Raw genomic sequence first — 115,343 nt, forward strand, 5'->3', positions numbered from 1 at the left:
CCGCATCGACTCCGCCCCCCGGCGGCACCTGGGGGGCCTGCTGGGCGTAAGACCCCTGGGACATCTGAGGCATCTGCGGCACCTGAGGCGTCTGGGCCGGCTGAGACATCTGAGGCACCGAAGCCCCGCCGTGCGCGCCGGGCCCGGGCACGTACCCCATGGCCGGCCCCGCACCCCCGCCGGAGAAGTTGACGCCGCGCTCCAGCCGGTCCAGCCGGGCCATGAGCGAACGGTCGTCGCCGTACGCCGCCGGCAGCAGCACGCGCGCGCAGATGAGTTCGAGCTGGAGCCGGGGCGAAGTGGCGCCCCGCATCTCCGTCAGCCCCTCATTGACGAGGTCGGCGGCCCGGCTGAGTTCGGCGGCGCCGAAGACCCCGGCCTGGGCCTGCATCCGCTCCACGACATCGGCGGGAGCGTCGATGAGCCCCTTCTCGCCCGCGTCGGGCACGGCGGCCAGGATCACCAGGTCCCGCAGCCGCTCCAGCAGGTCGGCGACGAACCGCCGCGGATCGTTGCCCCCCTCGATGATCCGGTCCACGACCTCGAAGGCCGCGGCTCCGTCGCCCGACGCGAACGCCTCGACCACCGAGTCGAGCAGCGACCCGTCCGTGAACCCGAGGAGCGAGGTGGCCATGGCGTACGTCACACCGTCGGCGCCCGCTCCCGCGAGCAGCTGGTCCATGACGGACATGGAGTCACGTACGGAACCGCCGCCGGCGCGCACCACGAGCGGCAGCACCCCGTCCGCGACGGGGATGTTCTCCCGCCCGCACACGTCGCCGAGGTACTCCCGAAGGGTCCCGGGCGGCACGAGCCGGAAGGGATAGTGATGGGTCCGCGAACGGATGGTTCCGATGACCTTCTCGGGCTCGGTGGTCGCGAAGATGAACTTCAGATGCTCCGGCGGCTCCTCGACGACCTTGAGGAGCGCGTTGAAACCGGCCGACGTGACCATGTGGGCCTCGTCGATGATGTAGATCTTGTACCGGCTGCCCGCCGGTCCGAAGAAGGCCTTTTCCCGCAGGTCACGCGCGTCGTCCACACCACCGTGCGAAGCGGCGTCGATCTCGATGACGTCGATCGATCCCGGCCCGTTCCTCGCGAGGTCCTGGCAGGACTGGCATGCGCCGCAGGGGGTGGGCGTGGGCCCCTGCTCGCAGTTCAGGCACCTGGCCAGGATGCGTGCGCTGGTGGTCTTCCCGCATCCGCGCGGACCGCTGAACAGGTACGCGTGATTGACCCGGTTGTTCCGCAGCGCCTGCTGCAGCGGGTCGGTGACATGCTCCTGCCCGATGACCTCGGCGAACGACTCCGGGCGATAGCGGCGGTACAGCGCGAGAGACGACACACATACGAGGTTATAGGCGCCCACTGACAACCAGGACCGCCCGAACGGCTCGCCCCCGCTCGCCTCCCCCACGCCCCTCCGGGAACGCAAGCGCCCCCCACGCACCCGCCAGAGCCAACCTACCCTTGCTGACTTCCGGCCCTGGGGGAGTTCAGTCAGATAGCGCCACGTGAGGGGCTGCGCTCACAGTACCCGATCCGAGCGGGGGGAACGAGTTCGCGAGCACTCCTCAACGTCTTGTATTGTTTGCGGCGGAGGATTCGCCTAGAGGCCTAGGGCGCACGCTTGGAAAGCGTGTTGGGGGCAACCCCTCACGAGTTCGAATCTCGTATCCTCCGCCAGTGCCTCACCGGGCACGATGTCGAAGGGCCCCGCTGCTTGCAGCGGGGCCCTTCTTCGTTGTCCGTCCCGGTTTCCGTGTCGGTCGGCTCTTCGGTCGGCCTTCAGTCGGCTTGAGGCGGGCGGCGCCCACCGGGTCCCGGCTTGCCGCCGAAGTCGGTTCGGCCTCGCGCAGAGAGTGTTATGAAGGGTACGTGAAGGTGCCTTTCGGGCGATATCGGACCCCGTTGCGTCCTCCGCCCACCGGACGCTCGCGTGATCGTCGCGCTTTCCTGCTCACCCCGCGCACTACGGCCGGGCAGGTGTTCCTTCTTCAGGTCGTGATCGTGGTGCTGCTGGTCGTGGCCGCGGTGGCGGCCATGGTGCTCGAGGCGGCGCGTGAAGCCGTGCAGCAGGCGCAGCGGGATTCGGTCGTCGCGGCGCAGTCGTTCGCGAGTGCCCCCGGGATGGTCGAGGCCCTGCGCGGCCCGCACCCGACCGCGGTGCTGCAACCGCGGGCCGAGGAGGCACGGAAGAAGGCGGGCGTGGATTTCGTCGTCGTCATGAACACCCGGGGGATCCGTTACACGTACCCCTACCCGCAGGAGATCGGGAAGAAGTTCGTCGGCACCATCGAACCGGCGCTGCACGGCCGTACCGTCGTCGAACAGGCCGGCGGCCCGCCCCTGCCGACCGGGGAGGGAACGGCTGTGCAGGCGGTGGTTCCGGTGACCGATGCGCGCGGCACGGTCGTCGGACTGGTGTCCGCCGGGATCACGGTCAAGAACGTGGCGAGGCTGTGGCTGCCGCAGTTGCCGATCGCTCTCGGCGCCGGCGCGGCCGCGGTGGCGCTGGCCGGGGCCGGGACGACGCTGGTGTCCCGGCGGCTGCTGCGGCAGACGCGCGGCCTGGCCCCGGCGGAGCTCGCGGGGATGTACGAGCACCACGACGCGGTCCTGCACGCGGTGCGGGAAGGCGTGCTGATCATCGACGCCGACGGGCGGCTGGTGCTGGCCAACGACGAGGCGAAGCGGTTGCTGGGCCTGCCCGGGGACGCGCGGGGGTCCCTGGTGCGGGAGCTGGGTCTGCCGGAGCAGATCACGCGCCTGCTCACGTCACCGGAGGAGGTCACCGACGAGGTGCTTCTCGCCGAGGACCGGTTGCTGGCGGTGAACAAGCGGCCCACCTTCCCGGACGAGGGCCGGGGAGGCAGCGTGGTGACATTGCGCGACACCACGGAGCTGGCGACGGTCTCGGGGCGGGCCGAGGTGGCGCGGGAGCGGCTGAAGCTGCTGTACGAGGCCGGGGTGCGGATCGGGACGACGCTGGATGTGAGGTGTACGGCGCAGGAGCTGGCCGATGTGGCGGTGCCGCAGTTCGCCGGGGTCGTCACGGTGGATCTGCTGGATTCGGTGCTTCAGGGGTGGGAGCCGACGGCGGAGGGATGGCGGCGGCTGCGGCGCGCGGCGATCGGCGGCGAGCACGAGATGATGCCGATGTATCCGCTGGACGAAGTCATCACGTTCTCGCCGAAAACCCCGCAGATGCTGGCGCTGAACCAGGGGCAGGGCGTGCTGGAGGCGGACCTGCGGCAGGCGCGCGGCTGGCAGGAACAGGATCCGGAGCGCGCCCGGGCCGTCCTGGAACGCGGGGTGCACTCGCTGGTGAGCGTGCCGCTGCGAGCGCGGAGCGTGTCGTTGGGCGTGGCGAACTTCTACCGGACGGGGGACTCCCCGGCGTTCGAGCCGGAGGATCTGTCCTTCGCGGAGGAGCTGGCCGCGCGGGCCGCGGTGGCCATCGACAACGCCCGGCGGTTCACCCGGGAGCACGCGATGGCGGTGACGCTGCAACGCAGTCTGCTCCCCCGGGGGCAGCCGGAGCAGGACGCGCTGGAGGTGGCCTGGCGGTATCTGCCGGCGGAGGCGGGGGTCGGCGGGGACTGGTTCGACGTCATCCCGCTGCCGGGCGGACGAGTGGCGCTGGTGATGGGCGACGTCGTCGGTCACGGGCTGCACGCGGCGGCGACGATGGGCCGGCTGCGCACCGCGGTGCACAACTTCTCCACGCTGGACCTCCCCGTGGACGAGGTGCTCGGGAACCTGGACGACCTGGTCATACGCATGGACAACGAGGAGAGCGCCGACGACGCCGCACAGGCCCACGAGGGAGAGGGGGTGACGGGAGCGACCTGTCTGTACGCGATCTACGAGCCGGTGACGGGGGCGTGCACGGTGGCCCGTGCGGGACACCCCGACCCGATCGTCGTGCGCCCGGACGGGACCGTCACCTGCCCCGATGTGCCGGCCTCGGCCCCGCTCGGACTGGGCAGCCACCCCTTCGAAACCGCGGAGCTGCACCTGCCGGAAGGCTCACAACTGGTGCTGTACACCGACGGCCTGGTGAGGGACCGCACCCGCGACCCCGATGTCGGGCTGGACGGGCTGCGCCTGGCGTTGAAGGGAGCCGGGGAGCGTACTCCGGGGGAGACGTGCCAGGCGGTGATCGACGCCCTGAAGCCGACGCACCCCTCCGACGACATCGCACTGCTGGTGGCGCGTACTCGGCTGTTCCCACCCTCACACGTGGCCGAATGGGACGTGCCGTCGGACCCGGCGGTGGTGCCCTCGGTGCGGGCACGGTGCAGGGAGAAACTGCGGGAGTGGGGGCTGGAGGAGTCCGAATTCACCACGGAACTGATCCTCAGCGAGCTGGTCACGAACGCGATTCGGTACGGATCTCCGCCGGTCACCGTAAGACTGCTGTACGGGCGCTGTCTGAGCTGCGAGGTGTCGGACGCCAGCAGCACCTCGCCACGCCTGCGGCGGGCGGCGACCACGGACGAAGGCGGGCGGGGGCTGTTCCTCGTAGCGCAGTTCGCGGAGCGATGGGGAACGCGGTACACGCCCTACGGCAAGGTCATCTGGGCGGAACAGACCCTGCACGACAGCGCGTCCGCCGCTCCCGCCCACACACCCATCGACGTTCTCCTCGAGCAGTTCGGTGATCCCGCCATGTGAGCCGGTGAGCCCGTGAGCCTGTGAGCCGGTGAGCCCGTGAGCCCGTGAGCCCGTGAGCCAGGGCAGTGCGCTCGCGGGAGGGGGCAGCGGCTTATAGCCCATCCGAGCGGGTCATACGGGGACATAGATCACCATATGAATGTCTTACTGGCATAGTGCGGCCATGAAGACCCTTGCTGCCCGCCGGTTCCTCCGGTGAAGGCGTCGTTCACGCGGTCCCCGCGGGAATCGGCCGGGCGGGGGCGCCCCCGCCGTGGCCGCCGTACCCGCCGCACGGCTCTCGCTCTCGGTCTCGCCCTCGCCGGTGCCGTCGGGATCACCGGTGCCGCCGTCCTCGTCGGCGCCCTCCCCTACGGGGGCCACCGCTCCCCGGCCCACCCCGGCACCCACGCCCCGGGCGCCTCCGCCGCCTCGTCCGGCGCGGCCCCGTCCCCCGGCGCGCCGGGCATCGGCGACCCGCTCCTGCCGCTCGACGGCAACGGCGGCTACACGGTCGGCCACTACACGCTCGCCTTCGACTGGCGGACACCGAGGACGCCCTTCGAGGCCGCCACCACCATCAGCGCCACCGCCACCCAGGCCCTGTCCCGCTTCGACCTCGACTTCGCGGGCAACACGCTGCACACGGTCACCGTCGACGGCGCGCCGGCGACCGCCGTACGCGACGGTGACGAGCTCGTCGTCACTCCCGCGAAGCCGATCCCCCACGGGAGCGCTTTCACCGTGCGGGTCGCCTATACCGCCGACCCGACGCAGCGACGGCACCGCAGCGACGCGATCGCACACTACGGATGGGTGCCCACGCCCGACGGCACCGTGCTCTATCCACAGCCCAACGGCGCCAAGATGATCTTCCCGGCGAACGACCACCCGAGCCTGCGGGCGCCGGTCACCTTCCGCATCACCACCCCGGCGGACCTCAGCGCGGTGGCCAACGGCCGGCTCGTCGAGCGCGTCCGGCGACCCGACGGACGGGTCCGCTGGACGTACGACTCCGAGCAGCCGCTCGCGGCGCAGCTGGTCCAGGTGGCGATCGGGAAGTTCGCGTTCGCCGAAAGCACCGGTCCGCACGGGCTGCCGGTCCGGGACGTGGTCCCGGACGGCCTGGTCACCGACACCGAGGCGTACCGTTCGCTCACCCCCGGGCACCTGGCCTGGCTGGAACGGCGGCTCGGCCCGTACCCGTTCAGCCGCTACGGCGTGCTGGTCGGGGACACCGACCTGCCGGTGGCGCTGGAGACGCAGTCGCTGTCCCTCGTGCCGAGGGCCGACCTGCTGGGTGCCCGGGTCGGCGCCGAGCGCAACCTGGTGCACGAGCTGACCCACCACTGGACCGGCGACAGCGTAGCCATCCGGCGGTGGTCCGACCTGTGGCTGAGCGAGGGGCACGCCAGCTTCTACGAGCGTCTCTACTCCGACACGCACGGCGGTGACAGCTTCGAGGGGGCGATGCGGGCGGCGTACGAGCAGCACGACCAGTGGCGTCACGACGACGGGGCACCCGCCGAACCCAGCGCCGAGCCGGCCCTGTTCAAGCAGATGCGGTACGACGGCTCGGCGCTGGTGCTCTACGCCCTGAGGGAGAAGGTCGGTGAGGAGACCTTCGACAGGATCGAGCGGGCCTGGGTGACGAAGTACCGGGGCCGGGCCGTCGGCACGCGGGATTTCGTCGCGCTCGCGTCCGAGGTCGCCGGCGAGGACCTGAACGCGTTCCTGACCCCGTGGCTGTACGGGGCGCACACCCCGCCCATGCCGGGGCACCCCGACTGGCAGGTGGACCCGGTCCAGGACTGACCGTCCCTGACCGTCACACCGCCGGTGCCGGACCGCGGCGCGTCGCGCGGGACGGAAACTCGCGCCGGCCTCTCCCCGCCGGAGGGGCCGTGCTGCCGCCGACCGGGCCGCAGGGCTCGTACTGCCGCCGACCGGGCCGCCAGGGCTCGTACTGCCGCCGACCGGGTGGCCTGTGCCGGGCCGCTGGTCCACGCCGGTGACCCTTGGCGCGACAGCGCGTGTCGGGCACGGAAACGTACAAGGGGTGGTGCAAAGGGCAACTCCGTTGTCCTGGTCGCGACGAACCTGGTTGGAGACCCTTTTGATGAGAAGACGTCTCGCCCCCCGTGTCGCCGGTGCCGTCCGCAGGCGCCGCCGGACCGTCCGCGTGACCGCTTCGGCGGCGCTCCTGGTGCCGCTGCTGGCCGGCCCGTCGGCCTGCGTCGGCGGCACGACGCCCGACCGGCACCTGCAGAACGACTTCACCGACGCCGCGGACGACTACCACGTGCCGTTGAGCGTGCTCATGGGCGTGTCCTACCTTCAGTCGAGATGGGACTCCCGGCCGGGCGCCCCGAGCGTCGTCGGCGGCTACGGGCCGATGCACCTGGTGGACACCCACCAGGACCGGACCCCGTCCCCGTCGGCGCCGCGGCGCGGGAGTGCCCAGCCACCCGCGGTGGCGGCGGGGCCGTCGGCCGCGCAGGGGGCGACCTCCTCGGGCAGCCCCTCCGCGCAGCCGGCGGCGGACCTGCGACGGGCCGCCCGCCTGATCGGGGCCCCGGCGGGGCAGTTGCGGACGGACGCCGCCGCCAACGTGCGCGGAGGCGCGGCGCTCCTGGCGGCGACGCAACGACAGCTCGGCAAGCCGCTCAGCGCCGACCCGGCGGACTGGTGGGAGGCGGTGGCGCGCTTCTCGGGCACGGGCGACACCGCGGCGGCGGCGACGTACGCGAACGACGTCTTCTCGGTGATCCGCCGGGGCGCGAACCGCACCACCGTCGAGGGACAGCACCTCACCCTCCCCGCCAGCCCGGGCGTGCGCCCCCACACCCCGCGCCCGCAGGGCGCACAGCGGCCGAAGGAGGTCGAGTGCCCCGCGGAGCTGTCCTGCGACTGGCTCAGCGCGCCGTACGTCGAGATGGACGACGGCCAGTACGGCAATCACGACCTGGCCGACCGGCCCAGGGACCAGAAGATCGAGTACATCGTCATCCATGACACCGAGGCGATCCTGCCGTCCATGCTCAGGACCGTGCAGTATCCGACGGAGGCGTCGTGGCACTACTCGATCCGCTCCAGTGACGGGCACATCACCCAGCACGTCAGGACCAAGGACGTGGCCTGGCACTCCGGGAACCAGTTCGTGAACGCCCGCTCGATCGGCATCGAGCACGAGGGATTCCTCACGCAGCCCGACGCCTGGTACTCGGAGCAGATGTACCGGTCCTCGGCCCGCCTGGTGCGTTACCTGGCGAAGAAGTACGGCATCCCGCTCGACCGGCAGCACATCTTCGGCCACGACAATGTGCCGGCCCCGACCGCCTCGAGCATCCCCGACATGCACGACGACCCCGGCCCCTTCTGGGACTGGCGGCACTACTTCGACCTCCTCGGCGCGCCCCTGCGTGCCACGGCCGGACCGGACAGCGACGTGGTGACGGTGCTGCCGGACTTCGCCACCCACAAGCCGCTGTTCACGGGGTGCGGCAAGAGCGGTGAACCGTGTGCGCAGCACGGCTCCAGCGCCGTCCGCCTCCACACCGAGCCGGACGAGGACGCCCCGCTGATCCAGGACCCGGGCCGGCGCCCGGACGGCGACGACTCCACGGAGGACGTCAACGACCTGGGGTCGCGGGCCTCCGCCGGCCAGACCTACGCGGTCGCCGGGCGCGGCGGCGACTGGACGGCGATCTGGTACCTGGGCCGCAAAGCGTGGTTCAGGAACCCGAAGGAACATCCGACGGCCGTCGGTGCGAGCGGCCGGACGGTGACTCCGAAGGACGGCCTGAGCGAGATCCCGGTGTACGGGCGGGCCCTCCCGGAGGAGGACGCCTACCCGGAGGGGGTGCCGGAGCAGCCCGAGTCGCCGCTTCCGTACAGCCTCCTCGCGGGCCAGCGGTACGTGACACAGTCCCGCGACGTCGGTTCCTACATCGACAGGTCGTCCTTCAGCGACACACCGGACCTGGTGGTGAAGGGCCGGGAGGAGTACTACGAGATCCAGTTCGGCCACCGGCTCGCCTACGTCCGGGCGAGCGACGTGGACGTGGACGAGGTGAGCGCACCGGCCACGGCACAACCGCCGTCAGGAGAGGGGGCGCGCCGGCCCCGGCGGTGACGGGCAGGGCGTGCCGGCGACGCGGCCGTCGCTCATCCTTTTTGCGGAAACACCGCGTTCCCGGCCGACCCATATCTGTGGCCGCGGTGAGAGAAATCGACGCAACGCGCTGTGAGAATTTCTTACGCGACAGGCGGAGGGAAAATATCTGCCACACACAACCGACCGTGCCGTGCTACTGTCGATCTCAGTTGCAGTTGTGGTTCCCAAAAACTTCAAGTGTCCTCATCGGCCTTCCGGGCCGAGGAGAGCACTTCTGTATTTCCGGTCATTCTCCGGGTGGGGCAATCATCGCAGTGACGCGGAGTCCGCACAGTGCGAACTCCGGGAAATGCCCCGAAGGAGATTCAACATGGCTACTGGCACCGTGAAGTGGTTCAACGCGGAAAAGGGTTTCGGCTTCATCGAGCAGGACGGCGGCGGCCCGGACGTCTTCGCCCACTACTCGAACATCGCCGCCCAGGGCTTCCGCGAGCTCCAGGAAGGCCAGAAGGTGAACTTCGACATCGCGCAGGGCCAGAAGGGCCCGACGGCCGAGAACATCGTTCCCGCCTGACGCTGACGCGTACTTCGTAGCTGGGGCCCGCACCTTGGGGTGCGGGCCCCAGCTCGTTGCATTCTCGGACACCCCCGCGCCACACCACGGAGACCGGCCCTCACCGGTCGCCACACCGTGGAGACCGGGCCTCACCGGCGGCGTCGGCGCGAGCGCTCCGCAGTCGCACCGCACGCAGTCACACCGCACGCAGTCACACCGCACGCGGACGCTCCGCCCCGGATTCCGGGTGCAAACCCGCCGGATATTTCGATGTGGATGCCCCACGCATTTCTGTCCGGGGCCCACCATTCATTTCAGCGACGCGACCCGAACATTTTCTTCCGGTCCGATCCGCATTCTTAGTCGATTTGGCTCGTTCTTGCGATTCCCCGCGATGTTCGTTTTCCTCGGGAATTCCTTGATACGTGCCGCATCAAGGAAGGTTCCGCATGAACCGCACACGCACGAACGACCGCTTCGACCGCACCCGCACCAAAAGCTCCGGCGCCGCACGGGGCGGCAGCCGCTTCGGCGCCGCGAAGTCCGGCTCGCCGAGCCGCTCGGGTGGGCACGGCCGTCGGCCGTCCGCGCCGCAGGGCGAGTTCGCGCTGCCGGTGACGACCACCCCCGCGCTCCCCGCCGCCGAGAAGTTCGCTGATCTCGCCATGCCGTCGCAGCTGCTGGCCGCGCTCAGCTCCGAGGGCGTGACCACCCCGTTCCCGATTCAGGCGGCGACCCTGCCGAACTCCCTCGCGGGCCGGGACGTCCTCGGCCGCGGCCGCACCGGGTCCGGCAAGACCCTCGCCTTCGGCCTCGCCCTGCTGGCCCGTACGGCCGGTCAGCGCGCGGAGCCCCGGCAGCCGCTGGCGCTGGTCCTCGTACCCACCCGCGAACTGGCCCAGCAGGTCACCGACGCGCTCGCGCCGTACGCCCGCTCCGTGAAGCTGCGGCTGACCACGGTGGTCGGCGGCATGTCGATCGGCAGGCAGTCCGGTGCGCTGCGCGCCGGTGCCGAGGTCGTCGTGGCGACTCCCGGCCGGCTCAAGGACCTCATCGACCGTGGCGACTGCCGGCTCGACCAGGTCGGCATCACCGTCCTCGACGAGGCCGACCAGATGGCGGACATGGGCTTCATGCCGCAGGTGACCGCCCTGCTCGACCAAGTACGCCCCGAGGGCCAGCGGATGCTGTTCTCGGCCACCCTGGACCGCAACGTCGACCTGCTGGTCCGCCGCTATCTGACCGACCCGGTGGTTCACTCCGTCGACCCGTCCGCGGGTGCGGTCACCACGATGGAGCACCACGTGCTCCATGTGCACGGCGCCGACAAGCACCAGGCGACCACCGAGATCGCGGCCCGCGACGGCCGGGTGATCATGTTCCTGGACACCAAGCACGCCGTCGACCGGCTGACCGAGCATCTGCTGAGCAGCGGGGTGCGCGCCGCGGCCCTGCACGGCGGCAAGTCCCAGCCGCAACGCAACCGGACCCTGAGCCAGTTCAAGACGGGTCATGTGACGGTGCTGGTGGCAACCAATGTCGCGGCGCGCGGCATCCACGTCGACAACCTCGACCTCGTCGTCAACGTCGACCCGCCGAGCGACCACAAGGACTACCTGCACCGCGGCGGCCGCACCGCCCGCGCCGGCCAGTCCGGCAGCGTCGTCACGCTGGTGACGCCCCACCAGCGCCGCGACATGAGCAGGCTGATGACGGTCGCCGGCATCGTCCCGCAGACCACCCAAGTACGTTCCGGTGACGCGGAGCTGAACCGCATCACGGGCGCCCAGGCCCCCTCGGGTGTCCCGGTCACCATCAGCGTGCCGGTCGTGGAACGCCCCCGGCGCAGCGCCTCTTCGTCTCGCGGGCGCCGCAGCCGCACGGCGCAGAACCGGCGCAACGGCCAGGCGGCACGCGGTTCGTCCCAGCGGCAGACCACCGTCAGCGCGGCGGCCTAGGTCCTGTGGCGAAAGTGGCGCCTGTCGCGAATGCAGCGATGACGCCACTTTCGCCGCAGGGTCACCCCCTTCGTGACCGGGCGGATCGTCCATCTCCTCAGGAGGCACCTTTTGACACTGGTTCAGATGCAGCAGCGCTCGGTGGATGCAACTCCCACGGCCGTGGTCGACGTCATGGACACGGCCGGGCCGCAGGTCTGGGCCGCCATGACCGTCGAGGTGGCCTTGTCCGTCATGGCCAGCGCCCGGGCCGAACACTTGTTCCTCTGCGACGAGGACGGCCAGTGCACGGGCCTGATCACCCGGGCCCAGCTCACCGTCGTACGCGACAGCCCCTCCTACACCGATCAGGTCCGTCTTGGGGACATCCTCGGCGACGCCTCGGGCGTTCTCGAGTTCTCCCGCTGATCGACGTACCCCGAGCCGCCGCTCTTCCGCTACCTGTGAGGCATCATGCGCTGTGTCATCGCCCGTTTCCCGTTCGACCTCTCCAAGAGCGGGGTGGTGGCCTCGATGAAGGGCGTCAAGCCCGAGCCCATCGTGGGTGAGTCCGTGCAGATCGGCCGCCGCCACTTTCCCGTCAAGCAAGTGGGCGAGGTCGTCACCCGGCAGGACCGCCGTGACTTCAGCGCCCAAGAAGTCGTCCGGGCCATGACCCGCCTCGGCTTCACCTGCCACGACCTCGCCGAGCCCGCGCCCGCCCGTGTCCTGACTCCGCTCCAGAGCGCGTCGGCACTGCTCGGCACACCGGCGCCCGCGCCCGCGTAGGCCCGGGCCCGCACGGTCACGAGGACGGGCGACGGCCCACACCGCAGCACATGCACGTGAGGGATCTGTCGGCGCGCGCCGACAGATCCCTCATTCGTTCATTTGTTGGGAGTGGCCGAAGTCGCGGGGCGGTGGGTCACGTGTCCGGCGTCGCTCGCGGTCGAGACGAGCCCGCGCCGCGGTCCGGTTCGACGACATGGCCCGGTTCGACGAGATGGTCCGGGTCGACGACATGATCCGGGCCGACGAGATGGTCCGGATCGGCCGCCTGCTCCGGATCAGCCGCCTGCTCCGGACCGGCGACGCGCTCCGGACCGCCCGCGCGCTCCGGAGCGGACCGTGGCAAGAGCCGCGAGCTGTGCGCGGTGAAGCCGACCGCCGCCCCGCCGCCGGGGCGTGGGCGCGCGAAGGCGGTGCCGCCGTGGGCCTCGGCGACGTCGCGGACGATGGCCAGGCCGAGCCCGGACCCGGGCAGGCCACGGGCGGTGTCGGCCCGGTGGAACCGGTCGAACACGCGCTCCGCGTCGGTGGCGCCGATGCCCGGCCCCCGGTCGGAGACGGTGACCGTGCCTCGGTGGATGCGCACCTCGATGGGGTCGAGGCCGTCACGGTCGAACTTGGCGGCGTTCTCCAGCAGATTGCCCACCGCGCGTTCGAGCGCCTCGGGGCGGCCGTGGACCACGGTGTCGTCGGCGTCGATATGGAACAGACGGCGGGTGCGCCGGTGCACGCGGCGGGCGGCGCGGCGGGCCACCTCGGCCAGTTCCACGGGCCCTTCGGGCTCCTCGCGGCTGCGGGCGAGGGCCAGCTCGACGAGGGAGTCGACGAGGTGGCTGAGCTCGCGCGTCTCACCCTCGACGTCGTGGAGGAGCCGGTCGCGGGCGTCCGGGGAGAGCTCCGTGATCCGGCGCAGGACGGTGGCATTGGTGCGCAGGCTGGTCAGCGGGGTCCGCAGCTCGTGGGCGACGTCCTGGACCAGCCGCTCCTGGGCCTCACGGGCGACGGCGAGCCGGGTGAGCATCCTGCCGAACGACGCCGAGAGCCGCCCGACTTCGTCGCGTCTGCCGTCCACCAGGGCCGCACCGTCGACGCGGCCGTCGACGCTGACCTCTTCGGCGACCCCGGCCAGCCGCACCAGGCGCCGGGTGATGCGCCGCGCGAGCAGCCATCCCGCCCCCGCCGCGGCGAGCATGACCACGAGGCCGGCTCCGGCGATCTCCCTGGCCATGCCGCCCAGTACGTAGTGCGTCTGATCGACCTGGACCGCCACCTGGAGAGCCCCGCGGTCACGGCCCAGCGCGGTGGTCAGCTGGCGGTGCGTGGCGCGATCGACGACGACCTCGGTGGTACGCGACTCCCCGGGTTCACCGGAGGCGGCCAGGGCGCGCGCGGCGTCGGACACCGGCAGCGCCACGGGCGGGCCGCCGAGATGGGTGGGCGTGCCGTCGGGCGCCACGGCCTGCACGGTCACCTGCCACTCCGCTTCGTCCCCCGGTCCGGGCCGGTCCGGCCCGGGGAAGAGGTCCGGACCCTGGGTGACCTCGTCGGAGAGGGCCAGCGCCCGGTCCTGGTCACGGGCCAGGGCGACCGTGACCGACCGCAGCGTCCGGTCGATCTCCGCGGTGACGCGGTCGGAGGCGGCGCGGTAGCTCAGCATCCCGACCAGTACCGCCACCACGGCGCCGACAGCGGCAAAGGAGAGCGCGAGCCGCGAGCGCAGACTCATGGCCACCGCCTCACAGCCGCGCCGCCTGACAACCGCGCCTCACAGCCACCGCCCCACAACCGCGCCGCCTGACAACCGCGCCTCACAGCCACCGCCCCACAACCGCGCCTCATGGCCGCCGCACCGCGTAGCCCACGCCCCGCACGGTGTGGATCAGGTCGGGCGCGCCGGCGTCGGCGAGCTTGCGCCGCAGATAGCCGACGTAGCTCGCGAGGTTCTTGGCGTCCACGCCGACGTCGTGGCCCCAGATCCGCCGGTAGACCGCCGCGTGGTCCAGCACGATCCCCTCGTTGCGTACCAAAAGCTCCAGCAGGTCGAACTCGGTCCTCGACAGCCGCAGTTCCTCGTCCGCCCACCACACACGCCGGGCGGCCGGGGCGACCAGCAGCGACGCGATCCGCAGTACGTCACCGGCCCGGGCCACCGGCTCGTCGACGTCCGGCGTCAGATCGCCCCTGCGCAGCAACGCCCGTAATCGGGCGAGCAGTTCGGGTATCTCGAACGGCTTGGGCAGATAGTCGTCGGCCCCGGCGTCCAGGCCGGCGATGCGGTCCCGGGTCCCGGCCCGCGCGGTGAGCATCAGCACCGGGGTGCGGTCACCGTCGGCGCGCAGCACACGGCACACGCCCACCCCGTCGACGTACGGCATCATCACGTCGACCACCAGGGCGCTGAAGGAGCCCCGACGGGCCCGGGCCAGCGCCTGCACCCCGTCGGCGACGGCGACGACGTCGTACCCCTCCAACTCCAGTGCCCGCGCGAGGGATTCGCGGACCGCACGATCGTCGTCGACGACGAGGACACGATTCACCACGTCCACATGATGGCCCACTGCCTCAGGAGCAACGGTCGTTTCCCGACCTCACTCCCGCCGCAGCTCTTACCCAACTCCGGACTTCCTCCCTCCGAGGTCTGAGACCACTCACCCACCATGGGAGCCCCTGACCGCGCCCCCCACGGGAGTCCCCCATGTCGACCGTCAGCGTCCGACTCGCGCGCCGTGCCTCAGTCGCCGCCGCGTGCGTCGCCCTCGCCGCCACCGGCTGCACCGCCCTCAACTCCGCGTCCTCCACGTCGGCCCTGGCGGCCAAGGCTCGGATCCCGGCCTCCGCGGCCCGGCACGGCGCCGGCGGGGCGAACACCGCCCAGGTCGTGGCCGCCGCGAACGCCTTCCTCGCGACGCTCTCCGACGAGCAGAAGGACACCGTCCTCTACGACTTCGACGACGCCGCCAAGAAGACCGGCTGGTCGAACTTCCCGACCCCCGTCGTGGCGCGCAACGGCCTCAAGTTCGGCGATCTCACCGACGAGCAGGAGGCCGCGGCCCTGAAGGTCATGGAGGCCGCGCTCAGCAAGAAGGGGTACGAGGAGCTCGTCGAGATCCGCAAGGCCGACGACTACCTCGCCACGCTGCCGCCCCGCACGCCCACCCCACCGACCAGCACTCCCACGGCCACTCCCACCGGCACGCCGACCGCCACTCCGACCGGAGGCGGCGGCCGTCCCCCGGGCGGCGGCGGAGGCGCCAACTTCGGCTCGGAGTGGTACTACATCTCCTTCTTCGGACTGCCCAGCAGGACAGGTGAGTTCACGGTCCAGTACGGCGGCCACCACGCGGCCTACAACCTCACCTACGCCGGCGACAACGTGAGCATCTCGCCCACCCTGACCGCGGTGGAGCCGATGGAGTTCAACTGGGAGGACCTGTACTACGCCCCGCTGGAGGACAAGCGGACCTCCACCATCGGGGCCATCCAGTCACTCACCGCCGACGAGCTGACCGCGGCCGAGATCGACGGAAGCTTCGACGACCTGTACCTGGGTCCCGGCCATGACGGCCCCTTCCCGCAGCAGCCCGAGGGCGTCCTCGTCAGCAGCCTCACCAAGAAGCAGCGGGCCGAGGTCACCGCGATGCTGAAGGCCTGGGTCGACGACCTGGACGAGAAGGCGGCCAAGCGGCTCATCGCCAAGTACGTCTCCGAGTACGACAAGACGTACATCGGCTGGAGCGGCGGGACGACGCTCGACAACAACCAGACGTACGTCCGTCTCGACGGACCGTCCGCCTGGATCGAGTTCTCCAACCAGCCCGGCGCCTCGACCGACGGGATCCACCAGCACACGATCTTCCGGGACGAGACCGCCGACTACGGCTGGGAATGACCGGAACGAGACACGACAGGGAGATCAGGAGAACAGGGACAAGGGACAAGGGACAACACCATGCGCCGCTTCCTGCCCGCACTCCTGCTCGCGGCACTGATGCTGGTCGGCGGCCTCGCGTCGCCGGCCGGCGCCCACCCGATGAGTACCTCGGCCGTTCTCCTCGACATCGGCGACGACCGGGTCGAGGGAGAGGTGCAGCTGCCCATCGACCGTCTGGCCATCGCCGTGCACCGCGACCTCACCCGGGACAGCGTCCTCGCCGCCGACCGGGCGTTCCTGAAGCGCTACGTCGCCCGGCACATCAGCGCCGTCGGTGAGAACGGCACGCCCTGGGCCGTCACGCTCGGCACGGCGTCGGTCCGGACGATCGACGGGGCTGCGCACCTCGTCCACCCGCTCACGATCCGGCCGCCCGACGGCCACGTCACCGACTTCGACCTGCGTTACGACGTCGTCGTCGAGGAACTGCTCACCCACCGGGTCATCGTCACCGTCCGGTACGACTTCGACCGCGGCATCCTGAAGGCCGACGACGCCAGCACCCTCGGAGTCTTCGACTGGGACACCAGGAGTCTGAAGGTCCCCGCGGGCGAGGGCTCGTGGACGCGGGGGTTCGCCACCACCGCCGGTCTCGGCATCGAGCACATCGGCGAGGGCGCCGACCATCTGCTGTTCCTGCTCATGCTGCTCATCCCGGCCCCGCTGGTGGCGACCGGGGGCCGGTGGCACGCCGCCGCTCCGTCGGCGCGGCGCGGCATCGTCCGCGTGGTCCACGTCGTCACCGCGTTCGCCGTGGGCCACTCACTCACCCTGGCGCTGGCGGCCGCCGGAGTGATCGACGTGCCGGCCCGGCCGGTCGAGACGCTGATCGCCTTCTCGATCGCGGTGTCCGCGGTCCATGCGCTCCGGCCGCTGGTGGCCCGCGGCGAGGTGTTCATCGCCAGTGGCTTCGGGCTGGTGCACGGGCTGGCGTTCGCCTCGCTGATCGGCGACCTCGGCCTCGGCCGAGGGTCGCTCGTGACCACGCTGCTGGGCTTCAACCTGGGCATCGAGCTGACGCAACTGCTCGTCGTCGCGCTGATGATGCCGTCGTTGCTCGTTCTGGCCCGTACGTCCGTCTATCCCGCGTTCCGCATCGGGGTGGCCCTCGTCGGCCTGCTGTTCTCGGTGTCCTGGATGCTGGAGCGCGCGACGCTGACCTCCGCCGACCCGTTCGAGGGCATCCAGACGTGGCTGGTCGGGCACCCGCTGCTCGTCGCCGCGTCGGTCGCCGCACTCGCTGTCGTCGCCCGGCGCACCGCCCCACGGACGCCTCGGGCCACGCCCGAACACTCAGGCGCCCACTGACCGCGTACGCGCGGTGGCCGCGGTCGCTTCGGCGCACCCCGGAGCACTGCGCGGTGGCCGTGGTGGCTGTTGTCGCTGCGGCGCACCCCGAAGCACTGCGACGCACCCCGAAGCGCGGTCGGCCGACGCCGGCCGGTCAGGCGCGCCGTCCCCTTACCGGAGCGGCTGCGGTGCGCGGGCTCGACACCGCGGACTGCGGCGGCAGGAACGCGGATTCTCCGCGGGCCGGGGCACCTGCCTCCGTGCTGCCCGTCCGCCGGCCGGCGCGTCGCCACAGCCGCCCCAATAGGAGGTAGCAGCGGTCCGGCAGGAACACGGCGTCCGCGACGATCATCGCGCCCGAGAAGAGGGGCAGTCCCAGCAGTACCGCGATCCCCAGGTGCATACCCAACAGCACGGTCAGTACCGGGTACTTGAGCCTTCCGAACAGAACGAACGGAAAGGCGACCTGGAGCAGCACCGTCAGGTAGCAGGCGATGGCCATCAGCACGTCGTGCTCGTCCGTCAGGAGGGAGAGCTCGGGCCAGGGGCGGAACAGGTCGAGGTTCAGGACGTAGTGGAGAGCGGTCCCGTTGCCCCAGGAACCACCCTGCACCTTGTAAAGGCCGGCGGACCCGTAGAGGAAACAGACCTGGGCCGCGATGACGAACATCCCGCAGTTGTGCAGCACGGCCGTCAGGGTCCGGCGGGAGGCGCCGAGTTGCCGCCGGAACCCGTCGGCTTCTTGCCGCGCCGGGGGGCTCGCGGCAGGGCTCGCACCTGCCCTGAGCCGGGTTCTGCGGGCATCCAGGGACCAGCGTCGGCCGCAGGCGGTGAAGACGAGGTACACGGCCATGAGGAGGACGAGGTTGTCCCCTCCGTCCGTCATGAAGATCGCCCTGGCGTGGAACGACGCGACCACGACCGCGAACAGCACGGACACCGCTCTGGTCCGCCAGCCCAGCAGGAACAGTGCGCACGTGACCAGGGCCAGCGCGTAGCAGGCCTCGAAGTACGCCCGGCCGTCGGACAGGGTGAGGATGCTGACCCACCCCGTCTGGTCGAACAGCTGCCTCGCCAGCTCGGGCGTCCACGGTGAGCCGGGGCCCCAGATCTCGTCGCGGTGCGGAAACTCGCGCAGCAGGAAGGCCAGATAGAGAAGTCCGTATCCGATGCGCAGGACCGCCGCGGCGTACAGGGAGACCGGCCGCTCGGTCAGCTCACCGAGGAACACCCCGATCCGGCCGGGTACCCGGTGCGGCGCGCCTGCCTCCAATCCCTCGGAGCCGGTCTCGATGGCACGGGGGCGCGGTGCGGGTACCCGCTCAGTTTCCATGGGATTCCACCTTCCACCAGGGCAGATACCGCGTGTCGACAGGCTTCGGCGCGACCGTGGCCGGTCGGGTGCCGTCTGCGGCGGCGGGCGCGGCGACGGGCAGAGTGACCACTCGTAGTTGGATGGACTCGAAGGTCCCGCCACGATGGGCGGCCACGCGGTCCGCCGCGATGTTGGCCAGGTACCGCTGCGTCATCAGCGCCCGCTGCGTGCGCGGCAGGTCGTCGGAACCGTGGGTTTCGAGGTAGCAACTCCAGGCCCGCCGCAGCATGTTCTGCGCCGTGTGACTCGGAAAGGGGTTGTGCCGCACCGCGGCGTCGTCGACGGCGGTCAGATCGGACCAGTCGCTCACCCGCACGCTGCCGTCCGGGGCGGTGTGCATGGTCCTGGCCACGATCTGGCGGTTGACCGACTCCGGGTCCGGGGCGAAGAGTCGCCAGTTCTGCTCGAACAGGGGGAAGACCCATGCGTTGATCTGCCGGCTGTACTGCTGGGAGAGCGGGTTCGGGGGCGCCACGTGCAGAAACACCAGCAGCACATGGACCAGGACCGTCGTCAGACACAGGGCCACGGCAGCCGTCGTCCCCGCTCGCAGGAGGGCCGACCCGGGCTGTGAAGCCCCTGGAAGCGCAACGGATCTCCGGCCCTCCCGCGGCGCCGTCGGCCCGGCCCCGGGCAGCTCCGATTCGTCCGCATCCGCATCCGGTGCCGCGACACCACCCAGCACGGCCCCACCCGGCCTTTCCATCCCGGCTCCCCTCACTGTCTCTCCTGGGCTTTGGTCAGCGGCGCGCGGCGGGATCGACAACGATCCGCCGCGCGCCGCCCGTCCCTCCCGCTCATGCGGACGGCTGCTCCCGAGCACTGGGCCTGCCGGAGGGACGCACCTGTGGCTCAGCTACGGGCGCCGCCATAGCTGTCGTGCTTGCCGGGCTTGCCGCTGTGCTCGCCGTGGCCGTGGTGCTCGCCGGCGCCGGGCTTGCCGCCGTGCTCGTGGCCGTGGTGCTCGCCAGGCTGCCCGCCGTGATCGTGGCCGTGGTGCTCACCGGGCTGCCCGCCATGGTCGTGATCACCGGGCCTGCCCGGCTGTCCGCCGGGGTGGTGGTGTCCGGGTCCGCCGTTGCCGCCACCGTTACCGCCGCCGATCACGCCACCGTTGCCGCCGCCGATCACGCCACCGTTACCGCCGCCGTTGCCGCCGCCGATCACGCCGCCGTTGCCGCCGCCGATCACACCGCCGTTGACGCCGCCGTTGGTGCCACCACTGGTGGCACCCGTGGTACCGCCGCTCGTGGAAACGCCGCCCGTCGTAGTCCCCGCGACGACACCGCCGATGACGCCGCCGATCACTCCGCCGATCGCGCCGGTCGTCGCGCCGCCCGTGACGGTGCCACCGGTGGTCCCACCCGTGGTCCCACCGGTCCCAGCTGCGCACCCACCCTGGAAGATCGTGTTGGTGTCCAGCGTCACGGCGCCGGTACGGGCCAGCAGCCGGCCGTTGATGACCGCGTTCGTGGTGGCTGTGATCGAGGCCTGGGCCAGGATGTTGCCCACGAACGAGGAATTGGTACCGAGAGTGGCCGAGCTGCCGATCTGCCAGTACACATTGCACGGCGAGGCGCCATTGATGAGGGACACATGGCTCGCTGACGCCGTAGTCAGCGTCGAACCGATCTGGAATACCCAGACGGCATTGGGATTGCCCAGGGCGTCCAGGGTGAGTGTGTCGGTGATCCCGGCGGAGACGTTCGCCTTGTAGAGGCCCGGAGTCAGCGTCTGCCCACCGAACTCGTGAGGATCGTCGAGGTACGTGGCGGTCGGTGGAGTCTGTCCGGCAGCCTGGCCGTACGCGATGCTCAGATCGTTCTGGGCGCCGAGAGCCGTGGCGTCACCGGGGTGGAGGACTCCGGGCGCCAGCACCTGACCGGGCGGGAAACCCACGATGGCCGACCCCGGACTCACTCCGACATTGCCCTGGATCACCGAGGGGCCGGTGTTGGTGACCGTCGAACCAGCCAGTACTCCGAAAGTGGCCGCCGTGCCCAGAGGGACAGCTGTGGCGGCATGTGCGCGCGTCGGTGTCAGTACGAGTACGGCAGCGGCCATCACCAAGGCCGTTACCGCCGCGATCCAAACCGACAGGGTGCGCCGTAGAGGCGCTTCAGGGATGTCCAGCGTCATCGAGGGGCCAACTCCTTGAGGGAATTATCTCGGCGGTTCCCGGTCGCTCAGAATCGCCAGATCCTGTCACTGACATATTACTGAGGAAGAAATACGGGGCCGCGATTCATTCCAGCGGCATCGCCCAATTCGACGAATGGATCGGGAAATTCATAGAAATGCTTAATGGGTCGGATGCCGCTGTCCGCCCACCCTGTACCAGCGCATCAGACAGCGCAGAGGGGCCGAAAGCCGCCGTCGCCTGACCTCGACTTCCGCCGGAAAATCGCCCGATCGCGGTCGGCCGGGAACATATCCGAGCCGCATCGACCGCAGTACTATTGATTCCGGGTTGGTTCACTCTCACGTGCAACCGCCCGGAAGGGCGACTCCGGCGTGTCCGCGCCGGAGTCGTTGCCTCAGCCACCGGCTCCTCAGTCACCGTTCCAGAGGCCCGGTCGCGCTGTTCCGTGGGACAGTTCGTACCGACTGGCACCCCGTTCGGAGGGGAGAGCGCATGATTCAGGCAGCCGATATCCGTGAGTGGCGCGACCACGATGTCGTGGACCCGAAAGGGCGCAAGATCGGTGTACTTGAAGCGATCTACGTGGACACCACCACGGACGAACCGGCCGTGGCCACCGTCCGGACCGGGCTGCCCACCCGCCAACGCCTCGTCTTCGTCCCCCTCGACAAGGCAGTCCTCGGACCGGGTTATCTCAAGGTCTCCTACGCCAAGAGCCTGGTGAAGAAGGCCCCTTCGATCGGCACGGACGACATTCTGCCCGCCGAGCAGGAGGAATCGATCTTCCAGCACTACGACATGCCCTACCAGCCGGGCCCGAACGGCGAACGTCAACTCGCGCGCCGCTGAGCGGTCTTGCCCGGTCCGGCCGAAAGCCGAGGCCCGCGGGGTCCGGAGCAGGCACCGAATGCCCCGACCGGCAGGGCGCCGCCCCGACCGGCAGGGCGCCGGCCCGACCGGCAGGGCGCCGCGTCTACTCGATCCGCACCGTCCGCGACACCGTGATCTGGTCGATGTCCGTCGTGCGGACCGTGGCCTTCATCGTCCAGGTGCCCGGCAGGGGGAGGTTGAGGGTGTCCGAGGTCCAATAACCCCCGCGGTCCGCGAGTTTCGCGTCGAGGGGGCCGATGTCCTGCTTCTCCAGGGTGAAGGTGAGGCGCAGTTCGGGGACCGTCGCCAAACCGCCGTCGGGGCCGAAGATCACCGCCTGCACCGAGTTCTCGCCCACCCGGCCGGGCGTCAGTTCGATCTGTATCTTGCCGTGGCCGCCCGGTGTGCCCACGTCGAAGGGGATCACCGTCGTCGAGGCCATGGGCCGCGCCGCCTCCGCCGCCGAAGCCGCCGCCTCCGTGGCCGCCCGGCCCGGCTGCGTTCCCGTCAGCAGCGTCGTGATCACCAGCACCACGATCGCGACGATCGCCTCCGCGAGCACCGAGCGCCGCAATCCACGCCGGTACGCCCCTGGGTCACCGCCAGCGGTGGGCGGGAGCGGCCCCGACTGCGGACCGGTTTCGGTTGCGGTGTCGGAGCCGGTCTCGGTGCCCGTCCCGGTCTCGGCGCCGCTGTCGGAGCCCGTTCCGGTGCCGGTGCCGGCGCTCGTGTCCGTGCCGGTGCCGGCGCTCGTGTCGGTGCCGGAGACCTCGGCGTCCGCCGCGGCCCCCACCGGCTCCAGGACCCGTTCCCGCACGTCCGCCCGCCGCTCCACGGGTGCCGCCAGGCGTGCCGTCCAGCGGCGCGAGTACGTCGCCGCGGCCAGCAGCAGCAGTACCGCGACCAGCTTGGCCACCAGGAGCCTGCCGTACGACGTGGTGGCGAGGGCGTCCAGGGAGCCCAGGCCCCGCCAGGACTGGTAGACGCCGGTGGCCACCAGGACGGTGACGGCGGTGAGCGCCAGGCGGGAGAAGCGGGTGACGGCACTGGCCGGGAGTTCTTCCGGGGCCCGGTACAGGGCCGTGAGCAGGGCGGCCAGACCGCCGAGCCACGCCGCCATCGCCAGCAGGTGCAGAACCGCGGAGACCATCGCCACGGGCACCTGGACCCCGGCGGAGGCGTGCTCGGCCGCCGCCCACGTGCCCGCGAGCGCCAGGGTCAGGAGGCCGCCGCCCGCCTTCCACCACCGGCCCCCGGCCCGTACGGGGAAGAACGCCGCCCCCGCGAGCAGCACCAGCCGGACCAGCAGCGTCACACCCGGCCTGCTCGTCGCCGTCTCAGCGAGGACCGACGGGTCGAAGGCCGCCGCCGGACCGCCGCCGCGTTCGTACGGGCCGCGCAGCAGCAGCAGCGCGATGGTCGACGCGAGCAGCGTCCACCAGCCCGTCAGAAGCAGACCCCGTGCCGCCTCGACCCCGGTGACCAGGGAGAACACCATCGTGCCGAGCAGCAGGGCCAGACCGCCGTACGCGAAGTAGCGGGCGATGTCGTAGAGCGTGGCGGAGGCGGTGTCACCGGCGGCCTGGGTCGGTATGACCGCCGTGGTCGCGGAGGGCTTGCCGATGGAGAAGGTGAGAGCGCCGGAAACGGGGTGGCTGTCCGCCGACACCACCCGCCAGCCCACCGTGAACGTGCCGGTGCCCATGTCGTCGGGGAGGGTGACGCGCGCGGTCTCGGAACGGCCGCCCGCGTGCTGCGGCTCCCCGATGTGCACGCGCCGGTTCTCGGGGTCGAGGACGCGGAAGGAGTCGTCGAGCAGGCCGACGGACTCGGTGAAGGTGAGGGTGATCGCGGCCGGCGCCTTCTTCAGCACGGTGCCGTCCACCGGGTCGGCGCCCTTCAGCGCCGCGTGCGCGAAGGCGCTCCCGGCGCTGCCGAAGAGGATGAGGAGCACCACGGTGCCCAGCAGCGTCGCGGCTCGGCCGACGCGTCCTCCGTCTCGTTGTCCGCCCACGTCACGTCTCCGTATTCGAGCTTCCGGGGTTCCGGGGTTCCGGTTAGGTACGGACGCGGCGGGCGTTCCGCTCAGACCGCCTCCCCAGGTCGGCTCAGACCATCTCACCCGGTCGGCCCGGACCCCGTCATCGGGTCGGCTCGAACCCTGTCGGCGGGTCGGCTCGAACCCTGTCGGCGGGTCGGCTCGAACCGCCTCACCAGGTCGGTCGCGCCGACACCCCGCCGTCGACCACGAGATCGTGGCCGGTGATCCAGGACGCGAGCGGTGAGGCGAGGAACACACAGGCGTCGCCGATGTCCTCCGGGCGCCCCAACCGTCCGGTGGGCACCGCCTGCTGCCACCGCCGCACCCCCTCCGGCCAGGCCTCCGCCAGACCCTCGCGGTCGATGAGGCCGGGCGAGACGGTGTTGACGCGGACGCCGTACGGCCCGTACTCCAGCGCCGCCGAACGGGCGTGCATCACGACGGCCGCCTTGGACGCGGAGTAGTGGGCGTGCAGCGGGGCGGGGTGACGGGCCTCGATGGAGGCGATGTGCGTGATGCTGCCCCCGGTCCCGGCACGCCCCACGATCCCGTCCCCGGCCCCCAGCCCCGTCCCCAACCCCGTCTCCGTCCCCGTTCGCGCGCATGACCTCCGCCGCCGCCTGAGTGCACGCGAAGACGCTCGACAGGTTGGTGTCGAGCACCGCCCGCCACTGAGCCGCCGTCATGCCGGGCAGGGCCTGCGTCGGCTGTACGCCCGCGTTGTTGACCAGCGCCGTCAGCCGGCCGCCGCCCCACTCGGCCGCCGCACGCACCAGGCGACGGCACTCGGCCTCGTCGGTCAGGTCCGCCCGCAGCGCGATCGCCGCGCCGCCGGACTCCCGTACGAGCGCGACCACGTCGTCGGCGGAGCGCGTGCGGTGGTGCACCGCCACCGCGGCGCCCTCCTGCGCGAACCGCAGCGCGATCCCCCGTCCGATGCCGCCCGCGGCCCCGGTCACCAGGGCCACCTGCCCCGCCAGCAGGCCGCTCACGGCCGGCACAGCCCGGCGATGCGAGCCGCCTCGGCGGGATACCGCACGCTCAACTCCCCCGCGTCCCCGTGCTCGTAGCCGCCGTACGTGAATCCGGGCGCCATCGTGCAGCCGAAGAGCGACCACGCCCCGCCCGCGACGACCCGCGCCCCCATCCACGTACCGGCGGGCACGACGTACTGGAGGTCCTGCCCGTCCAGGACGTCCGGTCCCAGCACCGGCGTGCGCGCGCTGCCGTCGGGCGCGAGCAGGAGCAGTTCCAGCGGGTCGCCGAGGTAGAAGTGCCAGACCTCGTCGGCCGGGAGGCGGTGCAGGGCGGAGAAGTCGTCCGGCTCCGCGGTGAGCAGGGCCATGATCGCGGTGCCTTCGGGGCGTCCGTCGGCGCGTTCGGGCCCCGCCCAGGTGCGCCGGAAACGGCCGCCCTCGCGGGGGATCGGCTCCAGGCGGTAGTGGGCGACGAGGTCTTCTGGGGTCACCCGGCAGAGGCTACTTTCCGAACGCCGCCTCCCGGGTGAGGAAGGCCAACTGGGCACGCTTCTCGGGCAGGTACACGTCCGGCAGGTCGATCTCGGGCAGGACCACCCGCGGGCCGGGCACGAAGCCCTGCCGTACGAAGCGGGCGATCGCCTTCGTGTTGCGTTCGTCGGGGTCGACCACGATCCGCCGCCGGTCCAGGCCGACCAGGACGAACGAGGTGAACGCGGTCAGCAGCGCGGCCGACCAGCCGGGACGGCCGCCGCCGGATCCGGCCGGGGCGAGCAGCAGATGTACGCCGATGTCGCCGGGTTCGACCTGGTAGCACTCGCTGACCCGGTCGGCCTCCGGCTCGTACGTCTGGAAGAGGGCGACCGGTTCGCCGTCCTTGACCGCGAGGAAGGCGTGGTGGGTGTCGAGCGTGTCCAGATGGGCGTACACCTCCAGGACCTGCTCCTTCGTCAGCCCGTTCATGCCCCAGAAGGCGGCGCGCTCCTCGCTCACCCAGCCGTGGACCACGTCCACGTCGGCGGGCGGGTCGAGGGGCAGGATGCGGACGGTGCCGAAGCCTTCGACCACCTGTTCGTGGACGGCCCGGCGGGCGGGGGCGTACGGCTCAGCGGTCATCGGAGTTCTCCTTCGTGAGGTGCTCCCAGTCGGTGACGACCGGGGCGAGGTCCCCCTTGAGCCACAAGGGGAGCTGGTCGCGGTGGTGCGGTGAGCCGGGGACACCCGAGGCGCCGAACGGGACCACCCAGCGGCTGTCCTCGCGCCGTGCGAGGTCCCAGACGTAGCGGGCGGCGGGGCCGCGCGCACTGAGGTCGGTCAGCCCCGGGACCGCGGAGGTGCACAGCACGCAGTCGTGGTCGCCCGACAGACCGGGTTCGTCGTACGCGTACGAGGCGGGCGAGGCCGGCGCGGCGTACGCGGCGGTGGGGAGCGCGCGCCAGGGGGCCAGGCGGTGGGTGTCGCCCCAGGTGCCGGACGCTCCCGCCGCCTTGACCGTCTCCGCGGCCGCCTTCCCGGCCGTCTCCGCGGCCACCTCCGCGACGGCCTCCCGGACGACGGCGGCGCGGTCGATGCCGTACAGCTCGTCCGCCTTCAGCAGGTTTTCGAGGGCGAAGCCGACGCGGGGGAGGAGGGCGAGCCAGGGGCGGAAGACCTCCGGGTAGGCGGGCGGGTCGGTCAGCGCGGTGAAGGCGGGGTGCGCGGCCAGGCGCCGTACGACCGCGCCGCGCAGCTCCGCGTACTGGGCCGCCTCCGTGCTGGCGGCCGTCATCCGGCGGTCCCAGCTCAGGAGGCGGTCGCGCAGGGCGGACGCCTGCGGGGTCAGGCCGTCGAGGGCGGCCAGGTGGTCCAACAGGGCTCCCGCGGAGGCGAGATGGGTGTCCATGTGGATGGCCGCCATGTCCGGGGCCGACCAGGTGGGCCGCTCCTCCAGCAGTTCGCGGATGCGGGCCGCGCGGTGGGGCGGGGCGAACTCGACGCCGAGGGGGGTCGCCGGGCCGCGCTGGTTCGCCATCACGGCGAGGCCGTCCTCGACCGTCCCGCGCGGCATCTCGTGCCAGCCGTGCCACTCGTGACCGGGCTCCCAGGCGGGGACGAGCCGCGTGCGGTTGTCCCGGCCGCGCAAGGGCACGTTTCCGGCGACGCGGTGCAGCAGACCGCCCTCGGTGTCCGCCGCCTGGACGACGTTCACCGGCTCGGCCCAGAGGTCGAACGCCCGGTCCACATCGGCGACCTCGCGGGCGCGCAGGAGGGGGAGGAGGGCGCTGAAGCCTAGGTCCTCGGTGACGCGGGGCGGGTAGCGGAGGCTGATCGGATCGTCGCCGCTTCCGGTGACGCCGCCGATGACGACGGGCCCGCGGGCGGTCTCGATCACCTCCACCTCGACCGGGTCGCCCCCGGCCACCTCGACCGTCTCCGTGTGCCGCGCCGCGGGCCGCCACGTGCCGTCCGGGTCCAGGGCCTCGACGCCCGCCCCGCCCCCGGCTCCGTCCCCGGTCCCGGTCCCGTCTCCGATTCCGTTCCCGTTCCCGTTCCCGTCCGGGGTGCGCCGCAGCCGCTCGCGGTACAGGTCCTGGTAGTCCGCCATCGCGTTGGTGATGGCCCAGGCGACCTTGCCCGTGTGGGCGAAGTGGGCGATGCCGGGAACGCCCGGGACGGCGAGGCCGACGACGTCGAACTCGGGGCAGGAGAGGCGGATCTGCTGGTAGACGCCGGGGTCCTCGATGAAGCGGTGCGGGTCGCCCGCGATGACCGGCTGCCCGGTGACCGTCCGTTCGCCGCTCACCAGCCAGCCGTTGCTGCCGGCGGTGCCCGGCCCGTCGGTGGCGAACAGACCGACCGCCTCGTCACCCAGCCGCCGTACGACCTCCTCGCGCCACAGCTTGGCGGGGAAGCCGGCGAACAGGATGTGCGTACCGAGCCAGACGCCCAGCGGAGTCCAGGGCTCCCAACGGCCGGGGACCAGACCGGTGGCCGCGAACTCCGGTGCGCGGCGGGCCCCTTCGGCCAGACCCTCGTTGACACCGTCCACGTACGCCCGGACCCAGTCCGCCGTCTCCGGGTCCGTCCGCTCCAGGGCGGCGAAGCAGCGTCTGGCCGTGTCGTCGAGGCGGGACCGTCTCGCGAACACGTCCCAGGCCGCGGCCTCCGTACCGAGGAAGGACGCCGAGGTGCCCCGCGCGCGATGCCGCTCGACCTCCAGCTGCCACGCCCGGTCGACGGCCGTGACCCGGCCCTGGGCGCGGGCGAGTTCGCGTGCGCCGCCGGCCCGCAGATGCGGGATGCCCCAGGCGTCGCGGTAGATCTCGATGGTCACGAACCGTCCCCAATTCTTTCAGGTTAGGCTAACCTAACTTCGATTGCGGCGAAATCGTACGCGAGGGGTGGGAAACGAGGGGAACAGGGGCAGCACAACGGCCACGGACCCGACGGCGTACGACCGCGGGGAACCGGCTCGGGCCGCGCGCACTCCCCGAAGCGGCGGGCGAGCGCACCGGGGACGGCGCGCGGCCCGAGCCGGTAGGCGCGATCATCGGTCCATGGACCCCAAGCACCCCAAGAGCGTCACGCTCCATCTCGCCCAGCAGCCCGAGGCCGACGAACTGCTGGGGCGCAGCCCGCTGGCCGTGATGATCGGGATGCTGCTGGACCAGCAGGTGCCGATGGAGTGGGCCTTCGCCGGGCCGTACACCATCGCCCAGCGGATGGGCACGGACGATCTCGACGCGCACGAGATCGCGGCGTACGACCCCGAGGCCTTCGCGGAACTCCTGTCCAGGAAACCGGCCGTGCACCGCTACCCCGGGTCCATGGCCAAGCGGATCCAGCAGCTGTGCCAGTACCTGGTGGAGCACTACGGCGGTGACGCGAGCGCGGTGTGGGAGGGCGTGGAGAGCGGCGCGGAACTGCTGCGGCGGCTGAAGGAACTGCCCGGCTTCGGGGCTCAGAAGGCACAGATCTTCCTGGCCCTGCTGGGCAAGCAGTTCGGCGTGCGGCCCCCGGGATGGCGGGAGGCGGCGGGACCGTACGGCGAGCCGAAGGCGTTCCGCTCGGTCGCCGACATCACCGGGCCCGAGTCGCTGGCCAAGGTGCGGGCGCACAAGCAGGAACTGAAGGCGGCGGCCAAGGCGGAGAAGGCCGCGAAGTCCCCGAAGACGGGGAAGTAGCCGGCAGGTCAGCCGGTCGGCTCACCCCGGTGGCAGGGACGGCGGGCGCGTTCACAGCATGGGGCATGACCGAGGCACCGAACGGCTCTCCCAGGGGTCCCCAGTACGACGACCGGCGCGTGCACGCGGCCGCCCGTGATCCGCTGGCCGACCGCTCCGGCCGCGATGCCGTCGAGGGCCCCCTCCACGTACTGTCCCGCACCGCCTGGCACTCCCTCCTGGTCGCCGGGATCGCGGCGCTCGTCCTGGGCGTCATGGTGCTGGCCTGGCCGGAGACGACGCTGGTCGTGGCGGGCGTGCTCTTCGGGCTCTACCTCCTCTTCAGTGGGGTGCTCCAACTGGCCTCCGCCTTCGGGACGCACGTCGCGACCTCCCTGCGGGTCATGGCGTTCATCAGCGGCACCCTGTCGATCCTGCTGGGGCTGTTCTGCCTCCGCGGGGCGATGCAGTCGATCCTGCTGCTCGCGCTGTGGATCGGCATCGGCTGGCTGTTCCGCGGAGTCACCCTGACCCTGGCCGCCGCGTCCGACCCCGAGGCGCCGGCCCGCGGCTGGCAGATCGTCCTGGGCATCGTCAGCTTCCTGGCGGGGATCGTGCTGATCGTGTCCCCGTTCACCTCGGTCGGCGTCCTCGCACTCGTCGGCGGCTGCTGGCTCATCGCGGTGGGCGTCACCGAGATCGTCACGGCGCTCCGCATCCGCCGGATCACCAAGCAGCTGCCGCCCGCACTGTGACGGCGTCAACTCCGTGCCCCGCCCATACGCCAAGACGAGGGATCTCCCGGCCCGCCCGGTGAACCACCCCGGTCCGGCGGGGAGATCACGTCCCATGAGCCCCGACCGGCGCCCCGCGCACTCGCCGCGCCGGCGTCCCCGGCTGCGGGTGCTGCTCATGCTGCTGCTCGCCCTGCTGGTCGCGGGGGCGCACACCGAGGCCCTGGCAGGGCCGGCCGCCGCGGTGTCCACCGAGTCGTACGGCGCGGAGCACGACGTACTCGGCACAGCGCTGCGCCCACCGGCGCGGCCCGGCCATCCCCGGACCGCCCCGCTGCGGCCTGCGCCCCGCGCCGTCGGATGCCCGCAGCCGTCGGCTCCCCTTCCCTTCGCCGTACGGCCGCCGCACTCCCCCGTGCTGCACGCCCTGCGCACGGTGGTCCTGCGCTGCTGACAGGACCGGTTCCCGAACCGGTCAGGTCACCCCATCAGCGACGCGAGGACACAGCCATGCACAGCGACCCGTACGCGGTCCTGCACGCGCTTCTGCGCGCGGAGGCCGTACGCAGTACGCCGAAGCCCAAGGCCCAGCCGAAGCAGTCGGCGAAGAAGCCGCAGCGGACGGCTCCGCACGGACAGGAACGCGAGTAACGAGACGGCGGCCGTCCCGAGGGGACGGCCGCCCGCGCATCATCGTCGCGCGCCCTACCGTCTCCGCTTCGCGGTACCGAAGATCGAGCGGGTGATCTCCCGGCCGAGCTGAGTGCCCAGGGAGCGGGCCAGGGACTTGAAGACCCCGCTGCCGACCACCTGTTCGACGACCGAGGGCTCCTCGGCGGGAGCCGCGGTGCGCCCCCGGGCCGCGGGCTCCTCCTCCCGGCGGCCGGCCGCCTCCGCCTCCCGCGCCGTCAGCTTCTCGTACGCCGATTCCCGGTCGACCGCCCGCGCGTACCGCCCGTACAGGGGCGACGACTTCACCGCCTGGTCCAGTACGGCCGCGTCGACCGGCCCCATCAGCGACTCCGGGGCCCGCAGCCGGGTCACCGCCACCGGCGTCGGCGCGCCCTTCTCGCTCAGTACGGTGACCACCGCCTCGCCGGTGCCCAGGCCCGTCAGGACCTCCTCCAGGTCGTACGCCGAGTTCGGGAACGTCTTCACCGTCGACTTCAGCGCCTTCTGGTCGTCGGGCGTGAAAGCGCGCAACGCATGCTGGACACGGTTCCCGAGCTGGGCCAGGACGTCCGCCGGTACGTCCTTCGGGGTCTGCGTGACGAAGAAGACGCCGACCCCTTTCGAGCGAATCAGCCGGACGGTCTGCGTGATGGAGTCGAGGAACGCCTTCGACGCGTCGTTGAAGAGCAGATGCGCCTCGTCGAAGAAGAAGACGAGCTTCGGCTGATCCGCGTCACCGACCTCGGGGAGATCGTGGAAGAGGTCCGCGAGCAGCCACATCAGGAAGGTCGAGAAGAGCTGCGGCTTGTCCTGCACGGCCGGGAGTTCCAGGACCGAGACCGTGCCCCGGCCGTCGGACGCCGTGCGCAGCAGCTCACTCGTGTCGAACTCGGGTTCCCCGAAGAACGGGCTCATCCCCTGCGCCTCGAACGCCGTGAAGGAACGCAGGATCACCCCGGCCGTGGCCGTGGAGATCCCGCCGAGGGCTTTCAGCTCCTGCTTGCCCTCGTCCGAGGTCAGGAAGGCGACCACGGCCCGCAGGTCCTTCAGGTCCACCAGCTCCAGACCCTTCTGGTCCGCGTAGTGGAAGATAAGGCCGAGCGACTGCTCCTGGGTCTGGTTGAGCTGGAGCACCTTGGACAGCAGGACCGGTCCGAAGCTGGTGATCGTGGCGCGTACGGGGATGCCGTGGCCCATGCCGCCCAGGGCGTAGAACTCGCTGGGAAAGCCGGCCGGCGCCCACTCCTGGTGGACCTCGGCGGCCCGGCCGTGCACCCGGTCGTTCTCCCGGCCGGGCGCCGAGATGCCGGAGACGTCGCCCTTCACATCCGCGAGGAACACCGGCACGCCCTGCGCCGACAGCTGCTCGGCGATCAGTTGGAGCGTCTTGGTCTTGCCGGTGCCGGTGGCGCCCGCGACCAGCCCGTGCCGGTTGAGCATGGGCAGCGGGATGCGGATCTGCGCGTCCGGCAGGCACCGGCCGTCCCACAGGAGGGCGCCCAGATCGAGGGCGGGACCGGCGAAGGCGTACCCCGAAGCGATCTTCAGGGCCTCCTGGGGAAGTGCGGGAGCACTCCCGGCCACCTCGGGGGTCTCGGCCTGCGGCACGGTCTCCCTGTCACTCATCTCAGGCCCCTGTTCCCGATTTGCACCGCTTTGCTGCGTCATTTCCAGCGTCGCACTCCGTCGTGCTGGCTGCGCCCGGAAGGTCTTGACCGGTAGGCTTTCCGTGTGATCTTCAAGCGCATCGGAAACGGCCGGCCGTACCCCGACCACGGCCGGGAAAGCACCCGGCAGTGGGCGGACGTCGCGCCGCGCCCGGTCCGCCTCGATCAGCTCGTGACGACCAAGGGCCAACTCGACCTGGAAACGCTGCTCGCCGAGGACTCCACGTTCTACGGCGACCTCTTCGCGCACGTCGTGAAGTGGCAGGGCGACCTGTACCTGGAGGACGGGCTGCACCGCGCCGTCCGCGCGGCACTCCAGCAGCGCCAGGTACTGCACGCACGCGTGCTCGAACTGGACTGACACCCGCGGCCCGGCCCGAGACCGGCCGGGAGCGCCCGCGCGTTGCCCCTTTCGGGTTGGACTGGGCACCGGGCAATGATCATTTAGTAGGAATCGCAGCGCGGGCACACTACGCTGCGCCCATGAGCATGCTGACTCCCCCTGGCATGGGCGGCGAGTACCGGATCACGGGGGACAAATACCCGCGGATGCGCCGCCCCCGAGGGCGCCGCAGGCTCGTGTTCGCGGTCATCGCGTCCGCGGCCGCGCTGGGCCTGATCGGCTGGGGCACCCTGCAGCTCATCGACGTCTTCACGGGCGGCGGCGACCGGGCGACCGCCGCGAGCTCCAAGGCGCACTGCGCGACCGGGGCGAGCCCCTCCGCCACCCCGACCACAGCCGCGGCGAAGGCACTTCCCGAGCCGGGGAAGATCACCGTCAACGTCTTCAACGCCACGCCCCGCAGCGGGCTCGCCAAGAAGACCGCGGACGAGCTGAAGAAGCGCGGCTTCCGCATCGGCGACGTGGGCAACGCGACGAGTGAGTACGACAAGAAGGTCAAGGGCGTCGGCATACTGTTCGGCCCCGAGGCCTCCCTCGACACCTCGCTGCCGGTCCTCGGCACGCAGCTCGCCGACGCCGAGCGCCGCACGGACGCGGGCCGCAAGGGCACGGCCGTCGACCTGATCATCGGCACCGGCTTCAAGGCGCTGACGAGCAAGGCGGACGCCGACAAGGCCCTGGCCGAGCTGACCGGTCCCGCGCCGACGTCCACCGCCACGAAGAAGAACTGCTAGCAGCCACGCGCACCGGGGCTGCTCAGCAGTGCCGGTCAACGGGGCTGCTCAGCAGTGCCGGTCAACGGGGCTGCTCAGCAGTGCCGGTGCGTCCGAACCGCTCAGCAGTCCCGTACGCCAGAAACCGCTCAGCAGTCCCGTACGCCAGAAACCGCTCGGCGATCCCGTACGCGGAACCGCGCGGCAGCCCCCTACGGCGTCCCGCTGGTGCTCCTACTCGGCAGCCCCGTACATCCGGTCCCCCGCGTCTCCCAGGCCGGGGACGATGTAGCCGTGCTCGTTGAGGCGCTCGTCGACCGAGGCCGTCACGACCGTGACCGGCGTGCCCGCCAGGTCGCGCTCCATGATCTCGACGCCCTCCGGGGCGGCGAGCAGCACCACGGCGGTCACATCGTCCGCACCGCGCTTGATCAGCTCCTGGATCGCCGCCACGAGGGTGCCGCCGGTGGCCAGCATCGGGTCCAGGACGTACACCTGACGCCCGGAAAGGTCGTCCGGCATCCGGGTCGCGTACGTGGACGCCTGGAGCGTCTCCTCGTCGCGCACCATGCCCAGGAAGCCCACCTCGGCGGTCGGCAGCAGCCGGACCATGCCGTCGAGCATGCCGAGACCGGCGCGCAGGATCGGCACGACCAGCGGGCGCGGGTGGGACAGCCTGACGCCCGTGGTCGGGGCGACCGGGGTCACGATGTCGACCTGCTCGGTGCGCACGTCCCGGGTGGCCTCGTAGGCGAGCAGGGTGACCAGCTCGTCGGCGAGCCGACGGAAGGTCGGGGAGTCGGTGCGCTGGTCGCGGAGAGTGGTGAGCTTGTGGGCGACCAGGGGGTGGTCGACGACGTGGAGACGCATGCCCTAACAGTAACCGGGCTCCCCGGGCCCACCACCGGCCCGCCGGGCAAGGCCCCCTGCTGAGGCCGCCCGCCCGTCACCCACAGCCACCTTGCTCGAGGGGATCCACACCCGCCCCTTTCGATCCACGAGGGCATCAAACCGGCCATCAGGGGGAAAGTGGGAGGGACGTACCTGGGGTGGTGTGCCTATGCCGGAGCGGAACGGCAACTCGACGGAACAGCGGGAGACCGAGGCAGAGCGCAGGCGGCGCCGGGCCCAGTTCCTGCGGGAACTCACGGAGGCCCGGGAGCTGCGCGAGCGCGTCCAGCCCCGCCGCGCCAAGGCCGCCCGCCTTCGCCGCGCCATGCGCATGCGCACCTTCCGCTGGTAGCCGCGCCCGGCGCGCGCCCACCGCAAAGGACCCGCAGCGGCGCAATGAGGCCTGCTCCACAGGGTGATCGCGCCCACGCCGTGGTGTGGCCGCATGCATATGCGGCGTCCCCGGCCGCGTACGATCCACCCGTGGCGGCTACGAGTGCGCTGGTGGGCCCGAGAGCAAGCGAACCGTGGGGGCGCGCCCCCGACGGCGACCGAGCGATCAAAACAGCCAGACACAGCAGGCCGAAGACGTCCCCTGAACGCTCTCTTTCTGCCACGATTCCGAGTGGGCGGGGCTCGGAGCAGCACTCCCCGTCCACAAACCTCCGCCGGGGGGACCCCCAACCGGCACACCTATGACCAGTGGGAGAGTCACGGTGTACTTCGCCGCACTGCTCGCGCGCACCGAAGACGGGTGGGAAGCGAGCGACACAGAGCTCGACGATGTGGAAACCCTGTCGGATCTGACCGACCTGGCCCGTGAAGCCTCGGACGAGGACACGGTGCTCCTGCTCATCGAGCAGGAGGACGCGTGGTTCGGGGTCCTCCGCGTGGATGGCGAGGAGGACCCTCGTATCTACGTCTCGGACGCCGCCGCGGCTGCCCGCAGCTCGTACGGCGAGATCCTGCTCACGGACGAACTGCTAGGACGGGAGCCCGGCGACGACGACGTCGCCGACCTGGACTCCCTCGACCTCGACGGCACCGAGGACGGTGAACCCGACAGCGACACGGACACCGCCGACGACGACGATGACGACGGCGCGACCGGCGAGGCCGCGGTGTCGCACAGCCCCGTCGGCGACAGCCAGATCCTCGACGACCTGGGCGTCGGCGAGAAGGAGCTGCGCGCTCTCGACGCCGACGACGCTCTCAGCTCGATCGCCGAGGCCCTGGGAGCCGCGGAGGTCCTGGAGACCGTCCGCTAGGGCGTGTCCTCGCTCGGAGAAGCAACACGTCCGAGAAGAAACAAGCCGAAGAACGAACACGCCGAAGAACGAACACGCCCGAGAAGGAACACGTCGGAGAAGAACACCTCCGGCAAAGAAACACGTCGGAGTACGAACAACGGCGTCCTGTTGGCGCGGGTGAGCGGGGTTCGGCGCGGGCGGCCGCCGGGCGGTGGAGGCGAGGGCCATGTCCCCTCGGCCTCCCCCGCTCCCGGTCCCGGCTGCGCCCGGACGGGACAGCACGGCGGACGCGCGTGCCGGACCCCGCGGCCGCGGCATGACGCCCTGCCGGAGAGGCTCTGGAATTCCGGTGAGCAACGCGGAGGAGACGGCCCGGACGGCCGAGCGGCCCGATCCGGTACGTGACCCCTGGCGGGCCGCGATGCGGCTCGCCCTGACGGAGGCCGTACGCGCCGCCGAGAGCGCGGACGTCCCCGTCGGGGCCGTGGTGCTGGCCCCGGACGGTTCGGTGATCGCCCGCGGGCACAACGAACGCGAGGCGACCGGCGATCCGACGGCGCACGCGGAGGTACTGGCCGTCCGGCGGGCCGCCGAACGGCTCGGCCGGTGGCGGCTGTCCGGCTGCACCCTCGTGGTGACGCTGGAGCCCTGCACGATGTGCGCGGGCGCGCTCGTACAGTCCCGGGTGGACCGGGTCGTCTACGGCGCCCGCGACGAGAAGGCCGGCGCGGCCGGTTCCCTCTGGGACGTCGTACGCGACCGACGCCTCAACCACCGGCCCGAGGTGATCGAGGGCGTACTCGCCGACGAGTGCGCCGGCCTCCTCACGGAGTTCTTCCGCGAACGCTGACCCGGACCCCGGGCCCCCCGATACGGATTTCAGACCACGGCCCCCCTTGGGGTAGGGTCTCCCTCGGTAGCGTGTCCGAGCGGCCGAAGGAGCTCGCCTCGAAAGCGAGTGTGGCGCAAGTCACCGAGGGTTCAAATCCCTCCGCTACCGCAGGTAGGAGAGGCGCACGGTTCATCGAACCGTGCGCCTCTTCGGCTTCCGTCTCAGTTCCCGTCTCAATCGAGACGCTGGGTGCAGGCAGATCTCTATAAACGGCGTGCATCGAGCTTTCGGGGAGCACACTCTCAGTGAGTGAACCGATGCAGGCGCCGAGGCGCCTGAGGGGGGCGGAGCATGGATGCTGGAGTGATCTCACTGCTCATTGGCTGGGCAGCGGTGATCGTTGCTGCGGCAGCAAGCGGCATCGTTCGGGACCTTTTGGCTTCGATCTTCCGCCGCCCGAGGAAAACATCCATGTTCGTCGAGGTTGACGGCAAACGGATTGAAGTAAGCGGCCCCAGCCTCAAGGAAGTCGCAGCGGCCATTGACGAGTACGTACGCGTGGCAGGCCTGGCGAACGAACGCGTACGCCAGGACAACAGCGGCCCTTCAGACGAGACGCCAGAAGTACCCCCAGACGACACACCCTCTAGTCAAAACACCATCTACAACATCAGCACCTTCACGGGTGGTGTCTCCACTGTGCAGTCCTCGAGCACCCAGGGAACACCGGGTGGAGCAGGGGGTGGGTCAGGTGAGTGAGAGCCTCGCGAACACCCGCACCGACGTTGCCACCCCAGCTCTGGCACCTGAGACAGCGCCAGAAGCGGTTGCCGCCGCCCCAGGGGTCACGACGGTAACCGCGCACTTCAAGCTGGTCTTCATCTGCGTGACCGTGATCACAGTGCTCACACTCCTTGCCAGTCTTTACATCGGAATCTTCGTAGAGAAACCGACTGAGGCTGCCAAGTCCGCTATGGACACCTGCTCGACCCTCGCAAATCTGGGCTTCGGCGCCATGGTCGGGCTCTTGGGCGGCAAGGCTGTGCAGTAGCAGGGGGCAGTGACCGTCACCGCCCCCTGCGGCAAACGGCTACTCCCAGATGAGCCCGTCAAGCTGACGAGCAACATCGCTGCGAACTGAGTCCACCATGTGCTGGTACCGCGCAGCCATGGCCGTGGTGGACCAGCCCATGAGCCCCATGACGGCCCGCTCCGAGACTCCGAGGATCAGCAGGACTGTGGCGGCGGTGTGACGGGCGTCGTGCAGTCGGCCGTCTCGGACCTTCGCATCGTCAAGCAACTCCTTCCAGTCGTCGTAATCCGTCCGGGGTGATGTGCCGCGCCCGGTCGGCGTCGCGAAGAGCCATCCTTCGTCCGTCCAGTCGGCGCCGGCCGCCGCTCGTTCGGCCTGCTGCTTGGCCTGGTGCGTCCGCAGCAGGTCTACGAGCTGTGAGGGCAAGCCCACGGCCCGCCGACCGGCGCGAGACTTCGTGTCAGCCGTCTCCGGGTTGGTCCGCTGACGCTGCGAGCAGTACCCGGCTTTCCTCCCGCAGGTGTCCCCGCACCCGTGGGCGTAGCGCGGTCGGCGGCGGCTCCGCCGGACCATGAGCACGCCCCGGTCAAGGTCGACGTCCGCCCACTTGAGTCCGAGCGCCTCACCCTGCCGGAGTCCGAGGGCGAGGGCGACGGCCCACCGGGCGGAGTTCCTGCGGTAGTCGGCCGCCCGCAAGAGCCGCTGTACTTCTTCGACGGTGTAGGGCTCGATCTCCTCTTCGCTGACGCGCGGGGACTTGGCGAGTTGGACGGGGTTCCGGGCAAGGTGGCCGCGCCGTACCGCTTCGTTCAGCGCGGTGCGGAAGGTGCGGTGAATCTGGTGGATCGTCCCCGCCTTCCGGCCGTCGGCGACCATGCGCCCGTAGAAAGCCTCGATGTACTCGGGCTTGAGTTTGTCCAGCCGGTGAGCACCGAGGGCGGGGATCAGGTGCTTCCGCACGGCGACGCCGTACCCGACCATGGTGTTCTCGTTGACTGCGAGCGGGGCAATGTTCTCGACCCAGTGCGTCAGCCACGTCTTGACCGTCCAGGGACGCCCCGCCTTTCGGATGCTCTTGGCGTCGCGTTGCTGCTCCAGCTCGCGGACAGCTGGCGAGATGGCGAGACATCGCCCTCGACGCCGGTGCCACTCCTGTGCTGGTCTACCTCGCAGCCAGCCATGACGAGCTGTGGGCGAGGATCAGCAAGCGCAACGAGTTCCACGCGAAAGATCCCAACTCGATCTACTTCTCGGAGAGCGACCTCCAGCGGTACCGCACCCGGTTCATCCCCCCTCAGGCAGACGAACCGCACCTCGTGTACGACGGCGATACTGCGGCCGTAATCGCGGCTCTGGACGCCTCCGGCCCTGGGTGCGCAGAGGGTTAATCTTTTACGTTGCCGCCGTCTTTTCCTTGCGCTCACAAGAGGTCTGACGCCACCAGCCCCGAGGGGCTAGGACCTCTCGGTGCACCACCATGCGAGCGACAATCCGGCCCACTGTGTGATCTGCATCACGCAAGATGGCCTACCCCCGACGATTCGGCTTGACCCGGGGCCGAGGTAGGGGTATTGGCCACTCCGCCGACGACACTGCACTTCGGCGAGCCGTACGGCCTGACCTGCGCTGCACTACGGGCAGTGACGGGCAATTTTCGATGGCCTAGTTGAACAATTGTGACGCATCACACGTTCCTTGATTCCCTCGTCGCGCTTCGCTGTCATCAGTGCAGGAGGTCCCTACAGGGGTCTTCACGGTGGCCAGCCGCAGCCCTGAAACGGCTGCGGCCCCCTGCTGCGAACAGGGGGCCGCCGGGTCTTCAGCCGATCTCCAGAGGAGTCGTCACCCATGTCCCATCGTAGTGATGCACCTAGAAAGTGCCAGACTGACGAGACGCAGGTCACGGCTCGTCACCCCTGGAACTACACCGCGAGGGCCGCCGCCACCGGAGGCTGCTGTGTGTAATGGCCTCTCCCCTACACAAGTCGCATCCCGGCTCAAGGAGCTAGACCGGATTCAGCGTCGCCTAGAGGCCGCCGGGTTCACCCTGTGCGGGGTGCTCTTCATAAGCACCGCCGGATGCTACGCCGCCGTCATCTTCTCCGCGCAGGCTGCGAACGGGCCGGCGACGACAGCCTGGGTCGCTTTCGCAGTACTCTCCTCCGGCATCTCCGCAGCATTGTTCAAGGCCACCCGGAGTGCGCAGAAGCGGCGCAGGAGCCGTAAAGCTTCACCAGGCGGGGCGGAGGTGCCTGCGGCTGGAACCGCTCCAGCTTGCGCCCATTGACCAGTGCAAACGGGGGGCGGGGTTGGGTGCCCCACCGAGACTCCGCCCGTCTCACTTTCCGTCTCATTCATTGCTGCTCAGAGTCGTCCAGGGTCGTTCAAACCGACCCTCGGGCACGGCGCCAGTACCGAAATGAACGCCCCTGAACACGCGCGTATCGCGCTCTGACCAGCACGAACAGACCTCGAAAGCGAGTGTGGCGCAAGTCACCGAGGGTTCAAATCCCTCCGCTACCGCTTGTGAAGGGCCCCGTCGAAAGACGGGGCCCTTCGTGCGTCCGGGACGGGACCGGGCCCCCGGATTCCCTGCCGCGCCCCGTGTCCGCCCCCACCCCCCACCGCCGGCCGGCCCTCAGCCGCCCCTGTCCCCCGCACGGCCCGGCACACGGCCCGGCAAGGGTCCTCCGCCCTCCGCGCGTTGGTCCGCAAAGGCGCGGTGAGGACGTGGTGGACACGTGATCCTTTAGGGGCCTCCGAACACATGCCCGGGTTACACTCACCGGCGGCAACCGGGCCCCGCGGGGCGCAGGAGACGGGGGAGGCCGCGGTGGCGGTGCAGTCGAAGAAGATCGCTCTCTATGTGCTCGTGGTCTTCGTGCTCTACGTGATCATCACAGACCCGGCCAAAGCGGCCGACTATGTCCAGATAGGGTTCGAGGGCATCTCCAATGCCGCTCAGGCCATCGGCGACTTCATGTCATGGATCGCCGACGGGGCCAAGAACTGAGGCTCCCCGGAGCCGGGCGGCCGACGTCGCACCCCTGGGAGCACCCGTGATCCGCCACTTGGTCCTCTTCAAGCTCAATGAGGGCGTCGAGCGCGACGACCCGCGCGTCGTGGAGGGCGTACGCGCCTTCCGCGCCCTCGGCGGTCAGATCGACGAGCTGCGCTTCTGGGAGTGCGACTGGAACATCACCGACCGGCCCATCGCGTACGACTTCGCGATCAATTCGGCGGTCGAGGACACGGACGCCCTCAAGCGCTATCTGGAGCACCCGGCACACCAGGCGGGCGTCGCACTGTGGCGGGAGTTCGCCACGTGGGTGATCGCCGACTACGAGTTCTGAGCGCCCCCGGACAAGCCCGCACAAGCCCTCCGCCGAACCGGCCGGGGGCTTTTGCGCGCCCTACGCCCCATAACACGCCCAACTCGCCTTCAACACGGAGTTATGCGGTGCTTGCACACAGTGCACATGTCTTGTGATGCTATGACCGCTTTTGACGGTGAGTTGACGGATGCGTTGACGGATGAAGAGGTGGCGTTGACCTTGTCGGCCAGTACTGCGCCACCCCAGGAAGGTGCTCCGGCTCCCGCTCCGGCCCCCTCCGTCCTACCCGCCACCGCCCCCGCCCAGGCCGCCACCCCCGTTCAGACCCCCGTTCAGACCCCCGCTCCCACCCAGTTCCAGGACACCGCCGCCGCCCCCGAGAAGCGCCGCGGCGCCGACACCCGCGCCCTCACCCAGGTGCTCTTCGCCCAGCTCAAGGACTTGCGTCCGGGCAGTCCGGAACACAGCCGCGTCCGCGGGGCGCTCATCGAGGCCAACCTCCCGCTCGTCCGCTACGCGGCCGCCCGCTTCCGCAGCCGCAACGAGCCGATGGAGGACGTCGTCCAGGTCGGCACCATCGGCCTGATCAACGCGATCGACCGCTTCGACCCCGACCGGGGCGTGCAGTTCCCGACCTTCGCGATGCCGACCGTCGTGGGCGAGATCAAGCGGTACTTCCGCGACAACGTCCGTACGGTCCACGTCCCGCGCCGGCTGCACGAACTGTGGGTGCAGGTGAACAGCGCGACCGAGGACCTGACGACCGCCTTCGGGCGCTCCCCGACCACGGCCGAGATCGCCGAGCGGCTGCGCATCACCGAGGAGGAGGTGCTCTCCTGCATCGAGGCCGGACGCTCGTACCACGCGACCTCACTGGAGGCGGCCCAGGAGGGCGACGGGCTGCCGGGACTCCTCGACCGGCTCGGCTACGAGGACCCGGCCCTCGACGGGGTCGAGCACCGCGACCTCGTACGGCATCTCCTCGTACAGCTGCCCGAGCGCGAACAGCGCATCCTCCTCCTGCGCTACTACAGCAATCTGACGCAGTCCCAGATCAGCGCCGAACTGGGTGTCTCCCAGATGCATGTGTCAAGGCTGCTCGCCCGTAGCTTCGCGCGACTGCGATCCGCAAACAGGATCGAGGCGTAACCGACAAGAGCGAATCGCTCATCGGCGCTCTTCCCGACAGTTCTGCGCTGATAAACCGTCAGACCCCCTTTATCCAGGGCGTATTCACCCTCTCCATGTCGACATGTCACTACAGCGTGTTGCCGACATGTGACATTCTGCCGGAAGCGCGTTTGCCGCGGCCTCGCCTCCGGTATTCAGGTGGAGGCTGCGTTCCTCCGACGGGAGCGTCCGCCGCGACCGTCCGCGACCCAAAGGGGGTGGCATGTCCGCAGACCAGGGCAGCTCGAAGGTGCTCACGCTCACGAAGAGCGAATCCGCGCCCGACGTGCTTCATGACGTCCCGGCCGTCCCGGCCTCGGAAGCCCCGACCCTTCCGGCCCCGGACCTTCCGGCCACGGAAGTCCCGGCTCCGCAGACCTCGGGGGCCATCGACACCCGCACCCTGTCCCGCTCCCTCTTCCTGCGGCTCGCCGCACTCGACGAGAGCAGCCCGGAGCGCGCGTACGTCCGGGACACCCTCATCGAACTGAACCTCCCGCTCGTACGGTACGCGGCAGCCCGCTTCCGCAGCCGCAACGAGCCGATGGAGGACATCGTCCAGGTCGGCACCATCGGCCTGATCAAGGCGATCGACCGCTTCGACTGCGAACGCGGCGTCGAGTTCCCGACGTTCGCGATGCCGACGGTCGTGGGCGAGATCAAGCGCTTCTTCCGGGACACGTCGTGGTCGGTCCGCGTGCCGCGCCGCCTCCAGGAGCTGCGCCTGGCCCTCACCAAGGCGAGCGACGAGCTCTCCCAGAAGCTGGACCGCTCGCCGACGGTCGCCGAACTCGCCGCCGTCCTCGGCGTGTCCGAGGAAGACGTGGTCGACGGACTGGCGGTGGGCAACGCCTACACCGCCTCCTCCCTCGACTCCCCGGCCCCCGAGGACGACGGCGGCGAGGGCTCGCTGGCCGACCGCCTCGGCTACGAGGACACGGCACTGGAGGGCGTGGAGTACCGCGAGTCGCTCAAGCCGCTGCTCGCCAAGCTGCCGCCGCGCGAGCGCCGCATCATCATGCTGCGGTTCTTCGCCAACATGACGCAGTCGCAGATCGGCGAGGAGGTCGGCATCTCACAGATGCACGTCTCCCGCCTGCTGACCCGCACGCTGGCCCAGCTGCGGGAAGGCCTCATCTCCGACTGAGGCCTCGCGGACCCGCAGGTGCCTGAGAGGCCGTACAGGTGCCTGAGGGTTCAAAATTGACGGATCGTCAGCCACACTGGCGCGATGCGTCGAGGGCCGAGTCAAAGGCTGAGTCGAGGACTGAGCGGAGGGCCTGGCCGTAGGCCGGGTGCAGCACCGACACATGGCCGCCGAGGCGCTCTTGCGGGCGCCTCGGCGGCTTTGGTCTGCCTGGGAGCCGTACTGGCCGCGTGCGGAAACGGCGGGGGCGGCGGGGGGTATGCCGCGGTGGGCCCCGGGGACACACCCCGGGCGTCCGGGGCGGCGGCTCCTACGGGGGATGTGACGCTGGTGCCGCTGGACGGTGCGTCCGTCTCCGGCAGCCCCGGCCGAAAGTCTTCGGCGGCCGACGGCAACTCACCCGGCGGCGAAGGCGGTTCGGGGCCGTCCGCGTCCGGTGCGCCGGAAGGCTCCGGTTCCGCGCCGTCGGGCGGCCGTGCCGACCCCGGTCGTGCGCACGGAGGTTCGCCGACCCCGTCGGTGTCGTCCGGCGGCGGGGGCGGGGGCGGCGGCGGTGGCGGCACGTCGACGGGCGGGAGTGCGACGCTCGGCGGGCCCGCCGCGCTGAGCGTGAGTACTCCCGTGCGCGAAGCGTCCGACAAGCGGTGGTGCGAGAAGGTGACCGTTTCCTTTCACAACACCGGTGGCGGCGCGGCGCGTTCGGGCACGGTGACCTTCGGTACGCACATCATCGGGGCGCTCGGGATCGACTGGGCGACGATCGAGTCCACCGAGGACCTGCCCGTCCCGATCGCCGCCGGCGCCACCCGGAAGAAGACCTGGACGGTGTGCGTCGACGCCTGGCGCGTACCGCTGGGCATGCACATCGAGACCCGGGACGTGTCCGTCCAGGGGGAGTGAGCTGCCGCCGGCCCGGCCGCCCGGACGATTACTTCAGCGCGAGCCAGGCGACGGCCGCGACGACCACCACGGCGACGACGATGCCGACGATCAGGCCGAGGCGGGGTCCGGCGGGAGCGGGCGCCTGCGGCTGCTGACGGCCCTGCGGGCCCTCGTCGACGAAGGCACGGAACATCTGGGTGCTGCCGGCGGGGTCGTAGTTGCCCTCGGGGCCCTGGGTGTTAGCCATGGCCCAGGACCCTAGCGAATACGCGGGGACTACCCAAGTGGGGCCCCTGCCGGGCCGGACGTCCTCGCCCTCGGCCACGGGACGGGCAGGGCGTCGATCGACCGCTCCTGACCTCCCCACCTGCGGCTTTACGCCTGCCAATACTTGCCTTTGCCAAGTTTTTATCCCTGAAGACCCTATTTAGTTTGCCTGCGGCAACCAACTTTCCTATGGTTGCCCTAAGCAACGAATACGGGAGGTGTGATGGCCGAGCAGACGCAGTACGAGGAACTGGCCCGTCAGCTCAGCGCCTTCGGTGCCGTGAAGCGGGACATGACGCGGATCCTGCCGCACGACTGTCCCGGCGGCTCGGCCGCCGTGCTCACGCTGCTCGGCCGCCACGGCGACATGCGGATGAGCAGGCTCGCCGAGCTGCTCGCCGTGGACATGTCGGTGACCAGCCGCCATGTCACCCACGTCGCGGACCGGGGCTGGATCGAACGGTCCCCCGACCCCGCGGACAAGCGCTCGCGCATCCTGCACCTCACCGCTGCGGGAAAGGAGCAGCTGGGCGAGCTGTCCCGGCGCTCGTCGCAGCTCCTGGCCGAACGGCTGAGCGACTGGTCCGACGACGAGGTCGGTCTGCTCATCCAGCTCATGGCCCGGCTGCGCGAGAGCTTCGGCGACTGCCGCTCCACGCTGCGGCCCCCGCACCCGTATTCGACGGAGGCCGACGACGTAGTCGGCCCGCCCGTTCCGACCACCCGTACACCCGCATAAGACACGTAAGAAAAGGAAGCCCATGGCAACGACCACACCAGCCGGTGTGCGGGGCTCTCACGCCAAGCACGGAGGCGGTCCCGACGGCGCCCCGATGACGCACCGGCAGATCATGGAGGCCCTCTCCGGTCTCCTGCTCGGCATGTTCGTCGCGATCCTGTCGTCGACGATCGTCTCCAACGCCCTGCCCGAGATCATCGGTGACCTGGGCGGCGGCCAGTCCGCCTACACCTGGGTCGTCACCGCCGCGCTGCTGTCCATGACCGCGACCACGCCCCTGTGGGGCAAGCTCGCCGACCTGTACAGCAAGAAGGCACTCGTCCAGATAGCCCTCGTCATCTATGTGCTGGGATCGGCCGCCGCGGGTCTGTCCCAGAACGCCGGCACGCTCATCGCCTGCCGGGTGGTCCAGGGCGTCGGCGTCGGCGGTCTCTCCGCCCTCGCCCAGATCGTGATGGCCGCGATGATCTCCCCGCGCGAGCGGGGCCGTTACTCCGGCTACCTCGGCGCGACCTTCGCCGTCGCCACCGTCGGCGGCCCGCTGCTCGGCGGTGTCATCACCGACACCTCGTGGCTCGGCTGGCGCTGGTGCTTCTACGTCGGTGTGCCGTTCGCGGTCATCGCGCTGATCGTGCTCCAGAAGACCCTGCACCTGCCCGTCGTGAAGCGGGACGTGAAGGTCGACTGGGGCGGCGCGTTCTTCATCTCCGCGGCGGTCTCGCTGCTGCTGGTCTGGGTCACCTTCGCCGGTGACAAGTACGACTGGATCTCGTGGCAGACCTACGCGATGGTCGGCGGCGCGATCGTCCTCGGGCTGCTGTTCGTGCTGGTCGAGGCCAAGGCGAGCGAGCCGATCATCCCGCTGCGGCTGTTCCGCAACCGCACCATCACCCTCTCCTCCATCGCCTCGCTCTTCGTGGGTGTCGCGATGTTCACCGGCACGGTGTTCTTCAGCCAGTACTTCCAGCTGGCCCGCGACAAGTCCCCGACCATGTCGGGCGTGATGACCATCCCGATGATCGGTGGCCTGTTCATCTCCTCCACCGTCTCCGGCCAGGTCATCACCAAGACCGGCAAGTGGAAGGCCTGGCTGGTCAGCGGTGGCGTCCTGGTCACGGCGGGCCTCGGCCTGCTGGGCACGATCCGCTACGACACGGACTACTGGAAGATCGCGATCTTCATGGCGGTCATGGGTCTAGGCATCGGCATGATGATGCAGAACCTGGTGCTGTCGACGCAGAACCAGGTGGCCCCCGAGGACCTCGGCTCGGCCAGCTCGACCGTCACCTTCTTCCGGTCCCTCGGCGGTGCGATCGGTGTCTCCGCGCTCGGCGCGGTCATGGCCAACCGGATCACCGACTACGTCAAGGACGGCCTGACCGACCTCGGCCCGAAGTACGCGGCCGCGGCCGCCGGGTCCAGCTCCTCCAGCAGCATCCCGGACATGGACAAGCTGCCCGCGCCGCTGCGCACCGTGATGGAGAGCGCGTACGGGCACGGCATCGCGGACGTCTTCCTGATCGCCTCCTGCCTGGCGCTGCTGGCCTTCGTCGTCACCCTCTTCATCAAGGAGGTTCCGCTGCGGACCTCCGGCGGTCTGGCGCAGGCCGCTCAGGCCAACGCCGAGGCGGCGACGCCGACCGGTGTCACCGGAACCCCCGAGGTCGCGGAGGCCACCGAGGCCGCCACGGCGTCCGGCGCGGCGCAGGAACAGGAGAAGGTCCCCAGCTGGGCCGTCGCCACCACCGAGGCCGGTCCCGAGGGCACGCAGCCGCTGTCCGCGGTCGCCACGATGGCCGCCGGCCCGGGTGAGCAGGCCTTCGGCGGGATCCCGGTACGCGGCTACGTCCGCGGCACCGAGAGCGCCCCCGTCCCGCAGGCCGCGGTGACGCTGATCTCGCTCGCGGGACGGCAGCTCGGCCGGTCGGTCGCGCAGTTCGACGGCTCCTACGCGGTGGACGCGCCGGGCACGGGCTCGTACGTCCTGATCGCCTCCGCCGACGGCTTCCAGCCGCAGGCCTCCACGATCGTCGTGAACGACGAGCCGGTCGCGTACGACATCCTGCTGAGCGGCACCAGCGGCCTCAGCGGGGTCGTGCGGGCCGTCGAGACCGGGACCCCGGTCAAGGACGCCATGGTCATCGTGACCGATGTGCGGGGCGATGTGCTGGCCACCGGGACGACCGGTGAGCAGGGCGAGTTCTCGTTCGCCGAGCTGGTGCCGGGCGCCGTGACGGTCGCCGTGAACGCGGCGGGTCACCGTCCGCTCGCCCTGCCCGTCGAGGTCGGCGGCACCGGGGTCACCCGGGTCGAGGTCGAGCTCAGCTCCGGCGCGCAGGTCCAGGGTGTCGTCCGGGCACCGGGCGGGCCGCTCGGCGACGCGCGGGTCACGCTGGTCGACGCGGCCGGCAACGTGGTCGGCACGGCCAGGACCGGTGCGGACGGCGCGTACGCCTTCACCGACCTGGACAGCGGCGAGTACACCGTCATCGCGACGGGCTACCCGCCGGTGGCGACGGCCCTGACGGTGGGCGGCCGCGGCGTCGACGACCACGACATCGCGCTCTCCCACCCGGGCGAGTAGGCAGGACCCCGGCTCGTGGGGGCGCGCTCTGAGCGGAGGTGCGCCCCCGCGGGCCGGATTTTTTTGAGCGTTTCACGGGGATTTCCAAGGATTTAGAGGGAGAGCACACGATGGGACTGACCGCACGGATCCGCACCCGGGACGGATGGGCCGTGTCGCACGCGGTCGTCACGGTGACCGATATGACGGGCGCCCAGGTGGTGCGCGCCGAGGCCGACGGGGAGGGCGTCGTCCGCGACGGGACCGCGCTGGCGCCCGGCGCCCACACCGTGATCGTCACCGCCGTGGGGTACGCGCCGGCCGCGTCGAGCGCCATCGTCACGGCGAGCGGCCGGGCCGAGGTCGGCACTGTGACGCTGGCTCGGCAGGGCGGCACCGAACTGCCGCCGCCCGGCGCCTGGACCATCGACCCGGCGCACTCCTCCGTCGGTGCCGTCGCCCAGCACCTGGGGATCTCCAGCGTGCACGGCCGGTTCACCGAGTTCGCGGGCCGCATCGAGATCGCGCCCGACGACGTGGCGAAGTCCCGCGTGGAGGCCGTCATCGGCGCCGCGTCCATCGACACGGGCAACGCCATGCGTGACGGGCACCTGAAGTCGCCGGACTTCCTGGACGTGGAGACGTACCCGCAGATCACCTATCGCTCGACGGGCATCGGCGCGGCCGGTTCCGACCGCTGGACGGTGCACGGCGAACTGACCATGCACGGGGTCGTACGGCCGGTCGACCTGGACCTCGCCTATCTGGGCACGGGCTCGGACCCGTGGGGCGGTACGCGGGCGGCCTTCCGGGCCACGGCGGAACTGCGGCGCGAGGACTTCGCGATGAACTACAACCAGGTGATCCAGGCGGGCATCACGGCGATCGGTACGACGCTGAAGGTGGAGCTGGACATCCAGGCGGTACAGGGCGACACGCTGCCGCAGGCGTAGGCCCAGCAGGGTCACCCTCACCGGGAGCGGCAGCCCGGCACCGGCAGCCGGGGACCCTAAGCTGCCCGCATGGCACCGAACATCGCGACGAACACCTCCGTATCGCTGGACGAGTTGCTGGAATTCGTACGTCCCCGCCACCGCGCGATCCTGCTGACGCGCCGCACCGACGGGAGCCCCCAGGGTTCGCCCCTGACCTGCGGGGTCGACGACTCCGGGCGCATCGTCGTCTCGACCTACCCCGAGCGCGCCAAGACGCGCAACGCCAGGCGGGACGAGCAGGTCAGCCTGATCGTGCTGAGCGACGACTGGAACGGGCCGTGGGTCCAGATCGACGGCACGGCCGAGGTCCTCGACACCCCCGACTCCGTCGAGCCACTGGTGGAGTACTACCGGAACATCGCCGGGGAGCACCCCGACTGGGACGAGTACCGGGAGGCGATGATCAAGCAGGGCAAGTCCATCATCCGGATCACCCCCGAACGCTGGGGACCGGTGGCGACGGGGGGCTTCCCGGCGCGGCTCGCTTCGCAGGAGTAGGGCGCCCGTCCGTCGCCGTGGACGGGCCGGCCGTAGGCGGTCCGGTCCCCCGGGCGGTCCGGCCGTGGGCGGTCAGCCGCGTTCCACCATCGCCTCGATGCCCGCGATCAAGGTCTCCAGGGCGAAGGTGAAGTCCCGTTCCCTCATCTCCTCCACCGTGTCGCCGCCGCGGGCCTCCATGAGGTCCGCGGACTGGTGGACGGCCTCGCCGACTTCGGGGGCCTCGGTCACCGCGCTCATGGCCTGGCGGAAGTAGTCGTCCTGGCTCATCCCGGCCGCCGAGCAGCGCTCGATGAAGTGGCCCTCGATCGTGCCGAAGCCGTACACGAACTGGAAGACCGCCGAGATCGCGCCCATCTGCCCGTGCGCCGGCAGCCCGGTGCGGCGGATCACCCGCTGGACCGTGAGGGAGAAGTCCAGCGAGTGCGGGCCGATGTTGAGGTACGTGCCGGCCAGCGGGGACAGCCAGGGATGGCGCACCAGCAGCCCCCGGTACTCCGTGGCCAGCGCCCGCAGCTGCTCGCGCCAGTCCTCGTCCGCGTCGGCCGCCGGCAACCGCAGCTCGCCGAAGGCCGCGTCCAGGGCGAGTTCGAGCAGATCGTCCTTGGTGTCGACGTACCAGTACACGGACATCGCCGTGACGTTCAGCTCCGCCGCGAGCCGGCGCATCGAGAACTTGGCCAGCCCCTCCGCGTCCAGCAGCCGCATCGTCGCCCGGGTGATGCGCTCCCGGTCGAGCCCCGACGGCTGCCCGCCGCGCGCCCCGCCGCCCCGGGGCACCTTGCCCTCCAGCCAGACGCTGGTCCGTGCCGGACGCTCGGCCCGGTCGGCTGCCCTCACCATGGCGCACCTTCTCGCTGCTGTCGGACTTCAGACTTCGGACTTCGGACTTCGGCGGGCGCGGTTCCGGAATACCCGGATCCGCCCCCTCCCTGATGCTAAGCGGGCGCTACGCGGACGCCGCCACCGCGGAGTCTGCCCGCTCCGCCCGGCGCAGCAACGCCGCCGCCAGCAGTCCGCCGAGCAGCACGGCCACCGCGCCCACCAGCTGGCTGGTCTCCAGGCCCGATGAGAACGCGTCCGTGATCCGTCCGCGCTCCTCGGCCGATCCCGCCGACGCCAGCGCCGCCGGCAGCGAGGACGCCGCGACCGGGATCAGCGCGGCGAAGCGGGAGTTGAGGACCGCGCCGAGCACCGCCACGCCCAGGCCGTTGCCGAACTCGGCGAGCGTGCCGTTGATGCCCGCGCCCACGCCCGCCTTCGCCGGGGGGATCGCGCTCATGATGGCGTACGCCATCGCGGGGTTGGCGAGCGCGCAGCCCGCGCCGATGAGGAGCAGGCCGACGAGCGTGCCGCCGTAGCCGTCGGCGGCGAGCGTCGCGATCGACACCAGTCCGCCGGACATCAGCGCCATGCCGAGCGCGATCGACACCGGCGCGCCCAGCTTCGCCGTCCACTTCGCCGACAGCCCCGAGAAGTTCAGCGCCACCACCGAGAGCGCGAGCGGGGCCGTCCGCAGGCCCGCCTCCAACGCCCCGTACCCGAGGACGAACTGGAGGTGCTGGGTGAGCAGGAACAGCGCGCCGCCCATGCCGAAGGTGATGAGCACCGCCCCGGCGACCGCGCCCGTGAAGCGCCGGTCCCGGAAGAAGTGCAGGTCCAGCATGGGGTACGGGATCCGGCTCTCCCAGTACGCGAAGGCCCCCAGCACGGCCACCGCCACGGCCGCGGTCAGCAGCACCCTGCCCGAGGTCCAGCCGTGCTCCGGCCCCGAGATGATCGCGTACACGAGCGAGGTCATGCCGATCGTGGAGAGTACGGCGCCCAGGGCGTCGGGCCGGTCGCCGCTCGGATTCTTCGACTCGGGCACGAGGGCGATGACCGCGACCAGCCCCAGCGCCGCCACCGGCAGGTTGATCAGGAAGATCGCGCCCCACCAGAAGTGGTTCAGCATGAAGCCGCCGAGAAGGGGGCCGACCGCGAAGCCCAGCGCGTTCACCGCGCTCCAGATGCCGATCGCCTTCGGGGTCTCCTCGGGCGAGAAGATCTGCATCGCCACGGCGAGGGTCGTGGTCAGCAGCAGCGCGCCGCCCACACCCATCCCGGCCCGCGCGGCGATCAGCTGCCCGGTGGAGTCGGCGAGTCCGGCGATCAGGGAACCGACGCCGAACAGCGCGAGCCCCGCGATCAGCATCTTCTTGCGGCCGTAGCGGTCGGCCGCGCTGCCCGCGGTGAGCAGCAGCCCGGACTGCACCAGCGAGTAGGCGTTGATCATCCACTGGATGTCGGAGGTCGCCGCGCCCAGCTCCCGGGTGAGGGAGGGGATCGCCACGTTCAGCACGGTGTTGTCGAGCAGGACGGTGAGCTGCGCGAGGCAGATGACACCGAGGATCAGCCAGCGCTGGGGGTGGCCCTGGGGGACCTCGGGAGCCGGGGAGGTGGACATGCTGTACACCGTAGAACAGTCCCTGTACGCCGTACAACGCACTAAGGCGGTGGCCGGGGCTCTCGCCCCGGCCACCGCCTCGACCGCCTTGTGGGAACCGTCAGGAGACGGTCAGCTGCCGGACTTCTTCGTCAGGTCGTAGAAGGTGGACGAACCCACGGTGACCTTCGTGAAGTTCTTCTCCACCCAGCTGCTGATCCCCGAGGAGGTGCCGGAGCTGCTGCCGCCCATCCCGCCGCCCGTGCCGCTGGAGATGAAGTAGTGGATCTTGCCGTCCGCCACGTACTCCTTGAACTGGGCCAGCGTCGGTGACGGGTCGCTGCCGTTGAAGCCGCCGATCGCCATCACCGGGTCGCCGGTGGAGAGCTGGTAGCTCGCCGCGTTCTGCGCGCCGATGGCCGCCGCGGCCCAGGTGTAGCTGTCGGCGTCGGTCTCCAGCAGCTTCTTGGCCGCGGAGCTGACGCTGGCACCGCTGAGCAGACCGCCCATGCCGCCGCCCATGCCGCCGCGCTCGCCCGTCTGACCGCCGCCGGGCATGCCGCCCTGCTGGTTCTGGCCCTGGGCGTTGCCGTTGCCGTTGCCGTTCTGCTGGTTGCCGCCGAAGCCGCCGGTCGGGGGCTGGCCCATGCCGCCGCCCTGCTGACCGCCGCCCTGCGGACCGCCTCCCTGCTGGGTGTTGCCGGTGCCGCCCTGCTGGTTCTGGCCGGCTCCGGGGAACCCGCCGCGCATGCCGCCACCGCCGCCGCCGGGACCACCACCACGGCCGCCCATGCCGGCGCCGGCCGGACCGGCCGTGACGATCGAACCCGTGTGACCGGTGTTCACCGTGCTCAGCGTGTACGCCGTCGGACCCGCGACCGAGGCCACGAAGCTCAGGCCGACCGCCGCGAGAGCGAGCCGACGGCCCAGCTTGGCCGCGAAGACCAGGCCCAGCGCGCCGGCCAGGCCGCCGACGAGGACGAACCACTTCAGCCAGGGCAGGTAGTCCGAGGTGCGGTTGAGGAGCACATAGCCCCAGACCGCACTCGCCACGACGGCGCCCGCGAGGGTCAGCGAGGCCCAGACCTTCGTCCGCTCCTCCCACAGGACGGTGGCGCCCATGCCGATCAGGGCGGCGATGTAAGGAGCCAGGGCCACCGTGTAGTACTGGTGGAAGATGCCCGCCATGAAGCTGAAGATGAGGCCGGTCATCAGCAGCGCGCCGCCCCAGGCGAGGAACGAGCCGCGGACCAGGTCGGTGCGCTTGGCCTTGCGGGTGAGCCACAGGCCCGCGACGAAGAGGATCAGCGCGGCGGGCAGCAGCCACGAGATCTGACCGCCGATCTCGGAGTTGAACATCCGGTTCCAGCCGGTCTCACCCCACTGGCCGGTGCCGCCGCCACCGCCACCGCCACCGCCGCCGACGCTGCCGGTCTCCTCGCCGTTGATGCGGCCGAGACCGTTGTAACCGAAGGTCAGCTCCAGGAAGGAGTTGTTCTGCGAGCCGCCGATGTACGGGCGCGAGGAGGCCGGCCACAGCTCGACGATGGCGACCCACCAGCCGCCCGCGACGACCATCGCCACACCCGCGAGGGCGAGCTGTCCCAGGCGCTTCTTCAGCTTCACCGGCGCGCAGACCGCGTACAGCGCGGCGAGGGCCGGAAGGATCAGGAAGGCCTGGAGGGTCTTCGTCAGGAAGGCGAAGCCGACCGCGGCACCGGCCCAGAGCAGCCACTTGGTGCGGCCGTCCTCCAGGGCGCGGATCACGAAGTAGACCGAGACGGTCATCAGGAGCGCGAGTATCGCGTCCGGGTTGTTGAACCGGAACATCAGCGCCGCGACGGGGGTCAGCGCGAGCACCGCGCCCGCGATCAGACCGGCCGCGGGGCTGAACCGGCGGCGGATCGCCGCGTACAGCACGGCGACCGTGGCGATGGCCATCAGCACCTCGGGGACGAGGATCGCCCACGAGTTGAGGCCGAAGATCCGCACCGACAGCTCCATCGGCCACAGCGAGGCCGGGGGCTTGTCGACGGTGATGGCGTTGGCCGAGTCGAGGGAGCCGAAGAAGAACGCCTTCCAGCTCTTGCTGCCGGCCTGGACGGCCGCCGAGTAGAAGGAGTTGGCGTATCCGGAGGAGCTCAGGTTGTACAGGTACAGCAGCCCGGTGGCGGCCAGCAGGCCGAGGAACGCGGGACGCGTCCAGCGCGGGTCCTCGGGCCGGCCGCGCCAGAGTCTGCGGAGGAACGGCTGCTCGGGATCGCCGGATCCGGGTGCCGGGGCGCCGGGAAGCGCGGGTTCCCGCACCGCCGTACTGTTCGGCGGCGGTCCCCAGGAGGGGCTCGCGTCCCCCTGATACGTCGTATCGGGCTGAGTGGTCATCGTGCGTTCCTCGGATCGTGATCGTGCGGGCGCACGGCCTGCATCTGCATGGTCGAGTCCCCCCAGGTACGGTCCGCGGCTTCGCCGGCGCGGAACTGGGCTGTGTCGTACGGAGCCGCGGGCGCCGGGGGGCGCTGGGGCTGCGGCGAGTGCTGGCCCTGGTACTGGCCCTCGTACTGGCCCTGGTACTGGCCCGGATGGTGGCCCTGGTGGTGGCCCTGGTGGTGCGGAAGCGCCGTCGAGTAGGTGGGCGAGGACGGGGCGTGGGACGCGACGACGGTCGACTCCGCGTCGGCGTCGCGCCGGTCCGGGAACACCCAGGCGCGGAAGAGCAGGAACCGCAGGACCGTCGCCGCGAGGTTGGCGGCGATGAGGACCGCCAGCTCGGTGGCGTGCGCGGGGCTGGAGGTCGCCGCGTTCAGCGCGGCCAGCGAGCCGCTGGTGAGGGCGAGTCCGATACCGAAGACGACCAGGCCCTGTGCCTGGTGGCGGACGGCGCCGCCCCGGCCGCGTACCCCGAAGGTCAGGCGCCGGTTGGCCGCCGTGTTGGCGACCGCCGAGACCAGCAGGGCGAGCGCGTTGGCGATCTGCGAGCCGGTGAACGAACGGAAGCCGCTGTAGAGCAGCAGATAGAAGAGCGTGGACAGACCGCCGACCACGCAGAATCCGACCAGCTGGCGGGCCAGGCCCTTGGGCACGTCGGCCAGTTCACGATCGCGGGGGTCGTCCCCGAAGGGCCGGGCGAGCCGGTCCAGCGACAGCGATCCCGTGGCGAGAGCCCTTCCTACCCGCCACACCCCCTTGAGGTCGTCGGTCGCGGTCTTCACGATGTGCACCGTCGAGTCCGGGTCGTCGACCCAGTCGACCGGCACCTCGTGGATCCGGAGTCCGGCACGCTCGGCGAGCACCAGCATCTCGGTGTCGAAGAACCAGCCGCTGTCCTCGACCAGGGGCAGCAGCACCTGAGCCACATCACGGCGGATCGCCTTGAAGCCGCACTGCGCGTCGGAGAAGCGGGCTTGCAGCGAACCCCGCAGGATCAGGTTGTACGTACGGCTGATGAACTCCCGCTTGGCGCCGCGCACCACACGCGACGAGCGGGACAGCCGGGAACCGATCGCCAGGTCGGAGTGACCCGAGATCAGCGGCGCCACCAGCGGCAGCAGCGCGTTGAGGTCGGTGGACAGGTCGACGTCCATGTACGCGAGGATCGGGGCGTCCGACGCGGACCAGACGGTGCGCAGCGCCCGGCCGCGCCCCTTCTGCTCCAACCGGAAGGACTTGACCTCGGGAATCTCCGCCTCCAGCCGCGCGGCCACCTGGGGGGTGGTGTCCGTGGAAGCGTTGTCCGCGATCGTGATGCGGAACGCGTACGGGAAGGTGCGCGCGAGGTGCTCGTGCAGTCTGAGCACACATGGCTGGAGGTCCTTCTCCTCGTTGTAGACGGGGATCACTACGTCCAGGACAGGCGTACCGGCGTTTCCGGCCGGGAGGTGCTCCCGCGCCGGCAGGTTGCCGGGAGAAGAGTCGGTTCGCATGCGAACGACTCTCGTCAAACGGCCTGTTGCACCCATGTGGTGGCGCTGTGCTGTGCCTGTGAGTGCGATTGCCAGTTTGTTTCGGGGGCAAGCGCCGGCAGATGCACGGTGAACACGGTGCGGCCCGGGACGCTGTCGACGGTCACCGCGCCGCCGTGCGCGGCCGCCACGGCCTGCACGATGGCAAGCCCGAGTCCGGTCGACCCGGAGGAACGGGAGCGCGACGAATCGCCTCGCGCGAACCGTTCGAAGACATGGGGAAGCAGATCCGGCGGGATGCCCTGTCCGTCGTCCTGGACGTCCACGCACAGCCACGGCCCGTGCCGGTGGACGCGCGCGGTGACGGTCGTACCGGGTGGGGTGTGGGTGCGGGCGTTCGCGAACAGGTTGACGAGGACCTGTTGCAGACGGGCGGCGTCCGCCGACACCAGCGCCGGTTCGTCGGGCAGTTCGAGCCGCCAGTTGTGGTCGCGCCCGGCCGCCCGGGCGTCGCTGACGGCATCGATGACAAGGGGTACGAGGTCGGTCTGCTCGTACTGGAGGGGCCGGCCGGCGTCGAGCCGCGCGAGCAGGAGGAGGTCCTCGACGAGGAGGGTCATGCGGCCGGCCTCGGACTCGATCCGCCCGAGGGCGTGCCGGGTGTCGGGACCGGTCTGTTCCCGGCCGCGGCGGGTCAGCTCGGCGTATCCACGGATCGACGCGAGGGGGGTACGCAGCTCATGACTGGCGTCCGCGACGAACTGCCGTACGCGCATCTCGCTCTGCTGGCGCGACTGGAGGGCGCCGTGGACGTGGTCGAGCATGCGGTTGAGGGCGGCGCCGACCTGGCCGACCTCGGTGTGCGGGTCGGTCTCGGACTCGGAGACCCGCTCGTTGAGGGTCACCTCGCCGGTGTGCAGCGGGAGTTCGGAGACACGGGTGGCGGTGGCGGCGACCTTGCGCAGCGGGCGCAGGGCGACACCGACGAGGACGGATCCTGCGATGGCGGCGGCGACGAGACCGGCGGCGGTGACACTGACCTCGACGAGGATCAGGGTGTTGATGGTGTTGGTGACGTCCTGGGTGGGGAGGGCGACGTAGTACCCACCCTTTCCGTCGGGACTGGCAACGTACTCGACCCGGTACTCCCCGAACGACGGGATGTTCACGTCGTGCGTGCCGCTCTTCGGCACCGAGGTGAGAGCCGCCGTCTGCGCGTCGTCGAGTGTGCCGGCGTCCATTTTCTGACCGGCGGTGTCGGACGACTTGAACTCGGCGACGACCGCCTTGACGACCGTCCCGCCACTGTCCTGGTAGGCGGCCATGGTCTTGACCTGCGGACCTCCCCGCTGGACGAAGCTGGTGAGCCGGGCGCTCGGTGACTGCTGCTCCACCGCGTCCCCCGCGGGGCCGTGGTCCGGGACTTTGCCGCCCGGCGGTTTGGCGCCGCCGGACGCGCGCATGGCGGTCTCGTGCAGCTTGCCGTTGAGCTGCTCGTCCAGATGCTGGTCCAGCGCGATGGTCGTCACCGTGCCGATGACGGCACACACCACGGCGATGAGCGCCACCGCCGAGACGACGAGCCGCGTCCGCAGCGTGCGCGGCTGTCGTCCTCGCCCTCGCCGCTGCGTACGCGGTCGTCGTCGTCCGCTCATGACACCGCGGGCTTGATCAGGTAGCCGGCTCCGCGTCGGGTGTGGATCATCGGCTCACGCCCGGCGTCGATCTTGCGCCGCAGGTACGAGATGTAGAGCTCGACGACGTTGGCCTGGCCGCCGAAGTCGTACGACCACACCCGGTCGAGGATCTGCGCCTTGCTGAGTACACGCCGGGGATTACGCATCAGGAACCGCAGGAGTTCAAACTCCGTGGCGGTGAGGTGGATGTTCTCCCCGGACCGCGACACCTCGTGACTGTCCTCGTCCAGGGTGAGGTCTCCGACGACGAGCATGGAGTCGGAGCGCCGGTCGGCGGCACCGGAGCGGCGGATCAGCCCGCGCAGCCGGGCCACGACCTCTTCCAGGCTGAACGGCTTGGTGACGTAGTCGTCGCCGCCGGCGGTCAGGCCCGCGATCCGGTCCTCGACCGCGTCCTTGGCCGTGAGGAACAGGACGGGCACGTCGGGCAGTTCGCGCCGCAGGCGCCCCAGGACGGTGAGGCCGTCCATGTCCGGCAGCATCATGTCGAGAACGACAGCGTCGGGACGGAACTCGCGCGCGGTCTGCACCGCACCCTGCCCGTCGCCCGCGCTGCGGATCTGCCAGCCCTCATAGCGAAGGGCCATGGACAGCAGTTCGGTGATCGACAGTTCGTCGTCCACCACAAGCACTCGGACGGGGCTCCCGTCCGGCCTCAGCAGTTCGGTGCGCCCCTGGGGCGAGGTCGTGGTCATGGTGGACACCATGTCGGGGCCCCCTGAGAGAACGCTTTCTGGAACCTGTGATTTTCCTAAGAAACGCACAGGCGCCTCTCAGGAAACACCTGAAAACTTGTCCGATCCGCCGGAATTCCGGGGCCCATGGTCCCTCCACGCGGAGCGGGAGTGACCGAGGGCACCCGCTCTCCTCATGAACAGTCTGTGCGTGGGCTGGGAAGGCGTGTGCGGCTATGAGGGTTCATGAGAGTTCCTGCGGCTGCGCGAGCCCGAAGAGTCGCGCTCCGTTCCCGTGGCAGACCGAGCGGAGCCAGTCGTCACCGAGCCCGAGCCGCTCCAGGGCGTACAGCTGGTCGACGTACCGATAGGGGATGTTGGGGAAGTCCGTACCCAGCAGAATGCGGTCGCCGAGGCCGGCGAGCCGGGGGCGGGCCCCCCGGGGGAAGGGCGCGAGCCGCTCGCTGAAGTCGGTGAACGCCATGGTCGTGTCCAGCCGGACCTCCCCGTACCGCTCGGCCAGGTCGAGGAAGTCCTCGTACTCGGGCATGCCCAGGTGCGCGACGACCAGCCGCAGCCGGGGATGCCGGGCGAGCACCTGGGCGACCGGTCCCGGCCCGGTGTGCTTGCCGGGCGCGGGCCCCGATCCGCAGTGCATCACGACCGGGACCCCGGCCTCGGCGAGCAGTCCCCAGACCGGATCGAGCAGCTCGTCGGCGGGGTCGTACGCCCCCACCTGCACATGGGCCTTGAAGACACGGGCGCCTTGCTCGACGGCCTCCAGCACGTACGCCTCGACACCCGGCTCCGGGAACAGGGTCGCCGTGTGCAGGCAGTCGGGGGTACGCCGGGCGAAGTCGACGGCCCAGGAGTTGAGCCATCGCGCCATGCCGGCCTTGTGCGGGTAGAGCATGGCGGTGAAGGCCCGGACGCCGAATTCCCTGATGGTCGCGAGCCGTTGGTCCTCGTCGGAGCGGTAGGTGATGGGCCACTCCAGCCCGCCGGTCAGGGGGCCGAGCCCGTCGAAGTAGTCCCAGACCTTGCGCAGGACGCGCTCGGGCATGAAGTGGGTGTGGACGTCGACGAGGCCGGGAAGCCCGAGGCGCTCCCAGAACCGGCGTACGGCAAGGATCTCCTCGCCGGTTCCGTCAGTCCCGCTACCGCTCCCGCGCACGCTCAAAACTGTGACTCCGCTCGACCTTGGCGACATGGAGGGTGTAGCTCTCGTACCAGTGGGCTCGACCGTACTGCTGCGCCGCGCGGTGCTCCAGGTGGCTCCGCCACTCCTCGACGGCGTCCAGGTCCCGGAAGTACGCGACGGTGATCCCGAGCCCACCGGGCGTACGCGCCATGTCCGCCCCGAGGAACCCCGGAATCTCCTTGACCAGCTCCTCCATACGCTCGGCGGTCTCCCCGTATCCGTTGTCCCCCTCGGTCCGTACGGAGGTGAAGATGACGGAGTAGTAAGGGGGTTCGTGGGCGGGGGTGGGGGTGGGGGCGGAGGCTGGGGAAGGGGCGGAGGCTGGGGAAGGGACGGGGGCGGGGGCGGCGGGTGTACCGCCGGGAGACGCTCCTCCGACAGGTGCAACGCGGTGATCGCTCATGTCACCACGATCGGCCCCGATTTCACCCGCGGTCCAGCGCCTTTCCAAAAGGGATCCAAGAGGGATCCAACTCTTGACCATCACTCCGGAGCGAGGGAAGGACGAGAGAAGGACCGAGGAAGGGCCCAAGGAAACTCCCCTCAGAACAGCCCGTCCTGCACGGTCGCCTCCCTGAACTCCCGCACGGGCACGGTGAATCCGGTGTCCCCGGCGGTCAGCTCCCACCCCGTCATCAGCCGCGTGTCGAGGACGATGACGCCCCGCTCGGTCGCCAGATGCAGATCGGGTCCGGCGACGGCGAGCACCTCACCGCCCACCGCACCGCCCGCGACGAGCTCACTCACCACGCCGTCGGCGGGCGGGAGGCCCTCCAGCCCGAACGCCTCTTCATGGTCGACGACCTGGAACGGCTCCCGCTCCAAGGACTCCGGCCATCCGTCGAGGACCACCGCCCGCGCATGCAGTCCGGCGATCTCGGCGCCCCGCTCCCCGGCCCCGGGCAACGCCGCCCGCACCGCCCGCTTGTCGGCGTACGGAATCCGGTCGGGCACCTTGAGCGCGGCCCGCAGCAACTCCTCGGCCCGCCGCGCGGCCATCAACGGCCCGCGCCCCAGCCAGCTGAAGCAGACGGCCCCCTGTTCCAACAACCGCGCCGACCCGCGCTCGACCGCCGTGATCCCCACCTTGACCATGCCGGTCCCGAACCACGCGAGATACACGTGGTACGGCCGCGGATCATCGGCGAGGGTGTCGGCGGCCACGGAGTGCGCCCGGTCCAGCCGCGCACACTCCTCGCACCGCGCCCCCGCGCTCCGCCCCGACACGGCCGCCCGCACGGGACACGCGTGCCCCCGTGCTCCCACACACGTCCGCGCACCCCCCGTCACCACCCCAAAGGCCACCCGCTTCCCCCGCGGCAGAGCACTCCGCACCCCGCCCTCCCACACCAGAACAGCCCCGTCGCCGCTCCACCGCAGCCCCGTACATCTCCACGCCTGTGCCATCCCTCACGAGATTAGGCGGCACCACTGACAACGCCGGCCGCCATCCCGCCCGCACCGAGCCGCCCGCGCCGAGCCCGCTCTCACTTCAAGTGATCGCGCACCACATCGAGGAACGCCTTTCGGCTGGGACGGATGTATGCCCAGACCTTCTCGTCCTGCGGCTCTCCCGGATCCTCGGGACCCTTTCTGATCACGTCCTGAACGTCGTACGCCAGACGACGGGCCGCCGCGTTGACCTCGGACGCGCACAGCATGTGAATCGTCTTCTGCGCCACCCACATCCTGTCGACAGCCTGCATCTGCCGTGCTTGCCACTGCTCGTCGGCCAGATGGTGGTGATAGCGGTCTACGGCGACCCGTTCGGCTTCCTGCACGACGGCCAGGAAGTCGATGAGATGGGTGACGCGTTCGTTACGGCGCGCCTCGGCGCGCTCACGAGCACTCCGTCGCACTTCGGCCCGCTCCGACGCACGTCCGAGTGAGTACTGGGCCAACGACGACACAACCACACCGAGCACGACGCCGAGGAGCGGCGTGAACCTTGTCCATGTCACACCCCACCGTGGCACCGGCGAGATGTGACATCACCGTTCTTTTGGATATTTCAGACGACACCGCTTCTCATGGTGTATCCACCCCCATCGGCTGCCACCTCCGCCACCTCCGCCGGTCTGCCCGCGCGTGGGAGTACTGACGGCGCGAAAGGTGTGCGCCCACCTGTCGGCCTGCACGGCGGGAGTGGGAGCTCTCGGAACCTGCCCCGGCTTCCCGCTGCGGGCGCCGCCGGTGTACCCCGCGCGCCCGGCACCGCGCTCTGCCCCGACCTGCTTCATGCGGTTGGACTGAAGGTCTCACCCAGGGAGGCCACGATGCCGAACCAGATCACACGGGCTGCTGCCGCGCTTGTGCTCCTCACCAGTGCCCTCGGCGGCGTCAGCGTTGTCGGTGCCACCGCCGCGAACGCCGCCGGCACATGCGACCGCGCCAAGAACTACCAGCACGCCTTCGTTCCCGCCTCCGAGTCGGGAGTGGACTGCCAGCTCGCCCTCGGCAACCGCGGCGACGGCGTCCTGGCTCTGCAACGCACGCTTCGAAGGTGCTACGGGTCAACCATCGTCGCCGACGGCATCTTCGGCCCCTCCACCAGGGACGCACTGAAGTACGCGCAGCACCAGGCCGGGACCCAGGATGACGGCGTCTACGGCCCGAACACCCGACGGGCCATAAAGCACCGCCCGAGCTCCTGGCCCTACGGCTGCCAGCGGGTGAGGTAGCACCCCCAGAAGAACTACACCCCTCGGCGCTTCCAGCCGCGCTGATATCAGCGACTGACATCAACCGCTGACGTCAAAGGCCCCCTGAGATCATCTCAGGGGGCCTTTGATCTGTGTGCACTCGGCAGGATTCGAACCTGCAACCTTCTGATCCGTAGTCAGATGCTCTATCCGTTAAGCTACGAGTGCTTGTTTTGTTGTCCTGCTGTCGTTTCGCTCCCGGTTCTTTCGACCCGCTCGCGGCGACAGGAAGAACATTACATGACTGCCGCCGCCATGTGAAATCCGTTTGCCGCACCCCTTGCGACCTGCGCAAACGTGTTCTGGGGCGTGATGATGACCGTAGACGCGCCGAAGCCCCGGTCCAGCTGGACCGGGGCTTCGGATCTTGCTGCGGAGGCGGAGGGATTTGAACCCTCGATGGGATTGAAGTCCCAAACCGCATTAGCAGTGCGGCGCCATAGACCGGACTAGGCGACGCCTCCCGCACAACCGCCCGCGCGAGACGCGAGTGGTGCGTGCAGATGATGACACAGCCGAGTGGGGTGTCACCAATCGCCCCCTACGGTACTAGGCAGGCGGCCCACAGAGCAAAGTCCGCATCGTTCCGGGAGGCTCCCGGCCCGGCGGCCGGGCAACCGGAGTGCCCGCGACGTTCCCCGGTCGCGCAACCGCCCGGCCTCCGCGCCGTTAGTCAGGCCATGTTCCAGCTCTCGACGCACACCCCACGCGGCGTTCTTCTCACCGTCGCCGCCCTCGCCGCGTACGCGGCGCCCACCACCGCGTACGCCCAGGGTCTCCCCCTTCCCCCGGCGCCGGTCCGCGGCGACGAGGTAGGCGATCACCTCACCGTCACCGTCAGCCACGCGGGCCGTGCCGACGGGACGTACCGGCTGCGCTGTCATCCCGGCGGCGGCAGCCACCCGGACCCCGGCGGTGCCTGCGGCACGCTCGACCGGCGGACCATCTGGGGCCGTGACCCCTTCTCCCCGGTCGCGCCGGACGGCCTCTGCACGATGCAGTACGGCGGCCCCGCCACCGCGTATGTCACCGGCACCTGGGCCGGGCGCCCCGTCAACGCGACGTACGACCGCAGCGACGGTTGCCAGATCGCCCGCTGGAACGACCTCGTCCCCCTCCTGCCCGACCTCCGTTCGCCACGCTCGTAGCGGCAGTCCGGGCTCCGTCCGTAGCGGCACTCCGACCTGCGTTCGACCGGGCACGCGGGTCTCGTGGCGGGGCACGGTGCGGTCACGGTCCGGTCCCGGATGAAGTCGGGGTTCGGCGGGGCGACCTGCGTGGTCACAGGTTCTGCGGGTCTTCTGCGTGCGACCTCCCTCTCATCCGGCGCCGCGAGCGCAACCACTGCCCGTAGACTCCCTCGCGTGACACGCTGCGGGCCGATTGGCAAGATGGCCTCTGCGGTCAGCACGGTGCAGTAACAGGGAGGAAGCGACTCGTGAGCAGCAGGCCATCCCGAGGCGCTGCTCGCCTCGCAGCCATACTGGATGCGCTCCCCGACGCGTTGGTACTGGTCAACGCCAACGGGACCGTTGTCAACGCCAACACCATCGCGCTGGAGGCGTTCGAGACCCCGGGTACGGCCCTGGTGGGTCGCGGGCTGCTGGATCTGCTGCCCGAGTTCGACTCCCGGCTCATCCCGGGCTCCATGCGCCGGCCCGACTCCATGGACCCGCGCGGACGGACCAAGCCGACCCGGATGGTGGCCCGGCGGACCGACGGCAGCGAGTTCCCGGTCGAGGTCACCAGCGCGAACCTCGAGAACGGGCAGCAGGCCTACGACGGTTACGGCTACACCGGCGACGAACTGCTGATGCTCGTCGTACGCGACCTGTCCGGCACCGTCGACACCGAGGCCGAACTCGCCCGCTCGCAGCGCCAGACCGAGATGATCCTGCGTGCCGCCGCCGAGGGCGTGGTGGGTACGGACACCGACGGGCGGATCGTCCTCGTCAATCCCGCCGCCGCGCAGATACTCGGTTTCCGGGCCAGCGATCTGGGCGGCCAGGAACTGCACCCGCTCATGCTGCACTCCCGCGAGGACGGCGAGCCCTTCCCGTACGAGGAGTCCCCGCTCGCCGACACCCTGCGCTCCGGGCGCAAGCACCGGGTGCGCGGGCAGGTGCTGTGGTCCAAGAGCGGGGACAAGGTGCCGGTCGACCTGACGACCGCGCCCGTACGCGACGGCGACCAGCTCGTCGGCGCCGTGATGACCTTCACCGACCGGCGGCCGTACGACACCCTCGCCGAGGAGAAGGACAAGGCCGAGGAGCAGCACGAGCAGGAACTCGCGCGGATCGCCGAGGAGCACGACGAGGAGCTCAAGCGGCTGCGCGAGGAGCACACCGCCGAGCTCACCGAGCTGCGCGAGCTGCACGAGGAGGAACTCGCGGCGGGCGACGAGCGCTATGCCGCCCTGGGCGAGCGGGAGAAGGACCGCCACGAGGTACTCACCGCGCGGCACGAGCAGCTGCTCGCCGTGCTCGGCCAGTCCCTGCGCGGTCCGCTGGACCAGCTCCGCGGTGAACTGTCGAAACTCGCCGCCGACGACGCCGGGCAGCTGTGGCCCGAAGCCAACCAGGTGCTGCACCACCTCGCGGCGGGCTATTCGCGTATCACCACGCTCGTCGACAACGTCCTCGGCTACCAGCGCCTCGACTCCGGCGAGGACGATCTCGTCCGTACGACGACGATGCTCGACGCGGTCGTGGCGGCCGGTGTCGACGGTGCCGTCGAACTGATCGGGCCCGGGCGCGTCCAGTTCGCCGTGCACGCGCCGCCCATCGAGGCCGAGGTCGACCCGCAGCGGCTGGCGACCGCGCTCGCGCATCTCATCGCCGACGTCGCCGGTGTCGACTCGACGGGCAACTCGCCCGTCTCGGCCGGCGGCTATATGGACAACACCGTGGTCGTGGCGGCGGCGCAGCGCGGCGAGGTCGTACGCATCGAGGTGCGCGGGCCGTACGCCGGGGGAGACCTGGTGCACCAGCCGATCGTCCGCGGCATCGTGCGTTCCCACGGCGGTGTGCTGCAGACGCACGAGGTGCCGGGGATGAGCGGCAACGCGTACGTCCTCGAAGTACCGATCGGCGGCGGCGCGGGGACGGTCGCGCCGGGCGCGGTACCCGCTCTTGCGCCCCCTGTGGCGGCCGACGCGTCGGCCGGTGTGGTGACCGGCGCCGAGGTGGCTCTGCCCGAGCAGGCCTCGCAGCAGGGCGGCGGGCGGCGGCGGGCCCGGCGGTCGTCCGTGGATGCCTTCCTGGAGAGTGAGGTGGGGGGCGACTCCCCTTCGGGCGCTGTTCCCGCCACCTCCTCGGACACGGGCGCGGCCGCGCCCACCGGGCGGCGCAGGCGGCGCGCGGCGGACGGGCCGGCGGCCGACGAGGTGTCGGTCCCGGTTCAGGGGTCCGAGGCCGAGAACGACAAAGACGCCGGGCCTTCCGGCGGTACCGGGCGACGCCGTGGGCGGCCGAGCCCGGTCGAGGGCGCCGCTTCGGACGCCGCGGACGGGCTCGGTCAGAGCGTGGCTCAAGGTGTCGCCGAGGGCGCGGTCGTCACGGCGGCCGAGCACGCGGCGGGGACCGCCGCCACCGGGCTGGGCCAGACCGTGCCACCGCAGGGCGTGCCCACGCCCTCGGGCCGACGTGCCCGCCGGGGCGACGAACGACAGGCATTGCCTGCTGCGCTTCCCGCGGCTCCCTCCGGAGCCGGGACCGGAGCCGGCGCCGGCTCCGGAGCCGGCGTGCCCGAGGACGCGAATGGCGCGGCGCAGCCGACCGGACGCCGTCGGCGTGCGCTGGCCGCCGCCAACGAGCGCGCCGCTTCCCCGGACTTGGGCCCCCGACAGGTGTTCGCGCTGCCGCCGGCCGAGGCGGACCGGGGGCCGGAGTACGACGCCGGCCTACCGCACGCGGAGACCGGCGTCGGGGTCGGAGTCGGAGTCGGAGTCGGAGTCCAGGCTGTCGGCGCCGAGGCCGCCCCTGCCGACGGCCATGATCAGGCCGACGAAGGCCGTCACGACGCGATGGCGCACGATCCGGCCGACGACCACACTCCGCCGCAGCCGCATCCGGTAGCCACACCGAGCGGCCGCCGCCGGGCCCGTCCGGCAGCGACGCCGGCCCAGGGGCAGCCGACGCCGGCCCAGGCAGCACCCGGCCAGCCGGTTCCCGGTCAGGGTCAGGGCCAGGTGCCGGGTGGCGCGGACGCACCGGCGGGTATGCCCGTGCCGGGCCAGACCGGTCCGCGCCAGCCCGGTCCTGGCCAGGCGATTCCCCATCAGGTCGCTCCGGGGCAGGTCGCGGCCGCCCAGGGTCTTCCGGCGCAGGCCGCTCCTGGCCAACCCGTTCCCTCGCAGTCCGGGCAGGCGGCCCAGGCGCAGCTCGCCCCCGCCCCGCAGGCACAGCCCGCACCCGGTCAGCCTGTCCCTGGTCAGCCCGTGCCCGCGCAGGTCCCGCCCGCCGCCGACGGATCCGTGAGCGGCGTTCCCTCGGGCGCCGACCCCGCCCTAGGACCCACCCCAGCTCCCCAGGCTCCCCAGCCCGCCGCAGCCCCGCAGCCGCAACCGTGGCCCGCGGGTGCCCACGCCACGTCCGGCGCCGGTACGCCCCTCGTGGCCGGGCAGCAGCCTCCCGCCGCACCGCAGCCCACAGCCACGCCCGCCCCCGGCACCCCGCTGCCGCCGGAGCGCGCCGCTCAGCCCCGGGCCGCGCAGCCGCTGCCCGCCGAGGCCGCCGCGCCCATCGACCCCAACTCGACCCAGGGGCGCGCGATCAGCGTGCGTACCCTCGGGCAGGGCGTACCGTTCGCGCGTCAGGCGGCCGCGCAGAACAAGCCCGGCGCCCAGGCCCAGCCGCGCCCCCAGTCCCAGACGCCGACGCCTCCGCCGCACCAGACCAACGGCTCGGGTCGGCGCCGCAAGCTCGGCACCCCTCCCGAGCCCGCCGCCGAGCGCCCGGAGAACGCGGCCCGGCCGCAACCGCAGGCCGGCCAGTCCCCGCAGGCCCGGCCGGCCGGGGCCACCGACGGCGCCGGACGGTCGTACGCCATAGGAGCCCCGGACAAGAACGCCGACGAAGGCCCCGAGCCGCTCGACGGCCCCGGCGGTGCCGTCGAGATCGCCGACCAGCCCCATCCCCGGCCCGTGGACGACGAACTGCCCCCGGAGCCGCTGGACAACCCGCGTCGGCTGCTCGTCTGGCCCGCACCGGATGTGACGACCCAGCAGGCGCTCAGCGACCGCGGCTACCGGCCCGTGATCGTGCATTCGCGCGAGGAGGTCGACGCGCAGATCGCCGCCTTCCCGGCCGCGCTCTTCGTCGACCCGCTCACCGGGCCGATCACGCGTACCGCGCTCCAGTCGCTGCGTCAGGCAGCGGTGGCCGCCGAGGTTCCGGTCCTGGTCACGGCGGGACTCGGGCAGGCGACACGCGAGGCGGCGTACGGCGCCGACCCCGCCGTACTCCTGAAGGCGCTGGCCCCGCGGGACTCCGAGCAGCATCCGCCGCGGGTGCTGCTCATCGAGGAGCACGCGGAGATCTCGCTGGCACTCACATCGACGCTGGAGCGGCGCGGTATGCAGGTCGCGCGGGCCGCGTCGGACGAGGACGCGGTCACCCTGGCCGGGCAGATGCGGCCGAACCTGGTGGTGATGGACCTGATGCAGGTACGCCGCCGCCGGGCCGGAATCGTCGACTGGCTGCGGGCGAACGGCCAGCTGAACCGCACGCCCCTCGTCGTCTACACGGCCGCCGTCGATCAGGCCGAGCTGCCGCGCCTGGCCTCGGGCGAGACAGTCCTGTTCCTGGCGGAGCGCTCGACGAGCACCGAGGTGCAGGAGCGGATCGTGGACCTGCTCGCACGGATCGGCACCAACTGACGGCCGCCGGGCGATGAAATGACCTCACACCTACGTCGACGGGGGCGCTGTTTCACGTGAAACAGCGCCCCCGTCGACGTACTCGCACCGCTAGATCTGCGTGATGTCCAGCTCGCCCTCGGCGTACTGCCTGCGCAGCACCTTCTTGTCGAACTTGCCGACACTCGTCTTGGGCACCGACTCGATGATCGTCCAGCGCTCGGGAAGCTGCCACTTGGCGATCTTCGCCTCGTCGGCGAGGAAGGTGCGGAGCGTGGCGAAGTCGGCGGTGGCGCCTTCCTTCAGCACGACCGTGGCGAGCGGGCGTTCGCCCCACTTGTCGTCCGGAACGGCGACAACGGCGGCTTCGGCGATGTCCGGGTGCGCCATGAGCGCGTTCTCCAGATCGACCGAGGAGATCCACTCGCCGCCGGACTTGATGACGTCCTTGGCCCGGTCGGTGAGGGTGAGGAAGCCGTCGGGGCTGATGGTGCCGACGTCACCCGTCTTGAGCCAGCCGTCCTCGCTGAACTTGTCGGCGGGGCGCAGGGGCTCGGCGTCCGGGCCGTTGTAGTACGCGCCCGCGATCCACGGCCCGCGCACCTCCAGCTCACCGGCGGACTCGCCGTCCCAGGGGAGCCGTTCGCCGCCGGGGCCGCTGAGGCGCGCCTGGACGCCGGACGGGAAGCGGCCCTGGGTGAGGCGGTAGGCGAACTCCTCGTCCGTACCGACCGCATGGGCCGGCGGCCGGGCCACCGTGCCCAGCGGGGACGTCTCCGTCATGCCCCAGGCGTGGCAGACGCGCATGCCGAGCTTGTCGAAGGCCGCCATGAGGGCGGGCGGGCAGGCCGAGCCGCCGATCGTGACCTGGGTGAGGGAGGAGACGTCGCGGGGCTTGGCGTGCAGCTCGGCGAGCAGGCCCTGCCAGATGGTCGGGACGGCGGCGGCGTGCGTCGGCCGCTCGCTCTCGATCATCTCGGCGAGCGGCGCGGGCTGGAGGAAGCGGTCCGGCATGAGGAGGTTGACGCCGGTCATGAAGGTCGCGTGCGGCAGACCCCAGGCGTTGACGTGGAACTGCGGGACCACGACGAGGGAGGTGTCCTGGTCCGTCAGGCCCATCGACTGGGTCATGTTGACCTGCATGGAGTGCAGATAGATGGAGCGGTGGGAGTAGACGACGCCCTTGGGATCGCCGGTGGTCCCGGAGGTGTAACACATGGCCGCTGCGGAGCGCTCGTCCAGCTCGGGCCAGTCGTAGGAGACCGGCTTGCCGGCGATCAGCTCCTCGTACTCGTGGACCTGGACGCTCGCCCCGTCCAGCAGCGAACGGTCGCCGGGGCCCGAAACGACCACGTGCTCGACCGTCTTGAGGTGCGGGAGCAGCGGTGCGAGGAGCGGGAGCAGCGAGCCGTTGGCGATGACGACCCGGTCGGCGGCGTGGTTGGCGATCCACACCAGCTGCTCCGCGGGGAGGCGGAGGTTGAGCGTGTGCAGGATCGCGCCCATGGCGGGGATCGCGTAATACGCCTCGACGTGCTCGGCGTTGTTCCACATGAGCGTGGCGACCCGGTCGTCGTCCACGATGCCGAAGTCCTCGCGCAGAGCGTGCGCCAACTGGGCGGCACGGGCGCCGATCTCGGCGTAGGAGCGGCGCTGCGGCTCGCCCTCGCCGGTCCAGGTGATCACCTGCGACGAACCGTGGATCGTGGACCCGTGGGTCAGGATCCTCGAGATCAGCAGCGGTACGTCCTGCATCGTGCTCAGCACGGTGTCCTCCCGGGGCGACATTGCCTACGCGGTAGTAAGGGTTGCCGCTGATTCTGCGCACATACCGAGCGGTATGTCACTACTCCCCGGGATGATCGATCAGGGCATGTGACGCGACGAACAGCCGCAGCGATGAACAACCGATGCGCTGGACAAACCGCAGGACGAACAGCCACGGAAGGAACGGCCTAGCGAACCGGCTCCAGCTCCGGGTCCTCACGGAGCTTGCCCAGCGCGCGCGAGACCGCCGACTTGACCGTGCCGACCGACACCCCGAGCACCTCGGCCGTCTGCGCCTCGCTCAAGTCCTCGTAGTACCGCAGGACCACCATCGCCCGCTGGCGCGCGGGCAGCTTCGTGATCGCGCGCCACATCGCGTCGTGCAACGCCTGCTGCTCGGCCGGATCACCGGCGGTGACGCCCTCCGGCTCCGGCAGTTCTTCGCACGCGAACTCGTCGACCTTCCGCTTCCGCCACTGCGACGTCCGCGTGTTCAGCAGCGCCCTGCGTACATAGCCGTCGAGCGCCCGGTGGTCCTCGATCCGCTCCCAGGCCACATAGGTCTTCGCCAGCGCGGTCTGCAGCAGGTCCTCGGCATCGCTCGGGTTCGCGGTCAGCGACCGGGCGGTACGCAGCAGCACCGGCTGCCGGGCCTTCACGTACGACGTGAACGACGGGTACGGGAGGATCCGCGTCGCCGCGTTCGAAGCGCTGGTGCAGACGGGTGTGGTCATGGCTCCACGCTAGGTTCGCCCCCTGTTCCGGCGGATCGGCCGCAGGTCCCGAAGCGGTGTCCGCCTCAGGTTGTAGGAAGGGGGCCGGCTCCACCTCCTGAAGGTGGACGAGCGGTCCCCAGCCCCTGAGGGTTCACCCCTGAGACCTCGCCCCGCCCGCAGTCGTCAGCCCCGCACCCCGTTCATCCGTCCACCCCCAGAATCAGCCCCGACGTGGGGACACCGGTGCCCGCCGTCACCAGGGCCCGGGCGGCTCCGGGTAGCTGGTTCACGGCCGTGCCGCGCAGCTGTCGTACCCCTTCCGCGATGCCGTTCATTCCGTGCAGATACGCCTCCCCCAACTGCCCCCCGTGCGTGTTCAGCGGAAGTCGCTCGGCTGCCACGAAGTCGGCCGCTTCGCCCGGCCCGCAGAAGCCGAACTCCTCCAGCTGCATCAGCACGAACGGGGTGAAGTGGTCGTACAGGATCCCCACGTCGATGTCCGCCGGGGCCAGCCCGGACGTCCGCCACAGCTGCCGGGCCACCACTCCCATCTCCGGGAGCCCCGTCAGGTCGTCCCGGTAGAAACTGGTCATCTGCTCCTGCGCGCGACCCGCCCCCTGGGCGGCGGCCGTGATCACCACGGGCGGACGCGGCAGGTCACGCGCCCGCTCCACGGAGGTCACCACCAGCGCCTGGCCGCCGTCCGTCTCCTGACAGCAGTCCAGCAGGCGCAGGGGTTCGACGATCCAGCGGGAGGCCGCGTGCTCGGCGAGGGTGATGGGTCTGCCGTGGAAGTACGCCGCCGGGTTCGTCGCCGCATGCTTGCGGTCCACGACGGCGACCTGCCCGAACGCCTCCGGGGTCAGCCCGTACGTGTGCAGATAGCGCTGGGCCGCCATCGCCACCCATGACGCGGGGGTGAGCAGCCCGAACGGCAGCGACCAGCCCAGCGCCGCCCCCTCCGCCGACGGCTCCCGGTGCCGCACTCCGGAGCCGAAGCGGCGGCCCGACCGCTCGTTGAACGCGCGGTAGCAGACCACGACCTCGGCCACCCCGGTCGCCACCGCGAGCACGGCCTGCTGAACCGTCGCGCATGCCGCGCCGCCCCCGTAGTGGATCCGCGAGAAGAAGGACAGCTCCCCCATCCCGGCCGCCTGCGCCACGGTGATCTCCGGGCTGGTGTCCATCGTGAACGTGACCATGCCGTCCACGTCCGCCGGTCTCAGCCCCGCGTCGTCGAGCGCGGTCCGCACCGCCTCCACCGCCAGCCGCAGCTCGCTGCGCCCCGAGTCCTTGGAGAACTCGGTGGCCCCGATCCCGACGATCGCCGCACGCCCACCGAGGCTGTCTCTCGTCCGTACGCTCATGACGCGCTCCCGGGTGGGACGGTGACCGTCACGGTTCCCCTGACGTGGGTGCCGATGCCGTTCGCCCCGATGACCTTCACGGTCGCGGTGTCGCCCTCGACCTCCACGACCGTGCCGGTCAGCACCATCGTGTCGCCCGGGTAGTTGGGGGCACCGAGGCGTATGGCCACCTTGCGGAGGACCGCGCCCGGGCCGAAGTGGTCCGTGATGTACCGCCCGACCAGGCCGTTGGTCGTCAGGATGTTCATGAAGATGTCGGGGGAGCCCCTCCGCCGTGCGGACTCCGCGTCGTGGTGCACGTCCTGGTAGTCGCGGGACGCGATCGCCCCGGCGACGATCAGCGTGCGCGTGACCTCGATCTCCAGCGGCGGCAGCTCCTCACCGCGCTTCATCTCTCCACCTCCCCGTACGCGATCAACTCCCCGAGCTCCTGGAGCACTTCGCTCCCGCACCCCAGGTACGCGTCCAGCTGGCGCCCCCAGAGGAAGTGCCGGTGGACCGGGTGCTCGAGGTCGGCTCCCGCTCCGCCGTGCAGATGCTGGCCCGTGTGCACGACCCGCTGCCCCGCTTCCGAGGCCCACCAGGCCGCGGTCAGGGCCTGAGCGGCGTACGGCAGGCCCTCGTCGCGCCGCCAGGCCGCCTCGTACGCCGTCAGCCGTATCGCCTCGGTGTCCATGTACGCGTCGGCGGCCCGGAGTTGCACCGCCTGCTTGGCGGCGAGCGGGCGCCCGAACTGCTCGCGGGTGTTCGTGTGCGCCACCGCCCGCGCCAGCGACCCCGCGCACACCCCGGCCTGCAACCCCGCGAAGGCGGTACGTGCGGTGGCGACCACGTCCGCGTAGACCTGATCGATGTGGTCGTTATCGATCAGATCGTGATCGATGCGGTCGTGATCGACACGTTCGTGATCGACACGTTCGTGATCGACACGTTCGTGACCGGCGCCGTCATGGTCCCCGCCGAGCCGCTCGGCCGGTGTCCCGTCCAGTGTCAGTCGCCCGGCCGACCAGGGCGCCGTCAGCTCCACCGGCTCGCAACGCGCGTCGGCGGTCCGCACCAGCCACAGCCGCCGCCGGTCGTCCGCGACAAGGACATGCGTGGCGTCCTGGAGCCAGGGCACCACCGGCGCGGTGCCGCTCAGCCCGCCGCGCGCGCCGGCCCCTACACCTCCCTGGGCGGGCAACGCCCCGCTCACCACCACCGAACCGTCCCCGATCCCCGGCAGCAACCGCTCGCGCTGCTCGGGCGACCCATGTGCCGCCACCGCCAGCAGCCCGTACACACAGCTCGCCGCGAACGGCACCTGTGCCGTCGTGCGCCCCTGCTCCTCCAGCAGGAGCACCAAGCCCAGGAGGCCGACGTCCGTCACCGCGGCGACGAGCCCCGCCGAGCACAGCGTCTTCCACAGCGTGGCATCGGAGCCGGTCCCCGCGGCCGACAGGCGGTCGTGGGTGGAGAGGTCGCCGAAGATCCGTGCGGCGAGGTCGCGGGCCGCCGCCTGATCCTCCGTCGGCGTGAAATCCATGTCAGCCCCCACCGCCCCCGGCGCCCTCACCGGCCCGGAACACCGGCAGCTCCAGATCGTCGTCGTAGCGCACGAATTCCAGACGTACGGGCAGGCCGATCCGCACCTTGTCGTACGGCACCCCGATCACGTTGCTGACGATCCGCACGCCCTCGGCCAGCTCGATCAGACCGACCGCATAGGGAGGGTCGAAGGCGGGGAAGGACGGGTGGTGCATGACGACGTACGAGTAGACGGTCCCTTCGCCGCTCGCCTCGACCGTGTCCCACTCCGCACAGCCGCACGCGTTGCACCCCGGCAGCCAGGGGAAGCGCAGCGTTCCGCAACCGGCGCACCGCTGGATCAGCAACTGGTGGTGCTCGACACCCGCCCAGAACCCGGCGTTGTCCCGGTTCACCACCGGCCGGGGCCTGCGGGTGCCCTCGTCGGCCGGAGCCTTTCGGGTGTCCGGGGTCCGGTCGGGTGAGCGCTGGGCGTTCGGCGCGTACTTCAGGATGCGGAAACGGTGGGTGCCGGCGAGCTCTCCGTCCGCTCGTACGTCCATGCGGGTCGTCACGAAGTACCCGGTGCCGAGCTTCGTCCGCTTCCGCTCGGACACGGACTCGATGACCGCGTCGAAGGTGATCTCGTCCCCGGGCCGCAGCGGGCGCAGATACTCCTGCTCGCAGTCCGTGGCGACCACCGAGGCACAGCCGGCGTCGTCGAGCAGTCCCAGCAGATCGTCGTACGCGTCCGTCCGCCCTTCGTGCCCGGAGAGGCCGCCCATCGTCCACACCTGGAGCATGGTGGGCGGCGCCACGGCCGCCGGGCCCGCGTACGCCGAACCCGTGTCGCCCATCGCCTCGCACCAGTGGCGGATCATCGGCTCGTTGACCCGGTCCTTGCCCACGCCCCCGACCGCGGCGGGCCGCCCTTCGTACGCCTTCAGGCGTGCGTACAGCTCCTCCGTCACCGCCGCCCCCTCGTCATCCCGAGCCGCATCGTGGCCACGATCTCCCGCTGCACCTCGCTCACCCCGCCCCCGAACGTGTTGATCTGCGCCGCTCTGTTCATCCGCTCCAACTCACCGTCCCCGAGCACTCCCGGCGAACCGGAGCGGATCAGTCCTGCCTCTCCGACAATTTCCTGACACATGCGATACGTCGCGACAGTCGATTCAGTTCCCGCGAACTTCACCCCGCTCGCGTCGCCGGGGGCCGGCCCGCCCGCCCCCGCATCCCCCACCAAACGCCAGTTGAGCAGGCGCGTTGCCGCCAGCCGGGCATGCGCTTCGGCCAGCCGGGACCGCACCCAAGGCTCGTCAACCCGGCGCCGCCCGGTCACCGGATCGGGGGTACGTGCCGCCTTCAGCGCGGCCGTGCAGAAGTCCTCGGCCTGCATGCCGATCGCGGCGAGCGCGACCCGCTCGTGGTTGAGCTGGCTGGTGATGAGCCCCCAGCCTCCGTTCACCTCACCGACCAGGTTCGAGAAGGGGACCCGGACGCCGTCGTAGTACGTGGCCGTCGTGGTCAGGCCGCCCACCGTCTCGATCGGCGTCCACGAGAACCCGGGGGCGTCCGTGGGGACGAGCAGGATCGAGATGCCGTGGTGCTTGGGCGCGTCGGGGTCGGTGCGACAGGCGAGCCAGATCCAGTCGGCGTGCTGGGCGTTGGAGGTGAAGATCTTCTGCCCGTCGATCAGCCAGTCCCCGTCCAGGCCACCGCCTGCGTCCCCACCGCCGTCCCCGATTCCGTCCCCGATTCCGTCCCCGCCTCCGTCCCCGCCTCCGTCCCCGGTTCCATCCCCGCCTCCGTCCCCGGTTCCATCCCCGGCTCCGTCGTCCCGCACGGCGCGCGTCCGCAGGGAGGCGAGGTCCGTGCCCGCCGAGGGCTCCGAGTACCCGATCGCGAAGACGAGGTCGCCACTCAGGATGCGGGGCAGGAAGAACGCCTTCTGCGCCTCGCTCCCGTACCTCATCAGCGTGGGGCCGACGGTGTTCAGCGTGACCATCGACAGCGGTGCGCCCGCCCGGTACGCCTCGTCGAAGAACACGAACTGCTCATCCGCGCCACGCCCTTGCCCCCCGTACGCGACCGGCCAGCCGAGGCCGAGCAGTCCGTCGGCGCCGATGCGACGCAGCAGTGCGCGCTGCCGGCCGGGGTCGTCGGCGGGCGGCGGGCCGTCCGGCATCAGGTCCCGGAAGTACGTACGCAGCTCGGCGCGCAGCCGCTGCTGGCGTTCGGTGGGGGCGAGGTGCACGGCGGCGGCCCTCCCGGACCTCGTACGGGCAACGATTTCTGACTGTCCGTCAGACGCCGTGCACTGTCAAGGTCACGGGAGCTCAGCCCCGGGTCGCGGGGCTCGGGGCTCGGGCCGGAGGCACCCAGGGACCGTCCACGCGCGCGTGGTGCACGAAAACGTCTGCGCGGCGATGCCGAAGCACCGCCGCGCAGACGCTTTACCACTCCACAAAGCACCCCAGCGGTTTCAGGGCCGATGGGAGCGCATCGGCCCTGCGCTCACCAGAGGTTGCCGAAGTTGACGGCGACGTTCTCGTTCTTCTGGTTGATGGTCGTGAACGGGGACCCGTTCACCTGGGCCGTGTTGCTCTGGTTCGAGGCGCCGAAGCCCACCGCCTGCTGATACGTGATGGCCGAGTTGCCGTTGTCCGCCGCGGCAACGCCCGTGAACAGTGCGGCCGCAAGGGGCAGCGCGGCGACGGCGGCGAGGACGCGAGCGGTACGGATGCTTGCCATGTCTTTCCTCCAGAACCAGTGCGTACGGGCCCGGCTTCCGACCGGGACGTACATGAAGTACGGCTTGATCCAGGGCAGTTGGCCGACCGCCTCGGGCTGTGCACGACGTCGCGAATCAAGAGTTGCCCACCGAATCTCCCGCGAACCACCCCGGAAGCCGTGATTCGCCCTCAAGCGTGAGGACATGTCGATAAACCCCTTTCGTGACTCTTGCCACCTACAAACCCCCAGTCCGGGCCGGCGGAGGCGGCTCGGGTCAGGCGCCGCAAGAGGTGAAGCGTTTCGGCGCATCTGCATCCAAAACTCCCTCACCTCCGAGGCGCCCGGCACTCCCTCCCGGCCCTCTTCCCTTTTTCGAACACTCGTACGAACATGGAGGCATGGCCACCACTGACCGGCAGGCCACGACCCTGGCTCTGGCCCACGCCCTGTCCGCCGCCGAACGCGGACTCGCGGTGATCCCGCTGTCCCGCACCAAGCTCCCGGCCCTGCGCTCCCCCCACCGCGCCACCTCCGACCGCACCCCCTCCGACCGAGGCACGCCCCGCCACGACGTACCGGGCCCGACGGCCCCCGTCTGCCACGGCGAATGCGGCCGCTTCGGACACGGGGTGTACGACGCCTCGACCGATCCCCGGCGCATCCGCCGGCTCTTCGCGGCCGCCCCCTGGGCCACCGGCTACGGCATCGCCTGCGGCCTGCACCCGCATTTCCTGATCGGCATCGACCTCGACACCAAATCCGGTACGGACTCCTCGGCTGCCCTGCGCGAACTGGCCCTGCGCCACCTGTTCACCATCCCGGACACGGTGGTCGTGCTCACCCCGAGCGGGGGCCGCCATGTGTGGCTCAGCGGCCCGCCGGACGTCGTCGTCCCCAACTCCGCGGGCCGGCTCGCTCCCGGCATCGACATCCGCGGCGCAGGCGGCTATCTGGTCGGCCCCGGCTCACGCACCCGACACGGGGTGTACAGCACGGCTCCGGGCACCGCCCGCCTGGCGCCCGCGCCCTGCCCGACCGCCCTCCTGCGCCTGCTCACGCCCCCGCCCCGCACGCACCACCCCACGCCCCCGGCGACGGGCGAACACGGCCAGGGACTGGTCCAGTTCGTCCTCGCCGCACACGAGGGCCAGCGCAACACCCGCCTGTTCTGGGCGGCTTGCCGCGCCTACGAGAACGGCATCGGCCCCGATCTGTCCCCCGCTCTGATCGACGCCGCCGTCCACACGGGCCTCTCGGAACGCGAGGCCCGCTCGACGCTCGCGTCGGCGGCCCGGATGACGGGGCGGCGGCCCTGAGCCCAGACCGGCCGGTTTCGCGCGGCCAGATGGGCCCACCTCGAAGCGTTCGGCACCACGACCGAGGGTCAACTGCATGGGGGCTGGCAACCGCGCCTCGTGAGGTTCCGGAAGGCCAGCCCGGGTCGTTCCCCCCTTCCGATAGTCTCCCCGCGCCAAGATCACCAGCCCAAAGTCAGGTTCGGGCCAACTGCGCGACGGGGCTACGTGACTTCGCGGCTCACGTCGTCTCACGGACTGGAGAACACCATGCCCCGATGGGCCGTCGTGGAAGCTCACGGTCAAGCGGAAGCCTCCATCTACGGCGTCCACAGTGAACTCGAAGGGACGGAGGCCGAAGCCGTGGCCGCGCTGCTTCGCGTCGTCGACAGCTATGAAGAGGCCGTCACCGCAGCCGGGCGCCGACGGCAGAGAAGAAAGGTCTTCCGTGTCTCCGATCGCAGCTACCTCGTACGCGTCGAAAACCTGCTGTCGAGCCATGAAGCCCACTTCACCCTCGCCGAACTCATAGCCGACACCCACGACGACGGCCTTCCCAACACCGTGGGCGGGGCACCGAAGAGGTCGTGAATCCTGGCCGCAGGTTGGCCGCACGCGCTGGTCAGAGGTGGGATACCGGCGAAGCAGGGTGAGACAAGGTCACGCGGAAGGGGTGCCCCTCCCGAGAGTGGCACCCCTTCTGACCTGCAACACCTTTGACCTGCGCGGTGGGTGTGGGATTTGAACCCACGGTGACATCGCTGCCACGACGGTTTTCAAGACCGTCAAACGTGCAGTACGAACGCCCTGGTCAGGAGCTGTTTCAGCCTCCGCGGAGAGGTTGCTGGCCCACACATGGCCCACGAACCGTCCTCCCACACGGAGCGATGCGACGCACGGTGCGCGACCCGGTGGTCCCGTGGTACGTCGCCGGCCACCGGCCGCGTCATCTAGATCGGCGAATGCCTACGAGCACCCTAACGAGGCTCACTGAGCGGCCTGGTGGGCCGTCTGAGGGGTGCCGTTCGCGGCGAGCAGGCTTGGGATATCTGCCGCTGGGTGAGGTGCTACTTCCTGGGAGTAGACCAGGAAGCGCCACTATTGCGGGAGTCTGCCCAGTCTCTCCGTCTATTGTCCGACGGTGAGTGCCCAGTGAACGCGGGAGGGAGCAGTCACCGTCACTACGCCGGATTTGCGGGAGCTCTTCAGGTCCAGCTGGTTGAAGGTGCTGCTGACCTCTCCTTCCACGCATTCGAGCGGAAAGCTGAGCCCGACCGGTGCCACGGAGACAGTCAGTGTTCCCTTGCCTTGGCAGTTTACGAGGATCGCCAGGGACCCAGCCTTGATTCCGCCCCGGATTTCAATTTCTTGGTTACCGTGGGCGTTCGCGGCCTGTGCTACGGCCTCCCCGTCCGGGAGGACTGGAGCCTTGGTCACGGTTTCCCCGGGAACGTGCTCGGCACGGTCAGAAGTCGGTGATTCTTTTGGCGAGGTCGTCGAATGAGGCCGGGGCGTGCCGGAAGAGGGCGCAGCGTCATCCTGATCACTGGTGCAGCCAGCCAGCGCCACTACTGCTGCCAAACCTCCGGTGGCCGTCAGCACCCTCAGCCTTCCCATATGTACCAGCCCACCTTGTAGGGGGAGTAGCTGACGACGGTGTGTTTCGGCGATGTCGTGCAGTTTTGGTGGAGCATGTAACTCTGGCCCTTGTGCTTGAGACGGTAGACGCCGTATTTTCCGTTCGTGGTCGAGTGGGGCGGCGTATCTATGGTGAATGTGTTTCCGAGCTTGGCCGTCAATTCCGCTGTCACGGTGACGCTGTACTTGGTTTTGATCGTGGCAAGCATCACGCTGACGGAGGTCTCCAGCTCGCCGTTGAGGCTGATGCCGACCTTGCCCGTCACCTCCGAAATGAAGGTTGTCTTGCCCGTTCTGGAAGTGCCGTTGTAGTTTGAGTTCGTGGGCCCTACACCCTTGTGGTACTTCTTCTTGGATTGCGAGATGGGCTTGTAGACGGGGTGAGCAGGACTGCAATCCACAGCGCCGGGCAAATCCTCTTGGGAAGGCTTGGGTTCTGCCGGCGACTCATCGACCGAGTTCTCGGGAACGTCGGTGACGTCTTCCTCGGGCTCTTCTGGTGGCGCAGTGTTAATAACCGGGTCATCGGCCGAAGCAGATGCCGACGGCAAGGAATCCGGAGTTCCATCAGCGGCCAGCGCGGGGCCGGTCAGGGCCGTGCACAGTATGAGCGCAGTCGAGAGAAACGCTGTGGGCATGCAGGTAATTCCACAAGACACCTATCCGGTGGGGACTGCCCAGTTTGACAGTCGGACACCTTGACCATATGTCGTGGTCATGCCGGAAGCGAAGACTCCGGTGATCTTCTGAGTCGGATCTGAGGTTGGCGTTTTCCAGGTCGAAGGCCGACCGGGCGTTTAGACCGTGTCCTATGTGGTGAGGCGGACCAGTCGTTTGTAGCAGCACAGTGCAGCGGCGAGGCCGAGAAAGGCCAGGTAGTTCCGGAGATTGCGTTCGTAGCGGGGGCTGATTCGGCGGTAGCCGGACAGCCAGGAGATGGTCCGCTCGATGACCCAACGGCGGCGGCCCAACCGTTCGCTGGACTCGATGCCTTTGCGGGCGATGCGCACGCCGATGCGCTTGCCGCGTAACCATTTCCGCAGGTGAGGAATGTCGTACGCCTTGTCCGCATGGAGGCGCTGGGGCTTGAAGCAGCGGCCGCGGTGGGGGTCGTGTCTCGTTTGGTGACCGGCCACCATCGGCTTCAGGCCCTCGCTGTCGTGGACGTTGGCGGCGGAGACGCCGACGACCAGGGGCAGTCCGTTCGCGTCCGACAGGACGTGCATCTTGGAACCCGGCTTACCTCGGTCCACGGGGCTCGGACCTGTGTGTTCGCCCCCTTTTTAGCCCTCACGTGCGCGGAGTCGAGGACGACGCGGGAGACATCGATGAGACGGGCGTCGTCGAGTCGGTGCAGGACCGCTTCGTGCAGCCGGCCCCAGACCCCGGCCCTGGACCAGATCAGGAACAGGCGGTGGGCCGTCGACTTCGATATGCCGAAGCACGGTGGCAGAGCCCGCCAGGCGCACCCACTCACCAGCACGTAGATGATCGCCGCAAACAGCGTCTCATCAGGCGTGTCCTGCGTGCCGCCGCCCTGCGGCCGCACCTTCGACGGTGGGATCAACGGCTTGGCGATCTCCCACAGCCCGTCCGGAACAATCCAACTCCACGTACCCCGCCCCATACACGGAACAACGAGCGATCACCACATAGGACACCGTCTTAGACGTCGTTTCATTTGGTGAGGCGGCGCTGGCAGATGAGGGCTGCGGCGATGCCAGCGAAGGCGAGGCAGTGTTCTGCCTTGCGTTCGTAGCGGCGGTGGAGTCGGCGGCAGCCGGCGAGCCAGGACACGGTCCTCTCGACGACCCAGCGGTGGCGGCCGAGCCGCTTTGGCCCCGGCCCGTAAGGCAGCACGTCAGGCGCTGCGCAGGTCCGCGGCCCACTTCCAGGGGCGCCGCCTGCTCGCCGCGCTGCTCGCGCTGCCGGTCGGTGTGCTGGGCTGCCTGACCACCTGGATCGGCCGCAAGTTCGACATCCCGTCCCTGATACATCCCGGACGGCGGCTGTACCGGCGGATGGTGCAGACCGCGGGCGATCAGCGCGCGGCGCGTGACGAGGCCGCCCGCCAAACCCTGCGCGAGCAGGAGGCCGCCGCGGATGCGGAGGCAGCGCAGGACGGCACGGACGGCATCGCGGACGGTGTCGAGCGTCCGGCCGCGAAGGTTCCCGCCAGCACGAATCCCGAGGTCAGCGAAGGAGAGCACGTGTCCGGATTCCAGTTCGAAGAGGTCGCCTCCGAGATGGAGCAGGCCGCCAACCAGTACGACCCCGAGAACGCCATGGAGATCCTCGCCATGGTCGAGGGTCTGCCGGCCGCGCTGACCAGCGTGGCGAACGTGATGAAGATCCTCGCGGAGCGCTCCGACTCGGAGTTCCCGCTGGAGAAGGAGGTCGCGGACGGCTTCAACGACATCTTCGGCGCCCTGATGAGCGCCGTCGCGGTCGCCGAGGACATGGGGCCGCTGTTCCGGCAGGCCCACGAGCAGGACATCGCCCGGCATGAGGACCCCCGCAACGGCACCGAGGCTGAGAAGGGCTGGAACGTCTGAGATGAGCAGCACCGCCACCGCCAAACAGAACAGCGCGAGTGGCCCGGTGCTGGACTGGGCTGCCGGTCACGGACCCGTGACCGGCGCCCTGTCCGCGACCACCGGAGCCTTCGCCGTCGCCACCACCGGCGCCGCAACCGCCATGCCCCCCGGCTGGGCCCTGGCCGTCGGTGCCGCCGGCGCGCTCGGACACACCGTCGTCGGCCTGCGAGTACGCAACGCCGGCCGCACCCTCGCCACCCGCGCCGCCTCCTGGCTGGTCGGCGCCGGCTGGACCACGTGGGCCATGACGAACGGCCCGCTGACCTGGGCCGCTCTCGGCTCGCTCGCCACGATCGGCGTGGGCATCGGCGCCGCCGCCCGCTCTGCCGCGCTGTACGAGGAGGCACGCGAGGAGGAGGCCATCGCTGCGGAACAGCGGCAGATCGCCGCGGAGTTGTCCACGGAACGCCGCGCGATCGCCGCGGAATGGGTCGACCGCATCCAGCGCGTCTGCTCCATCACCGTGCGCGTGCTGGGGGTGGAGATGTGGGAGACCGGTGCCGGGTTCTCCATCGACGCAGAACTCCCGCCCGGCGGCGCCACCTGGAACAAGATCGCAGCCGAGTCCCCGCGGCTGTCCGCGGACGCCCGGCTGCACCGCCACCACGTCCCCCGGCATCGACCAGGGCCGGGTCATCATCGACGTGACCACGGTCAACGTCCTGGAGCAGGAACGCACCTACCCCACCGACTACAGCACGCTGTCCCTGCACACGGGCATCCCGTGGGGGTATCGCACCAACGCACAGCAGATCCTCGCCTACCTGCGCGAGCAGTGCGCCCTGATCGTCGGCCCGACCGGATCGGGCAAGACGAACATGGTGCACGCGATCCTCGCCGGGTTCGCCCGTGCCGAGGACGTCCTCACGTGGGTGATCGACCTGAACGCCGGATCGGCCGGTCTGCCGTGGGTGCTGCCCGCGCTGAACGGCCAGATCGTGCGGGAGGACGGCAAGCCCGTGCGGCCCGGTATCGACTGGCTCGCCGGCACGTTCGATGAGGCCATGACGATGCTGGATGCGGCCGTGCGCGTGGCCAAGCAGCGCAAGATGGGCTACCAGGCGCTTCTGTCGAAGGCCAACACGGACCTGTTGCCGATCAGCGCCAAGATTCCTCAGATCATGCTCGTGATCGATGAGGGCGCGGAGATCCTGGTCAGCCCCGACCGGCAGGTGCGCAAGCTCGGGGAAAAGATCCTGGAAGTCATCCGGATCGCCCGCGCCATGGGCGTGCGCACCGTGCTCACCGCGCTCGGAGCGACTGGCAGCGTGCTGAGCAACCTGATGATCCGCCGCGAGGCAAAGGTCCGTGTCGCTCTCACGGGTAGCGAGACGGAGGGCATGGACCTGAGCAAGATGTTCCCCGGCAGCCGGGGCCTGCGCGTGGACCAGGCCCCTTACAAGGGCGCCGGGTTCATGGGAACCCCGGAGTCGCCGGCCGCGCTGTTCAAGGCCTGGCGGATCCTCCCGAACCAGATCCGGGAGATCACCGCCGCCACATCCGACCGGCACCCACGGCTGGACGACGTGTCCGCAAAGGCAGCCGGACCCGCATACGCGCGGCGCTGGGATGCCGACCGCACCGCATGGATGCGCGACCAGGCCGTGTCGGACGACGCCGGCGATGACTCGCCCGTGACGCCCGGAGCGCTCCGCCTGTCCGCACTGAACGAGCAGCAGGAGTCTCCCGAGGACGCCCTCGCACGCCGATTCCGGGAGGAGATCGACGCGCAGTTCGGCACCGCACCCGAACCCCACACCACCGAGCAAGACGACGTGGCGGAGCGGCCGGTCGGACTGAACCTGTCGGCGCTGCGGGACGAGCAGGACAGCCCAGCGCAACAGGCCGCGCTCGCCGCACTGATCGCCGCCGGGCCCGCCGGGACGGGAGCATCCGCGATCGCCCGCACTCTCGCCGACGGGTTCGGGACGACGCGTCAGACGGTCGTGGGCTGGCTGAAAACTTGGCTGACCGACGGCACCGCCGTTCGCGTCGGGGAGGGCACCAAGGCCCGCTACGTACACCGCTCCCACACCCCCAACGGCTGATCGCTTGTCGCTTGTCGTCCCTCACGCGCCGCATGTCGTCTAACGGGTCAGTGGGGCCCGAATACGGTTTGTGACCTGGGAGGCGACAAGCGACAAGACAAGCAACGCGACAAGCCGCACGACAAGAGGGACGACAAGCCACGCGACAAGCAACCCACCCCGCCGCATGGGCCCGCGCCACCTGTTGGCGCGGGCCCGCGGCACACCTTGAGGGAGTCAGAAATGCGCCAGCCCACCCCGCCCGGACAGATAGCCCCACACATCCCCGCCGACGTCTTCCAGCGCTCTCAAGCGACCGGACAGCCGGTCGTGTTCGTCGTCAACGACACCCCGCCCGCCGTCCCCTGGGCCCGGCTCCTGATCCCGTTCGCGATCGCCGGGGCCGCCGCTCTTGGCACCTGGGGCGTGGTCGCCGCCTTGTGCTGGCTGATGGACGTGGCCGCGCACACCGCAACCGTCATCGGGGGCGCCGCGGGACCCATCGGAGCCGGCGGCATCACGCTCAAGCTCGCCCGCGGCAAGAACACCTAGCTACGCCAAGGGCGGCCCCACCGTCTCGCCAAAGCCGCGGGGCCGCCCTTGCCAACCAGCATCCGTCTACGGAACTGGAGACCTCCAGAATGACCCAACCTGCCAACGTAAGGCGAGACCCCGCCTTACCGATCAGCACAGATCTCACCCGACTCGGACTGCTCGCCTGGGCAACGCAAACCGCACAGCGCGGCCGGCACGTCATCCCGCTACGGCCGAACGACAAGCGCCCGGCAGGCCACGCGGAGCAGTACTGCCCCGCCACCGGGCGGTGCGCGGATGGACACAAGACACCCGAGCAGCGCGCCACCACCGACGTTGAACTGCTCATCGCCGCATGGGCACAAGCGCCGTACAACGTCCGTATCGCCACCGGCCCTTCCGGGCTACGGGTCATCGACCTGGACGGCTCCATCCGCACCGCCCGCCCGCGGGAGGCCGCATGACCGCCCGCAACTCCCCCCACCTGGAAGGCCTACCGCGCCCCGCCCGACCGGCCGGATCTCAGGCGACTGTGGGCGAACCGAAGGTCGCCGCGCGCGCCGGCCACAGCATCGCTGTGCTGTACCGCTTCTACGCGAAGATCTTGAAGGGGGGCCAGCAGCAGTCCAACAGCCTGATCGCCCGCGCGCTCGACGAGGGGGAATGGCCCTGATCCCGGCCCACAGATGGCCCATACGCACTGGTCAAACCTGGGATATGGGCGAGTCGGGGTGAGACAGGGTGAACGCAGAAGGGGTGCCCCTCCCGAGAGTGGCACCCCTTCTGACCTGCAACACCTTTGACCTGCGCGGTGGGTGTGGGATTTGAACCCACGGTGACATCGCTGCCACGACGGTTTTCAAGACCGTTCCCTTAGGCCGCTCGGGCAACCCACCCCGCGTCGCCGGTGATCGGCGGCGCGGGGACAAGAGTAACGGGTCAGGTGCCCCGCGTGCGGCTCAGCTGTCGCCCACGCGCTCTCCCAGCGTGACGTCCGTCGTGCGGGCCTTGCCGTCCCGGGTGTACGTGAGCTTCACCGTGGCGCCGGGGCGGTGGGTCCAGATCTCGCCGATCAGGGTCGGGCCACTGTCGATCACCATGTCGTCGAGCTTGGTGATGACGTCGCCCGGCTTGAGGCCGGCCTTGGCCGCGGGGCCGTTCGGGGTGATCGCGTCCGAGCCGCTGGCACCCTGCTCAGTGATCTTCGCGCCGCCCGTGCCCTCTTCGAGGGAGACCGAGGCGCCGATCACCGGGTAGACCGGCTTGCCCGTCTTGATCAGCTCCTGGGCGACGTACTTCGCCTGGTTGATCGGGATCGCGAAGCCCAGGCCGATCGAACCGGACTGGCCCGAGCTGCCCAGACCGCCACTGCTGGAGGACTGGATCGCGGAGTTGATGCCGATGACCGAGCCCTGCGCGTCCAGCAGCGGACCGCCCGAGTTGCCCGGGTTGATCGACGCGTCCGTCTGCAGCGCGCTCATGTACGACGCCTTGCTGCTGGAGCTGCCGTCGCTGGAGGCCACCGGCCGGTTCTTGGCGCTGATGATGCCCGTCGTCACCGTGTTCGAAAGGCCGAAGGGCGCGCCGATCGCGATCGTCGAGTCGCCGACAGCCACCTTGTCGGAGTCGCCCAGGGTCAGCGGCTGCAGGTCCGACGGCGCGTTCTTGAGCTTGACGACCGCGACGTCGTAGCCCTGCGCGTGACCGACCACCTCGGCGTTGTACTTCTTGCCGTCGGGGAAGGTCGCGGTGAGCTTGCCGCCGTCGACCGCCTCCGCCACCACGTGGTTGTTGGTGACGATGTGGCCCTGCTTGTCGAAGACGAAGCCGGTGCCGGTGCCGCCCTCTCCGCTGCTGCTCTGGGCCTCGATGGTGACCGTGCTCGGCAGCGCCTTGGCTGCCACGCCCGCGACCGTGCCCGCGTCCCGCTTGACGGAGCCGCCGCTGTCGGAGGCGGAGACCGTCGTCGAGCCGCTCGATCCGTCGTTGTCCTTGGCCAGCGTGTAGCCGATGCCGCCGCCGACTCCGCCCGCGACCAGCGCGGCCACGAGGATCGCGGCGAGCAGTCCGCCGCGGCCGGCCTTCGGCTTCGGCGCGGGCTGCTGGTACGAGGAGCCCCATTCGGCGCCCGCGCCGCCACCGTCGGCGTACGCGGGCGTCGCGGGCGGGGGAGGCGGCCAGCCCGCCTCGGCGGCGCCCGGAGCGTGCTGGGCGAAGCCCTGATGTGCGGGCGGCTCACCGAAACCCTGTCCGGGGGCGCTCGCCGACGGAGCGGCACCGACAGGCGCGGCGCTCTGCACGGGAGCGGGAGTTTCCACCGGCACGGGAGGTGCTGACGGGGCCGGGGGTACCGCGGTGCCCTCGTTCTCGGTGCTCACAGCTCTTCTCCTCGATCCACGGCTGTTGTTCTCGGTCGCACTCGGTCACGCTCACTCACGCTTGTCGTCGGTCCGGCGCGATTCAGCTGTGCATGTGCATTTTTTTGTACGCCGTCAGCTTTTCCCACTGGCCGTCAGAGCACCATAAGCGGTGGCTGTGGGTCCGCGGCCATCCTTTATATCGGACCTGTCGCGCTAAACAGTTATATTCCCGATATCTGTGCGATGCCAGAACGACGCCTCCCCGCTCCGCGCCTACCCCGCCACGGTGGCACCATGACGCGGTGACCCACGCACGACAGCACCCGATCCAGGTCGTCGCCCACCGAGGGGCCTCCGAAGAGGCGCCGGAGCACACCCTGGCCGCGTACAAGAAGGCGATCGAGGACGGTGCCGACGCCCTCGAGTGCGACGTCCGGCTGACTGCGGACGGCCATCTTGTCTGCGTCCACGACCGCCGCGTCAACCGTACGTCCAACGGCCGTGGCGCGGTCTCCGCGCTGGAGCTCGCCGAGCTCGCCGCACTGGACTTCGGCTCCTGGAAGAACGGCGACGAGGCCCCCGACTGGGAGCACCGCCCCGAGGACCGGGAGAACACCTCCGTACTCACCCTGGAACGGCTGCTCGAACTCGTCGCCGACGCCGGGCGTCCGGTCGAGCTGGCCATCGAGACGAAGCACCCCACCCGCTGGGCGGGCCAGGTCGAGGAACGGCTGCTGCACCTGCTGAAGCGATTCGGCCTCGACGCCCCCGAGTCCGCCGCGACGTCGCCGGCGCGCGTCATGAGCTTCTCGGCGCGCTCACTGCACCGCGTCCGGACCGCTTCCCCGATGCTGCCGACCGTCTATCTGATGCAGTTCGTCTCGCCCCGGCTGCGCGACGGGCGGCTGCCCGCGGGTGTCCGGATCGCAGGCCCCTCCATGCGGATCGTGCGCGGGCACCCCGGATACATCGAGCGCCTCAAGCGGGCCGGACACCAGGTGCACGTATGGACCGTGAACGAGCCGGAGGACGTCGATCTCTGCGTTGAGCTGGGCGTCGACGCCATCATCACCAACCGCCCGCGCGCGGTGCTGCATCAGCTCGGCCGCTGACGGCGGAGTGAAAACCCTGGGTCCCTCCCCGGGCGCCATCCCGAAAACACCGTCGGAATCCGGCCACCTGATTACAGGGTGTGCACCGGCGCGTTCGTTCCGTGTTCGATCGTTACGAGTGCGTCAGCGGACGTGGACCGGCCGGTTTCCAGTTCAGTCCAAAGGGGCATTCACACCGTGGCGTGGGGCGAAGGAGGTCTCGGGGGTGGCGTTGGTGGTGGCACAGGAGGTGCCCACGTCGTCGAGCATGGCCGTACCCCATGGCCCTGCGGGCGTGGGGAAAGCAAGACACCGGATGCGTGATCAGTTGCGTACCGGTGGAGTGGCGGATTCGGTCATCGACGATGCCGTACTGATTCTTTCCGAACTGCTCAGCAACGCCTGCCGCCACGGCAGGCCGCTGGGCGACGCCCTCGCGGGAGACGGCGATGTACGCGCCGCGTGGCGCGTCGACGACTGCGGGAGACTCACGGTCGAGGTGACGGACGGCGGCGGTCCGACCCGCCCGGTTCCGGCGACGCCCTCGGTCACCGCGCGCGGCGGCCGCGGGCTGAACATCATCACGGCGTTGGCCGAGGACTGGGGCGTGCGGGATGACGCCCGGGGTGAAGTGACGGTGTGGGTCGTGATGCACGGCGACGTGGACGCCGGGCACCGTCGCGACGACTTCGCTACGCGCGTCACGGCACCGTCGCCGCTTCGGCAGCCGCTGCTGTCGGACTCGGGGATATCCGACCTGGACTTCGCGGACGCCTTCGACGACGTCGACTGAGCCGGCTGGGGCCGGCCGGTGGGCTCCGGGGCGGCCGGGCGGGGACCGATCGCCACCGAGCCGAGTCCTACCGAAGGCGTCCGACCTGGACCGAAGCACCGGTTCCGGGACGAGTGGGTGCGTTGTCCACAGGTCCGCGTCGGCCGTCGCACGAACGGCTAGGCTCGCGCCGTACGAGACGAGCCGTAACCGGGAGACACCCACGATGGCCAAGAAGCGACCCCAGACGAAGTCCAAGCAGCCCCAGCTGAAGGACGGAGAGATCCCGGTCGTCGGCGCTCGCGAACCCTGCCCCTGCGGCAGCGGCCGGCGCTACAAGGCCTGTCACGGCCGCAGTGCCGCGCACGCGGTGACGGAGCTGGTGCAGCGCCCCTTCGAGGGACTGCCGGGCGAGGGCGACTGGATCGCGCTGCGCGAGCTGGTCCCCGCGGCGACCGTCGAGCTGAAGCTCAGGGAGGACCTCCCCGAGGGCGTCCCGTCGGTCACGCTCGCCACCGTCCTGCCGATGGCATGGCCCGCGCTGCGCCGCGACGACGGCTCGGTCCTGATCGGCCTGCAGAACGACACGGCGTCGGGTGACATCAGCCGCGACCTGGCCGACACCCTCCAGCGCGCGCTGACGGCGGAGCCCGGCACTCCGGTCCAGGGCCGGCGCGCTCCGGCCGACGGGCCTCGGCTCCAGGATCTCCTCGACCCCGAAGGCGCGTTCGAGCCAGTTGTGCACAGCGGCTTCGAATTCTGGGTCCCGGACGCCGAGAACGCGACGCCTGAGGTCGCCGCGTCCCTGGAGCGGGCCAACGCTGCCGCCATCGCGACGGTCAAACTCTCCGGCGTGGACGCGGCCTACTGGTGCGAGACCCCCGACAAGAACCACCTGCGCTGGGTCATGCCGTACCCCGAGGAGCAGCTTCTGGACGCTCTCGCGCGGCTGCACGCGGCCGGGCAGTCGGGCCTCGGCGAGGGCACGCGGCTGGTCGGTTCCTTCCGTGCCCACGGCCTGACGGTGCCGGTCTGGGACCTGCCGAGCGGGGTCGGGGCGGAGGACGTGGAGAAGCCGGCGGCCGAGTTCGCCGAGCGTCTGGCGGCCGCTCTCGCCACGGATGCGCCGCTGACCGCGGACGAGCGCCGGGCGCGCGGCGGACTGACCAACCGACAGGTGACACTCAGCTGACTCACAGGGCCCGAACTGACCGACCGGTCAGCTGGTCAGGACCTGCAGAACGGGTGACTCCTGTCACAACTCCCCGTGGCGACAGGTAAATCCGTGTCCGAATAGCCGAGATCGAATTTGCGAACCGCCGATCTCTTGTTACCGTTCGAGTAGCCCGGTTGCTGGTGCATCCCCCGTCGCCAGCAACCGGGTCTTTCTATGCCCGTCGCGTGACACGAAACCGAGGGCGCCGCCAACTGCCTTACGGGCACACGGAGTTGCCTCAGAGGCACAAGGCGGAGAGCCGGGTCCCCCGGCCGGCCGGGGCTCACCGAACGGCCCGAGCCCCCGGCGTCCTACGACCCGCCCGAGTCGCTCCCGGAGCGCAGCAGCAGCGGTCCGCTCCCGGCGCCCTTCGCGAACTCCGCGATCGCCGTGTACGCCCCCACATCCCCCACGGTGCGCTCCCTGGGCGTCTCACACGCCCCCGGGTCGTCCTCCGCGCCCACCACGCAGCGCATCTGCACGGTACGGCCGCCGGGCTCCATGAGGCTCAGGACGGAGTGCAGGTCCTCGCCGGTCGCGTTGCGGTAGTAGGTGCGCGCCCAGGTGTCCCGCCCCTGGGTCATGACACAGGTCTGCGCCTCGATGCCGTCGGCGGAGAAGAGTTCGGGGCCGCAGCGGGCCGCGGTGGCCAGGCCGAGGCCCAGCACCAGGGGGGAACGGGAGGGTACCGGCACCTTGTCGTCGGCTTCGGACGCTCGTAGGGCCGCGCGGCCCTCGTCACCGACAGGGCCCGCGGACGCCACGGCCAGCGGGAGCGCGACCGTGGCCGCCGCTACGGCCGCGAGGGCGAACAGCCGCACCCTTCGGGGGTCCAGCCCGCGACGGCGCGGCGATGACGTTCGCTGTTCCCCGGAATGACGCTGCATGGACGGAACATAACGACCACGGGCCGGTGTCGGGCCCGCCGCGCGCCCGACACCCCTACAACTCGGGCGCGCTCACACCCGTACGAGTGAGGGCCTCGACGACCGCGTCCACGACGGCCTCCACATCGGGCACCCAGGGCGCTGCCGAGCCGGGCAGCGGTGCCCGCTCCCAGCCGATCCGGCCGTGGCCGGTCTCGGACGGGGGCAGCGTGATGTAGCCGCCCTCCCCGTGGAAGCGCAGGGAGCCGGGGACGTAGTCCTTCGCGTAGAGCAGCTCGCCCAGCTGCTCCATGGAGTAGGGCGCCACAAGGATCGCCCAGCGGTGGGGCGTCGCGACGACCGGGCCGAGGCGCATCCCCATCTGGTCGAGCGCGGTGAGGGCCCGGGAGGCCGCCAGGGCCGGCAGGCTCACCGCGCAGGGCGCCTTGCCTCCGGTGGCCAGCACGATGGGGGCCGTGGGCCTGTTCGTCCACCACCAGCGCACCATGCGCTCGTCGGTGGTGGCCGCGAGCAGCCCTGGGTCGAAGGGGTGAGCGCCGGGCACCGTGCACTCCGGGTCGGGACAGCCGCAGCGGGCACGCCCCTGCGGGTCCGGCGCCACACCCGGGAGAACGGGCCACTTCCATTCGGCCGCGAAGGTCAGGGCCGCGCTGATCAACTCAGGCCTCCCGTCGTTCCGCTTGGACAGGAGCCTGCGTCGCCTTCCGAGGATCTCGCGCATGAGCGCTCGTTCCTTTCCGTTGCACGCCTGGCAACACTGTGGACCATCACGTCATGTGTCGATCACTTCACTGTGCGTACCTGCTGGCGCATCACACCCCTGTCTCAGACAAGGGGAACCCCTATGGGCCGAGCGTTGGCTACGTCCGCGTCCATACTGCGTCTGGCAAAAGCATGGGCATGGCGTGGGGTGGCGGCGCCTGGCGTTTTGCCGTCCCGCGTATTTCTCGCCGCCTCCGCCACGGGAGGATGGGGCTCGGTCGTCGGTGGTTAAGACGCCCGGGTCCGTCGCCAGGTTCCGGGTGATTCCCAACCACCCCTGGCCTTCACCGAGTACGTACCCATCACGACCGCTGTGACGCTCTGTCGAACAAGGCCAGTCGACCGCAATATGCCGTTACCCGAGGCAGTTTTAAGCCAACTTTGCCTTACCGCAATAGTCTCATGGACACCAGGAATCCCAGCAGGACAATGCTGGACATCCCCTCACGAGTGCGTGTACATGTGGAGACACTGCTAGCGGCGCAGAATGACATGGGGGTTTGCGATGCTATCGAGCAATACGCACCGGTCGGAAAGCCGGACGCCATGAACGCCCCTCACCTCCCGAAAGTGGCTGGAATCGATTCAACGGTTCCCTCGCCCGCACACACTGTCGCGCCGACGTCCGCCGCCACAGGCACCCCTTCGGCCACGTCCGCCACCGGCCCCGGAGCAGTTCTGCAGGACCGTCTCGCCAGCTGGGTCTCCGACCTCACGACCCTTCACGAACTCACCGAACGCCTGGCACGCACGGACTCGCTCGCCGACGCACTCCAGGAGCTGCTGCGCGCCGGAGCCGCCCTGGTGGGCGCCCGGCGCGGTCTCGTCGTACTGGAACCACGCGACGGGCTCGGCCCGGACACGACCATCGGCCTCGGCCTGGCCCGCGCCGATCTCGGCCACATCGAGACCGTGCCGCGCAGCTCCATGTCGTACGGGAAGATCCTCGACGGACTTCCCGGCGGCGAGCGCGAGATCACCCAGCCCGACCTGTTCTCCGAGGACGGCCTGGACCCCCGCCACCGCGAGGTCGCCGCCCGGCTCGGCTACGCCGCGAGCTACGCCCTTCCCCTGTCCACCCAGGCCGCGGGCCGTCTCGGCGCGGCCGTGTGGCTCTACGACGAGCCCGCCGAGCCGGTCGAGCGCCAGCGCCACCTCATCGGCCTCTACGCCCGCTACGCGACCGAACACCTGGCGCGGCTCGTCGAAATGGAACGCACACGCGCGTGCATGACGACGATCTCCGAGGAGCTGCTTCCGTCCCGGCTGCCCCGGGTCACCGGCGTCCAGCTCGCCGCCCGGCGCCGTACCGGACCGCGCGGCGGCGGCGACTGGTACGACGCGCTGCCGTTGCCCGACGCGGCGCTCGGCCTCGCGGTCGGCTCGGTCACCGGCTCCGGCCCCAGCGCGATCGCCGCGATGGGCCGGCTGAGGGCCTCCCTGCGCGCGTACGCCGTGATGGAGGGCGAGGACCCCGTCGCCGTCCTGTCCGACCTGGAGCTGCTCCTCAGACTCACCGAACCCGCCCGGTCCGCCACCGCCCTCTTCGCCTACTGCGAACCCGCCCTCCGCAAGATCACGCTCGCCGGGGCCGGGCACAGCCCGCCGCTGGTGATCGGCGAGCGGCGCACGGAGTTCGTGGAGACCTCACTGTCGGCGCCCCTGGGGATGCTGGCCTGCTGGGAGGCCCCGAGCGTCGAGGTGACCGCGGCGCCCGGCGAGACCGTGCTCCTGTACACGGACGGCCTGCTGCATCGCACCGGCGACCCCATGGACCGCGCCTTCGCCCGGCTGCACGCCGCCGCGGCGAGCGTTCCGCGGGCGGTGCGCACCGATCCGGGCGCCGTCGCCGACCACGTACTGCGCAGCGTGCTGCCGGACGGCCTGGACGCGGCGGACAGCGAGGAGGACGTCGTCCTGCTGGCGGCACGCTTCGAGTGAGCCACGACAGCGGACCTTTCCGGCCCTGGGGCGGCCTCCGGTACGACCGTACGATGGAAGAGGCCCAGTGCCGTACCAAGGAGGATGACCGTGGCGGAGGAGCTCCCGGAGACCCCGGAGACCGCTGAAGAAGAGCCTTTGAAGCAGCGAAAGAACAGTCTGTACCCGGGCGTGTCCGACGAGCTGGCCGAGAACATGAAGTCCGGTTGGGCCGACACCGAGCTGCGCGACCTGCAGCCCATCGCCCAGGCCACCGAGACGGCCGCCCGCCGCACCGCGCTCTCCGCGCGCTTCCCGGGCGAGCGCCTGGTCGTTCCCGCGGGCAACCTGAAGACCCGCTCGAACGACACCGAGTACCCCTTCCGAGCCTCGGTCGAGTACGCGTACCTCACCGGCAACCAGACCGAGGACGGCGTCCTGGTCCTGGAACCCACCGCCGAGGGACACAAGGCGACGATCTACCTGCTGCCGCGCTCCGACCGTGAGAACGGCGAGTTCTGGCTCTCCGGCCAGGGCGAGCTGTGGGTCGGCCGCCGCCACTCGCTCACCGAGGCGGAGCAGCTGTACGGCATCCCGGCCTCCGATGTGCGCGAGCTGGCCGACAAGCTGCGCGAGGCCACCGGACCCGTCCGCGTGGTACGCGGCTACGACGCCGGTGTCGAAGCGGCGCTGACCGACAAGGTGACCGCCGAGCGCGACGAGGAGCTGCGGGTCTTCCTGTCCGAGGCCAGGCTGGTCAAGGACGAGTTCGAGATCGGTGAGCTCCAGAAGGCCGTCGACTCGACCGTGCGCGGCTTCGAGGACGTCGTGAAGGTCCTCGACAAGGCGGAGGCCACCTCCGAGCGCTACATCGAGGGCACGTTCTTCCTCCGCGCGCGCGTGGAGGGCAACGACGTCGGCTACGGCTCGATCTGCGCGGCGGGACCGCACGCGTGCACGCTGCACTGGGTGCGCAACGACGGCCCGGTCCGCTCCGGCGACCTGCTCCTGCTGGACGCGGGCGTGGAGACGCACACGTACTACACCGCCGACGTCACGCGCACGCTGCCGATCAACGGCACGTACACGGAGATCCAGAAGAAGGTCTACGACGCCGTGTACGAGGCCCAGGAGGCCGGTATCGCGGCCGTGCAGCCGGGCGCCAAGCACCGCGACTTCCACGACGCGGCGCAGCGTGTGCTGACCGAGAAGCTCGTCGAATGGGGCCTCGTCGAGGGCCCCGTCGAGCGCGTCCTGGAGCTCGGCCTCCAGCGTCGCTGGACGCTGCACGGCACCGGCCACATGCTCGGCATGGACGTCCACGACTGCGCCGCCGCGCGCACCGAGACGTACGTGGAGGGCGTCCTGGAGGCGGGCATGTGCCTCACCGTCGAGCCGGGCCTGTACTTCCAGGCGGACGACCAGACGGTCCCGGAGGAGTACCGCGGCATCGGCGTCCGCATCGAGGACGACATCCTGGTCACCGCGGACGGCAACCGGAACCTGTCGGCGGGGCTGCCGCGCCGCTCCGACGAGGTCGAGGCGTGGATGGCGTCCCTGAAGGGCTGATACGGCAGTGATGGCCGGGTACCTACGGGGTACCCGGCCATTCGCGTGTGCGGCCCGCGGACAAGGGTGGCGCACACGAGGGAGTACGCACACAAGGGGGGCGATTTTCTGTGTCCGGGGGACCTGGCTTCGTGGACGACTTCTGGTCCGGTGTCGGAGTGGATCTGCATCTGGAACCGGACGCGGCGGCGGGCCGCAGGGCGGGCCTCGAACGGGCGCTGCGGGACGCCGTGCGCGACGGACGGCTCGCCCCCGGCACCCGGCTGCCGGCCACCCGGCGGCTCGCGGCCGAGCTGGGCATATCCCGGGGCACGGCGAAGGCGGCGTACGACCAGCTGGTCGCGGAGGGGTACCTCACGGCCCGCCAGGGTGCCGGCACCGAGGTGGCGGCACTGCCGAGCGCGTCCTTGGAGACGCGGGACGGCGACGCACGCACGCGTGCACCTCGTTTCGATCTGCGGCCGGGCAGCCCCGACGTCGGCGCGTTCCCGGCGGCGGCCTGGCTGCGGGCGCTGCGCCGCGCCATCGCGACGGCGCCCTCGCTGGCATACGACTACGGCGACCCGCGCGGCCGCATCGAACTGCGGACCGCGCTGTCGGGTTATCTGGGGCGGGCGCGGGGCGTGATCGCACCGCCCGAACGGATCGTGATCACCTCGGGGTACGTACAGGGGCTGGCCCTCCTCACGCGCGTGCTGGACGGCGGGACGGTCGCCATGGAGGATCCGGGACTGCCGTTCCACCGGAACGTGGTGCGGCGGGGCGGCGCGAGCGTCGTACCGCTTCCCGTCGACGAACGCGGTGCGTGCACAGAGGGGTTGGGGACGGAGTCGGCCGTCGTCGTCACGCCCGCCCACCAGTATCCGACCGGGGTCACGCTGCACCCCGAGCGGCGGCGGGCCCTGACGGACTGGGCACGCGCGCGGGGCGGACTGATCGTGGAGGACGACTACGACGGGGAGTTCCGCTACGACCGGCAGCCCGTCGGCGCGCTCCAGGGCATGGCACCCGGTCACGTCGCCTACCTGGGCACGGCCTCCAAGACGCTCGGGCCCGCGCTGCGGCTGGGCTGGATGGTGCTGCCGCCGCACCTGGTCGACGCGGTGGCCGACGCCAAGCTGCACAGCGACCATCACACGGAGTCCATCGGCCAGCTGGCACTCGCCGAAATGATCAACAGTCACGCGTACGACCGGCACGTACGCACCTGCCGCCTGCGGTACCGGCGGCGCCGTGACCAGCTGCTGGACCGGCTGGGGCCGCGGTGGTACGTACGCGGGATAGCGGCCGGTCTGCACGCTCTCGTCGAAGTGCCGGACGAGTCGGCGGTGTTGGCGCGGGCGGAGGCGGAGGGGCTCGCGGTGGGACGCCTCGGGAACCACTGGCATGCGTCGGCGGGGGATGGCCGTGCGGAGAGGGATGGCCACGCGACGGGGGACGAGCGTGCGGCGGGGCGGCCGCAGGGGATCGTGGTCGGGTACGGGACGCCTCGGGAGCGGGTGTATCCGGAGGCGTTGGAGGTGCTGGGGCGGGTGCTGGACACGTGACAGATGTCATCGGCGGCCATGAATCGGGTCATGAAAAGGCGTGAGGATTGGGCCTGTTGAGCGGTCCAATGGGCCCGTAGCGTCGCAGACATGACGAACGACGCCGCAGCAGTCGAGCCCGGAACCCCGGGCACCGGGACCTCGGGCACCGGGACACCGGACGCGGCCCTCGTGGGGGCGAGCCGTGCCGTGGGCGACGGCTCTCCTGGACGGGCGGGCCGTACCGCCTCTCCCGGGCGGGTGGGCCATCTCGTCCCGCCCGCCGGCCCGCGGCGCGTGCTGGCCCTGGCCCAGCTGAGCAACTCCGTGGGGGACGGCGCCTATTACGTGACCTCCGCGCTGTACTTCACGCACGTCGTCGGTCTGCCCGCAGGACGCGTGGGGCTGGGGCTGACCGTCGCATGGGCGATCGGCTCCCTGGTCGGCGTACCGCTGGGCCGGCTCGCCGACCGCCGCGGTCCGCGCGGCACCGCGGTACTGCTCGCGCTCGCGACCGGATTGGCGGTGGCATCCTTCCTGGTCGTACGCGGCTTCCTCCCCTTCGTCCTCGCGGCCTGCGCATACGCGTCCGCGCAGTCGGGGCTGGCGGCGGCCCGACAGGCGCTGCTCGCCGGGCTGATACCAGCCGGCGAGCGCACAGGCCTGCTGGCCCACCTTCAGTCGACGCTCAACGCGGGCCTGGCGGTGGGCGCGGGGCTCGGCGGCCTGGCGCTGCACGCCGGATCGCGGGCTGCGTACCTCGGCGTGTTCGCCGTGGACGCGGTGAGCTTCCTGCTGTGCGCGGCGTTGCTGCTGCGGCTGCCGTCGGTGGCACCGACCGCGACGGGGGTGCGGCGGGGCCACGGCCTCGGGGTTCTCCGCGACCGTCCCTATGCGCTGGTCACGCTCCTCAACACGGTTCTGCTGCTGCGGATGCCGCTGCTCAGCCTCGGCATCCCGCTGTGGATCACGGAACGCACGGATGCGCCTGCTTGGCTGGTCTCCGCGCTGTTCGTGCTCAACACGGGGGCGGTGATGCTGTTCCAGGTGCGCATGGCACGGGGGGTCACCGGGCTGACGACGGCCACGCGGGCGATACGGGTCTCGGGCGTCGTGATGCTGGCGTCCTGCGCGGTGTTCGCCCTGTCGTCCGGCCTCTCGCCGTGGGGCGCGGCGGGGATCCTGGTCCTCGGCGCCGTTCTCCAGGTCGTCGCCGAGATGAAGCAGTCGGCAGGGTCCTGGCAACTGGCCTTCGACCTGGCACCGGCCGACCGGACAGGGGAGTACCAGGGCTTCTTCGGCACGGGTGTCACGGTGGCCCGCACGCTGGGGCCGCTGGTCCTGACGGCACTGCTGGTGGACTGGGGGACGCCCGGATGGTTGCTGCTGGGCGGACTGATGCTGGCTGCGTCGTACGGAATGGGGCCGGCGACGAAGTGGGCTGCCACCCGCGGCGCGGTGACAGCCCAGGACGATCAGGACCAGCAGGACCCACACAACCCACAGGGCCAGCAGGGCGACCCGAACAGGTCGGGCAGGCAGGGCGCGGCCGAGGTCAGGCAGCCTGCGCCGGTGAGCTGACGACCACCGGCAGCGCGTCCACGAACAGCGCCCCCGCCAGCAGCGAGCCGCTCCCCCGCGGGCTCCACCCACGCGCCTGCAGATCGGCGTCGAACGCGGACAGGGCCTCACGACCCGCCTCCGTCGCCGTGCCGCCCGCCTCGAGCACTCCCCGCGCACCGGCCTGCACATGGCGCAGACCGTGCGGACCTGCCGTGTACAGCAACTCCGTGTCCTGGAGGGTGGACATGACCGTCAGCAGAGCATCGAGCCACGCCTCGGATTCGGCGGCGCCGGCCGAGCGCGCCGTGGCCAGGGTGGTCAACGCCCGCCGTACGTGCGGAAATCCGGCTCGCGCCTCCCCTCGCGCGCCCGCCGCCCCGTACTTCGCCGAGACCGACGACCCCCGGGAAGGCCGCCGCGGCGCCCGTCGGTCGGTGTGCGCCGCGATCTTCTTGGCGGTCGCGGCCACGTCGGGCCCGGTGGCCCGAGGCTCCAGGGCGGCCGCCGCGACCAGGAGCCCCAGCACCCACAGGGCGCCCCGGTGTCCCCCGCCGGCGAGCCGCACGGAGTGCTCGGTGGAGCGTCCGATCGCGCCGAGTTCGGTGCGGAGTTCCGGCGTCGCCGTACCGGTGCGGCGCGCGGCCGCCGCCATCGCCGCGAGGCCGGGCGTCAGCGCCTTGGCCGACCAGCGCAGCAGACAGTGATCCTGCCGGGTGGCGCGGGCCCCGAGGTCGCGCGGATCGGGCAGGCCGGGCTTGGGAGCCAGTTCCAATTGCCGGGTCAGTGCGCTCACGGCGGCCTGCGCCAGCGCCTCGTTCTCACGGCTGCTCATGGGCGTACCTTACGAAGACGCCGACGCGGACGGGGAGGTGCTGTCGCTCGGAGCGCCGCTCGGCGGCGTGCCGGTGGGGGCATCGCTCGGGGCACCGCTCGGGGGCGTTCCGCCACCGCCGCTGCCCGCGCCGGTGTTCTCCGCGTCGGGGTCGATGCCGAGGATGATGTAGCCCTTGTAGCCCTTGGACGGGTCCGCCGTGTGGACCGGTTCGAGAGTGAGCAGACCGCTGGCGGCACCGCCGCCGTCGTAGACCATGTCGTCGTCGAGCTTGGTGTAGCTGCCGGTGTGCTTGGAGTACGGCTCCAGGGCGAAGATCTCCTCGGCGGCGTCGTCGGCGAAGAAGAGCTGGCCGGTGTGGTTGACCTTGCCGCCCTCGTACGTGCCGTCCTCCTTCTCGCCGCCCGTGTGGACCTTGACGTGGATGTGGCAGGTGCGCGGGGTGTACCAGCCGGGGAAGATCGTCTTGAACTTGACGACCCCGTTGGCATTGGCGATCTGGTAACCCCGCAGGTATGTCTGGTCGTCGGCGGTCGAGCCGTCCTCGCTCTCGGCGGGTGCGGAGCCGCCGGGGTTGGCGGTGGTGTAGCCGGAGTAGTAGCCCCAGGCGTCGCAGTGCCAGATCTCCACCGCCGCACCGGCGACCGGAGCGCAGGATTCGGTGGTGTCCTGGACGGTGATGCGCAGCGTCAGCGGGACACCGTTCTTGCCCTCGGTGATGTCCTTGCGCACGAGCGCGCCGTCGAGGTAGTACGGCCCCTCGGTGACGCTCGACATCAGCACGCAGGTGCCGCTGCCGGAGCTCGCCGAGGCGGACGCGTCGGCCGCGGTGGCTTCGGTGTCGGCGGTGGTCTCGTCGGCGAAGGCCGACTGGTATCCGGCGACGGCGAGCCCACCGGCCGCGACCGTTCCACCGGTCACCGCGATCGCGCGGCGCCGGGTGATGTTTTTGTCCGTGTGGTTCCCAGTCATGCTCGGGACGCTAGGGACGCCGCCCCTCAGGGACATGGGGTCACGCTGTGAGCAGCCTGAGAATGCCGGCAAAGCTGAAACTCCGGTCGGCCGACGGCCCGCGAAGCCCCGTCGAGCCGGTGTCCCTCACCCGTGCGTGGAGAACAGCCGGTGCAGGGGCACCACCGTCAGCGCGCTGGGCGGGACTTGGGCGACGAGCCAAGTGGCCCCTCCCGCATGCCGGCATTCCAGCGCGGAGGGGTCGGGCACGCACAGGAGGGTGCACGGGCCGTGCCGCCGCCCGGCGCTGAGGGCCGCGGCGCGGTCCGTGGTCAGGTGGACCCACTGCCGGGTCATCGGCCTCAGCCCCTCGCCGCGCTCAAAGATGTTGTGGAGCGCGGTGGTGGGGGTGCAGTGGTAGAGCCGGCCTTCGGGTGCTCTGATCTCGTACTCGATCGCCGTGGGCCGCGAGTGGCCGTAGCGGGCTCGGACGAGATCGCCCCGGACCTCGAAGCGCTCCTCGCTCACCGCGCGCGCGACACTGATCAACTCGTCTGCGGAGACCCTGAGTTTGGGGTCCAGGGCCCGCACGAGGGAGTCGATCGGCACCCAGCCCTGCGGGTTCTGCGTCAGCTCCCGCCCGTGCCGCAGATGGTAGGAGAGCGACCGGCTGATCCGGCGTCTGCGGCCGTCCTTCAGCTCCCGCAGCGGGGCGTCGCCCGGTGTGCCGCGCCGTTTCGCCCAGGCGTCACGGAGCCTGATCGCGAGATCGCGCGTGAGGTCGCCCTTCGGCTGCGAGCTCAGCTCGTCCAGCAGGGCCTCGCCGTGCTCGCGGATCCCCGGTTCGTTGGTCCGGTCGCTCAGGCACCGCACCGCCCGGGCCAGCAGCGAAGCCCGGTAGGCGGCCCAGACCTTCTCGACGTCAATGGGCCGGGAGGGGCCGGCGCACCGCGTGAGCGCCTCCACGTAGCAGGTCACCACATCGCGGCGCAGATCCCAGCGGTCCACCGGAAGGGCCGGCACGTCGTCCGTCAGCTGGGCGAGTTCGTAGCCCATGGGGCGCCAGCGCGCCGCCTCCAGGTCGACCGCGATGATCCGGTCGTTGTCGGTCACGAGCCAGTTGAAGGCGTGGGCGTCCCTGCGGGGCTGCGGCGGCAGGCCGATCCCCTCCAGCAGGGCCCACCACTCCTCGAAGAGCTCGTTGGCCCCGTCGGACGGCTCGTCGGGCAGCACCGCCCGCAGCCACATCCGCACCTCGTTGCGCACCTCCTTGCGCACCCCGCCGATCCGCCCCGATGCCGGGTCGTCGGAACCGTGCACGTAGGCGAGGAACTTCGCGGCACGCTTCAGCAGTTCACAGGACGTGTCCGGGGATGCGGGCGACAGGCACTCGGCGAGCACCGTGCCGTGCTCGAACCGACGTACGGTGATGATCTCCGTACCGATCTGGAACTGCTCCTCGCTGTGCGACAGATCGGTGGCCGAGATGGTGGTGATCAGGTCGATGGTGGCGAATTCGTCCTCGGCGTCCATACGGCGCAGCGTGCGCGCCACCGCGGCCGATTTCTCGGTGTCGCGGTCGAAGCAGAGCCGCGTGGTCGGTTTGAAGACGAGGGTGGAGCTGGTGAAGCCGAGATAGTCGTCGACGGTGACCACGTTGCTGCGGCCGCCGAGGTTGCGGCGCACCAGGTCGGGGCTGCTGATGGCCCGGTCGGCGGCCTCCTCGTAGAAGAGGCCGGAGTCGCCCTCCGCGACCGCCCGGATCCACCGGTCGGCCTGCGGGACGTCCCCCAGCCGGCGGCGCATGTCCGCCTGTTCGGACCGGTTGAGGGTCCCGCCCTTCTCCAGTTCACGGCCGAGCCGTACCAGCGGCACACAGGACGTGCTGTTCGCCGCCGTCTCCCGGATCAGAAGTGAGATGCCGACCATCCAGAACTTGCGGTTGCCCTGCAACTCGGCCGTGGCGAGGAGGTCGTCGGCATAGCGCATCCTGCTGAGTTCGTCCGTCAGCGGAGCGGCTCTCACGAGCGACCTCTCCTGGAGGTCGAGTGCCTTGCGCAGCAGCCGGGCGCGTTCCATCTCACTGACGTCGTCCAGTTGGATGTACGCCCGCAGGCAGTCGGACAGGAGACGGCGGTGCAGGGGTTCGGTGGAGGACTCGAAGCGGCGTTGCAGATGGTGGACGAGCGTGGCCGGGAGCGTCACGGCCGGGTACCCGTCCTCCGCGAACCGGCGCAGATGCTCGCCGAGCCCGAAGGGGTTGTTGAGCCGTCGCAGCCCGAGCCTTATGTGGGGCACCAGTTCGGGGGTCCTGCGGGCGGCGGCCGCGACGCAGTCCAGGAGGGCATGACGTACGGCGTCCTCACCGCCTGGCTCGCCCGCGGCCAGTAACGCCTTCTCGGCTCGTTCGAGATAGGTGCCGAAGGCGTCGCCCTTGGGCAGCCCGTCGGCCAGCCGCAACCAGATCTCGGCCATGTGCAGCATCCATGACGTGCCGCGCCGCTCGCCGGGGAAATCCTTGTCGGTCTTTACGGCGCGGCCGAGATACTCCCGGTTCCCCGTGTGGTCGTGCAGCCGCAGATAGCACTCCAGGAGATAGGGGACGGCGTCCTCGGCGGGGTTCCCCTCCGTGATCGAGGCCCGGATGTGCGCGGCCGACGACTCCAGATCGGCGGCGCCCACCTGTTCGAACCGCGCCAGCAGCACGGTGGCCTGGCCCAGCCGGCCGGAGAACTGGAATCTGCTGCTGCCCTCGGTCAGGGCGTTGTCCCGGACCACATGGACCAGATAGGTACGCGCCAGGCGCAACGCGCGGCAGAAGACAAAGGGGCGCCACCAGTTGATGGAAAGAGCGTGGTCCCACAGGGAGAGAGCCACGCGCTGCCTGACCACGTGCAGGGTCTTGTCGTACCGGAGCCTGCTGGGCATCTTCGCGGACGCCTCGGCCGCGAATCTGCACAGGTTGCTCTCGAAGACAAGCGATTCCAGGACCAGGATGGCCTGGTCACGGGCGTCCAGAACGGCTTTCCACGCCGTGATGACACCGCCTGGGTCCCGCTCCGCGTCGAGGACTTCGTACACCCATCCCGCGCCGCGGTGCTGGACCCAGACGCTCATCCAGTCGTCGAGGGACTCACAACCCACCCACCGCAGCAGCTGGACGACCTCGGGGAAGCGCTGCTCCAGGAGGGCGGTCAGCGTCGGCTCGGACGGCGCGGGCGACGGGGACGCCGTGCGCCTGGGGTGGCTGTCGCTCCTGCTGTGGACCTGAGGAGGAATCGAGGGGCGGATCTGTCGCTGCTCGGTCCTGCCCAGTCTCTGAGCCATGTCCAGTGGCGTGAACCTTGCCGTCACGGCACCCCCCGTTGTCCGCTCACGTGCCTGGCCCTCTGCTGTGCTCGACCAGGGACCTGGAGTGTAGCGGCGGTCACGTTGAGTGAGGAGGGGGTCGGCGTCAGGATCAGGACGCGGTGACCAGTGGCGCGCCCTTGCGCCATTTGAGGATCTTGTCGAAGCTGACCACCGCCCCGCCCCGGCCCGGTTTGTTGCCGATGTGGACGTGGTCGGCGAGTTCCTGGATGAGTCCGAGGCCGCGGCCGTGCTCGGCGTCCATGTGCGCGGCGCGGATCACGGGGCGGGACCGGCCGGACGGGAAACCCGGGCCGGAGTCGGCGACTTCGATGCGGCACTTCTCGCCGTCGAGGTAGGCGGTGACCCGGTACGCCTCGGACGTGCCGCCGAGCGCGGCGTCGCCGCCGTGTTCCACCGCGTTGGCGCAGGCTTCGCTGAGGGCGACCGACAGGTCGTAGGAAATGTCGGGATCGACGCCCGCGGTCTCCATCGTGCCCAGCAGGAGCCGACGGGCGAGCGGCACGCTCGCAGCATCGCGCCGCAAATGGAGTGACCACCAGATGCTCATGCTCCAGCCTCCTGGCTGCGGCTCGACATACCGTTACGTATTGCCGCAAGTACCGGGGTGCAATCGCCCTGTCGCCGTGATACCGCCCATATGGCGGATGCGCGACCGTCGGGATCGGTGTATGTGAGGGCGACTCACCACAGAACATGACGTTCCGGGTCACTCTCCCGGTTCCCGCACGTAGGCCACCTTGCGGACCTGCCGTATGGGCGGGGTAAGGCCAGTGCGATGATGAGCCCGCCATGACTGCCCCCCGCCAGCGCGCGGCGCGCTCCGGATGCGATCTCCGGGTTCTGAGGGCCGCGGTGTTCGCCGCGGTCTGTGTCGTGCTGGCCGCGGCCGGTCATGGTCTCGCCTCCTGCACCGCTGTTCCGCTGTGGACGCTGGGCGCCGGGTTCCTCGCCGTCTTCACCGTCGCCGCGGCGCTCGCCGGGCGCGAGCGTGCGCTGCCGGGCATCGCCGCGGCCCTCGCGGTCGGCCAGTCGGTGCTGCACACGCTGTTCGGGCTCGGGCAGGTCTCCGGTACGTCGATGACGTCGGGCGGCATGTCCATGGGCTCCATGGGCTCCATGAGTTCCATGGCTTCCATGGCCTCCATGGGCGACGGGTCCCTCGTGGAACGGGCCGCACGGCTCGCGTGCGGGAGCTCCGTCGCGGCGATCAGTCCCGCACAGGCCCAGCGGATCCTCGCCGAGGCGCGACTCGACACGGGTACAAGCACGGGCACGGGCACGGGCACGGGCATGGTCTCGGCCTCCATGCACCATGCCGCGGACGCCGTACCGACCGCGGCCGGTTCCTCAATGGCGATGCTGCCGTCCCTGCCCATGCTGCTCGGTCACGTTCTCGCAGCCGTCGCCGCCGGCTGGGTGCTGCGTCGTGGAGACATGGCGCTGCTGCGTCTCATCCGGCTGTCGGCGCACGGCGTCGCGGAGGGCGCACTCGTACGCTCCCTGCGCGGGGCGCTCACGCTCGTACGCGCCCTGTTGGCCGGACTTCCCGGTACGCCCGACACGGCCCCGCGCGCCCCGCGCACGGCACTGCTCGTACCGCCGAAGCCGCCGACCACCGCGCTCCAGCACACGGTGATCCGGCGCGGCCCGCCACCCGCCGCCGCGCTCGTCCTCGCCGCCTGAAGCGACGCACCACTCCCCTCGTCCCACGGATTCCAGCGGAGGGGCTGCCGTCGCGCGGCACGCGCGCGTGCCCGTGCAGGTCCGCAGTCGTCACTCCTTGGGAGTCGTACTCCCATGAACAGTCGTCACTTCTGTGAGCCCATGCCGCCGCGCACGCGCGTCCTCCTTCCGCACGGACTGTTACTCGAAGTGGAGTGTTCTCTGCCATGAAGGCAACCCGTATCGCCGCCGCCGGTGTCGCCGCCGCCTCGGCCGTCCTCGTCCTGTCCGCCCCCGCCTTCGCGCACGTCAGCGTGCAGCCCGAGGGCGAGGCCGCCAAGGGCGGCTACGCGACCGTGAACTTCAAGGTCCCCAACGAGCGCGACGACGCCTCGACCACCAAGCTCGAGGTGAGCTTCCCGGCCGACCACCCGCTCGCCTCCGTCATGCCGCAGCCGATCGACGGCTGGAGCGTCAAGGTCACCAAGTCCAAGCTGGCCAAGCCGCTCACCCTGCACGGCGAGAAGATCGACGAGGCCGTCTCCAAGGTCACCTGGACCGCCACCGGCAAGGGCGTCGAGCCGGGCTTCTTCCAGAAGTTCCCGCTCTCCATCGGCGCGCTCCCCGAGGACACCGACGAACTCGTCTTCAAGGCCCTCCAGACGTACGACAACAAGGAGGTCGTGCGCTGGATCGAGCCGCAGAAGGAGGGCCAGGAGGAGCCCGAGAACCCGGCTCCGGTGCTCGCCCTGTCCGCCGCGTCCACGGACGGCCACCACGGCTCCTCGACCGCCGAGGACGCCTCCGACACCTCCAAGTCGGCCGCCGACAGCAGCACCGAGGCCTCCTCCGCCGACAGCAGCGACACCACCGCCCGGGTCCTCGGCGTCGTGGGCATCGTCGTCGGCGTCGCGGGCGTGGCGTACGGCGTTCTGGCCGGCCGCCGGCGTACGAGCGCCTGAGGCTCAAGCACCTCTCCGGTGCGCACCGCGGAGTCGTACGGCCTGGTCATCGCGTCGTACGACCCCGGTGCGCACCGGGGTCCTCACATCTGGGACATTTTTCTATGCGCAAGAAGACGTATGCCGCGGCCGCGCTGTTCGCCGCCGCCGCTCTGAGCCTCTCCGCCTGCGGCACCGGCGACGACAGCAACAAGCCCATCGCGGATGTGTCCGCCGAGACCGGTTCGGACAAGGCGGCGGTGGTCCTCGACAGTCCGTTCGAGAAGCCCGACCTCGTCCTCACCGACACGCACGGCAAGAAGTACGACCTGCGCGCGGAGACCAAGGGCAGGCCGACGCTGATCTATTTCGGCTACACCAACTGCCCCGACGTCTGCCCGCTGACGATGAACAACCTCGCCGTCGCCAAGAAGCAGCTGCCCAAGGCGACGCAGGACAAGCTCCGCATCGTGTTCGTCACCACCGACCCGAAGCGGGACACTCCCGCTGAACTCGGCAAGTGGCTCAAGGGCATCGACCCCGACGTCGTCGGCCTGACCGGCGACTTCGACACGATCCAGGCCGGCGCCCGCACGCTCGGCATCTCCATCGAGGCGCCGCACAAGGACAAGAACGGCAAGATCGTCTCCACGCACGGCACCCAGGTCATCGCGTTCTCGCCGAAGACCGACGGCGGCTATGTGCTGTACGACGACCAGACCACCGTCGACGACTACACCAAGGACCTCCCCAAGCTCGCCAAGGGGGAGAACCCGTGAGGCGTCCCGCAGGAGCCGCCGTGGGCCTGGCCGTGGCCCTGGCGCTCGCGGGCTGCGGCTCGGACGACGAGGCGGCGTCCGCGTCCTCCGCCAAGCCCGAACTGAAGGTCACCGGCGCCTATATGCCCGCCCCCTCCATGGGCACCATGGCGGCCGGCTTCTTCACTGTCGCCAACTCCGGGGGCGCCGACACCCTGACCTCGGTGTCCAGCGATCTCTCCGCCGACGTCACCCTGCACTCCACCAAGGGCGGCGCCATGGAGGAGGAGACGTCCTTCCCCGTACCCGCGAAGGGACAGCTCGACTTCGCGAGCGGCGGCAACCACCTCATGTTCGAAAAGCTCACCCACAAGCCGGAGCAGGGCGAGAAGGTGTCGGTGAAGCTGCACTTCGCCAAGTCCGGCACGGTCGCGGTGGAGATGCCGGTGAAGGCCGCCACCTACAACCCGAAGACCGGACACTGAGGGAGGGATCACCTTGACGCAGACCACCGCTCCCCGTGCCGCTTCGCGAGGCAATTCCGGCAGCACTTCACGAGGTACGTCCCGCACGCCCTGCGGCGCGTCCCGCGCCACGTCCCAGGGCACTGCCCGCGGTACTGCCCGTGGCACTTCCCGCGGTACTGCCCGTACTGCCCGTGGCACTTCCCGTGTGGGAACGCTGCTGTTGCTGTTCCTCGCTGTCGCCGGCGCGCTCCTGGCCGGCGCCGCGCCCGTCTCCGCGCACGCCGCGCTGACCGGGAGCGACCCCGCACAGGGAGCGGTGGTCGACAAGGCACCCACCCAGGTCTCGCTCACCTTCTCCGAGAAGGTCGCGCTGTCCGACGGCTCGGTGCGCGTACTGGACCCCAGCGGCAAGCGGGTCGACACCGGCAAGGCATCCAACCCGAGCGGTACGACGTACGGCGTCAAGCTGCACTCGGGCCTGCCCGACGGCACGTTCACCGTCTCCTACCAGGTGGTGTCCGCCGACAGCCACCCCGTCTCCGGCGCCTTCACCTTCTCCATCGGCGCGCCGTCCACGACCTCCGTCTCGCTGTCCGACCAGACGGCGGGCGGCGGAGTCGTCGGCGGGCTCTACGGGTTCGGCCGGTACGTCTCGTACGCGGGCTTCATCCTCATGGTCGGCGGCGGTGCCTTCGTACTGGCCTGCTGGCAGCGCGGGGCGGCGGTGCGGGCGGTGCAGCGGCTCGTGGTCTCCGGCTGGGTCGCGCTCACCTCCGCGACGCTCGCGCTGCTGCTCCTGCGCGGCTCGTACACCGGCTCCGGCAAGGTGGGCGACATCTTCGATCTGACGCTCCTCGGCCAGGTCCTGCAGACCAAGGCGGGCGCGGCACTGGTCTCGCGACTGCTGCTCCTCGCGGCAGCGGCGCTGTTCATCGCCGTGCTCTTCGGGGCGTATGTGAAGCGGGACGCCGAGAACGCAGACGCAGAGGGCGAGGACGAGGACGGCGAGACCGAGAAGAGCGGTTCCGACGCCGACCGGGCCGCCGAGAAGAAGGACCTCACCTTCGGGCTGGCGATCGGCGGGACCGTCGTCGCAGCGGGGCTCGCGGCGTCCTGGGCGATGGCCGAGCACGCCTCGACCGGCATCCAGGCCGGGCTCGCGATGCCCGTGGACGTACTGCACCTGCTGGCCGTCGCCCTCTGGCTGGGCGGGCTTACGACGCTGCTCGTGGCCCTGTACCGGGCACCGTCGATCGAGGTGGCGGCCGTACGCCGTTTCTCTCGCGTCGCCTTCGCAAGCGTGGTGGCGCTGACCGTGACCGGGCTCTACCAGTCGTGGCGGCAGGTCGGTTCGTGGTCGGCGCTCACCGATACGACGTACGGACAGTTGCTGCTGGTGAAGGTCGGCCTGGTAGCCGTTCTCGTCGGCATCGCATGGATCTCCCGACGCTGGACGGCGCGGCTGCCGGAGACGCCGGAGGCCACGGCTACGGCCGAGACCGCTGTGACGGCCGACGCAACAGATGCCACGGACGCGACGGACGCGACGGATACGACCGAGACGGCGGATGCGGAAGAGAAGCAGCGGGCGGAGGTGGCCGCCGGTGCCTCCCCGGCAGTCGGCGCCTCATCCATGGCCGCTGCCTCCCCCGGCTCCCACTCCTCAGAGGCCTCCGACGCCTCCGACGCCTCCGACAAGGGTCCGGAAGACGCCGGAGACTCCCGGCGTGCCGCTCAGCTCGCCCGGCAGCGCGTCGCCGTGGCCACCGCCCGCCAGAAGCGGATCCGCGACGCCGACCCGCTCCGCTCCGGGCTGCGCCGCTCGGTGCTCGCCGAGGCGGGCGTCGCGGTCGTGCTGCTCGCCGTCACCACCGCGCTGACATCCACCGAGCCGGGGCGCACGGAGGAGGCGGCCAAGGCGGTCACCGCCTCCGCCTCCCAGCGGTCCGGGCCGCTGTCACTGACGATCCCGTTCGACACGGGCGGCCAGGACGGCAAGGGCACCGCGCGGCTGACCCTCGACCCGGCCCGCGTCGGCGGCAACGAGATGCACGTCTTCGTGACGCGGCCGAACGGCAAGGCGTTCGACGTCCCCGAGGTGAAGGTGGCCTTCACGCTCGACGCGAAGGACATCGGACCGCTGCCCGTGGTGCCCGACCGCATCGCCACCGGCCACTGGACGGCGAGCGGCGTGCAGATCCCCATGGCGGGCGACTGGAAGATCACGGTGACCGTGCGGACCTCCGACATTGACCAGGCGACCGTGAACAAGAACGCGAAGATCGGCTGAACTCCACCATGGCTGACCACTCCACGCCGGAGGCGTCTTCCGCAGGCGTCCCTTCTCCTCAGGGTGCCGTTTCCGCAAAGGGCTCCCCCAAGAACGCTGTTTCCGAAAACAGCACTCCTGGGGATGCCGTTTCCGAAAACACGCTCTCCAGGGGCGTCTTTTCGCGGCGGCGGCTGCTCGGCACCGCCGGGGCCACCGGGCTCGCCCTCGGCGCGGTCGGCGGGGCCGCCGGATACGCGGCGGCGCCCTCCGCCGAGAAGACCGCGCTCCTGGCGTCGCTCGGCGCGGACCGGGTGATGTTTCACGGGAAACATCAGCCGGGCATCACCACCGCCCTCCAGGCCCGCGGCCACGTCGTCGCCTTCGACCTCGCCGCGGGCGCGGGCCGCAAGGAGGCCGCCGCGCTGCTGCGCCGCTGGTCGGCCACCGCCCAGCGGCTGATGGCGGGCGAGGCGGCCGCACTCGACGACACCGACGTCGCCCGCGACGCCGGCCCGTCCTCCCTGACGGTCACCTTCGGCTTCGGCCACAGCTTCTTCGCCCGGACGGGACTGGAGAAGCAGCGCCCGGTCGCCCTCGACCCGCTGCCGGACTTCTCCTCCGACCACCTCGACAAGACCCGCAGCAACGGCGATCTGTGGGTGCAGATCGGTGCGAACGACGCGCTCGTCGCCTTCCACGCCCTGCGCGCGATCCAGAAGGACACGGGCAGTGCGGCCCGTGTGCGTTGGCAGATGAACGGCTTCAACCGGTCCCCGGGCGCCACCGCGCAGCCGATGACGGCCCGCAACCTGATGGGCCAGATCGACGGGACGCGCAATCCGAAGCCGGCCGAAGCAGACTTCGACCAGCGGATCTTCGTGCCCGCGTCCGGCCACCCGGAGTGGATGGCGAACGGCTCGTACGCCGTCGTACGCCGTATCCGCATGCTCCTCGACGACTGGGAGAAGCTCTCGGTCACGGCCCAGGAGCAGGTCATCGGGCGCCGCAAGTCCGACGGGGCGCCGCTGAGCGGCGGTACCGAGACCACGGCGATGAAGCTGCAGAAGACCGACGCCGACGGCAACCTGGTCGTCCCCCTCAACGCGCACGCCCGCATCACCCGGCCCGACCAGAACGGGGGCGCGGCCATGCTCCGCCGCCCCTTCTCCTTCCACGACGGCTTCGATCCGGACGGGGTACCCGACGCGGGCCTGCTCTTCATCTGCTGGCAGGCGGACCCGCTGCGCGGCTTCGTACCGGTGCAGCGCAAGCTCGACCGGGGGGACGCGCTGTCGCACTTCATCCGGCACGAGGCGAGCGGGCTGTTCGCGGTGCCGGGCGGGGCGGCGGACGGCGAGTACGTGGGGCAGCGGCTGTTGGAGGGATGAGGATCCCCCTTTGGGGCCACGGTTTCCACAGGCATGAGCCGAGTTCCGCAAGGCCCATTAGGGTGACCTCATGCCAGCCAGCTATGCGTATCTCGGTCCCGAGGGCACTTTCACCGAAGTCGCCCTGCGCACGCTGCCGGAGGCCGCGACCCGGGAGCTCGTCCCGATGGTGTCGGTGCCCGCCGCGCTCGACGCCGTGCGCAACGGCGAGGCCGAGGCCGCGTTCGTCCCGATCGAGAACTCCGTGGAGGGCGGCATCACGACCACCCTCGACGAGCTGGTCGCGGGCGAGCCGCTGATGATCTACCGCGAGGTGCTGCTCTCGATCACCTTCGCCCTGCTGGTCAGGCCGGACACGAAGCTGTCGGAGATCAAGACGGTCACCGCACACCCCGCCGCGCAGCCGCAGGTCCGCAACTGGATGAAGGCGAACCTCCCGGACGTCGTCTGGGAATCGGCGGCCTCGAACGCGGACGGGGCGCGCCTCGTCCAGGAGGGCCGGTACGACGCCGCCTTCGCGGGCGAGTTCGCGGCGGCCAAGTACGGTCTGGTGCCGCTGGAGACCGGCATCCACGACGCGGAGAACGCGCAGACGCGGTTCGTCCTGGTGGGCAGGCCCGCCCGGCCCGCGGCGCCGACCGGCGCGGACAAGACGTCCATCGTCCTGTGGCAGCGCGACGACCACCCCGGCGGGCTGCGCGACCTGCTGGGCGAGTTCGCCGTACGAGGCGTCAACCTGATGCTGCTGCAGTCCCGCCCGACCGGAGCGGGTATCGGGAACTACTGCTTCTGCATCGACGCCGAGGGACACATCTCCGACCGACGGGTGGCCGAAACCCTGATGGGCCTGAAGCGGATCTGCCTACAGGTGCGATTCCTCGGCTCGTACCCGCGCGCGGGCGTCAGGGCGGAGGACGTCCCGACCGCGCTGCCGGGGACGTCGGACGACGAGTTCGTGAAGGCCTCGGACTGGGTGGCGCGCTGCCAGGACGGCCGGTTCTAGGCCTTCACCGATTCCGGCCCAGCCTTCACCGATTTCGGCCCAGCCTTCACCGATTTCGGCCCGCCGGTCCTACCTGCACATTTTCGCTGTCCACCGCACTGTCCACAGAAGTTATCCACAGGGCTCCTTCTCGACCTGGGGACAAGTCGACAACGAAGCGCTACACAGTCGACAAATCGGTCTACAGACCCCAACTCCGTCCACAGCCTCGCACCTCGCCCTTCGTCCACCCTTTTCCTTTGATCGACTCTTTAGAGGGAACCATTTCCACTCGAAAGTGGGGGTGGGGATGGTTTGAACCGAGAATTCTTTGCCCGGCATGCGGCTTTAGGAACGATCACTTCCGGAGTCCACAGATCTTCCGCACAGCCTGTGGATAACTCCACGGGGGTGTGGATTCCTGTGGACAAGCGACTCCCCAAGTTCCGCCCGCCGCAAGCGAATCCGGTCAACCCGAGATGTCCACCCAGCACCTTTCAGGGGGACGTGTCGCTTTTCATTGACTTGATCAATCTACTCGGGCATTCAGCCCACACCATCACAAAAGTTGCGTACTGCAATTCCGGGTCGTGTGCCCGAACCTCGCACCGGTAGCCTTGAGGGGTGATTGACCTTCGCCTGCTCCGTGAGGACCCCGACCGTGTTCGCGCCTCCCAGCGCGCCCGTGGAGAGGACGTCGCGCTCGTCGACTCCCTCCTCTCCGCCGACGAGCGGCGCAGGTCGTCCGGCGTCCGCTTCGACGAGCTCCGTTCCGAGCAGAAGGCGCTCGGCAAGCTGATCCCCAAGGCCTCCCCCGAAGAGCGCGCCGAGCTGCTGAAGAAGGCCGAGCAGCTCAAGGCCGACGTCAAGGCGGCCGACGTCGAGCAGCACGAGGCCGACGAGGAGGCCAAGCGCCTTCTCCTCCAGCTCGGCAACCTCGTGCACCCCGACGTCCCGGTCGGCGGCGAGGAGGACTTCGTCGTCCTGGAGACGCACGGCACCATCCGTGACTTCGGCGCCGAGGGCTTCGAGCCCAAGGACCACCTGGAGCTCGGCGAGGCGCTCGGCGCCATCGACGTCGAGCGGGGCGCCAAGGTGTCCGGCTCGCGCTTCTACTACCTGACGGGCGTCGGCGCGCTCCTGGAGCTCGCCCTCGTCAACGCGGCGATCGCGCAGGCCACCGAGGCCGGCTTCATCCCGATGCTGACCCCCGCGCTGGTCCGCCCGCGCGCCATGGAGGGCACCGGCTTCCTCGGCCAGGCGTCGGAGAACGTGTACCACCTGGAGAAGGACGACTACTACCTGGTCGGCACCTCCGAGGTCCCGCTCGCGGCGTACCACATGGACGAGATCCTCGACGCCGACAAGCTGCCGATGCGGTACGCGGGCTTCTCGCCGTGCTTCCGCCGCGAGGCCGGCACCTACGGCAAGGACACCCGCGGCATCTTCCGTGTGCACCAGTTCGACAAGGTCGAGATGTTCTCGTACGTCGCTCCCGAGGACGCGGAGAACGAGCACAAGCGGCTCCTGGAGTGGGAGAAGCAGTGGCTGACCGGCCTCGAGCTGCCCTTCCAGGTCATCGACGTGGCCTCGGGCGACCTCGGCGCCTCCGCGACCCGCAAGTTCGACTGCGAGGCGTGGATCCCGACGCAGGGCAAGTACCGCGAGCTGACCAGCGCCTCCAACTGCGACAGCTTCCAGGCGCGTCGGCTGTCCGTCCGTATGCGCGACGGCAAGAAGGTGCAGCCGCTGGCGACGCTGAACGGCACCCTGTGCGCCGTACCGCGCACGATCGTGGCGATCCTGGAGAACCACCAGCTGCCCGACGGCTCCGTGCGGGTGCCCGAGATGCTGCGTCCGTACCTGGGCGGCCGGGAGCTCCTGGAGCCGGTAGCCAAGTGAGCAGCCCCGCTCCGGGTTCCTCCGCGGAGGGGTTTCCCTACAAGCTGGTCGCGACCGATCTCGACGGGACGCTGCTGCGTTCCGACGGGACGGTCTCGGCGCGTACGCGTGCGGCGCTTGCCGCGGTGACCGCGGCGGGCGCCGCGCACATCGTGGTCACCGGGCGGGCGGTGCCGTGGACGCGGCACATCCTCGACGACCTCGGCTACCAGGGCCTCGCGGTGTGCGGCCAGGGGGCACAGGTGTACGACGCGGGGGAGCACCGGCTGCTCACCTCCGTGACCCTGGACCGGCAGCTGGCCGGTCTGGCCCTGGCGAAGATCGAAGCGGAGGTCGGCCCGCTGCTGCTGGCCGCGAGCCGCGACGGCCTGGACGGTGAGGTCCTGGTCGGCCCCGGCTATCGCGTGCAGGGCGGCCCGCTGCCGGTTCAGCCGATCCGGGACGCGGCGGACCTCTGGTCGGCGCCGCTGAACAAGGTGTACGTCCAGCACCCGACGCTGACCGACGACGAACTCGCGGCGGTGGCGACACAGGTCGCGGGCGGGCTCGTGGGCGTGACGATGGCGGGCGAGGGCATAGTGGAACTCCTCCCCCTGGGGCTGTCCAAGGCGACCGGGCTGTCCCTGGCCGCCCGCCGTCTGCGCCTGAAGGCCGCGGACACGATCGCCTTCGGCGACATGCCGAACGACATTCCGATGTTCGCGTGGGCGGCACACGGCGTCGCCATGTCCAACGCGCACGAGGAGCTTCTGGCGGTGGCGGACGAGGTGACACTCTCCCATGAGGAGGACGGCATCGCGGTGGTGCTGGAGCGGTTGCTGGGATAAGCGGTACGGGCAGGTGGGTGCCCGGAACGCTCATGTCTTGCGGAGGATGCGCGGATCGAACGCGCGCAGGGGTTACCCCCCGACCACGGCTTAGCAAGCCGGTGCCTTACCACTCGGCCAATCCTCCGGGTGGGCGGCCCGCGCGGTGATCGCGCGCTCGAAGCGGCCGCCCCGGACAGCTCCCCGTGCGGTGCGGACTCGACGGAGGGGTAACTACTCCGGAGTCCGCCGCGGGCTGTCCCGTCGGGAGCTCGACGTACTGTCGCTGAACATCGTCGGCTCCTCTCCCAGAACGTGGCGCCGGCTCGATCCGGCGTCGGGGACATGACTACTGTGCCCGTACGCCGAGTTGGACGCCACTGAATAAAAGCGGGGCCGCAGGGCTACCGTCGCCGCCACCTGCGGCGACGCGCCTTGCTGAAGAACCACCCCGCAGGCGGCTCGTCGGACCGCCAGGGCTGCGGATCGGGCGCCTCGTCGCGCCAGCGCGCGGCCAGCATCCGGGCCCGCGCGGAGGGCTCCGCCGCCTCGGCGGACCGTATGAAGTCCTCGTCCAGGACCAGGTCGTCCCAGACGTCCTGGAACTTCCCCTGCCCGTCGTCCCGTGGTGCCTCGGCCGTCATCCCCGTTCCTCCCAGGTGTGCAACTACCCGGCCAGTGTGCCCGGGCAGGTGTGAAGTCGATGTCAAAGCCGGAGGGCGGCCGCCCGCGCGCGTGCTCCGTTTCGGAATCCACGCGCGAGAGGCCGCCCCGGGACGACAGGAAACCCTCACTCCTCCCCGGCCAGCTTCAGCGTCCGCAGCTTCTGCCCCGCGTACCAGGTGGCTGCCACGGTGACCGCGGCCAGCAGCACGGTCGCGGTCGTCAGGCTCACGTCCGAGGTGACGAGGGAGTTGCCGGAGACCTTGTGGCCCACGGCGAGCGCCCACTGCTGCACGCTGAGCGTGCGCGCGCCGGACACCAGCGATCCGAAGAGCGCCTCCCAGACGAGCGCGTAGACGAGCCCGAAGACCACCGCGTGCCGCGTGACCGTGCCCAGGAGGAGGAAGATCGCGGCGTACGCGATGGAGGCGACCAGCGCGGCCACCGTGTACGCCACGGCGATCTGCTGGCCGTTGCCGTTGAGGATCATGCCCGCGATGAAGGTCGGCAGCGCGGAGAACGCCATGGTGACGGCGATGGCGACGATCAGCTTGGTGAAGATGATCGTCGGCCGCTTCAGCGGCTTGGCGAGCAGATACACCACCGAGCCGTCGTCGATCTCGGGTCCGATCGCGCCGGTGCCGGCGATGACGCCGATGATCGGCACCATCGTGGCGAGCGCGAATCCGCCGAGCACGTCGGCTGCCACCTGGTCGTCCGCGCCGGTCAGCGCGCGCACGACGGCGGAGAGCACGATCAGCAGGACGGGCAGCGCGCCGAGGATGAGGGCCCGGCGGCGGCCGAGCAGGCCCCGATAGGTGAGCCGGGCGACTGTGGGGTCGTACATCTTGGGCCTCCTACGCCGCGACGAGATACGAGAAGACGGACTCGAGGGACTCGTCGGACGGCGAGACCGTGAGAAGCCGGATGCCGTGCTCGCGCGCGACCCGCGGCAGCAGCGTCGTGAAGCGGCCGAAGTCGACGGCCTGGATGCGCAGCGCGCCCTCCGCCAGGTCCACTTCGATCCCCGACGTCGACGGGTCCGCGATCAGGGCGGCCGCGAGCACACGGTCGTCGCTGGAGCGCACCAGATAGCGGTGCGGGCGGTCGGTCATCAGCCGGCGGATGCGCCGGAAGTCACCGCTCGCCGCGTGCCGACCGGCGACGATCACCTCGATGTGGGAGGCGAGTTGCTCGACCTCTTCGAGGATGTGCGACGAGAACAGCACCGTGCGGCCCTCGTCGCCCATGCGGCGCAGCAGGTCCATGAGCTGCATGCGCTGGCGCGGGTCCATGCCGTTGAAAGGCTCGTCGAGCAGCAGCAGCGACGGGTCGTGGACGAGCGCGGAGGCCATCTTCACGCGCTGCCGCATGCCCTTGGAGTACGTCGAGATCTTGCGGTCCTGCGCGTACTCCATCTCG

Annotated in this window: 97 protein-coding genes, 7 tRNA genes, 1 other RNA gene and 6 pseudogenes (2 of these 111 only partly in view); 58 read left to right on the top strand and 53 right to left on the bottom strand. The window is 70.6% G+C overall.

Annotated features, from left to right (window positions below; translation table 11 throughout):
• Both GTY58_RS21700 and ffs read right to left on the bottom strand, forming a co-directional pair.
• Positions 1–1,348 (bottom strand): annotated as a pseudogene (locus GTY58_RS21700) (DNA polymerase III subunit gamma and tau) (it extends 1,098 nt beyond the left edge of the window).
• Between the two features lie 83 nt (positions 1,349–1,431).
• An RNA gene (ffs, locus tag GTY58_RS21705) (signal recognition particle sRNA small type) lies at positions 1,432–1,530 on the bottom strand.
• Between the two features lie 71 nt (positions 1,531–1,601).
• Between ffs and GTY58_RS21710 the strand changes: the two genes are divergently transcribed.
• From GTY58_RS21710 to GTY58_RS21745, 8 genes and pseudogenes are all read left to right on the top strand, one after another.
• Positions 1,602–1,689: transfer RNA gene (locus GTY58_RS21710), tRNA-Ser, on the top strand.
• Positions 1,690–1,959: 270 nt separating this feature from the next.
• On the top strand, positions 1,960–4,683 hold the full coding sequence (locus GTY58_RS21715) for a SpoIIE family protein phosphatase/ATP-binding protein (protein ID WP_037647804.1): 2,724 nt from the start codon (positions 1,960–1,962) through the stop codon (positions 4,681–4,683).
• Between the two features lie 195 nt (positions 4,684–4,878).
• Positions 4,879–6,477 carry a M1 family metallopeptidase gene (locus GTY58_RS21720; protein ID WP_010985580.1) on the top strand — a complete coding sequence of 533 codons (1,599 nt, stop codon included), beginning with the start codon at positions 4,879–4,881 and terminating at the stop codon, positions 6,475–6,477.
• Positions 6,478–6,781: 304 nt separating this feature from the next.
• Complete coding sequence (locus tag GTY58_RS21725; RefSeq protein ID WP_010985581.1) at positions 6,782–8,797, top strand: N-acetylmuramoyl-L-alanine amidase; 2,016 nt, start codon at positions 6,782–6,784, stop codon at positions 8,795–8,797.
• 352 nt (positions 8,798–9,149) lie between these two features.
• On the top strand, positions 9,150–9,353 hold the full coding sequence (locus tag GTY58_RS21730; protein WP_010985582.1) for a cold-shock protein: 204 nt from the start codon (positions 9,150–9,152) through the stop codon (positions 9,351–9,353).
• A gap of 431 nt (positions 9,354–9,784) precedes the next feature.
• Positions 9,785–11,293, top strand: coding sequence for a DEAD/DEAH box helicase (locus tag GTY58_RS21735; RefSeq protein ID WP_010985583.1), 1,509 nt, complete (start codon positions 9,785–9,787; stop codon positions 11,291–11,293).
• A gap of 111 nt (positions 11,294–11,404) precedes the next feature.
• A pseudogene (locus GTY58_RS21740) lies at positions 11,405–11,671 on the top strand (CBS domain-containing protein); the annotation flags it as partial.
• Between the two features lie 75 nt (positions 11,672–11,746).
• Positions 11,747–12,061 carry an SCO5918 family protein gene (locus tag GTY58_RS21745; protein WP_010985585.1) on the top strand — a complete coding sequence of 105 codons (315 nt, stop codon included), beginning with the start codon at positions 11,747–11,749 and terminating at the stop codon, positions 12,059–12,061.
• A 136-nt stretch (positions 12,062–12,197) separates the two neighbouring features.
• Here the strand turns inward: GTY58_RS21745 and GTY58_RS21750 are convergent, their stop codons facing one another.
• Positions 12,198–13,787 (bottom strand): HAMP domain-containing sensor histidine kinase, encoded by a 1,590-nt coding sequence (locus GTY58_RS21750; RefSeq protein ID WP_037647631.1) that lies wholly within the window; start codon positions 13,785–13,787, stop codon positions 12,198–12,200.
• 109 nt (positions 13,788–13,896) lie between these two features.
• The gene (locus GTY58_RS21755; RefSeq protein WP_107083101.1) at positions 13,897–14,601 is read right to left on the bottom strand and encodes a response regulator transcription factor; all 705 of its coding nucleotides are present in this window, start codon (positions 14,599–14,601) and stop codon (positions 13,897–13,899) included.
• Between the two features lie 155 nt (positions 14,602–14,756).
• Here GTY58_RS21755 and GTY58_RS21760 point away from each other — a divergent pair, with 155 nt between their 5' ends.
• Both GTY58_RS21760 and GTY58_RS21765 read left to right on the top strand, forming a co-directional pair.
• Positions 14,757–15,950, top strand: a complete 1,194-nt coding sequence (locus tag GTY58_RS21760) for a DUF3500 domain-containing protein (RefSeq protein WP_010985588.1) — start codon at positions 14,757–14,759, stop codon at positions 15,948–15,950.
• A gap of 60 nt (positions 15,951–16,010) precedes the next feature.
• On the top strand, positions 16,011–17,300 hold the full coding sequence (locus tag GTY58_RS21765; protein ID WP_010985589.1) for a HupE/UreJ family protein: 1,290 nt from the start codon (positions 16,011–16,013) through the stop codon (positions 17,298–17,300).
• Positions 17,301–17,436: 136 nt separating this feature from the next.
• Here GTY58_RS21765 and GTY58_RS21770 read toward each other — a convergent pair whose 3' ends face one another.
• From GTY58_RS21770 to GTY58_RS21780, 3 genes are all read right to left on the bottom strand, one after another.
• Positions 17,437–18,615 (bottom strand): HTTM domain-containing protein, encoded by a 1,179-nt coding sequence (locus GTY58_RS21770; protein ID WP_237528852.1) that lies wholly within the window; start codon positions 18,613–18,615, stop codon positions 17,437–17,439.
• Positions 18,605–19,186 carry a DUF5819 family protein gene (locus tag GTY58_RS21775; RefSeq protein WP_042493378.1) on the bottom strand — a complete coding sequence of 194 codons (582 nt, stop codon included), beginning with the start codon at positions 19,184–19,186 and terminating at the stop codon, positions 18,605–18,607. Before GTY58_RS21775 ends, GTY58_RS21770 begins: the two co-directional genes overlap by 11 nt.
• Before the next feature lie 323 nt (positions 19,187–19,509).
• Entirely contained in the window at positions 19,510–20,796 is a 1,287-nt protein-coding gene (locus tag GTY58_RS21780; protein ID WP_010985592.1) for an ice-binding family protein, read from the bottom strand.
• Positions 20,797–21,292: 496 nt separating this feature from the next.
• Between GTY58_RS21780 and GTY58_RS21785 the strand changes: the two genes are divergently transcribed.
• Entirely contained in the window at positions 21,293–21,649 is a 357-nt protein-coding gene (locus tag GTY58_RS21785; protein WP_010985593.1) for a PRC-barrel domain-containing protein, read from the top strand.
• Positions 21,650–21,773: 124 nt separating this feature from the next.
• On the opposite strand, the gene GTY58_RS21790 is transcribed toward GTY58_RS21785, so the two are convergent.
• The 5 genes and pseudogenes from GTY58_RS21790 to GTY58_RS21810 all read right to left on the bottom strand — a co-directional run bounded on the left by GTY58_RS21790 (position 21,774) and on the right by GTY58_RS21810 (position 28,001).
• Positions 21,774–23,684: a copper resistance protein CopC gene (locus GTY58_RS21790; protein ID WP_242432198.1), complete on the bottom strand. Its 1,911-nt coding sequence runs from the start codon at positions 23,682–23,684 to the stop codon at positions 21,774–21,776.
• A 196-nt stretch (positions 23,685–23,880) separates the two neighbouring features.
• Positions 23,881–24,712, bottom strand: a pseudogene (locus GTY58_RS21795) (SDR family NAD(P)-dependent oxidoreductase).
• Positions 24,700–25,179, bottom strand: a complete 480-nt coding sequence (locus GTY58_RS21800; protein ID WP_010985597.1) for a cupin domain-containing protein — start codon at positions 25,177–25,179, stop codon at positions 24,700–24,702. The pseudogene GTY58_RS21795 and the gene GTY58_RS21800 overlap by 13 nt, the downstream one beginning before the upstream one ends.
• A 10-nt stretch (positions 25,180–25,189) precedes the next feature.
• The gene (locus tag GTY58_RS21805) at positions 25,190–25,804 is read right to left on the bottom strand and encodes a GNAT family N-acetyltransferase (RefSeq protein WP_010985598.1); all 615 of its coding nucleotides are present in this window, start codon (positions 25,802–25,804) and stop codon (positions 25,190–25,192) included.
• Positions 25,794–28,001, bottom strand: coding sequence for a penicillin acylase family protein (locus GTY58_RS21810; protein WP_010985599.1), 2,208 nt, complete (start codon positions 27,999–28,001; stop codon positions 25,794–25,796). Before GTY58_RS21810 ends, GTY58_RS21805 begins: the two co-directional genes overlap by 11 nt.
• Positions 28,002–28,224: 223 nt before the next feature.
• Between GTY58_RS21810 and GTY58_RS21815 the strand changes: the two genes are divergently transcribed.
• The 4 genes from GTY58_RS21815 to GTY58_RS21830 all read left to right on the top strand — a co-directional run bounded on the left by GTY58_RS21815 (position 28,225) and on the right by GTY58_RS21830 (position 30,215).
• Complete coding sequence (locus tag GTY58_RS21815; protein WP_010985600.1) at positions 28,225–28,851, top strand: HhH-GPD-type base excision DNA repair protein; 627 nt, start codon at positions 28,225–28,227, stop codon at positions 28,849–28,851.
• Positions 28,852–28,916: 65 nt separating this feature from the next.
• Positions 28,917–29,585 carry an HdeD family acid-resistance protein gene (locus GTY58_RS21820; protein WP_010985601.1) on the top strand — a complete coding sequence of 223 codons (669 nt, stop codon included), beginning with the start codon at positions 28,917–28,919 and terminating at the stop codon, positions 29,583–29,585.
• Between the two features lie 94 nt (positions 29,586–29,679).
• Entirely contained in the window at positions 29,680–30,018 is a 339-nt protein-coding gene (locus GTY58_RS21825) for a hypothetical protein (protein WP_042493383.1), read from the top strand.
• Positions 30,019–30,074: 56 nt separating this feature from the next.
• On the top strand, positions 30,075–30,215 hold the full coding sequence (locus GTY58_RS21830) for a hypothetical protein (RefSeq protein WP_154696729.1): 141 nt from the start codon (positions 30,075–30,077) through the stop codon (positions 30,213–30,215).
• A gap of 54 nt (positions 30,216–30,269) precedes the next feature.
• On the opposite strand, the gene GTY58_RS21835 is transcribed toward GTY58_RS21830, so the two are convergent.
• Positions 30,270–31,862 (bottom strand): helicase HerA-like domain-containing protein, encoded by a 1,593-nt coding sequence (locus GTY58_RS21835; RefSeq protein ID WP_037647645.1) that lies wholly within the window; start codon positions 31,860–31,862, stop codon positions 30,270–30,272.
• 105 nt (positions 31,863–31,967) lie between these two features.
• Between GTY58_RS21835 and GTY58_RS21840 the strand changes: the two genes are divergently transcribed.
• Together GTY58_RS21840 and GTY58_RS21845 are read left to right on the top strand one after the other, a co-directional pair.
• Positions 31,968–32,264 carry a type II toxin-antitoxin system VapB family antitoxin gene (locus GTY58_RS21840; RefSeq protein ID WP_003999914.1) on the top strand — a complete coding sequence of 99 codons (297 nt, stop codon included), beginning with the start codon at positions 31,968–31,970 and terminating at the stop codon, positions 32,262–32,264.
• 122 nt (positions 32,265–32,386) lie between these two features.
• A complete protein-coding gene (locus GTY58_RS21845; RefSeq protein ID WP_237528854.1) occupies positions 32,387–33,040 on the top strand; it encodes a LytR C-terminal domain-containing protein in 654 nt (217 codons plus the stop codon).
• Between the two features lie 213 nt (positions 33,041–33,253).
• Here GTY58_RS21845 and upp read toward each other — a convergent pair whose 3' ends face one another.
• Positions 33,254–33,889 (bottom strand): uracil phosphoribosyltransferase, encoded by a 636-nt coding sequence (upp, locus tag GTY58_RS21850; protein WP_010985605.1) that lies wholly within the window; start codon positions 33,887–33,889, stop codon positions 33,254–33,256.
• Positions 33,890–34,079: 190 nt separating this feature from the next.
• Between upp and GTY58_RS21855 the strand changes: the two genes are divergently transcribed.
• From GTY58_RS21855 to GTY58_RS21880, 6 genes are all read left to right on the top strand, one after another.
• Positions 34,080–34,262: a hypothetical protein gene (locus tag GTY58_RS21855; RefSeq protein WP_037647647.1), complete on the top strand. Its 183-nt coding sequence runs from the start codon at positions 34,080–34,082 to the stop codon at positions 34,260–34,262.
• Between the two features lie 364 nt (positions 34,263–34,626).
• A complete protein-coding gene (locus GTY58_RS21860) occupies positions 34,627–35,178 on the top strand; it encodes a hypothetical protein (RefSeq protein WP_010985606.1) in 552 nt (183 codons plus the stop codon).
• A gap of 403 nt (positions 35,179–35,581) precedes the next feature.
• Positions 35,582–36,010 (top strand): tRNA adenosine(34) deaminase TadA, encoded by a 429-nt coding sequence (tadA, locus tag GTY58_RS21865; protein ID WP_010985607.1) that lies wholly within the window; start codon positions 35,582–35,584, stop codon positions 36,008–36,010.
• Between the two features lie 65 nt (positions 36,011–36,075).
• Positions 36,076–36,160, top strand: a tRNA-Ser gene (locus tag GTY58_RS21870).
• Positions 36,161–36,343: 183 nt separating this feature from the next.
• Positions 36,344–36,751 carry a hypothetical protein gene (locus GTY58_RS21875; RefSeq protein WP_137865204.1) on the top strand — a complete coding sequence of 136 codons (408 nt, stop codon included), beginning with the start codon at positions 36,344–36,346 and terminating at the stop codon, positions 36,749–36,751.
• Positions 36,744–37,043, top strand: coding sequence for a hypothetical protein (locus tag GTY58_RS21880; RefSeq protein ID WP_137865203.1), 300 nt, complete (start codon positions 36,744–36,746; stop codon positions 37,041–37,043). Before GTY58_RS21875 ends, GTY58_RS21880 begins: the two co-directional genes overlap by 8 nt.
• A gap of 39 nt (positions 37,044–37,082) precedes the next feature.
• Here GTY58_RS21880 and GTY58_RS21885 read toward each other — a convergent pair.
• Positions 37,083–38,144 (bottom strand): annotated as a pseudogene (locus GTY58_RS21885) (site-specific integrase); the annotation flags it as partial.
• 1,714 nt (positions 38,145–39,858) lie between these two features.
• Between GTY58_RS21885 and GTY58_RS21890 the strand changes: the two are divergent.
• The 5 genes from GTY58_RS21890 (at position 39,859) to GTY58_RS21910 (ending at position 43,577) form a co-directional block, all read left to right on the top strand.
• Positions 39,859–40,038, top strand: coding sequence for a hypothetical protein (locus tag GTY58_RS21890; RefSeq protein WP_010985610.1), 180 nt, complete (start codon positions 39,859–39,861; stop codon positions 40,036–40,038).
• 46 nt (positions 40,039–40,084) lie between these two features.
• Entirely contained in the window at positions 40,085–40,378 is a 294-nt protein-coding gene (locus tag GTY58_RS21895) for a Dabb family protein (protein ID WP_010985611.1), read from the top strand.
• Positions 40,379–40,519: 141 nt separating this feature from the next.
• Positions 40,520–41,509 carry an RNA polymerase sigma factor SigF gene (locus GTY58_RS21900; RefSeq protein WP_042493384.1) on the top strand — a complete coding sequence of 330 codons (990 nt, stop codon included), beginning with the start codon at positions 40,520–40,522 and terminating at the stop codon, positions 41,507–41,509.
• A gap of 244 nt (positions 41,510–41,753) precedes the next feature.
• Entirely contained in the window at positions 41,754–42,677 is a 924-nt protein-coding gene (locus GTY58_RS21905; protein WP_010985613.1) for an RNA polymerase sigma factor SigF, read from the top strand.
• A gap of 330 nt (positions 42,678–43,007) precedes the next feature.
• Entirely contained in the window at positions 43,008–43,577 is a 570-nt protein-coding gene (locus GTY58_RS21910; RefSeq protein ID WP_306292865.1) for a hypothetical protein, read from the top strand.
• A gap of 28 nt (positions 43,578–43,605) precedes the next feature.
• Here GTY58_RS21910 and GTY58_RS21915 read toward each other — a convergent pair whose 3' ends face one another.
• Positions 43,606–43,806 (bottom strand): hypothetical protein, encoded by a 201-nt coding sequence (locus tag GTY58_RS21915; RefSeq protein ID WP_037647654.1) that lies wholly within the window; start codon positions 43,804–43,806, stop codon positions 43,606–43,608.
• Between the two features lie 243 nt (positions 43,807–44,049).
• Between GTY58_RS21915 and GTY58_RS21920 the strand changes: the two genes are divergently transcribed.
• From GTY58_RS21920 to GTY58_RS21935, 4 genes are all read left to right on the top strand, one after another.
• Positions 44,050–44,565 carry a MarR family transcriptional regulator gene (locus tag GTY58_RS21920; RefSeq protein ID WP_010985616.1) on the top strand — a complete coding sequence of 172 codons (516 nt, stop codon included), beginning with the start codon at positions 44,050–44,052 and terminating at the stop codon, positions 44,563–44,565.
• A gap of 22 nt (positions 44,566–44,587) precedes the next feature.
• Positions 44,588–47,149, top strand: a complete 2,562-nt coding sequence (locus tag GTY58_RS21925) for an MFS transporter (protein ID WP_010985617.1) — start codon at positions 44,588–44,590, stop codon at positions 47,147–47,149.
• Between the two features lie 110 nt (positions 47,150–47,259).
• A complete protein-coding gene (locus tag GTY58_RS21930) occupies positions 47,260–48,081 on the top strand; it encodes a YceI family protein (protein WP_010985618.1) in 822 nt (273 codons plus the stop codon).
• 69 nt (positions 48,082–48,150) lie between these two features.
• Positions 48,151–48,621 (top strand): PPOX class F420-dependent oxidoreductase, encoded by a 471-nt coding sequence (locus GTY58_RS21935; protein ID WP_010985619.1) that lies wholly within the window; start codon positions 48,151–48,153, stop codon positions 48,619–48,621.
• 72 nt (positions 48,622–48,693) lie between these two features.
• On the opposite strand, the gene GTY58_RS21940 is transcribed toward GTY58_RS21935, so the two are convergent.
• The 10 genes from GTY58_RS21940 to GTY58_RS21985 form a co-directional block, all read right to left on the bottom strand.
• Positions 48,694–49,464, bottom strand: a complete 771-nt coding sequence (locus GTY58_RS21940) for a TetR/AcrR family transcriptional regulator (RefSeq protein ID WP_010985620.1) — start codon at positions 49,462–49,464, stop codon at positions 48,694–48,696.
• Positions 49,465–49,570: 106 nt separating this feature from the next.
• The gene (locus tag GTY58_RS21945) at positions 49,571–51,067 is read right to left on the bottom strand and encodes an MFS transporter (RefSeq protein WP_010985621.1); all 1,497 of its coding nucleotides are present in this window, start codon (positions 51,065–51,067) and stop codon (positions 49,571–49,573) included.
• Positions 51,068–51,178: 111 nt separating this feature from the next.
• The gene (locus GTY58_RS21950) at positions 51,179–53,428 is read right to left on the bottom strand and encodes a glycosyltransferase family 39 protein (protein WP_010985622.1); all 2,250 of its coding nucleotides are present in this window, start codon (positions 53,426–53,428) and stop codon (positions 51,179–51,181) included.
• Positions 53,425–54,966, bottom strand: a complete 1,542-nt coding sequence (locus GTY58_RS21955) for a bifunctional glycosyltransferase family 2/GtrA family protein (protein WP_010985623.1) — start codon at positions 54,964–54,966, stop codon at positions 53,425–53,427. The genes GTY58_RS21950 and GTY58_RS21955 overlap by 4 nt, the downstream gene beginning before the upstream one ends.
• A gap of 14 nt (positions 54,967–54,980) precedes the next feature.
• The gene (locus GTY58_RS21960; RefSeq protein WP_010985624.1) at positions 54,981–56,600 is read right to left on the bottom strand and encodes a HAMP domain-containing sensor histidine kinase; all 1,620 of its coding nucleotides are present in this window, start codon (positions 56,598–56,600) and stop codon (positions 54,981–54,983) included.
• Entirely contained in the window at positions 56,597–57,337 is a 741-nt protein-coding gene (locus tag GTY58_RS21965; protein WP_037647813.1) for a response regulator transcription factor, read from the bottom strand. The genes GTY58_RS21960 and GTY58_RS21965 overlap by 4 nt, the downstream gene beginning before the upstream one ends.
• A 223-nt stretch (positions 57,338–57,560) precedes the next feature.
• Positions 57,561–58,490 carry an amidohydrolase family protein gene (locus GTY58_RS21970; RefSeq protein ID WP_010985626.1) on the bottom strand — a complete coding sequence of 310 codons (930 nt, stop codon included), beginning with the start codon at positions 58,488–58,490 and terminating at the stop codon, positions 57,561–57,563.
• A complete protein-coding gene (locus GTY58_RS41695) occupies positions 58,474–59,001 on the bottom strand; it encodes an antibiotic biosynthesis monooxygenase (RefSeq protein WP_338058989.1) in 528 nt (175 codons plus the stop codon). The genes GTY58_RS21970 and GTY58_RS41695 overlap by 17 nt, the downstream gene beginning before the upstream one ends.
• Before the next feature lie 59 nt (positions 59,002–59,060).
• A complete protein-coding gene (locus GTY58_RS21980) occupies positions 59,061–59,924 on the bottom strand; it encodes a DUF2797 domain-containing protein (protein ID WP_010985628.1) in 864 nt (287 codons plus the stop codon).
• An 80-nt stretch (positions 59,925–60,004) separates the two neighbouring features.
• Entirely contained in the window at positions 60,005–60,442 is a 438-nt protein-coding gene (locus tag GTY58_RS21985) for a hypothetical protein (RefSeq protein ID WP_037647660.1), read from the bottom strand.
• A gap of 351 nt (positions 60,443–60,793) precedes the next feature.
• Between GTY58_RS21985 and GTY58_RS21990 the strand changes: the two genes are divergently transcribed.
• Positions 60,794–61,198, top strand: coding sequence for a peptidoglycan-binding domain-containing protein (locus GTY58_RS21990; protein ID WP_010985630.1), 405 nt, complete (start codon positions 60,794–60,796; stop codon positions 61,196–61,198).
• A gap of 116 nt (positions 61,199–61,314) precedes the next feature.
• Here GTY58_RS21990 and GTY58_RS21995 read toward each other — a convergent pair.
• Both GTY58_RS21995 and GTY58_RS22000 read right to left on the bottom strand, forming a co-directional pair.
• A tRNA-Arg gene (locus tag GTY58_RS21995) sits at positions 61,315–61,387 on the bottom strand.
• Between the two features lie 205 nt (positions 61,388–61,592).
• Positions 61,593–61,683: transfer RNA gene (locus tag GTY58_RS22000), tRNA-Ser, on the bottom strand.
• Between the two features lie 216 nt (positions 61,684–61,899).
• Between GTY58_RS22000 and GTY58_RS22005 the strand changes: the two genes are divergently transcribed.
• Positions 61,900–62,367, top strand: coding sequence for an SSI family serine proteinase inhibitor (locus GTY58_RS22005; RefSeq protein WP_010985631.1), 468 nt, complete (start codon positions 61,900–61,902; stop codon positions 62,365–62,367).
• A 290-nt stretch (positions 62,368–62,657) separates the two neighbouring features.
• Positions 62,658–67,097: a PAS domain-containing protein gene (locus GTY58_RS22010; RefSeq protein ID WP_010985632.1), complete on the top strand. Its 4,440-nt coding sequence runs from the start codon at positions 62,658–62,660 to the stop codon at positions 67,095–67,097.
• A gap of 90 nt (positions 67,098–67,187) precedes the next feature.
• Here the strand turns inward: GTY58_RS22010 and GTY58_RS22015 are convergent, their stop codons facing one another.
• From GTY58_RS22015 to GTY58_RS22050, 8 genes are all read right to left on the bottom strand, one after another.
• Complete coding sequence (locus GTY58_RS22015; protein WP_010985633.1) at positions 67,188–68,864, bottom strand: long-chain fatty acid--CoA ligase; 1,677 nt, start codon at positions 68,862–68,864, stop codon at positions 67,188–67,190.
• A gap of 167 nt (positions 68,865–69,031) precedes the next feature.
• The gene (locus GTY58_RS22020; RefSeq protein ID WP_037647668.1) at positions 69,032–69,577 is read right to left on the bottom strand and encodes a SigE family RNA polymerase sigma factor; all 546 of its coding nucleotides are present in this window, start codon (positions 69,575–69,577) and stop codon (positions 69,032–69,034) included.
• Positions 69,578–69,759: 182 nt separating this feature from the next.
• Positions 69,760–70,926 (bottom strand): lipid-transfer protein, encoded by a 1,167-nt coding sequence (locus GTY58_RS22025; protein WP_010985635.1) that lies wholly within the window; start codon positions 70,924–70,926, stop codon positions 69,760–69,762.
• Complete coding sequence (locus GTY58_RS22030; RefSeq protein ID WP_010985636.1) at positions 70,923–71,318, bottom strand: MaoC family dehydratase; 396 nt, start codon at positions 71,316–71,318, stop codon at positions 70,923–70,925. The genes GTY58_RS22025 and GTY58_RS22030 overlap by 4 nt, the downstream gene beginning before the upstream one ends.
• Positions 71,315–72,451 (bottom strand): acyl-CoA dehydrogenase family protein, encoded by a 1,137-nt coding sequence (locus GTY58_RS22035; protein WP_010985637.1) that lies wholly within the window; start codon positions 72,449–72,451, stop codon positions 71,315–71,317. The genes GTY58_RS22030 and GTY58_RS22035 overlap by 4 nt, the downstream gene beginning before the upstream one ends.
• Before the next feature lies 1 nt (position 72,452).
• On the bottom strand, positions 72,453–73,403 hold the full coding sequence (locus GTY58_RS22040; protein ID WP_010985638.1) for a bifunctional MaoC family dehydratase N-terminal/OB-fold nucleic acid binding domain-containing protein: 951 nt from the start codon (positions 73,401–73,403) through the stop codon (positions 72,453–72,455).
• A complete protein-coding gene (locus GTY58_RS22045) occupies positions 73,400–74,689 on the bottom strand; it encodes an acyl-CoA dehydrogenase family protein (RefSeq protein WP_010985639.1) in 1,290 nt (429 codons plus the stop codon). The genes GTY58_RS22040 and GTY58_RS22045 overlap by 4 nt, the downstream gene beginning before the upstream one ends.
• 260 nt (positions 74,690–74,949) lie before the next feature.
• Positions 74,950–75,186: a hypothetical protein gene (locus GTY58_RS22050; RefSeq protein WP_010985640.1), complete on the bottom strand. Its 237-nt coding sequence runs from the start codon at positions 75,184–75,186 to the stop codon at positions 74,950–74,952.
• Between the two features lie 380 nt (positions 75,187–75,566).
• Here GTY58_RS22050 and GTY58_RS22055 point away from each other — a divergent pair, with 380 nt between their 5' ends.
• Positions 75,567–76,484: a bifunctional DNA primase/polymerase gene (locus GTY58_RS22055; RefSeq protein WP_010985641.1), complete on the top strand. Its 918-nt coding sequence runs from the start codon at positions 75,567–75,569 to the stop codon at positions 76,482–76,484.
• A 249-nt stretch (positions 76,485–76,733) separates the two neighbouring features.
• Positions 76,734–77,054 carry a hypothetical protein gene (locus GTY58_RS22060; RefSeq protein ID WP_037647674.1) on the top strand — a complete coding sequence of 107 codons (321 nt, stop codon included), beginning with the start codon at positions 76,734–76,736 and terminating at the stop codon, positions 77,052–77,054.
• A gap of 133 nt (positions 77,055–77,187) precedes the next feature.
• Here the strand turns inward: GTY58_RS22060 and GTY58_RS22065 are convergent.
• From GTY58_RS22065 to GTY58_RS22085, 5 genes and pseudogenes are all read right to left on the bottom strand, one after another.
• Positions 77,188–77,297, bottom strand: a tRNA-Ser gene (locus tag GTY58_RS22065).
• Between the two features lie 294 nt (positions 77,298–77,591).
• Positions 77,592–78,065 carry a hypothetical protein gene (locus GTY58_RS40830; RefSeq protein ID WP_237528865.1) on the bottom strand — a complete coding sequence of 158 codons (474 nt, stop codon included), beginning with the start codon at positions 78,063–78,065 and terminating at the stop codon, positions 77,592–77,594.
• Positions 78,066–78,067: 2 nt separating this feature from the next.
• Positions 78,068–78,739 carry a hypothetical protein gene (locus GTY58_RS22075; RefSeq protein ID WP_137865202.1) on the bottom strand — a complete coding sequence of 224 codons (672 nt, stop codon included), beginning with the start codon at positions 78,737–78,739 and terminating at the stop codon, positions 78,068–78,070.
• A 171-nt stretch (positions 78,740–78,910) separates the two neighbouring features.
• Positions 78,911–79,728, bottom strand: a protein-coding gene (locus tag GTY58_RS22080) for an IS5 family transposase (RefSeq protein ID WP_107277517.1) whose coding sequence is annotated in 2 segments (ribosomal slippage) — positions 78,911–79,386 and positions 79,386–79,728 — 819 coding nt in all. Because the reading frame shifts where the segments join, the coding sequence is not laid out codon by codon here.
• Between the two features lie 50 nt (positions 79,729–79,778).
• Positions 79,779–79,937 (bottom strand): annotated as a pseudogene (locus GTY58_RS22085) (transposase); the annotation flags it as partial.
• Between GTY58_RS22085 and GTY58_RS22090 the strand changes: the two are divergent.
• The 5 genes and pseudogenes from GTY58_RS22090 (at position 79,937) to GTY58_RS39745 (ending at position 83,932) form a co-directional block, all read left to right on the top strand.
• Positions 79,937–80,656, top strand: a complete 720-nt coding sequence (locus GTY58_RS22090; RefSeq protein WP_237528866.1) for a hypothetical protein — start codon at positions 79,937–79,939, stop codon at positions 80,654–80,656. The pseudogene GTY58_RS22085 and the gene GTY58_RS22090 overlap by 1 nt on opposite strands.
• 1 nt (position 80,657) lies before the next feature.
• Positions 80,658–82,746 (top strand): annotated as a pseudogene (locus tag GTY58_RS22100) (hypothetical protein).
• A gap of 222 nt (positions 82,747–82,968) precedes the next feature.
• Positions 82,969–83,277, top strand: a complete 309-nt coding sequence (locus GTY58_RS22105) for a hypothetical protein (RefSeq protein ID WP_037647677.1) — start codon at positions 82,969–82,971, stop codon at positions 83,275–83,277.
• A gap of 89 nt (positions 83,278–83,366) precedes the next feature.
• Positions 83,367–83,723: a bifunctional DNA primase/polymerase gene (locus GTY58_RS22110; RefSeq protein WP_010985648.1), complete on the top strand. Its 357-nt coding sequence runs from the start codon at positions 83,367–83,369 to the stop codon at positions 83,721–83,723.
• Positions 83,720–83,932 (top strand): hypothetical protein, encoded by a 213-nt coding sequence (locus GTY58_RS39745; protein WP_010985649.1) that lies wholly within the window; start codon positions 83,720–83,722, stop codon positions 83,930–83,932. Before GTY58_RS22110 ends, GTY58_RS39745 begins: the two co-directional genes overlap by 4 nt.
• A 136-nt stretch (positions 83,933–84,068) precedes the next feature.
• Here GTY58_RS39745 and GTY58_RS22120 read toward each other — a convergent pair.
• Together GTY58_RS22120 and GTY58_RS22125 are read right to left on the bottom strand one after the other, a co-directional pair.
• Positions 84,069–84,155, bottom strand: a tRNA-Ser gene (locus GTY58_RS22120).
• 63 nt (positions 84,156–84,218) lie between these two features.
• Positions 84,219–85,637 carry a trypsin-like peptidase domain-containing protein gene (locus tag GTY58_RS22125; RefSeq protein WP_010985650.1) on the bottom strand — a complete coding sequence of 473 codons (1,419 nt, stop codon included), beginning with the start codon at positions 85,635–85,637 and terminating at the stop codon, positions 84,219–84,221.
• A 284-nt stretch (positions 85,638–85,921) separates the two neighbouring features.
• Here GTY58_RS22125 and GTY58_RS22130 point away from each other — a divergent pair, with 284 nt between their 5' ends.
• The 3 genes from GTY58_RS22130 (at position 85,922) to GTY58_RS22140 (ending at position 88,674) form a co-directional block, all read left to right on the top strand.
• Entirely contained in the window at positions 85,922–86,731 is an 810-nt protein-coding gene (locus GTY58_RS22130) for a glycerophosphodiester phosphodiesterase family protein (protein ID WP_010985651.1), read from the top strand.
• A 118-nt stretch (positions 86,732–86,849) separates the two neighbouring features.
• Positions 86,850–87,503: an ATP-binding protein gene (locus tag GTY58_RS22135; protein ID WP_010985652.1), complete on the top strand. Its 654-nt coding sequence runs from the start codon at positions 86,850–86,852 to the stop codon at positions 87,501–87,503.
• A gap of 205 nt (positions 87,504–87,708) precedes the next feature.
• A complete protein-coding gene (locus GTY58_RS22140; RefSeq protein WP_010985653.1) occupies positions 87,709–88,674 on the top strand; it encodes a DUF5926 family protein in 966 nt (321 codons plus the stop codon).
• A gap of 335 nt (positions 88,675–89,009) precedes the next feature.
• On the opposite strand, the gene GTY58_RS22145 is transcribed toward GTY58_RS22140, so the two are convergent.
• Positions 89,010–89,585 (bottom strand): hypothetical protein, encoded by a 576-nt coding sequence (locus GTY58_RS22145; RefSeq protein WP_010985654.1) that lies wholly within the window; start codon positions 89,583–89,585, stop codon positions 89,010–89,012.
• 55 nt (positions 89,586–89,640) lie between these two features.
• Entirely contained in the window at positions 89,641–90,306 is a 666-nt protein-coding gene (locus GTY58_RS22150; RefSeq protein ID WP_010985655.1) for a bifunctional DNA primase/polymerase, read from the bottom strand.
• Positions 90,307–90,776: 470 nt separating this feature from the next.
• Here GTY58_RS22150 and GTY58_RS22155 point away from each other — a divergent pair, with 470 nt between their 5' ends.
• The 4 genes from GTY58_RS22155 (at position 90,777) to GTY58_RS22170 (ending at position 96,943) form a co-directional block, all read left to right on the top strand.
• A complete protein-coding gene (locus GTY58_RS22155) occupies positions 90,777–92,288 on the top strand; it encodes a PP2C family protein-serine/threonine phosphatase (protein ID WP_078234385.1) in 1,512 nt (503 codons plus the stop codon).
• 84 nt (positions 92,289–92,372) lie between these two features.
• A complete protein-coding gene (locus GTY58_RS22160) occupies positions 92,373–93,836 on the top strand; it encodes an aminopeptidase P family protein (RefSeq protein WP_010985657.1) in 1,464 nt (487 codons plus the stop codon).
• A 131-nt stretch (positions 93,837–93,967) separates the two neighbouring features.
• Positions 93,968–95,383, top strand: a complete 1,416-nt coding sequence (locus tag GTY58_RS22165; protein ID WP_010985658.1) for a PLP-dependent aminotransferase family protein — start codon at positions 93,968–93,970, stop codon at positions 95,381–95,383.
• Positions 95,384–95,473: 90 nt separating this feature from the next.
• Positions 95,474–96,943, top strand: a complete 1,470-nt coding sequence (locus GTY58_RS22170) for an MFS transporter (RefSeq protein WP_010985659.1) — start codon at positions 95,474–95,476, stop codon at positions 96,941–96,943.
• On the opposite strand, the gene GTY58_RS22175 is transcribed toward GTY58_RS22170, so the two are convergent.
• The 4 genes from GTY58_RS22175 to GTY58_RS22190 form a co-directional block, all read right to left on the bottom strand.
• Complete coding sequence (locus GTY58_RS22175) at positions 96,918–97,757, bottom strand: triphosphoribosyl-dephospho-CoA synthase (RefSeq protein ID WP_010985660.1); 840 nt, start codon at positions 97,755–97,757, stop codon at positions 96,918–96,920. The two genes, GTY58_RS22170 and GTY58_RS22175, sit on opposite strands and share 26 nt — an antisense overlap.
• 9 nt (positions 97,758–97,766) lie before the next feature.
• The gene (locus GTY58_RS22180) at positions 97,767–98,729 is read right to left on the bottom strand and encodes an intradiol ring-cleavage dioxygenase (protein ID WP_037647683.1); all 963 of its coding nucleotides are present in this window, start codon (positions 98,727–98,729) and stop codon (positions 97,767–97,769) included.
• A gap of 126 nt (positions 98,730–98,855) precedes the next feature.
• Entirely contained in the window at positions 98,856–102,035 is a 3,180-nt protein-coding gene (locus GTY58_RS22185) for an RNA 2'-phosphotransferase (protein WP_202497478.1), read from the bottom strand.
• 133 nt (positions 102,036–102,168) lie between these two features.
• Complete coding sequence (locus GTY58_RS22190) at positions 102,169–102,627, bottom strand: ATP-binding protein (protein ID WP_010985663.1); 459 nt, start codon at positions 102,625–102,627, stop codon at positions 102,169–102,171.
• A gap of 242 nt (positions 102,628–102,869) precedes the next feature.
• Here GTY58_RS22190 and GTY58_RS22195 point away from each other — a divergent pair, with 242 nt between their 5' ends.
• From GTY58_RS22195 to GTY58_RS22235, 9 genes are all read left to right on the top strand, one after another.
• Positions 102,870–103,763: a hypothetical protein gene (locus tag GTY58_RS22195; protein ID WP_010985664.1), complete on the top strand. Its 894-nt coding sequence runs from the start codon at positions 102,870–102,872 to the stop codon at positions 103,761–103,763.
• A gap of 206 nt (positions 103,764–103,969) precedes the next feature.
• Positions 103,970–104,704 carry a YcnI family protein gene (locus GTY58_RS22200; protein ID WP_010985665.1) on the top strand — a complete coding sequence of 245 codons (735 nt, stop codon included), beginning with the start codon at positions 103,970–103,972 and terminating at the stop codon, positions 104,702–104,704.
• 104 nt (positions 104,705–104,808) lie between these two features.
• Positions 104,809–105,462, top strand: coding sequence for an SCO family protein (locus GTY58_RS22205; protein WP_010985666.1), 654 nt, complete (start codon positions 104,809–104,811; stop codon positions 105,460–105,462).
• Positions 105,459–105,926 carry a copper chaperone PCu(A)C gene (locus GTY58_RS22210; protein ID WP_010985667.1) on the top strand — a complete coding sequence of 156 codons (468 nt, stop codon included), beginning with the start codon at positions 105,459–105,461 and terminating at the stop codon, positions 105,924–105,926. Before GTY58_RS22205 ends, GTY58_RS22210 begins: the two co-directional genes overlap by 4 nt.
• 187 nt (positions 105,927–106,113) lie before the next feature.
• The gene (locus tag GTY58_RS22215; protein ID WP_010985668.1) at positions 106,114–108,198 is read left to right on the top strand and encodes a copper resistance protein CopC; all 2,085 of its coding nucleotides are present in this window, start codon (positions 106,114–106,116) and stop codon (positions 108,196–108,198) included.
• Between the two features lie 8 nt (positions 108,199–108,206).
• Positions 108,207–109,568, top strand: coding sequence for an iron uptake transporter deferrochelatase/peroxidase subunit (efeB, locus tag GTY58_RS22220; RefSeq protein WP_010985669.1), 1,362 nt, complete (start codon positions 108,207–108,209; stop codon positions 109,566–109,568).
• Between the two features lie 70 nt (positions 109,569–109,638).
• Entirely contained in the window at positions 109,639–110,571 is a 933-nt protein-coding gene (gene pheA, locus GTY58_RS22225; protein ID WP_010985670.1) for a prephenate dehydratase, read from the top strand.
• 603 nt (positions 110,572–111,174) lie between these two features.
• Positions 111,175–112,452 (top strand): serine--tRNA ligase, encoded by a 1,278-nt coding sequence (gene serS, locus GTY58_RS22230; protein ID WP_010985671.1) that lies wholly within the window; start codon positions 111,175–111,177, stop codon positions 112,450–112,452.
• Positions 112,449–113,279: an HAD family hydrolase gene (locus tag GTY58_RS22235; protein WP_010985672.1), complete on the top strand. Its 831-nt coding sequence runs from the start codon at positions 112,449–112,451 to the stop codon at positions 113,277–113,279. The genes serS and GTY58_RS22235 overlap by 4 nt, the downstream gene beginning before the upstream one ends.
• Positions 113,280–113,319: 40 nt before the next feature.
• Here the strand turns inward: GTY58_RS22235 and GTY58_RS22240 are convergent.
• The 4 genes from GTY58_RS22240 to GTY58_RS22255 all read right to left on the bottom strand — a co-directional run.
• A tRNA-Ser gene (locus GTY58_RS22240) sits at positions 113,320–113,406 on the bottom strand.
• A 256-nt stretch (positions 113,407–113,662) separates the two neighbouring features.
• Positions 113,663–113,902 carry a hypothetical protein gene (locus tag GTY58_RS22245; protein WP_010985673.1) on the bottom strand — a complete coding sequence of 80 codons (240 nt, stop codon included), beginning with the start codon at positions 113,900–113,902 and terminating at the stop codon, positions 113,663–113,665.
• 146 nt (positions 113,903–114,048) lie between these two features.
• Positions 114,049–114,768: an ABC transporter permease subunit gene (locus GTY58_RS22250; protein ID WP_010985674.1), complete on the bottom strand. Its 720-nt coding sequence runs from the start codon at positions 114,766–114,768 to the stop codon at positions 114,049–114,051.
• 10 nt (positions 114,769–114,778) lie between these two features.
• Positions 114,779–115,343, bottom strand: partial view of an ABC transporter ATP-binding protein gene (locus GTY58_RS22255; RefSeq protein WP_010985675.1) — the 3' portion only. It continues 347 nt past the right edge of the window; the window shows 565 of its 912 coding nt (coding positions 348–912); its start codon lies beyond the right edge, outside the window; its stop codon occupies positions 114,779–114,781.

Origin of the sequence: Streptomyces sp. SID5469 (assembly GCF_009862865.1) — a bacterium.
In the GTDB taxonomy this organism is placed as follows: Bacteria; Actinomycetota; Actinomycetes; order Streptomycetales; family Streptomycetaceae; genus Streptomyces; species Streptomyces avermitilis.

Bases quoted from the DNA above. Each gene is read 5' to 3' on its own strand.
- GTY58_RS21725 (WP_010985581.1), top strand. From the start codon at position 6,782: ATGAGAAGACGTCTCGCCCCCCGTGTCGCCGGTGCCGTCCGCAGGCGC.
- GTY58_RS21730 (WP_010985582.1), top strand. From the start codon at position 9,150: ATGGCTACTGGCACCGTGAAGTGGTTCAACGCGGAAAAGGGTTTCGGC.
- GTY58_RS21735 (WP_010985583.1), top strand. From the start codon at position 9,785: ATGAACCGCACACGCACGAACGACCGCTTCGACCGCACCCGCACCAAA.
- GTY58_RS21745 (WP_010985585.1), top strand. From the start codon at position 11,747: ATGCGCTGTGTCATCGCCCGTTTCCCGTTCGACCTCTCCAAGAGCGGG.
- GTY58_RS21750 (WP_037647631.1), bottom strand. From the start codon at position 13,787: ATGAGTCTGCGCTCGCGGCTCGCGCTCTCCTTTGCCGCTGTCGGCGCC.
- GTY58_RS21760 (WP_010985588.1), top strand. From the start codon at position 14,757: ATGTCGACCGTCAGCGTCCGACTCGCGCGCCGTGCCTCAGTCGCCGCC.
- GTY58_RS21765 (WP_010985589.1), top strand. From the start codon at position 16,011: ATGCGCCGCTTCCTGCCCGCACTCCTGCTCGCGGCACTGATGCTGGTC.
- GTY58_RS21770 (WP_237528852.1), bottom strand. From the start codon at position 18,615: ATGGAAACTGAGCGGGTACCCGCACCGCGCCCCCGTGCCATCGAGACC.
- GTY58_RS21780 (WP_010985592.1), bottom strand. From the start codon at position 20,796: ATGACGCTGGACATCCCTGAAGCGCCTCTACGGCGCACCCTGTCGGTT.
- GTY58_RS21785 (WP_010985593.1), top strand. From the start codon at position 21,293: ATGATTCAGGCAGCCGATATCCGTGAGTGGCGCGACCACGATGTCGTG.
- GTY58_RS21805 (WP_010985598.1), bottom strand. From the start codon at position 25,804: ATGACCGCTGAGCCGTACGCCCCCGCCCGCCGGGCCGTCCACGAACAG.
- GTY58_RS21815 (WP_010985600.1), top strand. From the start codon at position 28,225: ATGGACCCCAAGCACCCCAAGAGCGTCACGCTCCATCTCGCCCAGCAG.
- GTY58_RS21820 (WP_010985601.1), top strand. From the start codon at position 28,917: ATGACCGAGGCACCGAACGGCTCTCCCAGGGGTCCCCAGTACGACGAC.
- GTY58_RS21825 (WP_042493383.1), top strand. From the start codon at position 29,680: ATGAGCCCCGACCGGCGCCCCGCGCACTCGCCGCGCCGGCGTCCCCGG.
- GTY58_RS21830 (WP_154696729.1), top strand. From the start codon at position 30,075: ATGCACAGCGACCCGTACGCGGTCCTGCACGCGCTTCTGCGCGCGGAG.
- GTY58_RS21835 (WP_037647645.1), bottom strand. From the start codon at position 31,862: ATGAGTGACAGGGAGACCGTGCCGCAGGCCGAGACCCCCGAGGTGGCC.
- GTY58_RS21845 (WP_237528854.1), top strand. From the start codon at position 32,387: ATGAGCATGCTGACTCCCCCTGGCATGGGCGGCGAGTACCGGATCACG.
- upp (WP_010985605.1), bottom strand. From the start codon at position 33,889: ATGCGTCTCCACGTCGTCGACCACCCCCTGGTCGCCCACAAGCTCACC.
- GTY58_RS21855 (WP_037647647.1), top strand. From the start codon at position 34,080: ATGCCGGAGCGGAACGGCAACTCGACGGAACAGCGGGAGACCGAGGCA.
- tadA (WP_010985607.1), top strand. From the start codon at position 35,582: ATGCGGCTCGCCCTGACGGAGGCCGTACGCGCCGCCGAGAGCGCGGAC.
- GTY58_RS21875 (WP_137865204.1), top strand. From the start codon at position 36,344: ATGGATGCTGGAGTGATCTCACTGCTCATTGGCTGGGCAGCGGTGATC.
- GTY58_RS21900 (WP_042493384.1), top strand. From the start codon at position 40,520: ATGACCGCTTTTGACGGTGAGTTGACGGATGCGTTGACGGATGAAGAG.
- GTY58_RS21905 (WP_010985613.1), top strand. From the start codon at position 41,754: ATGTCCGCAGACCAGGGCAGCTCGAAGGTGCTCACGCTCACGAAGAGC.
- GTY58_RS21915 (WP_037647654.1), bottom strand. From the start codon at position 43,806: ATGGCTAACACCCAGGGCCCCGAGGGCAACTACGACCCCGCCGGCAGC.
- GTY58_RS21920 (WP_010985616.1), top strand. From the start codon at position 44,050: ATGGCCGAGCAGACGCAGTACGAGGAACTGGCCCGTCAGCTCAGCGCC.
- GTY58_RS21925 (WP_010985617.1), top strand. From the start codon at position 44,588: ATGGCAACGACCACACCAGCCGGTGTGCGGGGCTCTCACGCCAAGCAC.
- GTY58_RS21930 (WP_010985618.1), top strand. From the start codon at position 47,260: ATGGGACTGACCGCACGGATCCGCACCCGGGACGGATGGGCCGTGTCG.
- GTY58_RS21935 (WP_010985619.1), top strand. From the start codon at position 48,151: ATGGCACCGAACATCGCGACGAACACCTCCGTATCGCTGGACGAGTTG.
- GTY58_RS21940 (WP_010985620.1), bottom strand. From the start codon at position 49,464: ATGGTGAGGGCAGCCGACCGGGCCGAGCGTCCGGCACGGACCAGCGTC.
- GTY58_RS21945 (WP_010985621.1), bottom strand. From the start codon at position 51,067: ATGTCCACCTCCCCGGCTCCCGAGGTCCCCCAGGGCCACCCCCAGCGC.
- GTY58_RS21950 (WP_010985622.1), bottom strand. From the start codon at position 53,428: ATGACCACTCAGCCCGATACGACGTATCAGGGGGACGCGAGCCCCTCC.
- GTY58_RS21955 (WP_010985623.1), bottom strand. From the start codon at position 54,966: ATGCGAACCGACTCTTCTCCCGGCAACCTGCCGGCGCGGGAGCACCTC.
- GTY58_RS21960 (WP_010985624.1), bottom strand. From the start codon at position 56,600: ATGAGCGGACGACGACGACCGCGTACGCAGCGGCGAGGGCGAGGACGA.
- GTY58_RS21965 (WP_037647813.1), bottom strand. From the start codon at position 57,337: ATGACCACGACCTCGCCCCAGGGGCGCACCGAACTGCTGAGGCCGGAC.
- GTY58_RS41695 (WP_338058989.1), bottom strand. From the start codon at position 59,001: ATGGTCAAGAGTTGGATCCCTCTTGGATCCCTTTTGGAAAGGCGCTGG.
- GTY58_RS21980 (WP_010985628.1), bottom strand. From the start codon at position 59,924: ATGGCACAGGCGTGGAGATGTACGGGGCTGCGGTGGAGCGGCGACGGG.
- GTY58_RS21990 (WP_010985630.1), top strand. From the start codon at position 60,794: ATGCCGAACCAGATCACACGGGCTGCTGCCGCGCTTGTGCTCCTCACC.
- GTY58_RS22005 (WP_010985631.1), top strand. From the start codon at position 61,900: ATGTTCCAGCTCTCGACGCACACCCCACGCGGCGTTCTTCTCACCGTC.
- GTY58_RS22015 (WP_010985633.1), bottom strand. From the start codon at position 68,864: ATGTCGCCCCGGGAGGACACCGTGCTGAGCACGATGCAGGACGTACCG.
- GTY58_RS22020 (WP_037647668.1), bottom strand. From the start codon at position 69,577: ATGACCACACCCGTCTGCACCAGCGCTTCGAACGCGGCGACGCGGATC.
- GTY58_RS22025 (WP_010985635.1), bottom strand. From the start codon at position 70,926: ATGAGCGTACGGACGAGAGACAGCCTCGGTGGGCGTGCGGCGATCGTC.
- GTY58_RS22030 (WP_010985636.1), bottom strand. From the start codon at position 71,318: ATGAAGCGCGGTGAGGAGCTGCCGCCGCTGGAGATCGAGGTCACGCGC.
- GTY58_RS22035 (WP_010985637.1), bottom strand. From the start codon at position 72,451: ATGGATTTCACGCCGACGGAGGATCAGGCGGCGGCCCGCGACCTCGCC.
- GTY58_RS22050 (WP_010985640.1), bottom strand. From the start codon at position 75,186: ATGGCAAGCATCCGTACCGCTCGCGTCCTCGCCGCCGTCGCCGCGCTG.
- GTY58_RS22055 (WP_010985641.1), top strand. From the start codon at position 75,567: ATGGCCACCACTGACCGGCAGGCCACGACCCTGGCTCTGGCCCACGCC.
- GTY58_RS22060 (WP_037647674.1), top strand. From the start codon at position 76,734: ATGCCCCGATGGGCCGTCGTGGAAGCTCACGGTCAAGCGGAAGCCTCC.
- GTY58_RS22075 (WP_137865202.1), bottom strand. From the start codon at position 78,739: ATGCCCACAGCGTTTCTCTCGACTGCGCTCATACTGTGCACGGCCCTG.
- GTY58_RS22105 (WP_037647677.1), top strand. From the start codon at position 82,969: ATGCGCCAGCCCACCCCGCCCGGACAGATAGCCCCACACATCCCCGCC.
- GTY58_RS22110 (WP_010985648.1), top strand. From the start codon at position 83,367: ATGACCCAACCTGCCAACGTAAGGCGAGACCCCGCCTTACCGATCAGC.
- GTY58_RS39745 (WP_010985649.1), top strand. From the start codon at position 83,720: ATGACCGCCCGCAACTCCCCCCACCTGGAAGGCCTACCGCGCCCCGCC.
- GTY58_RS22140 (WP_010985653.1), top strand. From the start codon at position 87,709: ATGGCCAAGAAGCGACCCCAGACGAAGTCCAAGCAGCCCCAGCTGAAG.
- GTY58_RS22145 (WP_010985654.1), bottom strand. From the start codon at position 89,585: ATGCAGCGTCATTCCGGGGAACAGCGAACGTCATCGCCGCGCCGTCGC.
- GTY58_RS22150 (WP_010985655.1), bottom strand. From the start codon at position 90,306: ATGCGCGAGATCCTCGGAAGGCGACGCAGGCTCCTGTCCAAGCGGAAC.
- GTY58_RS22155 (WP_078234385.1), top strand. From the start codon at position 90,777: ATGCTGGACATCCCCTCACGAGTGCGTGTACATGTGGAGACACTGCTA.
- GTY58_RS22160 (WP_010985657.1), top strand. From the start codon at position 92,373: ATGACCGTGGCGGAGGAGCTCCCGGAGACCCCGGAGACCGCTGAAGAA.
- GTY58_RS22170 (WP_010985659.1), top strand. From the start codon at position 95,474: ATGACGAACGACGCCGCAGCAGTCGAGCCCGGAACCCCGGGCACCGGG.
- GTY58_RS22175 (WP_010985660.1), bottom strand. From the start codon at position 97,757: ATGAGCAGCCGTGAGAACGAGGCGCTGGCGCAGGCCGCCGTGAGCGCA.
- GTY58_RS22180 (WP_037647683.1), bottom strand. From the start codon at position 98,729: ATGACTGGGAACCACACGGACAAAAACATCACCCGGCGCCGCGCGATC.
- GTY58_RS22185 (WP_202497478.1), bottom strand. From the start codon at position 102,035: ATGGCTCAGAGACTGGGCAGGACCGAGCAGCGACAGATCCGCCCCTCG.
- GTY58_RS22190 (WP_010985663.1), bottom strand. From the start codon at position 102,627: ATGAGCATCTGGTGGTCACTCCATTTGCGGCGCGATGCTGCGAGCGTG.
- GTY58_RS22195 (WP_010985664.1), top strand. From the start codon at position 102,870: ATGACTGCCCCCCGCCAGCGCGCGGCGCGCTCCGGATGCGATCTCCGG.
- GTY58_RS22200 (WP_010985665.1), top strand. From the start codon at position 103,970: ATGAAGGCAACCCGTATCGCCGCCGCCGGTGTCGCCGCCGCCTCGGCC.
- GTY58_RS22205 (WP_010985666.1), top strand. From the start codon at position 104,809: ATGCGCAAGAAGACGTATGCCGCGGCCGCGCTGTTCGCCGCCGCCGCT.
- efeB (WP_010985669.1), top strand. From the start codon at position 108,207: ATGGCTGACCACTCCACGCCGGAGGCGTCTTCCGCAGGCGTCCCTTCT.
- pheA (WP_010985670.1), top strand. From the start codon at position 109,639: ATGCCAGCCAGCTATGCGTATCTCGGTCCCGAGGGCACTTTCACCGAA.
- GTY58_RS22245 (WP_010985673.1), bottom strand. From the start codon at position 113,902: ATGACGGCCGAGGCACCACGGGACGACGGGCAGGGGAAGTTCCAGGAC.
- GTY58_RS22250 (WP_010985674.1), bottom strand. From the start codon at position 114,768: ATGTACGACCCCACAGTCGCCCGGCTCACCTATCGGGGCCTGCTCGGC.